This is a genomic window from Micromonospora sp. CA-111912, from assembly GCF_050948415.1.
GTDB lineage: Bacteria > Actinomycetota > Actinomycetes > Mycobacteriales > Micromonosporaceae > Micromonospora.
The window spans coordinates 560,430-674,617 of sequence record NZ_CP192007.1; the positions used below are offsets into that span (position 1 = coordinate 560,430).

General features: G+C 72.4%; 106 protein-coding genes and 1 riboswitch (2 of these 107 cut by a window edge). Of the genes, 68 read left to right on the plus strand and 38 right to left on the minus strand.

Going from position 1 to position 114,188, the window contains the following annotated elements; all coding sequences use genetic code 11:
* The 5 genes from ACQPZO_RS02670 to thpR all read left to right on the plus strand — a co-directional run.
* Positions 1-485, plus strand: the 3' portion of a protein-coding gene (locus tag ACQPZO_RS02670) for an NCS2 family permease (RefSeq protein ID WP_433350751.1). Its footprint begins 994 nt before the window's first position; 485 of the gene's 1,479 nt are visible here — the last part of the coding sequence; its start codon lies beyond the left edge, outside the window; it ends in the stop codon at positions 483-485.
* Positions 486-612: 127 nt separating this feature from the next.
* Entirely contained in the window at positions 613-1,062 is a 450-nt protein-coding gene (locus tag ACQPZO_RS02675) for a MarR family winged helix-turn-helix transcriptional regulator (protein ID WP_433346688.1), read from the plus strand.
* A gap of 64 nt (positions 1,063-1,126) precedes the next feature.
* Complete coding sequence (locus ACQPZO_RS02680) at positions 1,127-2,407, plus strand: MFS transporter (protein ID WP_433346690.1); 1,281 nt, start codon at positions 1,127-1,129, stop codon at positions 2,405-2,407.
* Between the two features lie 126 nt (positions 2,408-2,533).
* Positions 2,534-3,043: a hypothetical protein gene (locus ACQPZO_RS02685; RefSeq protein ID WP_433346692.1), complete on the plus strand. Its 510-nt coding sequence runs from the start codon at positions 2,534-2,536 to the stop codon at positions 3,041-3,043.
* Between the two features lie 13 nt (positions 3,044-3,056).
* Complete coding sequence (gene thpR, locus ACQPZO_RS02690; protein WP_433346694.1) at positions 3,057-3,635, plus strand: RNA 2',3'-cyclic phosphodiesterase; 579 nt, start codon at positions 3,057-3,059, stop codon at positions 3,633-3,635.
* 82 nt (positions 3,636-3,717) lie between these two features.
* On the opposite strand, the gene ACQPZO_RS02695 is transcribed toward thpR, so the two are convergent.
* The 4 genes from ACQPZO_RS02695 to ACQPZO_RS02710 form a co-directional block, all read right to left on the minus strand.
* Positions 3,718-4,704, minus strand: a complete 987-nt coding sequence (locus tag ACQPZO_RS02695) for an aldo/keto reductase (protein WP_433346696.1) — start codon at positions 4,702-4,704, stop codon at positions 3,718-3,720.
* 83 nt (positions 4,705-4,787) lie between these two features.
* A complete protein-coding gene (sepH, locus tag ACQPZO_RS02700) occupies positions 4,788-5,876 on the minus strand; it encodes a septation protein SepH (RefSeq protein WP_433346698.1) in 1,089 nt (362 codons plus the stop codon).
* A gap of 185 nt (positions 5,877-6,061) precedes the next feature.
* Positions 6,062-7,189 (minus strand): phosphoserine transaminase, encoded by a 1,128-nt coding sequence (serC, locus tag ACQPZO_RS02705; protein ID WP_433346700.1) that lies wholly within the window; start codon positions 7,187-7,189, stop codon positions 6,062-6,064.
* A 499-nt stretch (positions 7,190-7,688) separates the two neighbouring features.
* On the minus strand, positions 7,689-8,795 hold the full coding sequence (locus tag ACQPZO_RS02710) for a citrate synthase 2 (protein ID WP_433346702.1): 1,107 nt from the start codon (positions 8,793-8,795) through the stop codon (positions 7,689-7,691).
* A gap of 246 nt (positions 8,796-9,041) precedes the next feature.
* Here ACQPZO_RS02710 and pdxH point away from each other — a divergent pair, with 246 nt between their 5' ends.
* The 5 genes from pdxH to ACQPZO_RS02735 all read left to right on the plus strand — a co-directional run bounded on the left by pdxH (position 9,042) and on the right by ACQPZO_RS02735 (position 13,117).
* Positions 9,042-9,728, plus strand: coding sequence for a pyridoxamine 5'-phosphate oxidase (gene pdxH, locus ACQPZO_RS02715; protein WP_433350753.1), 687 nt, complete (start codon positions 9,042-9,044; stop codon positions 9,726-9,728).
* Complete coding sequence (locus ACQPZO_RS02720; RefSeq protein WP_433346704.1) at positions 9,725-11,029, plus strand: MFS transporter; 1,305 nt, start codon at positions 9,725-9,727, stop codon at positions 11,027-11,029. Before pdxH ends, ACQPZO_RS02720 begins: the two co-directional genes overlap by 4 nt.
* A gap of 10 nt (positions 11,030-11,039) precedes the next feature.
* The gene (locus ACQPZO_RS02725) at positions 11,040-11,969 is read left to right on the plus strand and encodes an aldose 1-epimerase family protein (protein ID WP_433350754.1); all 930 of its coding nucleotides are present in this window, start codon (positions 11,040-11,042) and stop codon (positions 11,967-11,969) included.
* Positions 11,970-11,990: 21 nt separating this feature from the next.
* Entirely contained in the window at positions 11,991-12,593 is a 603-nt protein-coding gene (locus ACQPZO_RS02730; RefSeq protein ID WP_433346706.1) for a nitroreductase family protein, read from the plus strand.
* A 218-nt stretch (positions 12,594-12,811) separates the two neighbouring features.
* Positions 12,812-13,117 carry a type II toxin-antitoxin system VapB family antitoxin gene (locus tag ACQPZO_RS02735; RefSeq protein WP_396669049.1) on the plus strand — a complete coding sequence of 102 codons (306 nt, stop codon included), beginning with the start codon at positions 12,812-12,814 and terminating at the stop codon, positions 13,115-13,117.
* A gap of 21 nt (positions 13,118-13,138) precedes the next feature.
* Here the strand turns inward: ACQPZO_RS02735 and ACQPZO_RS02740 are convergent, their stop codons facing one another.
* Genes ACQPZO_RS02740 through ACQPZO_RS02750 form a run of 3 tightly spaced genes read right to left on the minus strand, consistent with a single transcriptional unit; the run spans position 13,139 to position 16,442 of the window.
* Complete coding sequence (locus tag ACQPZO_RS02740) at positions 13,139-14,698, minus strand: FAD-dependent oxidoreductase (RefSeq protein WP_433346708.1); 1,560 nt, start codon at positions 14,696-14,698, stop codon at positions 13,139-13,141.
* Positions 14,695-15,591 (minus strand): alpha/beta fold hydrolase, encoded by an 897-nt coding sequence (locus tag ACQPZO_RS02745; protein ID WP_433346710.1) that lies wholly within the window; start codon positions 15,589-15,591, stop codon positions 14,695-14,697. The genes ACQPZO_RS02740 and ACQPZO_RS02745 overlap by 4 nt, the downstream gene beginning before the upstream one ends.
* Positions 15,588-16,442 (minus strand): alpha/beta fold hydrolase, encoded by an 855-nt coding sequence (locus ACQPZO_RS02750; protein WP_433346712.1) that lies wholly within the window; start codon positions 16,440-16,442, stop codon positions 15,588-15,590. Before ACQPZO_RS02750 ends, ACQPZO_RS02745 begins: the two co-directional genes overlap by 4 nt.
* Positions 16,443-16,501: 59 nt before the next feature.
* On the opposite strand from ACQPZO_RS02750, the gene ACQPZO_RS02755 reads away from it, so the two are divergent.
* A complete protein-coding gene (locus ACQPZO_RS02755; RefSeq protein WP_433346713.1) occupies positions 16,502-17,191 on the plus strand; it encodes a TetR/AcrR family transcriptional regulator in 690 nt (229 codons plus the stop codon).
* Positions 17,192-17,494: 303 nt separating this feature from the next.
* Entirely contained in the window at positions 17,495-18,193 is a 699-nt protein-coding gene (locus ACQPZO_RS02760; protein WP_433346715.1) for a DUF4230 domain-containing protein, read from the plus strand.
* 74 nt (positions 18,194-18,267) lie between these two features.
* On the opposite strand, the gene ACQPZO_RS02765 is transcribed toward ACQPZO_RS02760, so the two are convergent.
* The gene (locus ACQPZO_RS02765; RefSeq protein WP_433346717.1) at positions 18,268-18,474 is read right to left on the minus strand and encodes a PspC domain-containing protein; all 207 of its coding nucleotides are present in this window, start codon (positions 18,472-18,474) and stop codon (positions 18,268-18,270) included.
* Between the two features lie 439 nt (positions 18,475-18,913).
* Here ACQPZO_RS02765 and ACQPZO_RS02770 point away from each other — a divergent pair, with 439 nt between their 5' ends.
* From ACQPZO_RS02770 to ACQPZO_RS02805, 8 genes are all read left to right on the plus strand, one after another.
* Complete coding sequence (locus ACQPZO_RS02770) at positions 18,914-20,284, plus strand: L-serine ammonia-lyase (RefSeq protein WP_433346719.1); 1,371 nt, start codon at positions 18,914-18,916, stop codon at positions 20,282-20,284.
* A gap of 17 nt (positions 20,285-20,301) precedes the next feature.
* Positions 20,302-21,129 carry an ABC transporter permease gene (locus tag ACQPZO_RS02775; protein WP_433346721.1) on the plus strand — a complete coding sequence of 276 codons (828 nt, stop codon included), beginning with the start codon at positions 20,302-20,304 and terminating at the stop codon, positions 21,127-21,129.
* A 22-nt stretch (positions 21,130-21,151) separates the two neighbouring features.
* On the plus strand, positions 21,152-21,898 hold the full coding sequence (locus ACQPZO_RS02780) for an ABC transporter ATP-binding protein (RefSeq protein ID WP_433346723.1): 747 nt from the start codon (positions 21,152-21,154) through the stop codon (positions 21,896-21,898).
* A complete protein-coding gene (locus ACQPZO_RS02785) occupies positions 21,895-23,889 on the plus strand; it encodes a DUF5941 domain-containing protein (RefSeq protein WP_433346725.1) in 1,995 nt (664 codons plus the stop codon). Before ACQPZO_RS02780 ends, ACQPZO_RS02785 begins: the two co-directional genes overlap by 4 nt.
* A gap of 16 nt (positions 23,890-23,905) precedes the next feature.
* Positions 23,906-26,095 (plus strand): bifunctional glycosyltransferase/CDP-glycerol:glycerophosphate glycerophosphotransferase, encoded by a 2,190-nt coding sequence (locus tag ACQPZO_RS02790; protein WP_433346727.1) that lies wholly within the window; start codon positions 23,906-23,908, stop codon positions 26,093-26,095.
* A 119-nt stretch (positions 26,096-26,214) separates the two neighbouring features.
* Positions 26,215-27,522, plus strand: coding sequence for an ABC transporter ATP-binding protein (locus ACQPZO_RS02795; protein ID WP_433346729.1), 1,308 nt, complete (start codon positions 26,215-26,217; stop codon positions 27,520-27,522).
* Between the two features lie 89 nt (positions 27,523-27,611).
* A complete protein-coding gene (locus tag ACQPZO_RS02800) occupies positions 27,612-28,667 on the plus strand; it encodes a hypothetical protein (RefSeq protein ID WP_433346731.1) in 1,056 nt (351 codons plus the stop codon).
* Positions 28,668-28,851: 184 nt separating this feature from the next.
* The gene (locus ACQPZO_RS02805; RefSeq protein ID WP_433346733.1) at positions 28,852-29,088 is read left to right on the plus strand and encodes a hypothetical protein; all 237 of its coding nucleotides are present in this window, start codon (positions 28,852-28,854) and stop codon (positions 29,086-29,088) included.
* A gap of 573 nt (positions 29,089-29,661) precedes the next feature.
* Here ACQPZO_RS02805 and ACQPZO_RS02810 read toward each other — a convergent pair.
* A complete protein-coding gene (locus ACQPZO_RS02810; RefSeq protein WP_433346735.1) occupies positions 29,662-31,767 on the minus strand; it encodes a protein kinase domain-containing protein in 2,106 nt (701 codons plus the stop codon).
* Between the two features lie 72 nt (positions 31,768-31,839).
* Positions 31,840-32,214: a hypothetical protein gene (locus tag ACQPZO_RS02815; RefSeq protein WP_433346737.1), complete on the minus strand. Its 375-nt coding sequence runs from the start codon at positions 32,212-32,214 to the stop codon at positions 31,840-31,842.
* A gap of 450 nt (positions 32,215-32,664) precedes the next feature.
* On the opposite strand from ACQPZO_RS02815, the gene ACQPZO_RS02820 reads away from it, so the two are divergent.
* Positions 32,665-32,853 (plus strand): DUF397 domain-containing protein, encoded by a 189-nt coding sequence (locus ACQPZO_RS02820; RefSeq protein WP_433346739.1) that lies wholly within the window; start codon positions 32,665-32,667, stop codon positions 32,851-32,853.
* On the opposite strand, the gene ACQPZO_RS02825 is transcribed toward ACQPZO_RS02820, so the two are convergent.
* Positions 32,831-34,099 carry an MFS transporter gene (locus ACQPZO_RS02825; protein ID WP_433346741.1) on the minus strand — a complete coding sequence of 423 codons (1,269 nt, stop codon included), beginning with the start codon at positions 34,097-34,099 and terminating at the stop codon, positions 32,831-32,833. The two genes, ACQPZO_RS02820 and ACQPZO_RS02825, sit on opposite strands and share 23 nt — an antisense overlap.
* A 118-nt stretch (positions 34,100-34,217) precedes the next feature.
* Entirely contained in the window at positions 34,218-37,130 is a 2,913-nt protein-coding gene (locus tag ACQPZO_RS02830; RefSeq protein ID WP_433346743.1) for a M48 family metalloprotease, read from the minus strand.
* A gap of 357 nt (positions 37,131-37,487) precedes the next feature.
* Here ACQPZO_RS02830 and ACQPZO_RS02835 point away from each other — a divergent pair, with 357 nt between their 5' ends.
* The 10 genes from ACQPZO_RS02835 (at position 37,488) to araA (ending at position 50,069) form a co-directional block, all read left to right on the plus strand.
* Positions 37,488-37,955, plus strand: a complete 468-nt coding sequence (locus tag ACQPZO_RS02835; RefSeq protein WP_433346745.1) for a DUF4442 domain-containing protein — start codon at positions 37,488-37,490, stop codon at positions 37,953-37,955.
* 77 nt (positions 37,956-38,032) lie between these two features.
* The gene (locus ACQPZO_RS02840) at positions 38,033-38,785 is read left to right on the plus strand and encodes a beta-phosphoglucomutase family hydrolase (RefSeq protein ID WP_433346747.1); all 753 of its coding nucleotides are present in this window, start codon (positions 38,033-38,035) and stop codon (positions 38,783-38,785) included.
* Entirely contained in the window at positions 38,782-41,154 is a 2,373-nt protein-coding gene (locus ACQPZO_RS02845; protein ID WP_433346749.1) for a glycoside hydrolase family 65 protein, read from the plus strand. The genes ACQPZO_RS02840 and ACQPZO_RS02845 overlap by 4 nt, the downstream gene beginning before the upstream one ends.
* 100 nt (positions 41,155-41,254) lie before the next feature.
* A complete protein-coding gene (gene araB / locus ACQPZO_RS02850) occupies positions 41,255-42,973 on the plus strand; it encodes a ribulokinase (protein ID WP_433346751.1) in 1,719 nt (572 codons plus the stop codon).
* Positions 42,970-43,662: an L-ribulose-5-phosphate 4-epimerase gene (locus tag ACQPZO_RS02855; protein WP_433346753.1), complete on the plus strand. Its 693-nt coding sequence runs from the start codon at positions 42,970-42,972 to the stop codon at positions 43,660-43,662. The genes araB and ACQPZO_RS02855 overlap by 4 nt, the downstream gene beginning before the upstream one ends.
* A gap of 122 nt (positions 43,663-43,784) precedes the next feature.
* Positions 43,785-44,783, plus strand: coding sequence for an ABC transporter substrate-binding protein (locus ACQPZO_RS02860; RefSeq protein ID WP_433346755.1), 999 nt, complete (start codon positions 43,785-43,787; stop codon positions 44,781-44,783).
* Between the two features lie 162 nt (positions 44,784-44,945).
* Positions 44,946-46,487 carry a sugar ABC transporter ATP-binding protein gene (locus ACQPZO_RS02865; protein WP_433346756.1) on the plus strand — a complete coding sequence of 514 codons (1,542 nt, stop codon included), beginning with the start codon at positions 44,946-44,948 and terminating at the stop codon, positions 46,485-46,487.
* Complete coding sequence (locus ACQPZO_RS02870) at positions 46,484-47,554, plus strand: ABC transporter permease (RefSeq protein ID WP_433346758.1); 1,071 nt, start codon at positions 46,484-46,486, stop codon at positions 47,552-47,554. Before ACQPZO_RS02865 ends, ACQPZO_RS02870 begins: the two co-directional genes overlap by 4 nt.
* Positions 47,551-48,540, plus strand: coding sequence for a galactofuranose ABC transporter, permease protein YjfF (gene yjfF / locus ACQPZO_RS02875; protein WP_433346760.1), 990 nt, complete (start codon positions 47,551-47,553; stop codon positions 48,538-48,540). The genes ACQPZO_RS02870 and yjfF overlap by 4 nt, the downstream gene beginning before the upstream one ends.
* Positions 48,541-48,566: 26 nt before the next feature.
* Complete coding sequence (araA, locus tag ACQPZO_RS02880; protein WP_433346762.1) at positions 48,567-50,069, plus strand: L-arabinose isomerase; 1,503 nt, start codon at positions 48,567-48,569, stop codon at positions 50,067-50,069.
* An 84-nt stretch (positions 50,070-50,153) separates the two neighbouring features.
* Here the strand turns inward: araA and ACQPZO_RS02885 are convergent, their stop codons facing one another.
* Positions 50,154-51,791: a glycoside hydrolase family 27 protein gene (locus tag ACQPZO_RS02885; RefSeq protein WP_433346764.1), complete on the minus strand. Its 1,638-nt coding sequence runs from the start codon at positions 51,789-51,791 to the stop codon at positions 50,154-50,156.
* 472 nt (positions 51,792-52,263) lie between these two features.
* On the opposite strand from ACQPZO_RS02885, the gene ACQPZO_RS02890 reads away from it, so the two are divergent.
* On the plus strand, positions 52,264-54,105 hold the full coding sequence (locus ACQPZO_RS02890) for a family 43 glycosylhydrolase (RefSeq protein WP_433346766.1): 1,842 nt from the start codon (positions 52,264-52,266) through the stop codon (positions 54,103-54,105).
* Positions 54,106-54,333: 228 nt separating this feature from the next.
* Entirely contained in the window at positions 54,334-56,421 is a 2,088-nt protein-coding gene (locus ACQPZO_RS02895; protein WP_433346768.1) for a family 43 glycosylhydrolase, read from the plus strand.
* A 154-nt stretch (positions 56,422-56,575) separates the two neighbouring features.
* Here ACQPZO_RS02895 and ACQPZO_RS02900 read toward each other — a convergent pair whose 3' ends face one another.
* From ACQPZO_RS02900 to ACQPZO_RS02910, 3 genes are all read right to left on the minus strand, one after another.
* On the minus strand, positions 56,576-59,314 hold the full coding sequence (locus ACQPZO_RS02900) for a beta-L-arabinofuranosidase domain-containing protein (RefSeq protein WP_433346770.1): 2,739 nt from the start codon (positions 59,312-59,314) through the stop codon (positions 56,576-56,578).
* Positions 59,315-59,434: 120 nt separating this feature from the next.
* Positions 59,435-60,826: a glycoside hydrolase family 43 protein gene (locus ACQPZO_RS02905; protein ID WP_433346772.1), complete on the minus strand. Its 1,392-nt coding sequence runs from the start codon at positions 60,824-60,826 to the stop codon at positions 59,435-59,437.
* 142 nt (positions 60,827-60,968) lie between these two features.
* Positions 60,969-62,360 (minus strand): RICIN domain-containing protein, encoded by a 1,392-nt coding sequence (locus ACQPZO_RS02910; RefSeq protein WP_433346774.1) that lies wholly within the window; start codon positions 62,358-62,360, stop codon positions 60,969-60,971.
* A gap of 570 nt (positions 62,361-62,930) precedes the next feature.
* Here ACQPZO_RS02910 and ACQPZO_RS02915 point away from each other — a divergent pair.
* A complete protein-coding gene (locus ACQPZO_RS02915) occupies positions 62,931-63,917 on the plus strand; it encodes a LacI family DNA-binding transcriptional regulator (protein WP_433346776.1) in 987 nt (328 codons plus the stop codon).
* A 106-nt stretch (positions 63,918-64,023) separates the two neighbouring features.
* Here ACQPZO_RS02915 and ACQPZO_RS02920 read toward each other — a convergent pair whose 3' ends face one another.
* The 3 genes from ACQPZO_RS02920 to ACQPZO_RS02930 all read right to left on the minus strand — a co-directional run bounded on the left by ACQPZO_RS02920 (position 64,024) and on the right by ACQPZO_RS02930 (position 65,014).
* A complete protein-coding gene (locus ACQPZO_RS02920) occupies positions 64,024-64,206 on the minus strand; it encodes a hypothetical protein (RefSeq protein ID WP_396669075.1) in 183 nt (60 codons plus the stop codon).
* Between the two features lie 98 nt (positions 64,207-64,304).
* Positions 64,305-64,652 (minus strand): thioredoxin, encoded by a 348-nt coding sequence (gene trxA, locus ACQPZO_RS02925; protein ID WP_387021286.1) that lies wholly within the window; start codon positions 64,650-64,652, stop codon positions 64,305-64,307.
* Positions 64,622-65,014: a MerR family transcriptional regulator gene (locus ACQPZO_RS02930; RefSeq protein WP_161689195.1), complete on the minus strand. Its 393-nt coding sequence runs from the start codon at positions 65,012-65,014 to the stop codon at positions 64,622-64,624. Before ACQPZO_RS02930 ends, trxA begins: the two co-directional genes overlap by 31 nt.
* Before the next feature lie 124 nt (positions 65,015-65,138).
* Between ACQPZO_RS02930 and ACQPZO_RS02935 the strand changes: the two genes are divergently transcribed.
* A complete protein-coding gene (locus ACQPZO_RS02935; protein ID WP_433346779.1) occupies positions 65,139-65,822 on the plus strand; it encodes a dienelactone hydrolase family protein in 684 nt (227 codons plus the stop codon).
* Between the two features lies 1 nt (position 65,823).
* On the opposite strand, the gene ACQPZO_RS02940 is transcribed toward ACQPZO_RS02935, so the two are convergent.
* Positions 65,824-67,056 (minus strand): AI-2E family transporter, encoded by a 1,233-nt coding sequence (locus ACQPZO_RS02940; protein WP_433346781.1) that lies wholly within the window; start codon positions 67,054-67,056, stop codon positions 65,824-65,826.
* Positions 67,057-67,247: 191 nt separating this feature from the next.
* On the opposite strand from ACQPZO_RS02940, the gene ACQPZO_RS02945 reads away from it, so the two are divergent.
* The 3 genes from ACQPZO_RS02945 to ACQPZO_RS02955 all read left to right on the plus strand — a co-directional run bounded on the left by ACQPZO_RS02945 (position 67,248) and on the right by ACQPZO_RS02955 (position 69,152).
* Positions 67,248-67,433 (plus strand): antitoxin, encoded by a 186-nt coding sequence (locus ACQPZO_RS02945; RefSeq protein ID WP_396669080.1) that lies wholly within the window; start codon positions 67,248-67,250, stop codon positions 67,431-67,433.
* A gap of 251 nt (positions 67,434-67,684) precedes the next feature.
* Positions 67,685-68,887 carry a cytochrome P450 gene (locus ACQPZO_RS02950; RefSeq protein ID WP_433346783.1) on the plus strand — a complete coding sequence of 401 codons (1,203 nt, stop codon included), beginning with the start codon at positions 67,685-67,687 and terminating at the stop codon, positions 68,885-68,887.
* Between the two features lie 16 nt (positions 68,888-68,903).
* Positions 68,904-69,152 (plus strand): ferredoxin, encoded by a 249-nt coding sequence (locus ACQPZO_RS02955; protein ID WP_433346785.1) that lies wholly within the window; start codon positions 68,904-68,906, stop codon positions 69,150-69,152.
* Positions 69,153-69,279: 127 nt separating this feature from the next.
* On the opposite strand, the gene ACQPZO_RS02960 is transcribed toward ACQPZO_RS02955, so the two are convergent.
* From ACQPZO_RS02960 to eccB, 8 genes are all read right to left on the minus strand, one after another.
* Entirely contained in the window at positions 69,280-69,948 is a 669-nt protein-coding gene (locus ACQPZO_RS02960; RefSeq protein ID WP_433346787.1) for a C39 family peptidase, read from the minus strand.
* Between the two features lie 217 nt (positions 69,949-70,165).
* On the minus strand, positions 70,166-70,573 hold the full coding sequence (locus ACQPZO_RS02965; protein WP_433346789.1) for a pyridoxamine 5'-phosphate oxidase family protein: 408 nt from the start codon (positions 70,571-70,573) through the stop codon (positions 70,166-70,168).
* A gap of 117 nt (positions 70,574-70,690) precedes the next feature.
* Complete coding sequence (locus ACQPZO_RS02970) at positions 70,691-71,023, minus strand: YkvA family protein (protein ID WP_433346791.1); 333 nt, start codon at positions 71,021-71,023, stop codon at positions 70,691-70,693.
* Positions 71,024-71,137: 114 nt separating this feature from the next.
* Complete coding sequence (locus ACQPZO_RS02975; RefSeq protein WP_433346793.1) at positions 71,138-72,010, minus strand: hypothetical protein; 873 nt, start codon at positions 72,008-72,010, stop codon at positions 71,138-71,140.
* Between the two features lie 249 nt (positions 72,011-72,259).
* Positions 72,260-72,679 carry a hypothetical protein gene (locus ACQPZO_RS02980; protein WP_433346794.1) on the minus strand — a complete coding sequence of 140 codons (420 nt, stop codon included), beginning with the start codon at positions 72,677-72,679 and terminating at the stop codon, positions 72,260-72,262.
* 240 nt (positions 72,680-72,919) lie between these two features.
* Positions 72,920-74,149 carry a WXG100 family type VII secretion target gene (locus ACQPZO_RS02985; RefSeq protein WP_433346796.1) on the minus strand — a complete coding sequence of 410 codons (1,230 nt, stop codon included), beginning with the start codon at positions 74,147-74,149 and terminating at the stop codon, positions 72,920-72,922.
* Positions 74,142-74,510, minus strand: a complete 369-nt coding sequence (locus ACQPZO_RS02990; protein ID WP_433346798.1) for a hypothetical protein — start codon at positions 74,508-74,510, stop codon at positions 74,142-74,144. Before ACQPZO_RS02990 ends, ACQPZO_RS02985 begins: the two co-directional genes overlap by 8 nt.
* 118 nt (positions 74,511-74,628) lie before the next feature.
* Positions 74,629-76,209, minus strand: a complete 1,581-nt coding sequence (eccB, locus tag ACQPZO_RS02995; RefSeq protein ID WP_433346800.1) for a type VII secretion protein EccB — start codon at positions 76,207-76,209, stop codon at positions 74,629-74,631.
* A gap of 149 nt (positions 76,210-76,358) precedes the next feature.
* Between eccB and ACQPZO_RS03000 the strand changes: the two genes are divergently transcribed.
* Positions 76,359-77,555, plus strand: coding sequence for a type VII secretion protein EccE (locus ACQPZO_RS03000; RefSeq protein WP_433346802.1), 1,197 nt, complete (start codon positions 76,359-76,361; stop codon positions 77,553-77,555).
* Between the two features lie 134 nt (positions 77,556-77,689).
* On the opposite strand, the gene eccD is transcribed toward ACQPZO_RS03000, so the two are convergent.
* Positions 77,690-79,087 carry a type VII secretion integral membrane protein EccD gene (gene eccD / locus ACQPZO_RS03005; RefSeq protein ID WP_433346804.1) on the minus strand — a complete coding sequence of 466 codons (1,398 nt, stop codon included), beginning with the start codon at positions 79,085-79,087 and terminating at the stop codon, positions 77,690-77,692.
* 203 nt (positions 79,088-79,290) lie between these two features.
* Here eccD and eccCa point away from each other — a divergent pair, with 203 nt between their 5' ends.
* The 10 genes from eccCa to ACQPZO_RS03055 all read left to right on the plus strand — a co-directional run bounded on the left by eccCa (position 79,291) and on the right by ACQPZO_RS03055 (position 89,393).
* Positions 79,291-83,250, plus strand: a complete 3,960-nt coding sequence (eccCa, locus tag ACQPZO_RS03010) for a type VII secretion protein EccCa (RefSeq protein ID WP_433346806.1) — start codon at positions 79,291-79,293, stop codon at positions 83,248-83,250.
* 66 nt (positions 83,251-83,316) lie between these two features.
* A complete protein-coding gene (locus ACQPZO_RS03015; protein ID WP_433346807.1) occupies positions 83,317-83,736 on the plus strand; it encodes a YbaB/EbfC family nucleoid-associated protein in 420 nt (139 codons plus the stop codon).
* 16 nt (positions 83,737-83,752) lie between these two features.
* Positions 83,753-84,046, plus strand: a complete 294-nt coding sequence (locus ACQPZO_RS03020) for a hypothetical protein (protein WP_350884075.1) — start codon at positions 83,753-83,755, stop codon at positions 84,044-84,046.
* A 31-nt stretch (positions 84,047-84,077) separates the two neighbouring features.
* A complete protein-coding gene (locus ACQPZO_RS03025; RefSeq protein WP_433346810.1) occupies positions 84,078-84,803 on the plus strand; it encodes a hypothetical protein in 726 nt (241 codons plus the stop codon).
* 15 nt (positions 84,804-84,818) lie between these two features.
* Positions 84,819-85,088, plus strand: coding sequence for a hypothetical protein (locus tag ACQPZO_RS03030; RefSeq protein ID WP_433346811.1), 270 nt, complete (start codon positions 84,819-84,821; stop codon positions 85,086-85,088).
* A 230-nt stretch (positions 85,089-85,318) separates the two neighbouring features.
* Positions 85,319-85,627, plus strand: a complete 309-nt coding sequence (locus tag ACQPZO_RS03035) for a WXG100 family type VII secretion target (RefSeq protein ID WP_433346813.1) — start codon at positions 85,319-85,321, stop codon at positions 85,625-85,627.
* A gap of 28 nt (positions 85,628-85,655) precedes the next feature.
* Entirely contained in the window at positions 85,656-85,934 is a 279-nt protein-coding gene (locus ACQPZO_RS03040; RefSeq protein WP_433346815.1) for a WXG100 family type VII secretion target, read from the plus strand.
* A gap of 84 nt (positions 85,935-86,018) precedes the next feature.
* Positions 86,019-87,461 (plus strand): S8 family serine peptidase, encoded by a 1,443-nt coding sequence (locus tag ACQPZO_RS03045; protein WP_433346817.1) that lies wholly within the window; start codon positions 86,019-86,021, stop codon positions 87,459-87,461.
* 37 nt (positions 87,462-87,498) lie between these two features.
* Positions 87,499-88,041 (plus strand): hypothetical protein, encoded by a 543-nt coding sequence (locus ACQPZO_RS03050; protein ID WP_433346819.1) that lies wholly within the window; start codon positions 87,499-87,501, stop codon positions 88,039-88,041.
* 17 nt (positions 88,042-88,058) lie between these two features.
* Complete coding sequence (locus tag ACQPZO_RS03055) at positions 88,059-89,393, plus strand: WXG100 family type VII secretion target (RefSeq protein ID WP_433346821.1); 1,335 nt, start codon at positions 88,059-88,061, stop codon at positions 89,391-89,393.
* A 73-nt stretch (positions 89,394-89,466) separates the two neighbouring features.
* Here ACQPZO_RS03055 and mycP read toward each other — a convergent pair whose 3' ends face one another.
* The gene (mycP, locus tag ACQPZO_RS03060; protein ID WP_433346823.1) at positions 89,467-90,705 is read right to left on the minus strand and encodes a type VII secretion-associated serine protease mycosin; all 1,239 of its coding nucleotides are present in this window, start codon (positions 90,703-90,705) and stop codon (positions 89,467-89,469) included.
* 53 nt (positions 90,706-90,758) lie between these two features.
* Complete coding sequence (locus ACQPZO_RS03065) at positions 90,759-91,097, minus strand: helix-turn-helix transcriptional regulator (protein WP_433346825.1); 339 nt, start codon at positions 91,095-91,097, stop codon at positions 90,759-90,761.
* Positions 91,098-91,344: 247 nt separating this feature from the next.
* On the opposite strand from ACQPZO_RS03065, the gene ACQPZO_RS03070 reads away from it, so the two are divergent.
* Complete coding sequence (locus tag ACQPZO_RS03070) at positions 91,345-92,121, plus strand: carbonic anhydrase (protein WP_433350756.1); 777 nt, start codon at positions 91,345-91,347, stop codon at positions 92,119-92,121.
* A gap of 77 nt (positions 92,122-92,198) precedes the next feature.
* On the opposite strand, the gene ACQPZO_RS03075 is transcribed toward ACQPZO_RS03070, so the two are convergent.
* Together ACQPZO_RS03075 and ACQPZO_RS03080 are read right to left on the minus strand one after the other, a co-directional pair.
* The gene (locus ACQPZO_RS03075) at positions 92,199-93,221 is read right to left on the minus strand and encodes a coiled-coil domain-containing protein (RefSeq protein WP_433346827.1); all 1,023 of its coding nucleotides are present in this window, start codon (positions 93,219-93,221) and stop codon (positions 92,199-92,201) included.
* A 3-nt stretch (positions 93,222-93,224) separates the two neighbouring features.
* Positions 93,225-93,356: riboswitch (cyclic di-AMP (ydaO/yuaA leader) on the minus strand.
* 166 nt (positions 93,357-93,522) lie between these two features.
* Complete coding sequence (locus ACQPZO_RS03080) at positions 93,523-94,920, minus strand: YibE/F family protein (protein ID WP_433350758.1); 1,398 nt, start codon at positions 94,918-94,920, stop codon at positions 93,523-93,525.
* Positions 94,921-95,231: 311 nt separating this feature from the next.
* On the opposite strand from ACQPZO_RS03080, the gene ACQPZO_RS03085 reads away from it, so the two are divergent.
* Entirely contained in the window at positions 95,232-95,792 is a 561-nt protein-coding gene (locus ACQPZO_RS03085) for a hypothetical protein (RefSeq protein ID WP_433346829.1), read from the plus strand.
* 91 nt (positions 95,793-95,883) lie between these two features.
* Entirely contained in the window at positions 95,884-96,513 is a 630-nt protein-coding gene (locus tag ACQPZO_RS03090) for a DUF305 domain-containing protein (RefSeq protein ID WP_433346831.1), read from the plus strand.
* Positions 96,514-96,657: 144 nt separating this feature from the next.
* Here the strand turns inward: ACQPZO_RS03090 and ACQPZO_RS03095 are convergent, their stop codons facing one another.
* The gene (locus ACQPZO_RS03095; protein WP_433346833.1) at positions 96,658-96,960 is read right to left on the minus strand and encodes a metal-sensitive transcriptional regulator; all 303 of its coding nucleotides are present in this window, start codon (positions 96,958-96,960) and stop codon (positions 96,658-96,660) included.
* A gap of 149 nt (positions 96,961-97,109) precedes the next feature.
* Between ACQPZO_RS03095 and ACQPZO_RS03100 the strand changes: the two genes are divergently transcribed.
* The 5 genes from ACQPZO_RS03100 to ACQPZO_RS03120 all read left to right on the plus strand — a co-directional run bounded on the left by ACQPZO_RS03100 (position 97,110) and on the right by ACQPZO_RS03120 (position 101,616).
* Positions 97,110-97,319: a heavy-metal-associated domain-containing protein gene (locus ACQPZO_RS03100; protein ID WP_433346834.1), complete on the plus strand. Its 210-nt coding sequence runs from the start codon at positions 97,110-97,112 to the stop codon at positions 97,317-97,319.
* Between the two features lie 28 nt (positions 97,320-97,347).
* On the plus strand, positions 97,348-98,385 hold the full coding sequence (locus tag ACQPZO_RS03105; protein WP_433346836.1) for a hypothetical protein: 1,038 nt from the start codon (positions 97,348-97,350) through the stop codon (positions 98,383-98,385).
* A 1-nt stretch (position 98,386) separates the two neighbouring features.
* A complete protein-coding gene (locus ACQPZO_RS03110) occupies positions 98,387-100,642 on the plus strand; it encodes a heavy metal translocating P-type ATPase (protein ID WP_433346838.1) in 2,256 nt (751 codons plus the stop codon).
* A 129-nt stretch (positions 100,643-100,771) separates the two neighbouring features.
* Entirely contained in the window at positions 100,772-100,945 is a 174-nt protein-coding gene (locus tag ACQPZO_RS03115; protein ID WP_387021395.1) for a CsbD family protein, read from the plus strand.
* A 176-nt stretch (positions 100,946-101,121) separates the two neighbouring features.
* A complete protein-coding gene (locus ACQPZO_RS03120; RefSeq protein ID WP_433346840.1) occupies positions 101,122-101,616 on the plus strand; it encodes a hypothetical protein in 495 nt (164 codons plus the stop codon).
* Between the two features lie 83 nt (positions 101,617-101,699).
* Here the strand turns inward: ACQPZO_RS03120 and ACQPZO_RS03125 are convergent, their stop codons facing one another.
* Positions 101,700-102,947: a DUF2786 domain-containing protein gene (locus ACQPZO_RS03125; RefSeq protein ID WP_433346842.1), complete on the minus strand. Its 1,248-nt coding sequence runs from the start codon at positions 102,945-102,947 to the stop codon at positions 101,700-101,702.
* Between the two features lie 393 nt (positions 102,948-103,340).
* On the opposite strand from ACQPZO_RS03125, the gene ACQPZO_RS03130 reads away from it, so the two are divergent.
* On the plus strand, positions 103,341-103,715 hold the full coding sequence (locus tag ACQPZO_RS03130; RefSeq protein ID WP_433346844.1) for an STAS domain-containing protein: 375 nt from the start codon (positions 103,341-103,343) through the stop codon (positions 103,713-103,715).
* 20 nt (positions 103,716-103,735) lie between these two features.
* Here ACQPZO_RS03130 and ACQPZO_RS03135 read toward each other — a convergent pair whose 3' ends face one another.
* Both ACQPZO_RS03135 and ACQPZO_RS03140 read right to left on the minus strand, forming a co-directional pair.
* The gene (locus tag ACQPZO_RS03135) at positions 103,736-104,185 is read right to left on the minus strand and encodes an ATP-binding protein (protein ID WP_433346846.1); all 450 of its coding nucleotides are present in this window, start codon (positions 104,183-104,185) and stop codon (positions 103,736-103,738) included.
* Positions 104,186-104,243: 58 nt separating this feature from the next.
* The gene (locus ACQPZO_RS03140) at positions 104,244-105,143 is read right to left on the minus strand and encodes an SDR family oxidoreductase (RefSeq protein WP_433346848.1); all 900 of its coding nucleotides are present in this window, start codon (positions 105,141-105,143) and stop codon (positions 104,244-104,246) included.
* A gap of 172 nt (positions 105,144-105,315) precedes the next feature.
* Between ACQPZO_RS03140 and ACQPZO_RS03145 the strand changes: the two genes are divergently transcribed.
* From ACQPZO_RS03145 to ACQPZO_RS03155, 3 genes are all read left to right on the plus strand, one after another.
* Positions 105,316-105,651: a YnfA family protein gene (locus ACQPZO_RS03145; protein WP_433346850.1), complete on the plus strand. Its 336-nt coding sequence runs from the start codon at positions 105,316-105,318 to the stop codon at positions 105,649-105,651.
* Between the two features lie 161 nt (positions 105,652-105,812).
* Positions 105,813-106,688, plus strand: coding sequence for a riboflavin kinase (locus ACQPZO_RS03150; RefSeq protein ID WP_433346852.1), 876 nt, complete (start codon positions 105,813-105,815; stop codon positions 106,686-106,688).
* 57 nt (positions 106,689-106,745) lie between these two features.
* Entirely contained in the window at positions 106,746-107,393 is a 648-nt protein-coding gene (locus tag ACQPZO_RS03155; RefSeq protein WP_433346854.1) for a pentapeptide repeat-containing protein, read from the plus strand.
* Positions 107,394-107,437: 44 nt separating this feature from the next.
* On the opposite strand, the gene ACQPZO_RS03160 is transcribed toward ACQPZO_RS03155, so the two are convergent.
* Positions 107,438-108,607 carry a serine hydrolase domain-containing protein gene (locus ACQPZO_RS03160; protein ID WP_433346855.1) on the minus strand — a complete coding sequence of 390 codons (1,170 nt, stop codon included), beginning with the start codon at positions 108,605-108,607 and terminating at the stop codon, positions 107,438-107,440.
* A gap of 109 nt (positions 108,608-108,716) precedes the next feature.
* Here ACQPZO_RS03160 and ACQPZO_RS03165 point away from each other — a divergent pair, with 109 nt between their 5' ends.
* From ACQPZO_RS03165 to ACQPZO_RS03195, 7 genes are all read left to right on the plus strand, one after another.
* A complete protein-coding gene (locus ACQPZO_RS03165; RefSeq protein ID WP_433346857.1) occupies positions 108,717-109,193 on the plus strand; it encodes a hypothetical protein in 477 nt (158 codons plus the stop codon).
* A 184-nt stretch (positions 109,194-109,377) separates the two neighbouring features.
* Complete coding sequence (locus tag ACQPZO_RS03170) at positions 109,378-110,376, plus strand: ABC transporter substrate-binding protein (protein ID WP_433346859.1); 999 nt, start codon at positions 109,378-109,380, stop codon at positions 110,374-110,376.
* Between the two features lie 60 nt (positions 110,377-110,436).
* Entirely contained in the window at positions 110,437-111,204 is a 768-nt protein-coding gene (locus ACQPZO_RS03175; protein ID WP_387021421.1) for an ABC transporter ATP-binding protein, read from the plus strand.
* On the plus strand, positions 111,201-112,001 hold the full coding sequence (locus ACQPZO_RS03180) for an ABC transporter permease (RefSeq protein ID WP_433346862.1): 801 nt from the start codon (positions 111,201-111,203) through the stop codon (positions 111,999-112,001). The genes ACQPZO_RS03175 and ACQPZO_RS03180 overlap by 4 nt, the downstream gene beginning before the upstream one ends.
* The gene (locus ACQPZO_RS03185) at positions 111,998-113,077 is read left to right on the plus strand and encodes an Ldh family oxidoreductase (protein WP_433346864.1); all 1,080 of its coding nucleotides are present in this window, start codon (positions 111,998-112,000) and stop codon (positions 113,075-113,077) included. Before ACQPZO_RS03180 ends, ACQPZO_RS03185 begins: the two co-directional genes overlap by 4 nt.
* 32 nt (positions 113,078-113,109) lie before the next feature.
* Positions 113,110-113,844, plus strand: a complete 735-nt coding sequence (locus tag ACQPZO_RS03190) for an SDR family NAD(P)-dependent oxidoreductase (RefSeq protein WP_433346866.1) — start codon at positions 113,110-113,112, stop codon at positions 113,842-113,844.
* On the plus strand, positions 113,841-114,188 hold the start of the coding sequence (locus ACQPZO_RS03195) for an FAD-dependent monooxygenase (protein ID WP_433346868.1). It continues 1,257 nt past the right edge of the window; the window shows 348 of its 1,605 coding nt (coding positions 1-348); its start codon is at positions 113,841-113,843; its stop codon lies off the right edge, out of view. The genes ACQPZO_RS03190 and ACQPZO_RS03195 overlap by 4 nt, the downstream gene beginning before the upstream one ends.

Below are 114,188 nucleotides of genomic sequence, written 5' to 3' on the forward strand. Positions count from 1 at the left end.
CGCGGGCCAAGGAGATCCTGCTGGTCGACTCGATCGCGGCGGCGGCGGGTGGCGCGGCGAGCGTCTCCAGCAACACGTCGTACGTCGAGAGCGCCGCCGGTGTCGCGGAGGGCGCGCGGACCGGCGTGGCCAACTTGGTCACCGGCGTGCTGTTCCTGCTTGCGATGTTCCTCGCGCCGCTGTCCCTGGTGGTGCCGTTCGAGGCGGCGTCCACGGCGTTGGTGGTGGTCGGCTTCCTGATGATGACCGCGGTGCGGACCATCGACTGGACCGACTACGAGATCGCCATCCCGGCGTTCCTCACCATCGCCCTGATGCCGTTCACGTACTCGATCTCCAACGGCATCGGCGCCGGCGTCATCTCCTTCGTGGTGGTCAAGCTCGCGAAGGGGAAGTTCCGGGAGGTGCACCCCCTGCTGTACGGGGTGGCCGTGCTCTTCGTGCTGTACTTCCTGCGCGGGCCGATCGAGTCCGTCGTGCTCTGACAACCCAGCGTGGTCGGCCGGGCCGGGGTGCCCTATTCGGGTACCCCGGCCTTTCGGTCATGAACTCCCTGGTGAGCATGGTCATATCGGATGTCCTTAGCAAGGCTTATTAGCTAGGCTAACTATCGTGACGGAGCGGACGGTGACGGCGAAGCGCGTGCCACCGGCGCAACTGGCCCCCCAGTTGCGCGATGCGATAACCCGGCTCAACCGGCGGGTCCGACAGGCCCGCCCGGTGGGCGACCTGACGGTCACTCAGCTCTCCGCGCTCACCAGCCTCAGGCTGGCGGGCGCGTTGACGCCCAGGGAACTGGCCGACGTCGAGCGGGTGCAACCGCCGACGATGACCAAGATCGTGGCGAAGTTGGAGGAGCGCGGCCTCGTGCTGCGTACCCCCCATCCGACCGACCGCCGGCAGGTCATCCTCTCGGCGAGCGAGGGGGGGCAGGCCGTGCTCGACCAGTTCGAGCGGGTCCGGGACGAGTGGCTGGCCCACCGGCTTGCCGAGTTCACCGAGTCCGACCGGGAGACATTGCAGAGGGCGTCCGAGATCCTCCAGCAGCTCGCCCGCGCCTGACCGCGCCACCGCGCCCGCGCCGTCCGCCGTCGATGACGCGTACGACCGAGGAGGCGCACACAGGGTGCAGGCGAAGCTGAGCACGATGTTCCAGTCATTGCAGGTCCGCAACTACCGGCTCTTCGCGTCCGGGCAGCTGATCAAGATGATCGGCGTCTGGATGATGTTCATAGCCCAGGACTGGCTCGTCCTTGAGCTCTCGGGCGACTCCGCCACCGCGCTCGGCTTCGTCACCGCGCTCCAGTTCGCCCCGGTGCTGCTGCTCACCCTGATCTCCGGGCGGCTCGCCGACCGGTACGACAAGCGACTGCTGCTGTTCGTCGCGAACGTGTTCTGGACGGTGCTGGCGTTCGGGATGAGCCTGCTGGTGTTCACCGGCCTGGTGGAACTCTGGCACGTCTTCGTCTTCGCGGCCCTGCTCGGCGTAGCGAACGCGGTGGAGACCCCGGTGCGGCAGGCGTTCGTCTCCGAGCTGGTCGGCACATCCCTGCTGCCCAACGCGCTGTCGCTCAACGCCGCCGTGTTCAACTCGGCCCGGATCGTCGGCCCGGCCGTGGCCGGCCTGGCCATCGCCGTCGTGGACGTCGGCCCGGTGTTCCTGTTCACCGCGGTCAGCTCGCTGGCCCCGCTGGCCAACGTGGTCCGGATGCGCCCCGCCGAGCTGTACCGCGAGGCCCTGCCGCCGGTCAACGAGCGGAACTCCGCCCGGGTGGTCGACGGGCTGCGGTACGTCGCCCGCCGCCCCGACCTGCTGCTGCCGATGGCGGTGATGTCGGTGATCGGGATGAGCCTGTTCAACTTCCAGCTCACCCTGGCCGCCCTGGCCAAGACCGTGTTCAACACCGGCGCCGCCTCCTTCGGCCTGTTCAGCACGGCCCTGGCCGTCGGCGCGCTGGGCGGGGCGCTGGCCGGCACCGGGCGGCGCAGCCGCCCGTCGGTCTGGGTGGTGCTGGGCGCGGCGATCGGCTGTGCCGTCTTCGGCACCCTGGTCGGGGTCGTGCCGGCGTACTGGATGGTGGTGACGCTGCTGCTGCCCGCCGGGTTCTTCATGGTGTTCTTCGCCCAGGCCGCCAACCAGCGGGTGCAGCTCGGCACCGACGCCGCGTTCCGGGGTCGGGTCATGGCGCTGTGGGTGCTGGTCTTCCTCGGCACCAACCCGGTCGGCGCACCGCTGATCGGCTGGGTCGCCGAGACCTTCGGTGCCGGGGCGAGCATCTGGATCGGCGGGTTGATCTCGCTGGCCACCGCGCTGATCGCGCTCGCCTGGCAGCTGCGCCGCTCGGGTGCCCGCCTGCGCCTGCGGATTCTCCCGATGCCCCGTTTCTACGTCGTCTCCCCGGAGTGACGGAAGGTCCCCTGTCGGACACCCCACGCCGAGCAGGCCCTTCGCCCACGGGTGGGTGAGAAATTGATAGGACTGGATGTCAAGGATGCGGTAGCGGGCAGGCCTGCGGGGGCTTAGCGTCGATGCGTGGAGGTAGGCCGCGCGATTTTCCTCGTCCTGGCGTTCGCCGCTGTCGCGAGCCTGCCGGTTGCCTTCGCGCTGCTCTTCTGCGCCGACGAGATCATCGACCGGGTCGCCTGCGGGTACGCCGAGTGGCGCGAACGCCGCCGGGAACGCCGAACCGTCGCCCGACTGGACCGGGCCGTCGAGGCCGACTCGCTCACCCGGGGCATCGACCTGACCGAGTTCGACCGGGCCGATCGCCGGTCCCTCCAGGAGATCGCCGCCGATCTGCGCCGCTTCGGCGGTCACCGGGTCAACCAGGTCGGCCGGGCGGTGATCTGGCACGCCGCCGTCCTCGACGCGTACGACGAGCACCTCCGGGCGGCCTGCCGGTGCCTGGGGCTCACCGAGCACCTGGGCGAGCTGACCGGCGTCGACCGGGAGATCGAGCGGGTCCGGGTCGAGGGGGCGCTGCACGCCGCCGGGTTGACCCTGCCCGCAGCCCGCGCCCCGCACCGCCAGCGGCGCCACTGAACGGCGTACCCGGATGCGGCTGTTCGTCGCGGTCTACCCGCCGGCTGCGGCCGTCGCCGACCTGACCGCCGAGGTGACCCGGCTGCGGGTCGGCCGGGCGGCTGCGGTCGGCACCGACGTCCGGCTCGCCGACCCCGCGAACGCGCACCTCACCCTCGCCTTCCTCGGCGAGGTGGACGCGGGCCGGCTGGTCGATGCGGAGAGCGCCCTCGGGATCGCCGCCGAGACGTTCCGGGCCGGCCGGGTCGGCTCACCGGTGCTGCGGCTCGGCGGCGGTGGAAGCTTCGGCGAGGGCAGGCTCACGGTGCTCTGGGTGGACGTGCGCGGCGACGTCGAGGCGCTTCGCGTCCTGGCCCGGCTGGTCCGGATCGGGCTGAGCCGGGGCGGGCTGCCGCACGACGAGAAGCCGTTCCGCCCGCACCTGACCATCGCCCGGCCCGGCGACCGGATCGACCGCGCCGACGTGGCCGCCGACCGGGAGGCCCTGCACGACTACCTGGGGCCGCGGTGGCCGGCCGCCGAACTGGTGCTGGCCCGCAGCCACCAGGGGCCCCGGCCGACGTACGACCGGCTGGCGGCCTGGCCCGTCTGAGGCCCGTTCCGCAGGCCGGTGGCGTGCCGGCCCCCCACGTGGGGGGCCGGCACGCCCCGCTCAACAGCTGGTCACGGACCCGTCACCAGGCCCACGCCTCCGGGCCCGGGCCGCCCTTGCCGACCGGCGGGAACAGCTCGTCGAGCCGGGCCAGCGCCGCCTCGTCGAGCCGCACGTCCAGCGCGCCCAGCGACCGGTCGAGCTGGTCGAGGGTGCGCGGGCCGATGATCGGGGCGGTCACCCCCGGCCGGGAGAGCAGCCAGCCGAGCGCCACGTCCGCCGGGTCGTGGCCGAGCTCCGCGCAGAACTTCTCGTACGCCTCGATTGCCGGCCGGTGTTCCGCCAGGCCCTCGGCGGCCCGGCCGCTGGTGCCCCGGGCGGCCCCGCCCTCGGCCATCTTGCGCAGCACCCCGGACAGCAGACCGCCGTGCAGCGGCGACCAGGGGATGATGCCGAGGCCGTAGTGCTGGGCGGCCGGGACCACCTCCAACTCGACGTGGCGGGTCAGCAAATTGTAGATCGACTGCTCGGAGACGAGGCCGAGGAAGTTGCGCCGTTCGGCCGCCGCCTGCGCCTGCCCGATGTGCCAACCGGCGAAGTTGGACGAACCGACGTAGATCACCTTGCCCTGGGCGACCAGGGTCTCCATGGCCTGCCAGACCTCCTCCCACGGGGTGACCCGGGAGACGTGGTGCATCTGGTACAGGTCGATGACGTCGGTCTGGAGCCGGCGCAGCGAGTCCTCGCAGGCCCGGACGATGTGCCGGGCGCTCAGGCCCTGCTCGTTGGGCCACTCGCCCATCTTGCCGTAGACCTTGGTGGCCAGGACGACCTTGTCCCGCCGGCCGCCGCCCTGGGCGAACCAACGGCCGATGATCTGCTCGGTGATCCCCTCGCCGGTCTGCCAGCCGTACACGTTCGCGGTGTCGAAGAAGTTGATGCCGTGTTCCAGCGCCCGGTCCATGACGGCGAAGCTGTCCGGCTCGCTGGTCTGTGGCCCGAAGTTCATGGTGCCGAGGCAGAGCCGGCTCACCGAGAGCCCGGTGCGTCCCAGATTCGTGTACTCCATGCGACCCACCCTGCCACGGGCGTACTTCGAGTGCCTCGCCGTTCGCCGGGGGCTGGCGGGCACACCCCCGGCAAACGGGTGGGTCAGGAGGACTCGCGGGCCGCCGGGCCGCTGCCGAAGAGGACGTCGTCCCAGCTCGGCAGCCGCTTGCGGGGCTTGCCGGAGGCGTCGGTCGACTCGTTCCCGCCGGCCGCCGCTGCAGCGGACCCCGTGCGGCGGGGCCGGAGCACCGCCAGCGACGGAACGGCCGGGATCTCCTTCGGGGCGTCCGAGTCGTCGTCGAACGCGGAGCCCTGGCCGCCGCCGAGCAGGGCCGCCGCCCCGCCGCCGACCGGCCGCTGCCGGGGCGCGTCGGACCCGGCCAGCGCCGCCGGCGTGCGCGGCTCCAGGCCGCGCCCGGACGTCGAGCCGAGTGGACGGTCCAGCGAGGCGAGCAGGGCGTCCCGCCCCGCGCGGATCGGGTCCCGCCCCGGGCGGCCGTGATCGCCGGCAGCCGCAGGCAGCCCGTGCCCGCCCCGGCCCGGCTCGGCGCGCGACGGGCCGGGCAGCGCGTGGCCGCCCCGCTCCGGCGCGGGCTCCTGCCCGAGGATCGGGGTGGGGCGCTCGGCGCACAGGTACTGCGCCATGTCGTCGTGCGGGGTGACGTTCTGCCGGGTCTTGTCCAGGTCCCACACCGCCTGCGCGGTGGCCTTGCCCGACGGCCAGGTGGCGATGATCCGCCAGGTGCCGTCGTCGCGACGGTACGCGTCCCAGGAGATCTTCTCGGTGTCGATCCCGTGCTGGGCCAGCCGGCCGTTGACCACGTCGGCCAGCGGGGTCGGCTTCTCGGCGCCCTTGAGCCGGGTGCGCCGGGCGTGCTGGGCGAGCATCGCCCGCTCCTGGAGCACGGGGCCGGCGTAGCGCAGCACCCGGTCGACCGGGACGCCCGCGATGCGGGCCACGTCCTCGGCCGACTCGCCGGAGCGGATCTTGGCTTGGATGTCGCGCGGGGACAGCGACGGCACCAGGTCGGCGGTGTTCGACACCACGGCGAGCGGGGGGGCACCCGGCTCGGCGTGCATGGCACCGGCGATCCGCTCGTCGATGGGCAGGGCGAGCAGTCGCCCGACCTCGTCGGCGAGCACCAGCGCCTGGCCGTCCTCGGAGAGGGCGACGAAGCGTACTGGGCGCATGAGCGTTGCCTCCGTCCCGCTTCGCTGGCCGCACGCCACGAGTCGGCCACCCGGGCGTCTCGCACCACGGTACGCCCATCCGTCACCAGGTGGGGGAACCGACACCCGCATGTCGCGGACGGGCTGCGAGGATGATCACACTGGGTAACCGTCGACGGCCCGGCGGCCACCCAGTGTGACGGTGCCTAGAGCCGCTCGACGACGTAGTCGATCGAGGCGGTCAGCGCCTCCACGTCGGCCGGCTCGACCGCCGGGTAGAGCGCGATGCGGAGCTGGTTGCGGCCCAGCTTCCGGTACGGCTCGGTGTCGACGATCCCGTTGGCCCGCAGCGCCTTGGCGATCGCCGCCGCGTCCACCCCGTCGGCGAAGTCGACGGTGGCGACCACGTTGGAGCGCAGCGCCGGGTCGGTGACGAACGGGGTCGCCACGGCCGAGCGCTCGGCCCAGCCGTACACGATGCCGGCGCTCTCGGCCGTGCGCTTGGCGGCCCAGTCCAGCCCGCCCTGTTCGTTCATCCAGTCGGTCTGCTCGGCGGCCAGGAAGATGGTGGCCAGCGCCGGGGTGTTGTACGTCTGCTCCAGCCGCGAGTTGTCGATCGCGGTGACCAGGTCGAGGAACGCCGGGATGTACCGGCCCGAGGCCTTGATCTCGGTGGCCCGCTCTAGCGCGGCCGGCGACATCAGGGCCAGCCAGAGGCCGCCGTCGGAGGCGAAGCACTTCTGCGGGGCGAAGTAGTAGACGTCGGTCTCGCGCACGTCGACCGCCAGGCCGCCCGCGGCGGAGGTGGCGTCGACCAGCAGCAGCGAGCCCTCGTCGGCACCGGCCACCCGGCTGATCGGCACGGCCACGCCGGTCGACGTCTCGTTCTGCGGGAGGCCGTACGCGTCGACCCCGGCCTCGGCCACGAGCGTCGGGGCGCTGCCCGGCTCCGACTTGCGCACGGTCGGCTCGCCGAGGAACGGCGCCTGGCTGACCGACTTGGCGAACTTCGCGCCGAACTCGCCGAAGCTGGCGAACTGGGCCCGGTCCCGGATCAGGCCGAACGCGGCGACCTCCCAGAACGCCGTGGTGCCGCCGTTGCCGAGGATCACCTCGTAGCCCTCGGGGAGGGAGTAGAACTCGGCGATGCCGCGCCGCAGCCGGGCGACCTGGTCCCGGACGGTCTTCTGCCGGTGCGAGGTGCCCAGGAAGCCGGTCGCCGCGTCGGCGAGGGCGGAGACGGCCGCCGGACGGACCTTGGACGGCCCGCAGCCGAACCGCCCGTCGGTGGGCTTGATGTCGTCGGGAATCCGGATGGTCGGTGCGTCAGCCACGGTTGTCGAGATCCTTCCGCGTGGGCGGGGCCCGGTCTGGAATGGGCGGGTGCGGACCGACGGCGGTCGCGTGCGTGGACGCACGGTTGGCCGGGATCCGTTCCTGGTCCGGCGGCTCTGCCGAGCATTCATCCTCGCACCCGGGCCGACCCGGACACCCGGCGGTGAGGCGTGTGACACACCCGCCGGCCGCACGACTGCGGCAGCCCTCCCGCCAACGCGAAGGGGCCCCGCCGAGGGCGGGGCCCCTTCTCCTGTCGACTAGCGCGGCTGCGCCGCGCACCCGGCCACGCACCCGAGCTACTCCAGGCAGCCCGTCAGCGGCGCCGCATGTCCACTGACGGACCCACTCCACCCCGGATGATCATGAAGTTGTTGCCACGACACGCCCGAGATCCTGGCAATAACTTCATGATCATCCGGGGTGAGGGTTGGTGGTGACGGGAGGGACGGGAGTCGCGCATTCAGGTGGTGACTTGCGTCCGGGGGGATGCCCGGGTCAGACGCCGTGCGGGATGGCGTCCCAGCCCTCGACCTGCTGCGGCTTGCGGGGGCTGGGGCCGACATAGGTGGCCGACGGGCGGACCAACCGCTGGAGCTTCTTCTGCTCCAGGATGTGCGCGCTCCAGCCGCCCATCCGGGCGCAGGTGAACATCGAGGTGAACATGTGCGCCGGCACCTCGGCGAAGTCCAGCACCACGGCCGACCAGAACTCGACGTTGGTGGCGAGCACCCGGTCCGGCCGGCGGGCCTGAAGCTCGGCCAGGGCGGCCTTCTCCAGCGCCTCGGCGATCTCGAAGCGCGGCGCGCCCAACTCCTTGGCGGTGCGGCGGAGCACCCGGGCGCGCGGGTCCTCGGCCCGGTAGACCCGGTGGCCGAAGCCCATCAACCGCTCGCCCCGGTCCAGGACGCCCTTGACGTACCCCTCGGCGTCCCCGCTGCGCTCGACGGCCTCCAGCATGGTGAGCACCCGGGAGGGGGCGCCGCCGTGCAGCGGGCCGGAGAGGGCGCCGATGCCGGAGGAGATGCAGGCCGCGGCGTCCGCGCCGGTGGAGGCGACGATCCGGGCGGTGAACGTGGAGGCGTTCAGGCCGTGCTCGGCGGCCGAGATGAAGTACGCGTCTACGGCCTTGACGTGCCGCGGGTCGGGCTCGCCGCGCCAGCGCTTCATGAAGCGCTCGACGATCGTCTCGGCCTTGTCGATCTCCTTCTGCGGCACGGCCGGCAGGCCCAGGCCGCGGGCGGACTGGGCGACGAAGGAGAGCGCGGTCACCGAGACCCGGGCCAGGTCCTCGCGGGCCTGCTCGTCGGAGATGTCCAGCAGCTGGCTGAGCCCCCAGTACGGGGCGAGCATGGCGACGGCGGACTGCACGTCGACCCGGATGTCGCCGGAGTGCACCGGCACCGGGAACGGCTCGGCCGGCGGCAGCCCCGGCCCGAAGCGCCCGTCGACCAGCAGCGCCCAGACGCTGCCGAAGGAGAGCTGACCGATCAGGTCCTCGATGTCGACGCCGCGGTAGCGCAGCGCGCCCCCCGCCCTGTCCGGCTCGGCGATCTGGGTCTCGAAGGCTACGACGCCCTCCAGCCCCGGTTTGAAGTCGGCCATGTCGCTCTCTCCTGGATCTGCTCGATGCGCCCGCCCCGGGCTCATCCGGCCCGGCCGGTCGAGCGCCTTAGGCGATCCTCAGGGACGTGTTCGTGACATCTTGCCTGCTGGGTAACCGACTGCGCGACCCAGTGCGACTGTGCTGCACGCCTCATCCCCGCCGGTGGACGTCCGGCGGGCCTCGGTGAGACTGGGGGGTGCGGGCTGGCCAGCGGTGCGGATGCGGGCGGTCCGACGAGAGGGAGACTGACTGTGACGGGTGACACACCCGGGCCGGCGGGGATGCGTAACGAGTACGCCGCCGACCTGGGCCTTTCCGAGGCGGACCTGGCGGCCGACTGGCACGCCCAGTTCGCCCGCTGGTTCGCCGACGCGGTGGCCGCCCGGCTGCCCGAGTCGAACGCCATGGTGTTCGGCACCGCCGACGCCCAGGGCCGCCCCAGCGGCCGCACCGTCCTGCTCAAGCGGTACGACGCGGCGGGCTTCGTCCTGTTCACCAACCACGGCTCCCGCAAGGGCGTCGAGGCGCTGGCCAACCCGTACGCCAGCCTGGTCTTCCCGTGGTTCGCGATGCATCGGCAGGTGGTGGTGGCCGGGCGGATCGAGCCGGTGGACCGGGCCGAGACCGAGGCGTACTACGCCAGCCGGCCGCGCGGCTCCCAACTCGGCGCCTGGGCCAGCGCCCAGTCCCGGGTGATCCCGGACCGGGCCACGCTGGACGCCGGTTACCGGGCGGCGGCCGAGCGCTTCGCCGAGGTGGAGCCGATCCCTGCCCCGCCGAACTGGGGCGGGCTGCGGGTGCGCCCGGAGACGGTGGAGTTCTGGCAGGGCCGGGCCAGCCGGCTGCACGACCGGCTGCGGTTCCGCCGCACCGGGCCCGCCCCGGGGACGGCCGGCGACGGAGGCTGGGTGGTGGAGCGGCTGGCCCCGTGACCGCCGTCAAGGAGGCCCGCCCGCCCGGGGCGCGCCGCTGGGCGATCGACCTGCGGCCGCTCGGCGTGCCCGCGTACCGGCGGGTGTGGCTCGGCAGCGCCGTGGCCATGTTCGGCTTCCAGTTCACCGCGGTCGCGGTGCCGGTGGAGATGTACGCGCTGACCGGTGGCTCGTTCTGGGTCGGCCTGCTCGGCGTCGCCGGGTTCCTGCCGCTGCTGGTCTTCGGGTTGTGGGGCGGGGCGGTCGCCGACGTCCTGGACCGCCGTCGGGTGCTGCTCGCCGGCGGGGCGCTGCTCTGGGCGTCGACGCTCGCGCTGCTGGTCCAGGCCCTGCTGCGGGTGGGCAGCCCGGTGCTGCTGCTGACCCTGGTGGCGGTGCAGTCCACCGCGTTCGCGGTCACCTCGCCGACCCGCAGCGCGATCCTGCCCCGCCTGGTGTCGACGGAGCTGGTGGCCGCGGCGAGCACGCTCAACTACACCACCCACACCGTCACCTCGGTGTTCGGGCCGTTGGCCGCCGGCCTGATCTTCGCCGGCTGGGGCACGGGCCTCGGCCTGCCGGTGGCGTACGCGGTGGACGCCCTGCTCTTCACCGTCTCGCTGTGGGCCACCTTCCGGCTGCCGGCGCTGCGCCCCGAGCCCGACCCGGACGGCTCCGCCGCGCCCCGCCGGGCGGGGCTGAGAAGCATCGTGGACGGCTTCCGCTACCTGGCCGCGACCCCCGTGCTGCTGCTCTCCTTCGTCATCGACCTGATCGCGATGGTGCTGGCGATGCCCCGGGCGCTCTTCCCCCAGGTGGCCCAGGAACGGTTCGGCGGCGGTGCTGCCGTCGGGTGGCTCTACAGCGCGATCGCCATCGGGTCGATGCTCGGCGGGCTCACCTCCGGCTGGATCGGCCAGCTCCGCCGGCAGGGGCTGGCGCTGGTCCTCGCCGTGGTCGGCTGGGGGGTGGCCATCGCCGCCGCCGGGCTGGCCCGCCAGCTCTGGCTGGTGGTCGGGCTGCTCGCCCTGGCCGGCGCGGCCGACCTGATCAGCGCCGTGCTGCGGCAGACGATGCTGCTGGTGCACGCGCCCGACCGGATGCGCGGCCGGCTCCAGGGCGTGAACACTGTGGTTGTCGCGGGCGGGCCCCGCCTCGGCGATTTGCGCGCGGGGGCGACGGCCGCCGGGTTCGGCACCGGCGTCGCCTGGGTCGGCGGCGGCCTGGCCGCGGTGGTGCTGGCGGTGCTGCTGGCGGCGGTCTTCCCGGCCCTGCTCCGCTACCGGGCCGCCACACCGCGTACGCATGGAGCGAACGGCTAAGGTCACCGGCATGCAGAACGCCGCGACCCCCCCGCCGTCAGGCGCGCAGTGGACCATTTCCGCCGCCGGCCACGAGGCCGTCATCGTGGAGGTGGGCGGCGGTCTACGGACATACCGGCACGACGGGGCCGACTACCTCGACGGGTACGACCTCGACGAGATCTGCCCCGGCGGGGCCGGGCAGGTGCTGGCCCCGTGGCCCAACCGGATCCGCGACGGGCAGTACTCCTTCGGGGGGCGGTCGTTGCAGCTCACGCTGACCGAGCCGACCCGGAACAACGCCATCCACGGCCTGGTCAACTGGGCGCGGTGGCACCTGGTCGAGCAGGCCGACGACGCGGTGACGGTCGGTTACGACCTGCCGCCGCACCCCGGCTACCCGTGGGGCCTGCGGCTGCGCAACCGGTACGCCGTGGGCCCGGACGGCCTGCTCGTCGAGCACGAGGTGACCAACGTCGGCGACGGGCCCTGCCCCTTCGGCTTCTCGATGCACCCGTACCTGCGGCTGCCCGGGGTGGCGGTCGACGACATCTCGATCCAGGTGCCCGGGCGGACCCGGGTGATGCTGGACGGGCGGCTGCTGCCGGTCGGGGCGACCCCGGTCGCCGGCACCGAGTACGACTACACCAGCCCGCGCAGGATCGGCGACGCGGTGCTCGACGCGGCCTTCGGCGAGGTGGTCCGGGCCGCCGACGGCGGCTCGTCGGTGACCCTGGCCGCCCCGGACGACGCCGTCGCGGTGCGGATCTGGGCGGACCGGGAGTTCGGCTGGTGGCAGGTCTTCACCGGGGACACCCTCGGCGGGGAGCGGCACCGGCGCTCGGTGGCCGTCGAGCCGATGACCTGCCCGCCGGACGCGTTCCGCTCGGGCAAGGACGTGATCACGCTGGAGCCGGGGGACACCTGGCGGGGCGCCTGGGGCATCCGTCCCGGGGCCTGACCGGCCGCGCGAGGGAGCGACATGGAGTTCGCCGAGGTCGTCCGGCGACGCCGGATGGTGCGCAACTACGACCCGGACCGCCCGGTCCCGCCCGAGGTGGTCGAGCGGCTGCTCGACCACGCGGTCCGGGCCCCGTCCGCCGGGTTCGCCCAGGGCTGGGGATTCCTGGTGCTGGAGGCGCCGGAGGACCGGGAGCGGTTCTGGGCGGCAACCACCCCGGACGGCGGTGGGCGGGAGCGGTGGCTGGCCGGGATGCGGCGGGCGCCGCTGATCGTCGTGCCGCACGCCAACCGGTCGGCGTACCTGGAGCGGTACGCCGAGCCGGACAAGGGCTGGGCGGACCGCTCGACGGAGCGCTGGCCGGTGCCCTACTGGCACGTCGACACCGGCTTCGCCGCCCTGCTGATGCTGCTCACCGCAGTGGACGAGGGGCTGGGCGCGTGCTTCTTCGGCATTTCGCCCCAGCGCACAGCCGCGTACCGGCAGGCGTTCGGGGTGCCGGAGGAGTACCAGCCGATCGGCGCGCTGACCGTCGGCTACCGGGCGCCGGACCACCGGTCGCCGTCGCTGAGCCGGGGGCGCCGCCCGGTCGACGAGGTGGTCCACCGGGGCCGCTGGAGCTGACCGGTCCGCCGGAACCGACCGCGACCGGCGGCGCGGACCCGGTCCGGGCGGCCGGGTCCGGGGCACCGCAGTAGTGAATGCGACATGAGGGAGTAAAACGCGGTGTGGCACGGGCGGCTACGCTGGCACGGTCATCGGTGCCGCGACGCGCGGCGCCACACCGCGATGCGACCCGACGCGGCGGGTCGGCCCGGTCAGGGGGAGGGGAGCGCACCGTCGTGATCTTCAGAGCGGTCCGGGACGGGAGTCCCTACCCGGACCACAACCTGACGCTCAAGCAGTGGGCGGAGATCCCACCGCGCCCGCTGAGGCTGGACCAGCTGATCACCACCAAGCGCGAGCTGGCGCTGGACAAGCTCCTCGCCGAGGACTCCACCTTCTACGGCGACCTGTTCCCGCACGTCGTGCAGTGGAACGGCGGGCTGTACCTGGAGGACGGGCTGCACCGCGCGCTGCGCGCCGCCCTCCAGCAGCGCAACCAGATCCACGCCCGGGTGCTGGTGCTCTCCGGCCAGGCCAACTGAGGATCGCTGTCGGGCCTCCCGTCACCGGGCTTCCCGCGTTCGGCTGACCCCCCGTGCCGGCGGTGTCATCGTCTGCATGGCGGCGCGTGTCGTGTCGAGCAGGTCAGAGGTTGCTACCTGCCCGAGGTAAACGTCCGGCCGGATGAGGAGCAACGTGTCGCCGTCGAGGCCGTAGACGCGGCGGAACGACTGCGCGGCATCGGTCAGCACGTGATCAGCGCGGGCGGTCGCGTCCACCACGACGCGGGTGAGACGCGCTCCGCCTGTTGGCCAGTCGAGCTGGTCGAGTGCCTCGCCGGCGCGAGAACCGTAGGCCAGTGCAGTGAAATGCGGTCCCCGGTAGAGGTCGAACAGCCGAACCCGTACGCCGCCAGGCCCCAGTAGTTCCGCATCCGGGGCCCGGTCGCCTACTCGCAGCGTGGTGGTGCCGGCGAGTTTCGTAGGCGCGAGTGGGCCACCGTAGTAGCTCAGTAACAGTTGTTGCTCATCCTTGCCGCGGCGCAGACTCGACGGGTCGAGCTTGGCGATACCCGCGTACTTCTCGGTGGAGAGGCCGAGCACTCCCGCCGCGATCGGCAGACGTTCAGCTTGGTATGTGTCCAGTAGCCGGGCGTCGGCGCCAGCTACGACCTGTGCGAGTTTCCAGCCGAGGTTGTAGGCGTCCTGGATACCGGTGTTCAAGCCTTGCGCGCCCGCGGGGGTGTGGACATGGGCGGCGTCACCGGCGATGAAGACACGGCCGCGGCGATATCCTTCGGCCAGGCGGATGTTCGGGCGGAACACCGACCGCCATCGCATGTCGTGCAGTTTGACGCGGCGATTACGGACGTGGGCTTGGATGCGTTGGTTGATCTCCGCCAGGCCGTCCTGAGGTACTTCCTCGGGGGCCAACCGGATCATCCATTGGAAAACTTCACTGTGCGGCAGCGGGCAAGCGCCGACGAACCGCCCCTTCAGGCCCGGCCAGACATGCCACCGGTCTCGCGACAGGCCGGTGGTGACGGCGTCGACGATGAGCATCCGGTCCGATTCGTCGGTGGAGCCGATGAATCCGAGACCGAGCTGTTTGCGGACCGTGCTCGCACCGCCCTCAGCTCCTACGAGATAACGGGCGGTGATTTCCTCGATGCCGGCGTCGCCGGCCACCTTCGCGGTCACCACTTCGTCGTCCTGGGAGAATTCGATGAGCTCGCGCCCGAATTCGACCCGGGTTCCCAACTGCTGTAGTCGGGCATGTAATGCGCTGTCGGTGCGGTACTGCGGGATGAGTCGGGTGTTGGGGAAGGGGATGTCCGAGGTGGGTTCACGATTACGGAACATGCGCCACGGGATCGCCACTGGCCCCAGGTGGATGCTGAGGAGTGGGTAGTCGTCGCCATCGGCGAGGATGTCGGTGAGCGCTCCGAGATCGTAGAGGACCTCAAGGGTGCGGGGCTGGATGCCCTTGGCGCGGGAGCCCTCGAAAGCACGGGCCGATTTGTCGATGATGCGGACGTTCAATCCTCGGCGGGCCAAGTCGATCGCCAGGGCGGTGCCGGTCGGACCGGCACCCGCGACCAGGACGTCGATGTTCTTGTTCATGGTTGTCGCCAATCATTCTGGGATACCGCGAACGACGCGAGCAGGTCGGCTACGTCGCGGGGGCGCTCGAGAGGAGCCATGTGCCCGCACTCGGTGATGACATGGGTCCGTCGCGGCTGGAGCAGGGCCCGAGCGGTGTCGATGTGCGCGATCGGGGTGACCTGGTCGTCGGCTCCCCAAATCAACATCGTCGGGACCCCCAGGTTTCCGGTTCGCCGGAACAGCTCGTGACGGCTGTACAGGGGGAAGTTCTGCAGCGTCGAGAACAGCGCATACAGGGAGCCTTCGTACCGGTAGGCATCGAGGACCATCGCCGCCAAGGCGGCCGCCTGCTCGGGATCGCGCACGTTGTGCCGCAAGTGCCCTTCGAGTAGTCGGCGTCCGAATCGCCGGGCGACGAAATCTGCCACCAGGCCGCTCCGCAGCAGCTGCTGCGGTGGCGGACGCCGGGTCAGGCCCGCAGGGCCGAGCACGGTGAGGGTCGAAACGGATGCGGCCTGCCGCCCGGTGTAGGCCATCGCGATCAGCGTGCCCATGGAGGTCCCGACCACATGGTGCGGATGCTTGAGGCCAAGCGTCGCCATCAGTTCGGCGAGCTGGCGTACGAACAGGGCCTCGCCGTAGGTGGCGTGCACTCGATCGGAGTAGCCACGTCCGTAGGCGCTGTAGGTCAGGGTGCGCAGCCCGTCGGCGTGCAGGCGCGATGCGACGTCGTCCCAGTAGAACAGCGGAATCGTCAGTCCGCCGACCAGCACGGCCAGTTCACCATCGGTGGGACCGGACAGCTCGTAGTGGGTAGTACCGTCAGTTAGCGGGACGAAACTGCCACGCAGCTCCCGCCGCATCTCCTCGTCGAGCGTGCGGTCCTCGCCGGGCCCTACGAAGTACCTCATGGCTGATCTCCCTGCCGGCGCCGTGATACTCCCGCGATGGACCGCATGAACTCGCCGATGGCTTCTGCCACCCACTCAGGATCTTCTTCCGGCAGCAGGTGCCCGCCGTCGGCGTGGACCATCTCGTGACTTCCGGAGATGTCGCGGGCGAAGTGCTGCCCGTCGATGCTGGCGCTGCGCAACACCAGAGCCGGCACCGCGATCTGCTTGATCAGCGAACTCCGGTCAGGCTGATCGGTGTTGGCCAGGTCAACGAACGCCGACCGATTCCCGGGCCGGTTCATCAGCGTGTGCACTCGGTCAACCATCGCGTCATCCACGATCTTCGAATGCTGACCGACGGCCTCTCGCAGGCTGCGTTCAGTCGCGCTGCGCGGCAGCCATCGCCGCAGCAGCGGCCGCAGCAGCGGATTACGCGCCAGCCGCAGACCGGCGGGCAGCGTCTTCTCCGGATAGCCGGTTGCGTTGATCAACACGAGTCCGTCGACTCGGCCCGGATGGCTCAACGCGAGGTTCCACGCGAGGTTGCCGCCCAGTGAGTTCCCGGCGACCGTGTAGTGCGCCACGTTCAGGGCGGCCATGAAGCTGGCTACCGTCGCCACGTACGTGCCAATGCGGTAGTCGCGATCAGGGCGCGGGCCCGTCAAGCCGAAGCCGGGCAGGTCCAAGCGGACCACGTCAGAGGCCTGCGCCAGCCGGGCCGCCACGCTGTCGAAGGCGTGCATTGACGACCCGCTGCCGTGCAGCAACACCACAACCGGCCCCGTGCCAGCGCGCTTGTAGTGCACCCGCAGGCCATCCACCGAGATGAACCGGGAATCAGGATCGGAGCCGTGCGTACTGTCCGTCATAATGGCAACAGTGTTGCCGAAACTATCTGGGGCGTCAAGAGCAGGCCATACTTGTCTCCGTGAGCAGCCTGCCCCGCCCCGTAGCCGAAGCCGTCGCGTCAGCCGGACGTGCCCCCGGCCGACCCGCAGTCCCCGTCGGCCGGATCGTCGCGACGGCCTTGCAGATCCTCGATGAGGGCGGTGCCGACGCCCTGTCCATGCGCCTCCTGGCGCAGCGACTCGACTCGGGCACTGCCACGCTGTACCGGCATTTCGGCAACCGGGCAAAGATGATCACTAAGGTCGTCGACCATGTGTTCGGCGAGGTCGAACTCGATGCAGAAATGCTCGCCGAGATGAGCTGGGACCAGGTCTGCCGCAGCGTCGCCCAGAGGATGTTCGACGTCCTGAGCGGCCACCCGAAGGTGGCATCACTGCTGGTCGAGCAGATGCCGATGGGCCCGAACGCGATGATGCTCCGCGAACGCTGTATTGCCGCCCTGCTCAACAGTGACTTCCCACCGCACCTGGCCGCACGTTCCTACGCCACGCTGGCCCGCTACGTCCTGGGCTTTGCGATTCAGCTCGCCGGCTCTACGGACCAAACCGATCAAGCATCGGCGCCCGTTCTCTTCCAGGATCTGACGCCGTCTCAGTTCCCCGCCACCCTTGCCGTCGCCGACACACTGCCCGTGCTGTTGAAAGACGAGTTCACTTTCGGGCTGGAGCTGATCATCAGCGGTCTGCGCCAGTTACGCGGCGACGGATAACGACCCGGCCAGCGGCTGCCAACAACCCGGGGCGAGGTCGAGGAGCCGGGTGGATGGCATCTTCAAAATCCGCCTCTGTCAGTACCCGATAGCGTTACAGATCAACACCCCGTCGCGCTCCGGTCGGCCTACCACGCTGCCGGGGCGGGCTGGTGACCTGGCACGACGACCCAGTCCCGGCGTGGTGCGGAGGGGACCGTCCAGAGTGCGACACACGCAGACCGGGTTCTCGCCGAGCGGGTGTCGCACGAGGGCCGTACCGTCATCGGAAGACGATGTGTCCGATCGAGGATGGTGAGCGCGATGTCCCCTGACGGTGAGCCCGACGGTCAGGTCGACCGGCCCGCCCCGCGTGGCCCCTCCGGGCCCGCCCGGGGGCTGCTCGTGGTGCTCGGCGCCGCGGCGCTGGCCGTGGTGGTGCTGCTCGGCACGCAGGTCGCCGGGGTCTTTCCGGACTTCCGCAACCCGTTCAGCAAGGAACAGACCGACCGCAGCCAGCCCCCGCTGCTGAAGTCGATCCAGGATCTCAGCCGCTACGTCGCGGCCGAGGGCAACTTCCAGGTCGTGGTCGACCTGCAGAACGACCGGAACAACGTCCCGGAGTTCCTGCTCAACGAGCGCACCCTCTTCGTGGGGGCGGGCAGCGTCGAGGCGTACGTCGACTTCGGCAAGATCGCCGAGGGGGCGATCGCCGTTTCGGCCGACGGGAAGTCCGTCGAGGTCAAGCTTCCCGCGCCGCAGCTCGCCCAGACCAACCTGGACATGGAAAAGAGCTACGTCGTCGCGCAGCAGCGAGGGCTGCTCAACCGGCTCAACGACCTGGTCAAGGGCGACCCGAACCGCCAGCAGCAGGTGTACAAGCTGGCCGAGGACCGGATCACCGCCGCCGCCCGGGACAGCGGGCTGACCGCCCGCGCCGAGGAGAACACCCGCAAGATGTTGGAGGGCCTGCTCCGCTCCCTCGGGTACGAGAAGGTGACCGTCACCTACACCGCGCCCTGACGTCCTCCCGTCAGCGACGAAGCGCCCGCCCCGGCAGTCCGGGGCGGGCGCTTGCGCACGTGGCGGGTGGCGGGTCAGTGGCGGGCGGCGGCGTAGCGGTCCTCGTTCGGCATGAGCACCCACAGCACCAGGTAGACGACCACCTGGGTGCCGGGCAGCAGCAGCGACAGCAGGAACAGCAGCCGGATCATGTTGGCGGAGGTGTTGAACCGGCGGGCCAGGCCGACGCAGACCCCGGCGAGCATGCGCCCCTCGCGGGGCCGGACCAGTTTGCGACTCATCGTCGTACTCCCACTCTGCGGCGTACCCGCCGCCTCTGTATTCCACGGTAGGAACGGACGACCGCCCCGCCCTCCGTCCCGAGGGGGATCCCGCGACCCCTGTCCCGTAGGTGCTTACCCGGGCACCCCGGCCGCAACGCCTCCCCGCGCCGCCCCCGCCCCGGTTCGCCCCCGCCACCCCGCCCCGTGACGCGCTGGATCGCGCTAATTCGGGGAAAGAGTGGCCTCGCGGTGGCGCGGACACCACTGATTCCGTGAATTAGGCGGGGATCTTGACGCTGCGGTGGGGCGGGTGCGGGGACTGGAGGGGGGTGACCTGGGCGGGTAGGCTGGCCGGTTGGGCCGTCCACACCCGGACGGCGGTGGGACGGCCGACCCGACCGGGGAGGCCGCGACCGGGCTGGGCCCGCTTTGCGGGGTCGACGGCGAGGAAGTGCACATGATCAGCGTTTTCGACCTCTTCAGCGTGGGCATCGGGCCGTCCAGCTCGCACACCGTGGGCCCGATGCGGGCCGCCCGGACGTTCGTCGCCGGGCTCAAGGCCGACGGGCTGCTCTCCGCGACGGCCCGGGTGCGGGCCGAGCTGTTCGGCTCGCTCGGCGCCACCGGCCACGGCCACGGCAGCGACCGGGCGGTGCTGCTCGGGCTGGAGGGCGAGGCGCCGGAGGCGGTCGACACCGACACCGTCGGGCCCCGGGTGGCGCGGATCCGGGCCGAGCGGCGGCTGGGTCTGCTCGGCGTCCAGGAGATCGATTTCGACCCGGACCGGGACCTGGTGCTGCACCGGCGTCGGTCGCTGCCGTACCACCCGAACGGGATGACCTTCGTCGCGTACGACGCCGCGGGGGCGGAGCTGCGGGAGCGGACGTACTACTCGGTCGGCGGCGGGTTCGTGGTCGACGAGGAGGCGGCCGGGGCGGACCGGATCGTCCCCGACACCACCCTGGTCCGGTACCCGTTCCTGACCGGGGCGGAGCTGCTGCGGGTCAGCGCCGGCAACGGGCTGTCGATCAGCGAGGTGATGCTCGCCAACGAGCTGTCCCGGGGCACCGAGGGCGAGGTGCGCGACGGGCTGCTGGAGATCTGGCGGGTGATGCGGGAGTGCGTCGAGCAGGGCTGCGAGCGCGACGGCGTGCTCCCGGGTGGGCTGAAGGTGCGACGGCGCGCGGCGGAGCTGCGGCGCAGCCTGGAGGCGGACACCGGGACCACCGACCCGCTGCGGGTGATGGACTGGGTGACCCTGTTCGCGCTCGCGGTCAACGAGGAGAACGCGGCCGGCGGCCGGGTGGTCACCGCCCCGACCAACGGCGCTGCGGGGATCATCCCGGCGGTGCTGCACTACTACACCCGGTTCGTGCCGGGGGCGTCCGACGAGGGCGTGGTCCGGTTCCTGCTGGCGGCCGGGGCGATCGGCGTGCTGTTCAAGGAGAACGCCTCGATCTCCGGTGCCGAGGTGGGCTGCCAGGGGGAGGTCGGCTCGGCCTGCTCGATGGCCGCCGCCGGGCTGGCCGAGGCCCTCGGCGGCACCCCCGAGCAGGTGGAGAACGCGGCCGAAATCGGCATGGAACACAATCTCGGGCTCACCTGCGACCCGGTCGGTGGCCTGGTGCAGATCCCCTGCATCGAGCGGAACGCGGTGGCTAGCATCAAGGCGATCACTGCCGCCCGGTTGGCGTTGCGCGGCGACGGGGTGCACCACGTCTCGCTGGACAAGGTGATCAAGACGATGCGTGAGACCGGCGCCGACATGAAGGTCAAGTACAAGGAGACGGCGCGGGGCGGCCTGGCCGTCAACGTGATTGAGTGCTGATCCGGCGAGGAGGCGGGGTGACGTCTGGCGTCGGGGCGCTGTGGGCGCACCGGAACTCGCTGCGCATTCTCGTCCGGCGCGACCTGGCGGTGAAGTACCAGCAGTCGGTGCTCGGGTACCTCTGGTCGCTGATCGAGCCGCTCGGCATGGGGGCGATCTACTGGTTCGTCTTCGGGGTGCTCTACTCCGGGGACACCAGCCGGCACCTCGGGCAGGCCGCCGCGTCGTACCCGCTGTTCCTGATCACCGGCATCTTCGCCTGGATGTGGACCAGTTCGGCGCTGAGCGAGGCGACCAACGCGCTGACCGGGCAGGCCCGGCTGATCACCACGCTGAACGTGCCGCGCCAGGTCTTCCCGATCAGCCGGATCACCGGCCGGTTCGCCGAGTACGCCGCCGGCCTGCCGATCCTGGTCGCCATCGCCGCCGTCTACGTGGCGCGCGGCGAGGTGCACCCCGGGTGGTCGGTGCTCGCCCTGCCGCTCGCCGTCGCAGTCCAGGCGGTGCTGCTGGTCGGGCTGGCGCTGCTGCTGTCGGCGCTCAACGTGCTGATGCGCGACATCGAGCGGTTCATGCGGCTGTTGATCCGGCTGTTGTTCTACGCCACCCCGATCATCTACCCGCTCAGCCTGGTCCGGGAGTCCACCATGCCCGGCTGGGTGAAGACCGGGTACGAGCTGAACCCGCTGGTCGGCATCTTCCAGCTCCACCACGCGGTCTGGTACCCGGACCAGTTCCCCGACGCCCGGCTGCTGACCACCACGATCGTGGTGAGCCTGCTGGTGCTGGTGGCCGGCTGGTGGGCGTTCCGCCGGCTCGAACCCGCCGTGCTCAAGGAGCTGTGATGACGGCGTTCAGGGAGCGGTGATGGCGGAACCGATCATCGAGGCGGACGGCCTCGGCATCCGGTTCGTCCGTAACCGTCGGCGGCAACTGCGGCTGCGGGAGTTCTTCATCCGACCGGGTGACCGGTCGGCCGACGCCGGCCGGTTCTGGCCGTTGCGGGACGTGTCGTTCTCCGTCGCGGCCGGCGAGATGGTCGGGGTGGTCGGCCGCAACGGCACCGGCAAGAGCACCCTGTTGCGGCTGATCGCCGGGGTGCTGATCCCCGACGAGGGACGCATCCGGGTCCGTGGCGACGTGGCGCCGCTGCTGGAGCTGTCCGCCGGCTTCTCCAACGACCTGACCGGGCGGGAGAACCTGTACCTCGTCGGCGGACTGCACGGACTGTCGTCGGGCTACCTGCGCGAACACTTCGACGAGATCGTCTCCTTCGCCGGTGAGCAGGTGGAACGGGCCATCGACGCGGCGGTGCGGCACTACTCCTCCGGGATGAAGGTGCGGCTCGGTTTCGCCATCATCTCGCACCTGCCGCACCCGATCCTGCTCATGGACGAGGTGACCGCGGTCGGGGACGCGGAGTTCCGCGAGAAGTGCTATGCGACGATCGACCGATTGCTGGGGGAGGGACGCACACTGGTGCTGGTGTCACACAACGAAAAGGATCTGACCCGGTTCTGCCGTCGGGGGCTGTACCTCGACGCCGGGCGGCTGACCGTCGATGGGACGATCGCCGAGGCGCTGGACGCGTACCACACCGCGGTTCCGCGGTGACGCTCGCGATCGTGCTCGCCGCCGGTTCTCCGGCCGCGGGCCTGCCGACACGCGCCGGGGCGACGCTCGCCGACCGGCTGGCCGACCAGTGGCGCCGGGCCGGGGCGGGTCAGGTGCGGCACGCCGCCGACCTGGCCGAGCTGGCCGCCCTCGCCGACGCCGCGACCGGGCCGGTGATCGTCAGCGGGGCGGACCTGGTGGCGCACACCGCCGTACTGCGGCACCTGGCCACCAGCCCGGTCGGGCCGACGGTGGCCCTGGTGCTCACCGACCCGCCGGCCCCCGGCGGGGCCGTGGTGCGCGAGGAGCGCGGCCAGGTGGTCGCCGCCGGCGTTGACGGGCAGCTCGAAGGCGGTGCGACCGGGGTGTTCGGCGGGGCGCTGCGGGTGGGGGTAAACGACCTGCCGGCCCTGGCCGCCGCCGCCCGGGCCGCCGCCGCGGGCGGATCGCCGGCCGGCACAGCCCCCGGGCCCGCGGTGGACCGGTTGTTCGCCGGCCTCACCGCGCTCGGCACGCTGACCTTCGCCCACCGGGTACGCCTGCTCGTCGCCCACCGGGTCGCCGACCCGGCGGGGCTGGCCGCCGCCGAGGCGGCCCTCGCAGCGGTCGACGAGGACAAGGCCGAGCTGCGGTTGTCGGTGAAGGAGAAGGACGACTTCTTCACCACGTACTTCGTCAGCACCTGGTCCCCGTACGTCACGAAGGCGTCGGCGCGGCTCAAGCTGACCCCGACCGGGGTCACCGCGATCTCCGTGCTGTTCGCGGTCGCCGCGGCGGTGCTGTTCGGCGTCGGCGGCCGGCCCGCGCTGGTCACCGGCGCGGTGCTGCTCTACCTCGGCTTCATGCTGGACTGCGTGGACGGGCAGCTCGCCCGCTACACCCGGCACTTCAGCGCGTGGGGCGGCTGGCTGGACACCATGGCCGACCGGGCCAAGGAGTACGTGGTCTACGCCGGCCTCGGCTACGGGGCGACGGCCGCCGGCTACCGGTACGGCTGGGCGCTGGCCGTCGCCGCGATGACGTTGCAGACCGTCCGGCACATGACCGACACCTGGTACGGGGTGCTGCACGACGAGGCGGCCCGCCGGCCGAGGACCGCCGACGCGGGCGGCGGCGGGATCGGCGACAAACTGAACGCCGCGTCGACCCGGGTGCAGGCCGACACGGGTTCGCTGTCGTACTGGCTGAAGCGGACGGTGGTGTTCCCGATCGGGGAGCGGTGGGCGCTGATCGCGCTGACCGTCGCGCTGTTCGATCCGCTGGTCAGCCTGGTCGCGGTGTTGACCTGGGGGGTGCTGGCGTTCGCGTACACGGGTGCGCTGCGTACCCTGCGGGCCCGCTGGATGCGGGTGCCGGTGCTGGACACGGTCGACGCCACCCTGCACCGCGACGACGGCCCGCTCGCGGCCCGGTTCCCGGCGCTGCGCCCGGTGGGCCCGCTGACCCTGGCGGTGATCGGTGCCCTCGGCCCGGGGGCGCTGCTGGTCGCGGGCCTGCTGCGGGCGGGTGGGGACGGGGACCCGGCCGGCCTGCGTTGGGCGGTGCCGGCGGCACTGCTGGTGCTGCTGGTCGCCGGCCTGGGTGCCGGGGCGGCACACAACGGCCCGCTGGACTGGTTGGTCCCGGCCGCGCTGCGGGCCGGCGAGTACCTGTTCGCCGTCGCGGTCGGCGTGGTCGCCGGGGTGCCGGCGTGGGTCGTCTTCGGGTACGTCTTCGTGCTGACCCTGCACCACTACGACCTCACGGCCCGGTTGGAGAAGCGGCAGGCGGCCCCGCCGCTGCACCCGTGGACGCTGGGCTGGGAGGGGCGCTCGGTGCTGCTGGCCATCGCGGCGATCGTCGGATTCGCGGCTGTTGTGATGGCTACACTCGGTGCGTACCTGTTCATGGTTTTCGTCGGGAGCGTGGTCCTGGCCTGGGTCGTCCTGCCCGCCCGCGCCCGGCGGGCCGCGGGCGTCCCGGCGCGTGGAGGCGTACGCCAGCCGGGCTGACGTGGGGGGCCGGTCGATGGCGCTGATCAGCTTCGTCGTACCGGCCTACCGGGTGCAGGCGTACCTGAGCGAGTGCCTCGACTCGATCCTCGGCCAGCCGTTCGACGACGTCGAGGTGATCGGCGTCGACGACCACTCGCCGGACGGCAGCGGCGACATCCTGGCGGACTACGCGGCCCGGGACCACCGGGTCCGCGCCGTCCGGCTGACCGAGAACGTCGGCCTGGGTCCGGCCCGCAACGCCGGGCTGGACCTGGCCGGCGGCGAGTACGTGTGGTTCGTCGACGGCGACGACTGGCTGGCCCCGGACTGCCTGGCCGAGGTGGCCGCCCGGCTCCGGGCCACCCGCCCGGACGTGCTCGTCGTCGACCACGTCCGGGTGCGCTGGGACAACCGGCCCACCCGCAGCGCGATGCGGGACGTCTTCCCCGAGCCGCTCGGACCGGCCACCTTCCGGCTGCGCGAGCGGCCGGAGACGCTGCGGCTGCTGCACACCGCGTGGAACCGGCTGGTCCGCCGGGAGTTCCTGGTCGACCTCGGGCTGCGCTTCGAGACCGGCTGGTACGAGGACGTGCCGTTCAGCTTCCCGGTGCTGCTGGCCGCCGAGCGGATCGGGGTGCTGGACCGGGTCTGCGTCAACTACCGGCAGCGCCGGGCCGGCGCGATCACCCGGACCCGGGGGGACCGGCACTTCGAGGTGTTCGTCCAGTGGCACCGGGTGTTCCGGCTGATGGACCGGTGGGCGCCTGCCGTCGACGACCTGCGCCCGGCGGTCTTCGAGCGGATGATCTGGCACTACCTGACCGTGCTCGGCAACGGCGAGCGGATCGCTCCCGAGCTGCGGCCCGCCTTCTTCGCCCAGATCACCGCCGACCACGCCCGCTTCCGACCGCCCGGGGGCCACCCCGTGCCGGAGGGGGTGGAGGGGCTCAAGCACCGGCTGGCCGCCGCCGGCCGGTGGCGGACGTTCAGCGCCCTGCGGGCGGCCAACCACGCCCGGGACGCCGCCCGGCGGCAGGTCCACCGGGCGAGGCCGGTGGCCCGGCGGGCCGCCCGACTGGGCCGCGACGCGCTGCTGCGCGAGTACTACCGGGCCGAGCTGCGCCGCCCGCTCGACCCGACGCTGGCCGTGTACGCGGCGTACTGGTATCGCGGGTACGCCTGCAACCCGGCGGCGATCTACGAGGCGGCCCGCCGGCTGGCACCGCAGGTGCGCGGGGTGTGGGTGATCCGGCGGGACCGGGTCGGTTCCCTCCCGGCCGGGGTGGAGTTCGTGGTGGCCGGCAGCCGCGAGTACCACCGGGTGCTGGCCCGAGCCACCTGGCTGGTCAACAACGTGAACTTCCCCGACTTCGTGCGCAAGCGGCCGGGCTCGGTGCACGTGCAGACCCACCACGGCACCCCGGTCAAGGTGATGGGGCTGGACCAGCAGCGCTACCCGGCCGGCGCGGTGGGGATGGACTTCGCGAAGCTGCTCCGCCGGGTGGACCGGTGGGACTACAGCGTCTCCGCGAACAGCTTCTCCACCCAGATGTGGGAGCGGGCGTACCCGGCCGCGTACACCACGCTGGAGGTCGGGTACCCGCGCAACGACCGGCTGGCCACCGCCACCCCCGCCGAGGTGCGCGAGGCGCGTTCCCGGCTCGGCCTCGCCCCCGGCGACCGGGTGGTGCTCTACGCCCCGACCCACCGCGAGCACCTGCCCGGGTACCGCCCGCCGTTCGACCCGGACGTGCTGCTCGACACGCTCGGCCCGGCCGGCCGGCTGCTGATCCGCAGCCACTACTTCCACGATCGGGACCGCCGGCCGTCGGGTCCGGTCCTCGGCCCGGGTGGCGCCCGGATCCGGGACGTCAGCGACCACGACCGGGTCGAGGACCTCTACCTCGCCGCCGACGTCCTGGTCACCGACTACTCGTCGGCGATGTTCGACTACGCCGTGCTGGACCGGCCGATCGTCGTGTACGCGCCGGACTGGACGGCGTACCGGCTGGCCCGGGGCGTCTACCTGGACCTGCTCGCCGAGCCGCCCGGCGCCGTGACCACCAGCTTTCCCGGTCTGCTCGACCTGTTCCGCTCCGGCGCGGTCGACGCCCCCGCCGCGACCGCGGCCCGGGAGCGGTTCCGGGCCCGGTTCTGCGCCCTGGACGACGGCCACGCCGCCGAGCGGGTCGTCTGCCGGGTTTTTCTCGGCGAACCGGGCTGAACCCGGTGGCCCTGTAATAGGCCTGTCACGAGCCGAACATGGCACGTTTACCCGATGCGCGGACTCGATGATCCTGGTCACATCATTCGGGTACGGCCGCCGAGCTGGGGGAGGAGACGGTGACAACCGTCGCGCTCAAGGATGTGACCAAGGTTTTCCCGGACGGGACGGTCGCCGTCGACAAGATCAACCTGGATGTGAACGACGGTGAGTTCATGGTCCTGCTCGGGCCGTCCGGGTGCGGGAAGTCCACCGTGCTGCGGATGGTGGCCGGGCTGGAGGATCCGAGCTCCGGAGCGGTCCTGCTCGACGGTGAGCTGGCGAACGACGTGCAGCCCCGGGACCGGAAGATCGCCATGGTGTTCCAGGACTTCGCCCTCTACCCGCACATGACGGTGGGGGAGAACATCGCCTTCCCGCTGCGGCTGGCCGGGGTCGAATCCTCGCCACGCGACGAGCGGGTCGCCGACGTGGCCAGCGCGCTGGGCATCGGCGACGTGCTGGGCCGCAAGCCCAGCCAGCTCTCCGGCGGGCAGCGCCAGCGGGTCGCGATGGGCCGGGCCATCGTCCGCCGGCCGGGGCTCTTCCTGATGGACGAGCCGCTGTCCAACCTTGACAGCGGGCTGCGGGCGGAGCTGCGGGCGGAGATCTCCGGCCTGACCCGCGAGCTGGGCGTGACCACCATCTACGTCACCCACGACCAAGCCGAGGCCCTGACCATGGCCGACCGGGTGGCAATCATGCGCAAGGGCGTGCTCCAGGACGTCGGCACCCCCACCCAGGTGTACGGCCGCCCGGCCACCCTCTACGTGGCCGCGTTCCTCGGCAGCCCCAAGATGAACCTGCTGGAGGCGTCCGTCTACGTCCACCTCGACCGGTACGTCGCGCTGAAGATCGGCGAGCAGTCGCTCTACCTGCCCTGGACCGACATTCGCAGCCGGGCCGTCGCGCACTACCACGGCGAGCGGATCGTCGTCGGGATGCGGGCCGAGGCGCTCACCCCGGTCGCCCCGGACGCCCCGGGCGACGTGCTCCGGGGCCGGATCCGCTACCTGGAGCACCACGGCCACGAGTCGCTGGCCTTCCTCGACATCGGGGCCACCGCCATCGTGGTGGACGAGATGGGCAGCCGGCCCGAGGACGCCGACGGCGGTCAGCGCGGCCGGCGCCGGTTCGGGCAGGTCGTGCAGCGGCTCACCGGCCGGGGCACCGAGCCGGAATCGCCCCCCGGCGGGACCGTCCGGGGCAACCGGACCAGTGTGCTCAGCGATCCGGGCCGGCACCACCGCCGCCCGGCCGAGCTGGGGGTCCGGCTCGCGCCGTACCCGGGGGTCTCCGCCGGTCATCCGATGGCCGTCTCGGTGCGCCTGGACGCGCTGCACTTCTTCGACGAGCGCGGCGACCGGATCGATGTGGGCTGGCGCTGACCCGGGGGCGGGGTGGCGGGCGGGTAGGTCGGTGCCCTACGGTCAGCGGGCCTCGTCCACAGTGCACTGTGTGAGAAAGGGGTCCGCCAGTGTCGGCTGACCGTCCCAGCCCGCTCGTCATCGAGCGCATCCTGCGCGACCGGCAGGGCATCTGGCAGCAGATCGTGGCCGACCGGGACCTAAACGGCCTCACCATGCGGATGCTGGCCAGCTCCGGCATCGCCCTCGCCTGCTACGGCGCGGTGCTCGGCGCGTTCCACAGCGTGCTGATGGCGCTGACCTCGGCGGTCAAGCTGCCGCTGTTGTTCCTGGTCACGCTCGCCATCTGCCTGCCCACGCTCTACCTGTTCAACCTGGTCTTCGGGGCCCGGCTGTCGGTGCGACAGTCGCTGGCGCTGGTGATGGTGGCGGTCACCGTCACCTCGATGCTGGCGGTGGCCTTCGCGCCGATCAGCCTCTTCTTCCTGATCACCGCGCCCGACTACGGCTTCTTCAAGCTGCTCAACGTCGCCATCCTGACGCTGAGCGCGGTGGTCGGGCTGCGCTTCCTGACCGGCGGCATGCAGGTGCTCAACGCCCACGGCCTGCTCGCCCCGGCCTCGGCCCCCGCCCCGGCCTCCGCCCTCGCCGCCCCGGCCCCGGCGCTCGTGTCCGCCCCGGCGGTCCCGGCGCAGCCCGCCCCGGCTCCCGTGCCGGTGGCGGCCGGCGCCAACGGAGCCGCCGTCGAGGCCGTGCCCGCCGTCGCGGGTGCCCCCGTCGCCGAGGCTGCCGCCCCGGTGGTTGCGGCACCCGGCCTGATGGCCGTCGCCCCCGGTCACCCCGTCCCGATGGCTGTTGCCCCCAATCACCCCGGTCTGATGGCCGCCGCCCCCGGCCACCCCGGCCCGGGGCTGCTCCCCGCCGGTTACCCGCCAGCGCAGTACCGGCACTGGCCGGAGCCGGCGGCCCGGCGTCCGGCGGCCGAGCGGCCCGCCAGCATGACCCTGCTGTACGTGTGGATCCTGCTCTTCGGCTTCGTCGGCACCCAGCTCGCCTGGACGCTCCGCCCGTTCTTCGGCAGCCCCGGCGAGGGCTTCGCCCTGTTCCGCAGCATCGAGGGCAACTTCTACGCCGAGATCATCCGCACCATCGGTAACCTTTTCTAATAGCGCTTTGTCAGGTTGGCGTGGCGCTGCGTGGTTCGGGTAGTTCGATGTCGGGGCCGTTCGCCGCGGACGTGTTCACCCCGCTGGTCCGGTCGGAAGCCGGACGTCACTGCTACGCCACCTATGGAATTTCTGCTGCGTCGATCTCTCCTAAGATCCATACATCGAGATGTATAGTCTCGACATGAAAATGAAACTTGCTCTGTTCGCGATGTCGGCTACCGCCGTTGCCACGCTCGCCATCGCTAGCCCGGCACATGCGCTGATGTGGATCTCGATGGGGCCCTACCCGACCCAGGCCGCCTGCGAGGCCGAACGTTCCGACTTCAGCAACACCTACAACGTGCAGCAGTGTCTGTACCGCGACCTGACGGGAACGCTGAACGACGGCTGGCACTTCAAGTACGCCCCCCAGTTCTGACGATGGGCAGGAAGCCGCCCAGTGATGCGGAGCGGCCGGTTTCCTCCCAGGGCCCCGGCAAAGTCGCGGGGTGTCTGATCCCGCCCATAGTTCATCCACCTTCCGGGAGTCCCGTTCCGCGCCTTTGCAGATGACCCGAGATCCTGGCCAGGGTCTCTGTCTCACCGGTCCTCAGCTATGCCCCTCTCCCGCACATGCTCCGGGAGGTCGCCGCTACGCCGCCCCATGCCGCCCCGTACACCGGGCAGCCGGGCGGCAGCCTGACGAAAGCGTCCCCCACCCGGCCGGGAACCTGCCCTCCGGCCTCTATGGAGCTGCCCCGTCCACGCTCCCGCTCCACCGGCAGCACAAACGGGGCAGCTCCACAGGGGCCGAAGAAGGGCAGGCCGACCCGGCGAGCGGCGATGGTGTCGGCAGCGCGCCATCCCCTGCGGCCGGCCTGCCAAGCCGGAGACCCTCACGACTTTGCCGGGGCCCTGGGCTTCCTCCCGGTGGCTGCGGCCAGAGCGGCGATGCTTGCCCGACACCACACCGGAACCGACGGACTACCCGCTCAACGCTGCAGACGAGGCACTAGCCGACGTGCCACTTCTGATTTTCGCTGCCGTTGCAGTCCCAGAGATTGAGCCAGACACCGTTGGCGGGGTCGCCGCCGGGCACGTCGACGCATTTGGCCGGGACCGTGCCGAGGGTGACCAGGTTGCCCGCGCTGTTCAGGTCGAAACGCTGCTTCGCGCTGCCCGTGCAGGTGGCGATCCGTAGGTGTGGGCCGTTGCTGGTGTCCGTGATCTCAAGGCACTTGCCCACCACCCGAAGCGTGCGGTCTGCGGCGAGGGTGAACTGCCCCCCGGCGGCGCCGTGGCACTCCCATGTCTGGATCTTGGCAGTTGTGGTAGGGGAACTGCCCGGTACGTCGATGCACGTGCCGCTGCCGTTGTTGATAATGGGTCGGTTGGTGAACCGGGGCTTCGCCGAGGTGCTGCTCTTGGCGGGCTTCGGTGATCTGGGCGGGGTGACGCTGCCGCGAGGGGAGGGCGAAACGCTCCTGCTCGGCCGGGGAGACGTCGATGCTCCGCCCGGTGATGCCGGGGCCTGCTGCGCGCGGAATCCCTCCAGGATCAGCGAGAGAGCGCCCTGCCCGGCCGCCCACGCATTGTCCGGTGTGGTCCATTCAATCGCGTATGCCTGGCCGTTTTCGGCGACGAAGGTGCGGCTGAGGGCGTGCATCCGCGTCCCACCGGCGGCGGTGTAGGTCCATTCGCGGTCCACCGCCCGCGCCCGGTAGTTCACCTTGCGCAGGTGGGCCTGTTCGTACTCCGGATACTTCCTGGTCTCGCGGTCCGCCGCCTCTGCGGCCCGGGCGGCCGCCAGGAGATCGGCCTTCGGCACGCCCAGAGCGTCGATGGCCAGCACACGACGGCTGTCCAGTTCGTGGAACTCGACGCGCGTGCCGTCGCGGAGCTGCTGCCAGCCGTCCGGGACCGGTATCGAGAAGCGGGAATCCTCGGTGTAGTAGTGCCATCCGGCCATCGGCGCGTTGGTCGGTGAAGCCGACGTGCCGAGCACCGGGTCGTGCTTGGCGTCGTCGGCCAGGGCGTTACTGATGAGTGGTTGAACCGCGATGACGCCGACAAGGCCCACGGCCGCGACGGCGGCGATCAGCCAGCGATTTCGCCTCGTGGCGGCGGCGGTGGTCGTGGCAGCGGTCGGTGTCTGGGCCGGCCTGTCCAGCGGGGACGTGGTGACGGACGGCATCGGGGTCGACTCGTCGTGTGTCGCCGTCTTCGCCGTCGGGCCCGTCGTCGTCGTGACCGTTGGCGTCGGGCTTGCCGACGCCTGCGCTGGTGCCAGGGACGGTTCCTCGGGTACCGCCTGACGCAGGAGTCGCTCGGCTTCCTCGGCGTCGATCCGCCGGCTCGGGTCCTTGCGTAGCAGCCCTTCGAGAGCCGGGGCCAGCGCACCCGCGCGCTGGGGTGGCGTCGGCGGATCGGTCGCGATGGCGGTCAACGTCGCGATCGCCGACGACCGCGCGTACGGCGGCTTCCCCTCCACGGCGGCGTAGAGCGTCGCGCCGAGCGACCACAGGTCGGCCGCAGGGCCGATCAGGCCGTCGGTGAGCCGCTCCGGCGGAAGGTATGAGGGCGAACCGAGCACGATCCCGGTTCGGGTCATGCTCGGGTCGTCAGGTGCGGTGGCCAGCCCGAAGTCGGTCAGCACCACCCGGCCGTCATTGGCGAGCAGCACGTTCGCCGGCTTGACATCCCGGTGTAGCAGTCCGGCCCGGTGGGCGGCGCGCAGCGCGGCGAGCAGGGCCAGGCCGATCCGCGCCACCTGGGCCGGCGTCAGCGGGCCGTTCTCGGCCACCACCGTGTGCAGCGACCGGGAAGGGACGAACTCCATCACGATCCAGGGCTCGCCGTCGGCATGCAGCACGTCGAAGATCCGTACCACATTGCTCTGGTCCAGCCGCGCGATCGCCCGCGCCTCGCGCATGGACCGCTCGCGCATCTCCCGCCGCTCGTCGTCCGTCAGACCCGGTGGCGGCACCAACTCCTTGATCGCCACATCCCGGCGTAGCGTCTCGTCCCGGGCCAGCCAGACCCGTCCCATGCCGCCCTGCCCGAGGGGACTGACGAGCCGGTATCGGCCGGCGATCGAACGCTGTGGAGTGTCGGACACAGCCAGGACCGTACCGGCACGGCAATCGGTTGCGTGCCCGGGTAGTTGCCCGAAGAGCGACAGTCAGATGCATCACCCGTGTTCGGCTGGCCCGCCAGGGCGGCGTCCGTCGTCGGCGGGTCCTACGGCCGGCCGGCGGTACGGCCCCCAGGCCACGAACCGGGCGAACAGTTCGCCCGGGGCGGGTCCGTCGCCCGGGTTGAGCCGGTACAGGTCCCGGACCGCCTCGTAGTACAACCCGCTCAGGTAGATCGACAGGCCGATCTGGTTGTCGGCGTAGTCCACCTTGAGCAGCAGTCGGGCCTCCGCACACGGCCAGGGCTGCCCGCAGGCGCGGCAGCACCACAGGGGGCGCAGCGGCGTGTGGGGCCGGGCGTGCGGCGGGTACGCCCGGGGGCGGTCCGCCTCCGGCCCGTCGCCGGGCTGCGGGAGTTGGTGGCTGATCACGCGGGTCTCCTTCGTCGGTGGGAGGGGCCCGCCCCGCCAGGGGGAGTGGAGGGGCGGGCCCGCGCGGTCGCGCCGCGTTCCCGGGGGAGGAAGCGGCAGCGGCTCCGCTGCGTGACAGTGTGCTGACAGCGGGACTACTGTCGGAAGTCGTTCCGCCCCCACCGGCCCAGCCGTCCGACTCGGCCGACGTGTGTGTGTGCAGAGGTGTGCAGATGAACCGGATGCCCATGTTGGAACTGTTCGCGGGGGAGCTTCGCCGCCTGCGGTCCGGCGCGGCGCTGTCGCAGGAGGCCCTCGGCGAGCGGGTGAACTACTCGGCGTCGCTGGTTGCGGCGGTCGAGTGGAGCGCACGGTGGACGTACACTCGCTGCGGCAGGCGTGGGAGTCCGTGCGGGCGGAGGCGCTGCCGCATAGAGCCACGCTAACGGCGATCTCGGAGGCGGCAGAGGCATGGACCTGACTGGCGCGGTCTGGCGCAAGAGCACCCGCAGCAGCGGCAACCAGGGTGACTGCGTCGAGGTGGCCGACAACCTTTCCGGGGTGGTCGGGGTGCGGGACAGCAAGGACCGGCGGGGGCCGGTGCTGGTGTTCGCCCCGGCGAACTGGTCGGCGTTCGTCACGTACGCGAAGCGGCGCTGAGGGCGGTCCCGCCCGCCTGCTCGGGGTCGGGCACAGGTGCGGAATGCTGGCGGCGGGGTAGCAGCAGCGGGCTGGCGAGGATCAGCAGTCCCGCGACCGTGATGGCCGTGCGGGGGCTGGTGGCGCTGGCGAGCAGTCCGCCGAGCGCGCTGAGGATGGCGATGGCGGCGCTGCTGCTGATCGACCAGGCCGACAGGGTGCGGGCGGTGCGGTCTCTGGGTGTCTGTTCGAGTCGGTAGGTGGCGAGCACCGGGTTGTACAGGCTCATGCTGATGATGATCGCGAGCTCGACGGCGATCACGGTCGCGAGGCCGGCGACACCGGGCTGGACGAAGGCGAGGCCGATCAGCCAGACCGCGCGCAGCGTGCCGACCGTACGGAGTATCTGGTGTTGGCCGTACCGCGCCACGACGCGGCGGGCGAGGCGTGAGCCGATGAGTCCGCCGACGCAGGGGGCGGCGAAGGCGAGGCCGTACTGCCAGGGTGGGAATCCGAGCTCGCGGAGCATGAGCACGGCCAACAGCGGCTCGGTGGCCATGATCAGTCCGCCGACGAGCAACTGGTTGAGGTAGAGCGCCCGCAGGCCGGGATGGGCCAGGAGGTGTCGCCAGCCGTCGAGCAGCTCGCCGGCCCGGAGCCGGCGCTTGTCGGTTCGCCGCGGGGGCTCTTCCCGGCCGCGAATCGCGGTGACCCCCAGCGCGGAGAGCAGGTAGCTGAGCGCGTCGGCCACCACGGTGGTGACCGGCCCGAACAGGCCGATCGCCGCCCCGCCCAGTGGCGGCCCGACCGCGATGGAACTCCACGTCGTGGACTCGAACCTCGCGTTGGCCACGAGCAGGTCATCCGGCCGGACGAGGTCCCTGAGGTGGGCGCCGCTGGCCGCGTTGAAGGCGATCTTGGCTGCGGCGACCACGACCGAGACGAACAGCAACTGGACGAAACTGAGCAGGCCGAAGGCGTACGCGACGGGGATCGTCATCATGACCGCGAACCGGGCCAGGTCCATCGCGATCATCACCGGCCGCTTGCGGCGAAACTCCACCCACGGCCCGAGCGGCAGCGCGATCAGCGCGCCCACTGCCGGCCCCACTGCGGATAAGGCGGACACCTGAGCGGGGCTGGCATCCAACACCAGCAGGGCGATCAGCGGCATGGCACCGAACCCGAACCCGGACCCGTAGGCGCTGACCGCGTAGGCCGCCCACAGCCATCCGAACTGCCGGCCCAGGGACCGTCTGGCCCGCAAGCCCCACACCTCCCGCTTCAACAACTCGCCGTTGATCGCTGCGATCAAAGCAGGGCCCGCCGGGGCCGACAACCCGGCTGGGTGGCCGGCCGGCGATGGGCGGCCCGATCGAGGCGGCTCAGGGCGTGGCGAGGGCGCGTACGGCGGCCGTCAGCGCGCCGGTGAGGACCCGCTCGTCCAGTGGCTCCGCCACCGCGGCCATGGTAAGCGTGACGAGGTTGTGGCCAACCCGGACGAGGAGGACGACCGACGTGCCGGTGATCCGGCTGGAGCCGCTGCCGAGCGAGAGCGCGTAGTCGACGCGCCAGGACTGCTCGCCGAGCACCGGCGCCGGCCGGGTGCCGACCGTGAACCGCAAGGGTGACCCGCCGCCGCTGCTGATGGTGAAGCGTCGGCACCCGGCACGCGCGGCGTCCGCAGCGGCGAACACGGCACCGGGTACGGGCTCGGCGTACGAGGTGACGGTGACGTTGAGGGTGGTCGACGCGCTGCCGACCCGGCCGGGCGGGGTGGCGTACCTGGCCTCGGCGCGGGCCCGCTCGCCGGGTTCGAGCACGTCGAGGTAGGTGTCCAGGACCAGCGGCCGGCAGGCGGCCGGCTCGATCCGGGGCTTGGCAGCGGGGGCGATCTCCTGGGACACCCAGAATTTCGGCAGCGCCGGCCCGACCGCCCGCGCGGCCACCCGAGCCTGGGCGGCGGTGAGCAGGCCGCCGGCGACGGGGGAGGCCTCGGTGGCCGGGGGCCCGGTGGTCGCCGGTTGTCCGCCGGGGGTCGGCTCGACCGCGCCGGGTCGTGACGGAGCGGACGGGCCGGCGGCAGCGTGGGCCGGCTCCGGCAGCTGCGCGTAGCTGCCGGGCACTCCGGGCCCGAGGGCCACTCCGGCCAGCATCAACGCGGTCAGCCCCGTCGCCGGCAGCGCGATCCGGGCCGGCAGCGCGATCCGGGCCGGCGGTGCCGCCTCGGTCGGTACTGCGTCGGTCGGTACTGCGCCGGTCGGCATTGCGCCGGTTAGCACTGGGCCGCGCGACGGGCGCAGCAGCAGGACTGCCGAGCTGAGCGCGGCCAGGTACAGCAGCCAGACCAGGGGCGTCCCGACGGAGAGCCGGAACGCCAGCGCGTCGGCCGAACGCCCGGTCGCCGCCGAGTGCGCGTACTGGAGGGCGCCGGTCAACCCGGTCGTCGCCACGGCGGCGAGCACCGACCGGGAGAGGGCCCGTGGGCCCGGTCGGGTCGCGGTGACGAGCAGGACGGCCCACCCGGTGAGGGCGCAGAGCAGCCAGCGGGCCTGCGCCGCGCGCAGCGCCTCATCCAGGGTGGCGGGCGGTTGGAGTTGGGTGTGCAGGACCGCACCGCCGCCGCAGATGAGCACGGCGAGAGCTGCCACCCTCGCCTCCACCGACGCGGCCAGCCGGCGCAGGGTGGCGGGCCCGGTCGGGCGGAACCGCGCCGCGATCAGCGCCGGCAACGCGAGCGCGGGAAGCAACCAGGCGGTGTCCGGCAACGCGTAGACCAGCCAGGCCCGCAGGGCGACCGGGTCGTGCAGGAGCGGCGCGAGCACCGGCAGCGGCCACAGCACGGCCGCCGTGGTGCCGATCGCCACCGGGTAGCCGACGAGCCGCCGGCGGGCATCCGCCGGGCCCGGTGGCCCGGGCGCGGCCAGCACCGTCGCGAGGGCCACGCAGAGACCGACGGCGCCCGCCCCGAGGGCGGCGGTGGCGGTGGCGAGCAGCAGGCTTCCCGCCGCCCCGGGGGCCTGGAACAGCCCCAGCCCGCCGGGGAGGGGGAACCACGCCGTGCCCAGCGCGACCACGAAGAGGCCGGCCGCCGTGCCCGCGACCAGCCGCCACCAGCTTGCCGGAATCCCGGTACGCCGGGCCGAGTCCGCGCGGCGGACCAGCGCCGGCAGGAGCCCGCCGGCGAGAAGACCGGCGCCGACCCAGGCGTCGACCGTCGCGGGCAGCCAGCCCTGCGCCGCGAAGTGCAGGTTGGCGGTGAGGTCGTGGACGGCGGCCATCGTCGCCACCGTCACCGCGCCGACGGCCAGCCCCTGCGCCAGGTCGCCGTCGCGCGGGCCGTCCGGCTGCCGGATCGACCGGATCCGGTCGAGTGGCGAGGGATGGCGGGCGAGCGGGCGGCGCAGCGCGGCGGTCACCCGGTTGCCGGCCGGTCCGGCTCGGGCGGCGGCGTTGCGCAGCAGCGAGGTCAGGGCGTCCGCCCGGCCGGACCGCGCGGCGTGCCGGTCGGCCGCCCGCTCGCGCACCCGCAGCAGGGTGGCCGCGAGCACCGCGACCAGGCCCGCCAGCAGCAGGGCCCGCAGCAGCGCACCGCCGATGATTGCGTTCGGCCCGAAGGAGCCGGCCTCCACCAGGACACCGACGGCGGCTGCGGGCACGGGGAGCCAGACCAGTCCGCGTACGGCCGCCACCCAGGTCACGTCACGGGCCCGCACGTGGCCGAGTTCGTGCTGGACGACCGGGTCGAACCGGGCCGGGTCGTCATACGCCACGGCGACCCCGGCCGGGAGTACGACGAGCGGCCGCCGGCCGACGACACCGGTGATGAACGCCTGCCGGACCGGCGGGCCGGCGATGAGCAGGCGCGGCCGGTTCCGGCCGGTCAGCCCGTTGTCGTCGCAGAGCGTGGCGAACCGGTCCGTCGCGCCCGGGACGGTGAAGCGGCCCCGGTGCCGGCGCAGCCGCCACAGGTCGGCGGACGGCACCGCCAGCAGCAACAGCGCCGCGCCGGCCAGCACCGCGCCCACCGCGCCCACCATGATCGACCCGCGTTGTCGGGCAGCATCGGCCAGGCAGTCGGTGAACCCGGGCGGGGCGGGATTCGCGGCGGTCGCCCCAAACGCCCGGTCGCAGTCGGTGAGGGCGAGCGCCCAGGGCGCGCTCAGCGACCGGTCGGCCAGGAAGAAGAGGTCCCCCGCGCTGATCCCGACTGCGACCAGCGCCGCGACCACCAGCAGATACAGCCAGCCCAGCCGGTACGGCGACGCGTCGCGCTCCTCCCGCGTCGGGCCGGTCACCGGTCGCCCGGGACGACCATCGCACCCACGGGTGGATGCGGACTGCTGCGGATCGGTCACAGTCACACATCTTTCCGCCGACCCGCCCGCTGTTGACAAGTCTCGGGTAAGGAACCTGATACGCAGTCCCGGCGGGGACGCCGTACCACCCCTCCCGTTGGCCATCGCCATCGCACGCCACTTCCACCGCACCGTTGATGAGATCTTCCATGTCGACTGACACGCGCTGGCGGAGATCCTGGTCGGGGCGGTCGCCTTCACGTTGATCAACCACCGGGGCTGAGCGCCCGATGGCGGGGCGGCGGGGCAGCGGGGAGCGTCCTTGCCGGTAAAGTTACCGAGGAGTAACATGCGGGCATGACCATCGACTCACGCCAGGTCGCCGCCGGCATGCTGGAGGCCGTTCCCTTCGCCCGTACGCTCGGCGTCGAATTCGTCGAGGTGGCCCCCGAGGCGGAGGGCGGGGTGCGCGCCGTGGTCCGGCTGCCCGACTCGCCGGCCACCCACAACCACGTCGGCGGTCCGCACGCCGGGGCGATGTTCACCCTCGGCGAGACCGCCTCCGGCGCGGTGGTGCTGGCCGCGTTCGGCCAACTCCTCGACCGCGCGGTGCCGCTGGCCGTGCGCGCGGAGATCGCGTACCGGAAGCTGGCGATGGGGCCGGTACTGGCCACCGCGCGGCTCGGCCGGGCGGCGGCCGAGGTGATCGCCGAGCTGGACGCCGGCCGGCGGCCCGAGTTCCCGGTCGAGGTCGAGATCGCCACCGAGGACGGCACGCCGACCTCGGCGATGACCGTGGTCTGGACGCTGCGCCCGAACCGCTGAGCGTGTCGCCACCCCGGCTCCCGCGCGTCGTGGGTGAATCCGGTTTGCCGGGTCCGGCCGGTGGATAGATTCGTACCGTGCTGGGCCTGCCTGATCATGTGACCGCCTGTCTCTTCGATCTGGACGGCGTGCTGACCCAGACCGCCCGGGTGCACAACGCGGCGTGGACGCAGACGTTCGACGCGTTCCTCCGGCGGCACTCGGCGGCCAGCGGTGAGCCGTACCGGCCGTTCGACCCGGGGCCCGACTACAACCGGTACGTCGACGGCCGGCCCCGGGCCGACGGGGTGCGTGCCTTCCTGGCCTCCCGGGGGATCACCCTGCCCGAGGGCGGGCCCGACGACCCGCCGGAGGCGGACACCGTCAACGGGGTGGGCAACCGGAAGAACGTCGTCCTGCTGGAGCACCTCCGCACCGACGGGGTCGAGGTCTATCCGGGCTCGGTGACGTACCTGAAGGCGACGGTCGACGCCGGCCTGCGCCGCGCGGTCGTCTCGGCGAGTGCCAACTGCCGGCAGGTGGTCGCCGCAGCCGGGCTGGAGCCGCTGCTGGAGGCCCGGGTGGACGGGGTGGTCGCCCGCGAGCGGGGGCTGCGCGGCAAACCGCACCCGGACACCTTCCTGGCCGGGGCGAAGCTGCTCGGGGTCGAGCCGGCCCAGGCGGCCGTCTTCGAGGACGCGCTGGCCGGCGTCGCCGCCGGCCGGGCCGGCGGGTTCGGCTACGTGGTCGGCGTGGACCGGGTGGGGCAGGCCGAAGAGCTGCGCGCGCACGGGGCGGACGTCGTGGTGACGGACCTCGGCGACCTGATCGACAGGGAGACACCCGCATGATCCGTGAACGCGCCTATCCGGTGGAGCCCTGGCACATCCGGGAGACCCGCCTCGACCTGGACGTGCTGGCCCAGTCCGAGTCGGTCTTCGCGCTCTCCAACGGGCACATCGGCCTGCGCGGCAACCTGGACGAGGGCGAGCCCCACGGCCTGCCCGGCACCTACCTGAACTCCTTCTACGAGCTGCGCCCGTTGCCGTACGCCGAGGCGGGCTTCGGCTTCCCCGAATCCGGCCAGACCATCGTCAACGTCACCAACGGCAAGCTGATCCGGCTGCTGGCCGACGACGAGCCGCTCGACGTCCGGTACGGCGAGCTGCTCGCCCACGAGCGGATCCTCGACCTGCGGGCCGGCACCCTGCACCGGGAGCTGCACTGGCGTTCCCCGGCGGGCCGGGAGGTCAAGGTCCGCAGCACCCGACTGGTGTCGTTCACCCAGCGGGCGGTCGCCGCCATCAGCTACGAGGTGGAGGCGGTCGACGGGCCCATCCGGCTGATCCTCCAGTCCGAGCTGGTGGCCAACGAGACCCTCCCGGCGCAGAGCCGCGACCCCCGGGTGGCGGCGGTGCTGGAGTCACCGTTGGTGGCCGAGGAGGAGCTGACCACAGGCGGCGGCGGTCTGCTGATCCACCGGACCAAGGTCAGCGGCCTGCGGGTGGCCGCCGCCATGGACCACGACGTGCACGGCCCGGAGCGCACCACCGTGCAGTCGGAGGGGTACGAGGACTGGGTCCGTACCACCGTCGGGTGCGTGCTCAAGCCCGGCGAGACGTTGCGGGTGGTCAAGTACCTGACGTACGGCTGGTCGAGCAAGCGGTCGCTGCCGGCGCTGCGCGACCAGGTCGGCGGGGCCCTCGCCGCGGCCCGCCTGGACGGCTGGGACGGGCTGCGCCGCGAGCAGCGGGAGTACCTGGACGAGTTCTGGGACGCCGCCGACGTGCGGGTCGAGGGCGACCCGGAGGTGCAGCAGGCGGTGCGGTTCGGCCTGTTCCACGTGCTCCAGGCCGGTGCCCGGGCCGAGCGGCGGCCGATCTCCGCGAAGGGCCTGACCGGCCCCGGGTACGACGGCCACGCGTTCTGGGACACCGAGATGTTCGTGCTGCCGGTGCTCACCTACACCCAGCCGGGCGCGGTACGCGACGCCCTGTACTGGCGGCACTCCACCCTGGAACAGGCGCAGGACCGGGCCCGGACGCTGAACCTCGCCGGCGCGGCCTTCCCGTGGCGCACCATCGAGGGGCCGGAGTCGTCGGCGTACTGGCCGGCGGGGACGGCCGCGTTCCACATCGCCGCCGACGTCGCCGACGCGCTGCGCCGGTACATGCTGGTCACCGGCGACGAGGGGCTGGCGCGGGAGATCGGCCTGGAGCTGCTGGTCGAGACGGCCCGGCTGTGGCGTTCGCTCGGGCACCACGACCGGAACGGCCGGTTCCACATCGACGGGGTGACCGGCCCGGACGAGTACACCGCGGTGAAGAACGACAACATCTACACCAACCTGATGGCGCAGCGGAACCTGCTCACCGCCGCCGAGTACGCGATGCGGTTCCGGGACGAGGCGACCCACCTCGGGGTGACCGAGGAGGAGGCGGCGGCCTGGCGGGACGCGGCGAACGCGATGTGCGTCCCGTACGACGACGAGGTCGACGTGCACGAGCAGGTGGACGGGTTCACCCTGCTCCAGGAGTGGGACTTCGAGCACACCCCCGCCGAGAAGTACCCGTTGCTGCTGCACTACCCGTACTTCGACCTGTACCGCAAGCAGGTGGTCAAGCAGGCCGATCTGGTGCTCGCCATGCACTGGCGGGGGGACGCGTTCAGCGACGAGGAGAAGCTGCGCAACTTCCTCTACTACGAGCGGCGGACGGTACGCGACTCGTCCCTGTCGGCGTGCACCCAGGCGGTGATGTCGGCCGAGGTCGGCTACCTGGAGCTGGCCCACCGCTACCTGCGCGAGGCCGCGCTGATGGACCTGCACGACCTGAACGAGAACACCCGCGACGGGGTGCACATGGCGTCGCTCGCCGGGGCGTGGATCGCCCTGGTCGCCGGGTTCGGCGGGCTGCGCGACCACGACGGGCTGCTGACGTTCACGCCCCGGCTGCCGGGCGGGCTCACCCGGCTGGAGTTCTCGTTGCAGTGGCGGGGCATGCGGCTGCGGGTCGACGTCCGGCCGCACCAGACCACGTACGCGCTGCGGCACGGCTGCACCGACGACGTGGTGGAGCTGCGGCACCACGGCGAGAAGGTGCGGGTCACCTGCGCCGAGCCGGTCACCGTGCCGGTGCCGCCGTTCGATCAGCCCGGCCCCGAGCCGGAGCAGCCGCCCGGCCGGGCACCCCTGCTGCACCTGCCCGAGAACGTCAGTTAGGGCCCGCGCCGGTTCGACGGAGCTCGGGCGGCACCAGGGGTCTGTTACGGAGCCGTTGCGCGCAAGTGTCTTGACGTGTATCCATGTGAACGCTAACACTATGCCCATCGAAGGTGTGGAGGCGAACATGGACCTTGTGGACGGAGCCGGCGAGCGCTACGTCGTCGGCGTCGACTTCGGCACCCTCTCCGGGCGAGCGCTGGTGGTGCGGGTCGGTGATGGCGCGGAGCTGGGGACCGCGGTGCACGAGTATCGCGACGGGGTCATCAGCGCGGCGCTTCCCGGCGGTCGGCCGCTGCCGCCGGACTGGGCGCTGCAGAACCCGGAGGACTACCGCGACGTGCTGCGGCACGCCGTCCCGGCCGCGGTGTCCGCCGCCGGGGTGGATCCCGCCGCGATCGTCGGCATCGGCGTCGACTTCACCGCGTGCACCGTGCTGCCGACGTTCGCCGACGGCACCCCGCTCTGCGAGGATCCCGAGCTGCGCAACCGGCCGCACTCCTGGGTCAAGCTGTGGAAGCACCACGCCGCGCAGCCGCACGCCGACCGGATCAACGCGCTGGCCCACGAGCGGGCGGAGCCGTGGATCGGCCGCTACGGCGGCAAGCTCTCCGCCGAGTGGCAGTTCGCCAAGGGCCTGCAGATCCTGGCGGAGGACCCCGAGGTCTACCACCGGACCGAGCGTTTCATCGAAGCCGCCGACTGGATCGTCTGGCAGCTCAGCGGCACCGAGACCCGCAACGTCTGCACGGCCGGCTACAAGGGCGTCCGGCAGGACGGCCGGTACCCGTCCGAGGGCTTCCTGACCGCGCTCAACCCGGACTTCGGCGACTTCGTGGCCAAGCTGGACGGTCCGCTGATGCCCCTAGGCGCCCGGGCCGGCGTGCTCACCGCCCGGGCCGCGGCGTGGACCGGCCTGCCGGAGGGGATCGCGGTGGCCGCCGGCAACGTCGACGCGCACGTCACCGCAGCCGCCGCGCGGGCCGTGGAGCCCGGACGGCTCGTCGCGATCATGGGTACCTCCACCTGTCACGTGGTCAACGGCACGCACCTCGCGGAGGTGGCCGGGATGTGCGGCGTCGTCGACGGCGGCATCAGTCCTGGCGCGTGGGGCTACGAGGCCGGGCAGAGCGGAGTCGGCGACATCTTCGGCTGGTTCGTCGAGCATGCCGCCCCGGCCGGGGTCGCCTCGCACGAACGCCTCACGGAGCTGGCCGCCCGCCAGCCGGTCGGCGCGCACGGCCTGGTCGCCCTGGACTGGTGGAACGGCAACCGCTCGTTGCTCGTCAACCACGACCTCAGCGGGATGATCGTCGGCATGACGCTGGCCACCCGGCCGGAGGACATCTACCGCGCGCTGCTGGAGTCCACGGCGTACGGCACCCGGATGATCATCGAAGCGTTCGTCGAGGCCGGGGTGGCGGTGAACGACCTGGTGATTGCCGGGGGCCTCGCCTCCAACGAGCTGCTGATGCAGATCTACGCCGATGTGACCAACCGGCCGCTGAACATGATCGCCTCCGCGCAGGGGCCGGCACTCGGGTCGGCGATCCACGCCGCCGTGGCCGCCGGCGAGTACCCGTCGATCCACGAGGCGTCGCGGGCGATGGGGCGGGTACACGAGGCCGTCTACCGCCCGGATCCCGGCCGGGCGCGTGTCTACGACGCCCTCTACGCCGAGTACCGGACGCTGCACGATCACTTCGGTCGCGGTGGCGATGACGTCATGCTCCGGCTGCGGGCGATCCGTAACGCGGCGGTCGGCACCACCACCACCACCACCGCCACGCACCAGGCCACGCTGGAGGTGGTCGCGTGAACGCCGAGGTGACCCGACAGATCGACGAGCTGCGTGAGACCGTCGCCCGCCTGCACGCCGAGCTGGTCCGGTACCGCCTGGTCGCCTGGACGGCCGGCAACATCTCCGCGCGGGTTCCCGGGTGCGACCTCATGGTGATCAAGCCGAGCGGCGTCGGCTACGACGAGCTCTCGGCGGACACGATGGTGGTCTGTGACCTCGACGGCACCCTCGTCGAGGGGAACCTCGCCCCGTCCAGTGACACCGCCGCCCACGCCTACGTCTACCGGGCCATGCCCGAGGTGGGCGGAGTCGTGCACACGCACAGCGCGTACGCCACCGCCTGGGCCGCCCGGGGGGAGCCCATCCGGTGCCACCTGACCGCGCAGGCCGACGAGTTCGGTGGGGAGATCCCGGTGGGCCCGTTCGCCCTGATCGGCGGCGACGACATCGGCAAGGGCATCGTCGCCACCCTCGCCGGGCACCGCTCGCCCGCGGTGCTGATGCGCAACCACGGCGTCTTCACCATCGGCCGCGACGCCCGCGCGGCGGTCAAGGCCGCGGTCATGTGCGAGGACGTGGCCCGTACCGCGCACCTGGCGCGCGCACTCGGGCAGCCGCTGCCGATCCCGCAGGCCGACGTCGACGCCCTCCACCACCGCTACCAGAACGTCTACGGACAGCAGCCGGTCTCACCGACGGACTGCTGAACGGCCACCGCACGCGCCGGCGCCCGCCGGTCCCGCCCACCGGGGTCGCCAGCCCCAGCACCCGCGCACGCCGCACGTCGGCGGTCGGCGCGACCACCACCACACCGAGCCAAGGAGATTCGATGAGAAGGTTGCGAACGTACTCCGCCTCGCGGCGCGCCGCCGCGGTCCTCGCCGGCATGCTGCTCGTCGGCGGCATGGCGGCCTGCGGCAACAGCGACACCGGTGGGTCCGCGGACGACGGCAAGATCACGCTGGGCTTCTCCCAGGTCGGCGCGGAGAGCGGGTGGCGTACCGCGAACACCACCTCGATCAAGGAGGCCGCGGCCGCCGCGGGGGTCGAGTTGAAGTTCGACGACGCGCAGCAGAAGCAGGAGAACCAGATCAAGGCGATCCGGAACTACATCCAGCAGAAGGTGGACGTCATCGCCTTCTCGCCGGTTGTCGAGTCCGGCTGGGACACCGTGCTCAAGGAGGCCAAGGACGCCGGCATCCCGGTCATCCTCACCGACCGCTCGGTCGACTCGGCCGACAAGTCCCTGTACAAGACCTTCCTCGGCTCGGACTTCGTCAAGGAGGGCCGGCTCGCCGGGGAATGGCTGGTCGAGCAGAAGAAGACCGCGTCCGGCCCGGTGCATATCGTCGAGTTGCAGGGCAGCGCCGGCGCGGCGCCGGCCAACGACCGCAAGAAGGGCTTCGCCGAGGCGATCGCCGCCAACCCGAACCTGAAGACCGTCGGCTCGCAGACCGGCGAGTTCACCCGGGCCGGCGGCAAGGCCGTGATGGAGCAGTTCCTCAAGGCCAACCCGAAGATCGACGTGTTGTTCGCGCACAACGACGACATGGGCCTGGGCGCGCTCGAGGCCATCGCCGCCGCCGGCAAGGTGCCCGGCAAGGACATCACCATCATCACGGTCGACGCCGTGAAGGACGGCATGCAGGCCCTCGCCGACGGGAAGTTCAACTTCATCGCGGAGTGCAGCCCGCTGCTCGGCCCACAGCTCATGGACCTGGCGAAGAAGGTCCACGCCGGCGAGGAGGTGCCGCCCCGGATCGAGACCGAGGAGACCACCTTCACCCAGGAACAGGCCAAGGCGGCGCTGCCCAACCGCAAGTACTGATCCGACGCCGGGGCCGCCGCGCTCGCGTGGCGGCCCCGGCTGCTCGGCCCGATCACCCCCGACGGACCGGGCCCGGCCCGCAGCCACCGGCGTCCCCGCAGGGACCATCGCCGTGGGAGCAGCGGCCCCTCCGCGTCGACAACCCAGAAGAGGTCTGATGGGATGACGGATAGCCCTCCGGTCCTGACGATGACCGGGATCAGCAAGTCCTTCCCCGGGGTGCGCGCACTCCACGACGTCAGTTTCCGGCTTTTTCCCGGCGAGGTGCACGCCCTGATGGGCGAGAACGGCGCCGGCAAGTCGACTCTCATCAAGGTGCTGACCGGCGTCTACGACACCGACGAGGGCACGATCACCCTGGCCGGCGGACCGGTGTCCTTCCCGGGCCCGATGCAGGCGACCGCCGCCGGGGTGAGCACCGTCTACCAGGAGGTCAACCTCTGCGCCAACCTCTCGGTGGCGGAGAACATCTTCATCGGACGCGAGCCCCGGCTCCTCGGCGCCATCCGCTGGGGCGAGGTCCGTCGCCGCAGCCGTGCGCTCCTGAACCGCCTCGACCTCGATCTCGACGTCAGCGCGCCGCTCGGGACGTACTCCCTCGCCATCCAGCAGATGGTCGCGATCGCCCGCGCGATCGACGTCCGGGCCCGGGTGCTGATCCTGGACGAGCCGACCTCCAGCCTCGACGCCGGTGAGGTCGCACAGCTCTTCCGCGTCATGCGGCAGCTGCGCGACGAGGGCATCGCGATCCTGTTCGTGACCCACTTCCTCGACCAGGTCTACGGCATCGCCGACCGCATCACCGTGCTGCGCAACGGCGGACTCGTCGGCGAGTACCTGACCGCGGAACTGCCTCAGCTCGCCCTGGTCGAGAAGATGATCGGCAAGGAACTCGACGTACTTGAGGGGATCGAGGAGCACTCCCGGCGGGACGTGACGACGCTGGAGACGGGAACCCCGCTCCTCGCGGTGTCCAACTTCGGCCGGTCGGGGGCGGTCGCCCCGTTCAGCCTCACCATCCACGCCGGGGAGGTGGTCGGCCTGGCCGGCCTGCTGGGCTCCGGGCGTACCGAGGTGGCCCGGCTGTTGTTCGGCGCCGACCGGGCGGACGGCGGACAGGTCACGGTGGACGGCGAGCCGGGCAGCCTGCGCACCCCCGCGCAGGCCATCGACCGGCGCATCGGCTTCTGCTCGGAGAACCGCCGCGAGGAGGGCCTCGTCGCCGACCTGTCGGTCCGCGAGAACATGATCCTCGCCATGCAGGCCGCCCGCGGTTGGCTGCGGCCCCTGCCGCGCCGTCGCCAGGACGAGCTGGTCGAGAAGTACGTCCGGGCGCTCCAGATCCGGCCGTCCGACCCGGAGGTGCCGGTGCGCAATCTCTCCGGCGGCAACCAGCAGAAGGTGCTCCTGGCCCGGTGGCTGATCACCGAGCCGCGGCTGTTGATCCTCGACGAGCCCACCCGGGGCATCGACATCGGCGCCAAGACCGAGATCCAGCGGCTCGTGACGCAGTTGTCCGACGGCGGCATGGCCGTGCTGTTCATCTCCGCCGAGCTGGAGGAGGTGCTGCGCCTGAGCCACAAGGTGGCCGTGATGCGTGACCGGCAGATGGTCGCGCAGCTCGCCAACGACGACCGGCTCGACGCCGACCGCATCATGCAGACCATCGCCAGTGGATCGCACCGGGAGAAGGCCGTCCGATGAGCGACATCAGGAGCCGCTACCGGACGCTGGTCGGTCACCGCCTGTTCTGGCCCGCCGCCGTACTCGTCGTCATGCTCGCCGCGAACACGATCTACCGACCCGGGTTCCTGTCCGTCGCGGTCACCGACGGGCACCTGTACGGCACCCCGATCGACATCCTGCGGCTGAGCGCGCCGCTGATCCTCGTCGCGTTGGGCATGACCGTGGTCATCTCGACCGGCGGAATCGACCTGTCGGTCGGCTCGGTGTGCGCGATCAGCGGCGCGGTCGCCTGCGTGTACATCAGCCAGCAGCCCGACCAGAACAGCCTTCCCGTGGTGCTGACCGCCCTCGCGACGGCGCTCGGGGTCGCGCTCGTGCTCGGCGCCTGGAACGGGGTGCTGGTCGCCGTGATCGGCATCCAACCGATCATCGCCACCCTGATCCTGATGGTGGCGGGCCGCGGGCTCGCACAGCTCATCACCGAGGGCCAGATCATCACCATCAACTCCGGCCCGTACCGGGCGATCGGGCTGGGCCACGTGCTGACCCTCCCGCTGGCCATCTTCGTCGCGCTGGCGGCGGCCCTCCTCGTCGGCGCGTTCACCCGCCGTACCGCGCTCGGCATGATCATCGAGGCGGTGGGTGGCAACGCCAAGGCCAGCAGGCTGGCCGGCATCCGCTCCGGCCGGGTCATCTTCCTGGCGTACGTGCTCAGCGCCGGCTGTGCCGCGGTCGCCGGCTTCATGATGACGGCCAACGTCTCCAGCGCCGACGGCAACTCCGCCGGCCTCTGGGTGGAGCTCGACGCCATCCTCGCGGTCGTCATCGGCGGCACCTCACTCGCGGGCGGCCGGTTCTTCCTCAGCGGCACCATCCTCGGCGCGCTGATCATCCAGACCCTGACCACCACGGTGTACGCCATGAACATCTCGCCGCAGACCTCACTGCTGTTCAAGGCGGTCGTCGTCATCGCCGTCTGCCTCATCCAGGCGCCGGCCTTCCGGGCCCGGTTCACCCGCCGCCGGAGCAGCACCCCGCCGCCCCGCGCCGTCGCCGACAAGCCGAAGGAGCAGGTGCCGGCATGACCGCTGGATCGCTCACCGCCCGCCGCAGCCGGATCCGGTTGCCCCGGCGGCAGGTACCGGTTCTGGCCACGCTCGTCCTGCTCCTGGTCATGTACGGCATCGGCGTGTCCCAGTACCAGGCGTTCTCCAACGTGCAGGTCATCTTCAACGTCTTCATCGACAACGGCTTCCTGCTCGTCGTCGCGGTGGGGATGACGTTCGTGATCCTCACCGGCGGCATCGACCTGTCGGTCGGGTCGGTCGTCGCCATGACGGCGATGGTGTCGGCCTGGCTGCTCCAGCAGGGCCTGCCGGCGGCGCTCGTGCTCGTCGTCGCCCTGCTGATCGGTCCGACGCTCGGCCTGCTGATGGGCTGCGCCATCCACTTCTTCGACATCCAGCCGTTCATCGTCACGCTCGCCGGGATGTTCCTCGCCCGGGGGATGTGCACGTTCATCTCCGGCTCGTCCATCCCGATCACCGACGGGTTCTGGACCAGGATGTCGCAGGAGCGGATCGGCGACCCCCGGGGCAACTTCGTCTCGATCAGCGTGCTCGTGGCCTTCGCCGTGGTCGCCGTCGCCGCGTGGACGCTGGCCTACACCCGGCTGGGTCGCAACGTGTACGCCATCGGCGGCAACCCGCAGTCGGCCCTGCTGATGGGTCTGCCGGTGGGGCGGACCCGGATCGCCGTCTACACGATCAGTGGCCTGTGCTCCGCGATCGGCGGGATCCTGCTGTCGTTCTACACCCTCTCCGGCGCGCCGCTGATCGCCGTCGGCATGGAGTTGGACGTCATCGCCGCCGTCGTGATCGGGGGCACCGTGCTCACCGGCGGCTCGGGCTACGTCTTCGGCACGGTGCTCGGTGTGCTGGTCCTGGGTGTGATCCAGACCCTCATCACCTTCGACGGAAGCCTCAACTCCTGGTGGACCAAGATCGTGATCGGCGGCCTGCTCCTAGCCTTCATCCTGCTCCAGCGCCTCATCGGCATCCGTTACAAGTGACGGCCCCTCTCGCGGAAGGCACTCTCATGGCACCACACACCGCACCCGAGATCTGGTTCCTCACGGGCAGTCAGGGCATGTACGGCGAGGAGACGCTCCGGCAGGTGACCGAGCAGTCCCGGCTGATCGCGGCCGTGCTCGACGAGTCGCCGCAGATCCCCGCCCGGGTGGTCTGGAAGCCGATCCTCACGAACAGCGGTGAGATTCTGCGGGTCTGCCGCGACGCCGCCACGCAGGGCGCGATCGGGGTCGTCGCGTGGATGCACACCTTCTCCCCGGCGAAGATGTGGATCTCCGGCCTGGACGCGCTGCAGACGCCGCTGCTGCATCTGCACACCCAGGCCAACGTCCTGCTGCCGTGGGACGAGATCGACATGGACTTCATGAACCTGAACCAGGCCGCCCACGGCGACCGCGAGTTCGGGTTCATCCAGACCCGCCTCGGGGTGGCCCGGAAGACCGTCGCCGGGCATGTGGAGAACCCGCGCGTGATCGCCCGGGTCGGCGCCTGGGCCCGGGCCGCGCTCGGCTGGTCGGCGATGCGGTCACTGCGACTGGCCCGCTTCGGTGACAACATGCGCGATGTCGCGGTGACCGAGGGCGACAAGGTCGAGGCGGAGCTGCGGTTCGGGGCGTCGGTCAACACCTACGGCGTCAACGACCTGGTCACGGTGGTCGGTGAGGTCGCCGACGCGCAGGTCGACGAGCTGGTCAAGGAGTACGACGACACCTACCGGGTCGTTCCCGAGCTGCTTGCCGGGGGCGAGCGGCACGAGTCGCTGCGGTACGCCGCCCGCCTGGAACTCGGCATGCGCGCCTTCCTGGACGACGGCGGGTTCCGGGCGTTCACCACGAACTTCGAGGATCTCGGCGGCCTGCGCCAGCTACCCGGCATCGCCGTGCAACGGCTGATGGCCGACGGCTACGGCTTCGGCGGCGAGGGAGACTGGAAGACCTCGGTGCTGGTCCACACGCTCAAGGCGATGGCGGTGGGCGTCGAGGGCGGGACCTCCTTCATGGAGGACTACACCTACGACCTCACCCCCGGCGACGAGCTGGTCCTCGGCGCACACATGCTCGAGGTCTGCCCGACGATCGCCGGCGACAGGCCGAACGTCGAGATCCACCCGTTGGCCATCGGTGGCCGCGAGGATCCCGTACGGCTGGTGTTCGACGCCGCGCCCGGCCCGGCGGTGGTCCTCGGCATGGCCGACATGGGCGACCGCTTTCGCCTGGTGGTCAACGAGATCGACGTGGTGTCGCCCCCGCACCCGCTGCGGAAACTGCCGGTGGCCCGGGCCGTGTGGCGGCCCCGCCCGCACCTGGCCGGTTCGGCGGAGGCGTGGATCACCGCCGGCGCGCCGCACCACACCGTGCTGTCGCAGGCGGTCGGTGTGGAGGAGCTGCACGACCTGGCAGAGATGACCCGCACCGAGTTGGTCGTCATCGACGCCGACACCGAGCCGCGGCGCTTCGCGAACGAGATCCGGTGGAATCAGGCGTACTACCGGCTCGCCCGGGGGTTCTGAGCGGCGAACCATCGACGGCCCCGGGTGGCCCTCCCCGACGCAGGGGAGGGCCACCCGGCCGACGAGCCCGGCGGAGCGGACCGGCTACCGCCGCGACCACCGCTGGTGCGCCGCCGCGGTGCAGGTCCAGAGAATCACCGCGGTGCCGTTGGCGGTGCCGTTGTTCGTCACGTCCAGACAGAGCCCGGACTGCACCCCGCTGATCGTGCCGTTGGCGTTGATGGTCCACCGCTGGTTGGCCCCGCCGTTGCAGTCCCAGATCTGGGCCCGGGCACCGGCCGTGGCGTTGACGGGCGCGTCCAGGCACTTGCCGAGAGCTTGCAGGGCCTGGCCGCTGATGGTCCAGCGCTGATTGGCGGCGTCGTTGCAGTCCCAGATCACCGGCTGGGTGCCGTTGCTGGTGTTGCTCTGCGGGACGTCCAGGCAGCGGCCGGAGGCAGCACTGGCGAACGCGCTCGACGTGGGCGGTGTGGTCGTTCCGCCACCGCTGACCCGGAACACCACCGTGCCGTGCGACGGCACGCTGGCGCTGATGGTCCCGCCGCTGGGGCTGGTGCCGCCGGTCCAGGCGTCCAGCAGCGTGAAGGAGGTCCCGGACTTGCCGACGGCGGCGGCGGTGGTCGTGATCGTCGTCGAGGCGCCCTGGTTGAACAGGGCGACGGCGACGTCACCGTTGGCCAGCCGCTTGGCGAGCACCCGACGGGTGCCGTCGAACGAGACCTGTACCCCCTGCACCCCGAGCGGGTCCTGGTTGATCGTGACCAGGTTGCGGTTCTTGAGGATGGCCTGCGTCGCCGAGTTCATGGACCGGACGTCGTTGCCGGCGATCAGCGGCGACGCCATGATCGCCCACATCGCGAAGTGGCTGCGCATCTCCGTGTCGGTCATGCCGCCCCGGCCGACCTCCATCATGTCCGGGTCGTTGAAGCCGCCCGGCCTCGCGTACGAGGCCAGCGGAACCGTCACGTCGATGATGTTCTGGATGCCCATCGGGTAGCCGTTGGTCTGCCCGGTGTTCCACGCGTTGGTGATGTCCTCCGTGGTACGCCACATGTTGGCCACGTCGCCCCAATTGCGCTGCGGGCCGGTCTTGGCATGGATGCTGTTGGGGTTGATGCTGTAGACGATCGGTCGACCGGTGGCCGCCAGCGCGTCACGCATCCGGGCGAAGGTGGCCACCTGCTCGTCGATGCTGCCCTCCGGCGAGCACCAGTCGTACTTGAGGAAGTCGACTCCCCAGGCGGCGAACTGGCGGGCATCCCGCGCCTCGTGGCCTCGGCTGCCGGTCGCACCCGGATAGCTGCCGAAGTACTGTGCGCAGGTCTTGTCGACCGGCACCTGGTAGAGGCCGAACTTCAGGCCCCTGGCGTGCAGGTAGTCGCCGAGCGACCTCATCCCGCTGGGGAACCGGCCCGGATCACCCTGAAGATTCCCGGCGGCGTCCCGGTTGGGGTTGAACCAGCAGTCGTCGACCACGACGTACTGGTAACCCAGGTCCCGCATCCCGCTGCTGACGAGGGCGTCCGCCGACTGCCGGATCAGCGCTTCGTTGATGTTGCAGCCGAAGGAGTTCCACGAGTTCCAGCCCATGGGAGGCGTGCGGGCCACCCCGTTGTCCAGGGCCTGCGCCGCCGGGGCGGGGAGGCCGACCAGGGAGCCGGCCAACAGCAGCCCGGTCGCCAGCACTCCTGCCCCACGACGGCCTCGGGCGATGCGTTTCATCGGACCTCCCAGTCGATGGCGCCCGCCCGTGTCCGCACCAGCTCGCCGACCGGCAGGCGATTTAGGAACATCGATGTTAACGCTACCACTTGTCGATGGAGGCCGGCGTCCGGCTGCTGGCCGATCCTCCGCGAGGGCCCCTCCCGCTCAGCGGTTCCCGCGCCAGCGAGCTGCCGAGCTTTCATTGACGCGCGCCGAGGTGCTCAGTACGGTGCATCGTAACTATTCGATGTCAGCCTCGATGCGTCCGCGCTGCGAAGCGGTTACAGCGGCGGACCACCGCGCCGGGCGCGCGCCCAGTCCACCCCAGATGGCGAGCAGATGCAGGAAGTCGCAGGCCGAGATTGTTAGCGCTAACGCTCATGGTGTTACTGGCTGCCGGTTCGCGTCCGGGCGGGACCACGCCCGATCGGCAGCCGGGCGGCGCATCGTCGCTTCGGATGCCGATCGAGGCAGAGTCAGGGGGTAACTCGTGAAACCCGCACATCCGGTCCCGTCCAGGAAGCGAGCTCGGCGCGTCGTCGCCGTGGTCGTGAGCCTGGTCTGCGCCGTCGCCCTGTCACCGGGCACGGCCGCCAGGGCCGACAACCCGATCGTGCAGCACATCTACACCGCCGACCCGGCCCCCATGGTGCACAACGGCCGGGTGTACCTCTACACCGGACACGACGAGGACGGCTCCACGAACTTCACGATGCGCGAGTGGCGGGTGTTCTCGTCCGCCGACACGGTGAACTGGACCGACCACGGGGTTCCGATGAACCTGGCGACCTTCGCCTGGGCGGACGCCAACGCCTGGGCCGGTCACGTCACGCCCCGCAACGGAAAGTTCTACTGGTACGTCCCGGTGCGGCAGCGGTCGAACGGGCAGATGGTCATCGGGGTCGCGGTGGCGGACAGCCCCACCGGCCCGTTCCGCGACGCTCTCGGCCGCCCGCTCGTCGGCAACGGTGAGATCGACCCGACCGTCCTCGTCGACGACGGCGGGCAGGCATACCTGTACTGGGGTAACCCGGGCCTTTGGTACGTGCGGCTGAACCCGGACATGATTTCGTTCTCCGGCAGCGCGACCCGCATTCCCCTCACCACCGCGGGCTTCGGCACCCGGGTCGGCAACTCGGCCCGCCCGACGTTGTACGAGGAGGGTCCGTGGGTCTTCAAGCGCAACGGCCTGTACTACAACGTGTTCGCGGCGGAGTGCTGCTCCGAGTTCATCGCCTACTCGACCGCCCCCAGCCCCACCGGACCGTGGACCTACCGGGGGGCGATCATGCCCCGGCAGGGCAGCAGTTTCACCAATCACGCTGGCGTCGTCGACTTCAACGGCGGATCGTACTTTTTCTACCACAACGGGGCGTTGCCGGGCGGCGGCGGCTTCACCCGCTCGGTCGCGGTGGAGAAGTTCGCCTACAACGCCAACGGCACGTTCCCGACGATCACCATGACCAGCACGGGCGCACCCCAGGTGGGCACGCTGAACCCGTACGTCCGGCAGGAGGCCGAGACGATCGCCTGGGGCTCCGGCATCGAGACCGAATCGGCCGGCGAGGGCGGAGTGAACGTCGGTTGGATCGAGAACGGCGACTACATCAAGGTCAAGGGCGTGGCGTTCGGCACCGGCGCGACGTCCTTCTCCGCGCGGGTGGCCTCGGCCAGCAGCGGCGGCCGGATAGAGGTCCGGCTGGACAGCTCCACCGGCCCGATCGTCGGCACCTGCGACGTCGGCAGCACCGGTGGTTGGCAGAACTGGACGACCACCACGTGCGGGGTGAGCGGCGCGACCGGGACGCGCGACCTGTACCTGCGCTTCGCCGGAGGCGGCGGCAACCTTTTCAATATCAACTACTGGCAGTTCGGCAACACCGCCGGGGGCGGCAACCTGCTCACCAACGGCAACGCGGAGAACGGCACCACGGGCTGGGGTGTGCTCGGCAGCGGGACGCTGTCGTCCCACCCGGACGTCGTGCACGGCGGCACCCGGTCGCTGGGGATCACCGGGCGCACCGCCTCGTGGAACGGCCCGAGCCAGAACGTGACCTCGCGACTGACGAACGGCCGGAGCTACACCACCACTGTCTGGGTGCGGGCGCAGAGCGGCACGCCGTCGGTGCGGGCGACCCTGTCGCTGACCGCCAACGGGACGACAACCTATGTCTCGCTGACCCCGGCGGTGACCGCGAACGCCAATGGCTGGACGTTGCTCACCGGCACCGCCAACGTGTCCTGGGGCGGCACCCTGTCCAACGCGACGTTCTACCTGGAGACAGCCGCCGGAACGGACGGTTTCCTCATCGACGACGTCTCCTTCCAGTAGCCCGCCCATCAAGTGCCGGCCCTGGGGCCGGGCGGGCGGGAGGGGCCCCGCTCGCCCGGCTTCGGCCGCGCACGCCGTGAATCTGGCACGACTACGAATTTGTGGAGTTACCCCCTGACCAGGGGATTGCCAGCGATCACATTGCCTGCGATCCAGCGGGCTCAGGTCCTGCCCGTTGGTCGCGGGTGTCGGCTCGGATTGTTCGGTTCGTGCTATTGAAGGAGGAGAATGATGGTTGCCATTGGTTGGCTTTTCCGGGTGGTGCCCTGGGGTGGGGGGTGGTTGTCGCGGCTTGCCGCTGTGGTGGTGGTGGTGTTGGCGGGTGGTGTGTTGGTGGGGGTGTCGGCGTCGCCGGTGTCGGCGGCGGTGGTGGATCCGGGTGCGTGGTATGTGTTGGTGAATCGGAACAGTGGTAAGGCGTTGGACGTGTTCAACCTGGCGACGGGTGATGGTGCGCGGATCACGCAGTGGTCGCGTGGCGACGGCAACTGGCAGCAGTGGCAGTTCGTGGATTCTGGTGGTGGTTTCTATCGGGTGCGGTCGCGGCATTCGGGCAAGGTGTTGGCTGTGGCGGGTTCGTCGACGGCGAACGGTGCGGGGATCGTGCAGTGGGCGGACGGGAACGGTGTGGAGCAGCAGTTCCGGTTGGCGGATTCGGCTGGTGGTTTTGTGCGGTTGGTGAATCGCCACAGTGGTCGGGTGGTGGAGGTGCAGAACGCCTCGACGGTGGACGGGGCCGGTGTGGTGCAGTACGACGATTGGGGTGGGGCCAACCAGCAGTGGCAACTCGTCCGCGTCGGCGACACCGGCACGCCGGGCGGCACCTTCGCCAATCCGGTGCTCTGGCAGGACTTCGCCGATGTCGACATCATCCGGGTGGGCGACGTCTACTACATGTCCGCCTCCACGATGCACTACTCGCCGGGCGCTCCGGTGCTGCGCTCGTACGACCTGGTGAACTGGGAGTTCGCCGGTCACTCGGTGCCCCGGCTGGACTTCGGCGCCAAGTACGACCTGACCAACAACAGCCATGGATACGTGGACGGCATCTGGGCGTCCACGCTCAACTACCGGCCGAGCAACCGGACGTTCTACTGGGCCGGCTGCGTCGACTTCGCCCAGACCCACATCTACACGGCATCCGCCGTCGACGGCGCCTGGAGCAAGCACGCCACCATCCCCAACTGCTACTACGACGCCGGGATGCTGATCGACGACAACGACACCATGTACGTCGCGTACGGCAACGGCACGATCAGCGTGGCGCAGCTCTCCGCCGACGGACGCACCCAGGTCCGCGCGCAGCAGGTGTACCAGACGCCGTCGAGCATCGGCACCCTGGAGGGGGCCCGGTTCTACAAGCGCAACGGCGCCTACTACATCTGGCTCACCCGCCCGGCCAACGGCCAGTACGTGCTGAAGTCCACCAACGGTCCGTTCGGCCCGTACGAGCAGCGGCAGGTGCTGCTCAACCTGCCGGGCCCGATCTCCGGCGGCGGCGTGCCGCACCAGGGCGGCCTCGTGCAGACCCAGAACGGGGCCTGGTACTACATGGCCTTCACCGACGCGTACCCCGGTGGGCGGATGCCGACGTTGGCGCCGATCACCTGGACCAGCGACGGCTGGCCGCAGGTGCAGACGGTCAACGGGGCCTGGGGAGCCAGCTACCCCAACCCGTTGCCGCTGCGACCGGTCAAGCCGCTCACCGGCACCGACACCTTCCCGGGCACCACCCTCGGCGTCCAGTACGAGTGGAACCACAACCCCGACAACAGCAGGTGGACGGTGAACAACGGGCTGCGCCTACAGACCGCGTCGGTGACCAACGACCTGTACCGGGCCCGCAACACGCTGACCCACCGGATCCAGGGACCAACCTCCACCGGAACCATTGAACTGGACTACTCCACGATGCGCGACGGCGACCGCGCAGGGCTCGCAATGCTGCGGGACGCCTCGGCGTGGATCGGCATCAAGCGGGACAACGGCGCGACCCGGGTGGTGATGACCAATGGCCTGACCATGGGCTCCGACAACTGGAACACCACCGGCACCGGGACCGAGATCGCCGGTGCCCCCGTGTCCGGGGGGCGGATCTGGTTGCGGGCCAATGCCGACATCCGGCCCGGAGCCGGGCGGCAGGCGAGGTTTTCGTACAGCACCGACGGGGTCAACTTCGTGCCGCTGGGCAACGCCGTGACCCTCAACAACGCCTGGCAGTTCTTCATGGGATATCGGTTCGGCATCTTCAATTACGCCACCCAGTCGCTGGGCGGGGCGGTGACGGTACGGCAGTTCGCCCTGACCACACCGTGACGATCTCCGGTGGCCGTCATCCCGGGGTGGCCGGACGGTCGTGCGGGTGCCGCCGGCATTGATGCGAGGCCGCCAGGTCCGGCCCGGGCGTGACCCGGGCCGGACCTGGCGGGGGATCAACCCACGGTGCAGGTGGGTGTTCCGGTGGGTGCGATCAGACGAAGCGCCAGCGCTGGTCGGCCGCACCGCTGTCGTTCGACAGAACGACCTGCGCGCCCTGGCTGCCGGCGCCGCCGCTGACGCCGAGGATCCGGCCGCCCAGGGCGCACTGGATACGGAAGTAGCCGGCCCCGGCGGAGCGCAGCCGCCACCGGTGGTCGTCGGTGCCGTTGTCGGCCCACTGCACGATTCGGGCCCCGGTGGTGCCGGCTCCGCCTTCGACGCCGAGCACCTTGCCGCTGTTCGCGTTGCGTAGCCGCAGGTAGCCGCCGGTGTCCACGATCCCGGTCCAGAGGTGGTCGGCGGTGCCGCTGTCGCCCCACTGGATGACGAGACCGCCGTCGGCGGTGGACATGTTCTGGACGCCGAGCACGAGTCCGCTGGCCAGGTTCTGGATCCGGCGGGCCCCGTTCGGGAAGAATCGCCACTGGTTGTCCGGGCTGCCGTCGTCCTGGCCCTGCACCGCCCGGGCGCCCTGCCCGGTGGCGCCGCCGGAGATGGCGAGCAGCTTGCCGCTGTGGACGTTGCGCAGCTTGTGCGTGCCGTCGCCCATGTCGACGACCGTCCAGAGGTGGTCCGCGGTGCCGTTGTCCGCCCACTGGACGATCGCGGCGTTGTCGGCGGTGGACATGTTCGCCACGCCGAGGACCCTGCCGCTGTGGACGTTACGCAGTCTGACCGCCGCCCCGTCGACGAGGACCTGCCAGTCGTGGTCGGCGGTGCCGGTGTCGCCCCACAGCAGCGCCGCGCCGCCGTCGGCGGTGGACATGTTCTCGATGCCCAGCACGAGGCCGCTGGCCGCGTTGGCCAGGCGGAAGCTGGCGTCGTTGCCGTTACCGCCGGCGCTCACGCGCCAGTAGACCGTGTAGTTGTGCCCGTGCGCGTCGTAGAACGGCCGGAGGGGAACGGTGACGCCGTTCGCGGTGGCGGTGAACGCGAGCGCGCTGCCGCTGGTCCGCGTGACCGAGGCGGTGTCCAGCGAGGGCAGCGCGCTCAGGGCGGTGCTGCCGTAATCGCCGGACAGCACCACCGGCCCGTACGTGATCGCCTGGACGGCCGCGTCGTCGTCGGCGGCGGCCATGACGACCCGCATCGGCAGGCGAACCGTGACGACATCCCCGGAGGCCCAGGAGCGGGTGAGGCTGGCGTAGCTGCCCGGCGTCGTGGCGATGCTCTGCGGGACGCCGTTGACGCTGACGGTCGCGCCGCTGGTCCACGCCGGGATGCGGATCCGCATCGTCCACGACCCGCCGGAGCCGGTGACGGTGAGGGTCGTGACGTCGCTGGCCGGGTACGAGGTGCTCTGGGTGAGGGTGATCCCGCGCTGCGACCAGGTGAGCACCGACGGCAGGAACAGGTTCACGGTCAGGGTGGCGTCGTTGTGGAAGTAGATGGAGTCCATCAGCCTGGTGTTGGTCTCCAGGCCGGTGCCCTGGCAGCACCAGAAGGAGTCGTAGTCGGTGCTCCAGGTGCCGCCTCCCCACGCCGGCCCGACGCCGCGCCGGCCGCCCGGGTTGAGCGGCGTGAAGTAGGTGACGTGTCCGTGGCTGTCGGCCGGATTCTGCTGGCCGATCAGGTGGTTGAGCAGCGCCCGCTCGTAGAAGTCGAAGTAGGCGGCCCGGTTCGGGTCGAGCAGCCAGAGCTCGCGGGTCAGGCTGAGCATGTTGTACGTGTTGCAGGCCTCGCAGGCGTCGGCGCGCAGGTAGCCGGCGATGGCGTGGGGGGCCCGGAAGTGTTCCGCCTGGCTGTTGCCGCCGATCACGTAGGTGTGCGCGTTCACGGTGATGTTCCACGCGTTGGTGGCGATGTCCCGGTAGCGGGTGACGCCGGTGGCCTTGAACTCCCGGGCCGAGCCGATCCACTTGGGCACCTGCGTGTTGGCGTGCAGCCCGTTGAGCTGGTCGGAGTTGGCGGCCAGGGGGTTGAACACTGCGGCGTGGTCGAACCGCTGGGCCGCAGTCAGCCAGCGGGCCTCGCCGGTCTGCTGGTACAGGTCGGTCAGGACCGCGTTCATGCCACCGAACTCGGTGCCCAGCATGGCCTGCATCTGGGTGGTGGTCAGCCGCCCGGTGCGCCGGTCGACCCAGCCGGCGAGCGCCAGGAGCACGTCGCGCGCTTGCAGATTGCCGACATGCCGCCACACGTCGAGCAGGCCGGCCATCGTCTTGTGGACGCAGTAGTACGGCACGTTGCCGTTGCTCAGGGTGCGTGCTTCGAGGGCGGTGAAGTCGGACTCGGGGAAGCCGGAGAGGTACCCGGCGGTGAAGCCCGCGGCGGCGTTGTTGGCCTGGCACCTGGCCAGCTCGGCGACCATCTGGTTGGCCTTGTCGCGGCTGGTGGTGTCGCCAAGCACCGCCCACGCCTGGGCCCAGGCGGTCAGGAAGTGTCCCTGCACGTGCGTGCGGAACGGGAACGTCGGGGCGTCCCAACCGCCGGTCGCCGCGGCACCGCCGGTGGAGAGGCGGTGGTTGGCGCGGAAGTTGTAGAGCAGCCGGTTGACGTCGACGAATCGCAGGTAGTTCAGGGTGCGGGTCTGGTTGTCCAGCCACCGGCTGGCGGTGAGGCGGACCTGGCCCGGCTCGAACCCGTACGCGGACACGCCGATGTCGGGCCGGACGGGAGGAAGGGCGGCGCCGGCGGCCCCGGAGCCCAGGGCGGGCCCGACAGTGGTGGCGACGGCCGCCGCGCCGGCGGATTGCAGGAGAAGTCGACGGTTGACCAGGGGAGATGACATCACGGCCTCCGAACGCGTTGGTGGGTACGGCCGGCGCGCGCCCAGGTGCGGGCCTCCCCGGCCGCGATGGGCCGCCCGCCGGATGCGCCCCGGGTCGGGCGCGTCCGGCGGGCGGGCAGGTCAGGACGTGATCCGGAAGGTGGCGTCCTGCCGGTCGGCGGCGCTGGATGACGCGCTCAGCGGATCGATGCGCAGCAGGTAGCCGGAATGCCGCAGGTACCGGTCCGGGAAGTTGTAGGAGCGGAACGACGTCCAGGAGGAGTCACTCAGGCCCGGGGCGCGGTGGAACGTCGCGTCGGCCCGGAACGCCGCCGTGTTGGTGTTCGGTTCGAGCCGGATGGCGTAGCCGCTGTGGCGCAGGAAGTTGCCGGGGCGGTTGACCGACTCGAAGGAGACCGCAGCGGTGTCCGCCAGCCCGGGCACCATCCGCCACATCTGGTCCTGGTACGGGTCGAACGGGTACGCGTCGAGGCGTCCGACGCCGTTGAGGTGCCGGACGAACCGGTCCGGGAAGTTGGCGGACTTCAGGCGTACCCAGGTCGGGGTGCCCCACCGGCTGACCGCGCCGTTGTACTCCGCCTCGGTGATGCCGAGGATCGAGCCGTGCTTGCCGTTCAGCGGCGCGGTGTAGTCGCGCTGGTTCAGCGCGGTCCAGGTGTTGGTGGCGACGTTGCCGCTGGACCAGGCGTAGTAGTCGGCGTTCACCGGGCTGAACGAGTCGCCCCACAGGTACCAACCGTTGCCGTCGTTGCGCCTGACCAGCAGCGGGGCCTCCATGGCGTCGCCCTGCCGCAGCGCGCTGGTGTAGGTGGTGAAGCTGTTCGGCGCGCCGGTCGACGAGCGGGCCCCGTACAGGTTCCCGGTGGCGAGGTTCTTGTAGTACAGGTAGGTGACCCCGCCGTCGACCACGATGTCGCCGTCCAGGACGCCGAAGCCGGGGTTGAAGTAGACCTGCGGGGAGCCGACCGACTGGAAGTCGGACGTGTAGTTGATTAGGAACACGTCCCCGCTGCTGGTGTTGCAGGAGTAGACGATGCCGTAGTGCCCGCGGCCGGCGTCCCAGAAGACCGTGGGTGCCCAGGTGTGGGCGTTGTAGGTGTGCATCCGCAGCCGCCGGTAGCCGGTGAAGCTGGTGAGGTTCGTCGAGTCCCAGACGTGCAGGTACTGGCTGTAGGTGCCGAAGTCGGTGCCGCGCAGGTCGGTGGCGATCACGACGAACGTGCCGTCCTGCTTGCGGAACACGAACGGGTCGCGCAGCCCGAGCTGGCCGGCGGTGGGGGTGACCACCGGGTTGTTCTGGTTGAGCGGGGTCCAGTTCAGTCCGTCGCGGCTGACGGCGACGTGCAGGCCGTAGTCCGCGCCGACGAAGTTCGGTGACTCGGTGAAGTAGGTCATCACGTACGCGCTGTAGGTGGCGGCCGAGGCCGCCTGGGGGGCGATGGTCAGACCGGCGGCGGTGGCCGCGCCGGTGGCGACCGCGCCCAGGGTGAAGGCTCGTCGGGTAAGGGCCATGGGGGGTGACCTCTCTCGATGGTGGGTGGACCGCGCGGCCCTCGGGACCGGGATCAGCACGAAGGTCGTCGGTGCGCTCGGTGGATCCAGGTGCCCGGAGGCCGGCGTGTCCGCCGGGGGACGAGCCGGCCTCCGGTCACCGTCACTGGAACTGGGTGAAGAACCGCCAGGTCTCCCCGGGCGCCCAGGCGCGGGAGCCGCTGTCGCCCGGTGCGCCGTCCTGCGGGGCGGCGATGTGCCCCTCGTCGAAGGCGATCCACTCCACCGGGTAGCCGGCGGCACAGCCGGAGTACGCGGTGCCGACGTGGGTCAGGCTGCCCGAGGCGGGCTCCCGGGGGGCCTGCGCGACACAGCCGTTGTTCTGCACGAACCGGTCGCGCAGCGTCCGACCGCTCGCGATGTTGAGCACGGTGTCCCGGATGCCGTGGACCCCGAGGTACGCGACCCGGCCGGTCCCGCCGCTGCACCCGCTGAGCTGTGCGCCGGAGAGGACCGCGACCGCGCGGAAGACGTTAGGCCGCGCGCAGGCCAGGGCGTAGCTCATGCCCCCGCCGAAGCTGAACCCGGTGGCGAACCGCTGCCGTGGGTTCACGCAGAGGCCGTCCTCGATCCGCCGCAGCATGTCGTCGACGAACGTGACGTCCTCGCCGCCTGCGTTGCCCCAGCCGTTGCCCAGGCCCTGCGGGGCCACGAAGATCGTGCTGTTGTTCGACAGCCGCAACAGCCCGTAGTACGCCCACACGTCTCGCTGCACCGTCTGCCCGGTGGCCACGTCGGTCGCCGTGCCGCCGCGCCAGTGCAACCCGAACACCAGCCGGTACGGGCGGGTGTTGGTGTAGCCGTCCGGCACGCGCAGGATGAACGTGCGCGACTTGCCGTTGCTCGTGATCGTGTGCGTGCCGCTGGTGATCGTCGGGGCTTTGCCGCAGCCGGCGGTGCCGGTGCCGGGGTTGCCGGTGTCGCCGACGCGGACGAGTTGCCACTGCTGGTTGGCCCCACCCCAATCGTCGTACTGCACCACACCGGCCCCGTCCACCGTCGAGGCGTTCTGCACCTCCACCACCCGACCACTGTGGCGATTCACCAACCGCACAAAACCACCAGCCGAATCCGCCAACCGGAACTGCTGCTCCACACCGTTCCCGTCCGCCCACTGCACGATCCCCGCACCGTTCGCCGTCGACGAACCCGCCACAGCCAACACCTTGCCCGAATGCCGCGACCGCACCCGATAGAAACCACCACCAGAATCCACGAACTGCCACTGCTGCCAGTTGCCGTCGCCACGCGACCACTGCGTGATCCGCGCACCATCACCCGTCGCCAGGTTGAACACGTCCAACGCCTTACCACTGTTCCGATTCACCAACACATACCACGCACCCGGATCCACCACCGCCGCCGACACCGGCGACGCCGACACCCCCACCAACACACCACCCGCCAACACCACCACCACCACAGCGGCAAGCCGCGACAACCACCCCCCACCCCAGGGCACCACCCGGAAAAGCCAACCAATGGCAACCATCATTCTCCTCCTTCAATAGCACGAACCGAACAATCCGAGCCGACACCCGCGACCAACGGGCAGGACCTGAGCCCGCTGGATCGGATGCCTGATGTTATCGCTAACATTTCTCTCCGCACGGTCGCGACAGCAATCTGTAACGAGCTTGAGGGGCGTGAACGCAGCGGTCCAATCGCCAGACATTGGCGGTCTTCACTAGAGACTGTGAGCGATAACACGCCCTTAGTCAAGAGTTGACGCCACAGACACGCGGCGACTACATCGCACTGCCCTGCCGGATGGGCCTGTCACCCGGACCAACCCCACCTGCTGACCGCCTCGGCCACCGGCGCGGCCTCGGTAGGCCGGCTCGAACACGAAGCTCCGTGACGCCGGTCACTGCTCGTCTGGGGTGGCTGCTCGCAGCCGTGTCGGGGGCGGCGGCTGACGTAGACTGTCAGCGATCCAGCGCTGGTCACCTGGATTCAGCACCGGCATGGTGGTTGGGCGAGGGGATCGGCCGGGCCGCTCCAGTCGATGGCCACCGGTCGGAGATGTGGGCGGGGGAGTGATATGGCCGTGCGCGGTCCCGCGATGACGGACGTCGCTCGTCTGGCCGGTGTCTCCCATCAGACGGTGTCGCGGGTGCTCAACGGGCACCCCAATGTCCGCGAGCAGACCCGGTTGCGGGTACGGGCGGCGATCGCCGAGCTCGACTACCGCCCGAACGGCGCGGCACGCGCGTTGGTGACCGGCCGATCGCAGGTCATCGGCGTGGTAGCGCAGAACACCACCCTGTACGGTCCGGCGTCGTTGCTGGCCGCGTTGGAGCAGACCGCGGCAGCGGAGGGGTTCGCGGTCAGCATGGGCAGCGTGCGGGATCTGGACCACCACTCCATCTCGGCCGCAGTCGAGCGGCACCTGGCGCACCGGGTAGCCGGCATCGTCGTCATCGCACCCGTCGAGTCAGCCGGTGAGGCGCTGGAACGACTGCCCAAGGACGTCCCGCTGGTCACCGTCGACGGTGACCCGGGTCGGCCGGTGCCGTTGGTGACGGTCGATCAGGTGGCCGGCGCCCGGGCGGCGACCCAGCACCTGCTCGACGCCGGGCACCGCACCGTCTGGCACGTGTCGGGGCCGTCCGACTGGTTCGACAGCGCCGGTCGTATAGAGGGCTGGCGGGAGGCGCTGCTGGCCGTGGGGGTCGAACCGCCCCCGTTGATGCCGGGGGACTGGTCCGCGGCGTCGGGCTACCGGTGCGGGCAGGTGTTGGCCCGGATGCCGGAAGTCACCGCCATCTTCACCGCCAACGACCATCTCGCGCTGGGCGTGCTGCGGGCGTTGCACGAGTTCGGCCGGCGGGTGCCGGAGGAGATCAGCGTGGTCGGCTTCGACGACGTGCCGGAGGCGGCGTACTTCATTCCGCCGCTGACCACCGTCCGGCCGGACTTCGACGCGGTGGCGCGGGCGAGCCTCCAGATGCTGCTGACCCAGATCGAATCGGGCAACGGTGGGGCGTTGCGGCGGACCATCGCGCCGACCCTGGTCGCCCGTGACAGCGTCGCCCCACCGCCCCGCTGACCGGCCCAACCGGTAGGCACCCCCACCGGACGTACGCCCGGTGCGACGTCGCCGCCGGCTTGGGATTCCGGTCGGGCGGGCGGCGCGCGCCCACCCGACCGGGGGCTCAGAACTGTCGCCCGTTGGAGGGGCGGCCGGCCGCGTCGCGCGGGGGGACCGTTCGCGGGTCGTCGGAGGTGCGGGCCTGCGCCGCCTCGTCCGCCCAGTCCCGGCCGCGTTCGGCGTCCCGTTCCTGTCGTTCGTCCCGCTCGGCGGTCTGCTGCCTGGACCTGTCCTGCTGTCGACCCATGACGATCCTCGCGATCCGTCGGGGCGCGGCTGCGCCGGTGCTACGGTCGTCCCGGGCCTTCCCGGTCGGCCGAAGCGCAAACGACGGCAGCGCGGCAGTCACTGCTCCAGGTGGCGGGCGAAGCTCAGCCGCAGGTGGTTCTTCGGCCGGGCCCCGACGATCGAGCCGACCACCTCGCCGCCCCGGAACACCAGCAGGGTCGGCATCGACATCACCCCGTACGCCCTGGTGGTCGCCGGGTTCTCATCCGTGTTGACGGTGACCACGCGCAGCCGGTCCCCGAACTCCCCGGCCAGCTCGGCGAGGCTCCGCGAGACCGCCAGGCAGGGCGGGCACCACTCGGCCCAGAAGTCGACCACCACCGGCCGGTCGGCGGCCAGCACCGTCTCGGCGAACGTGGCGTCGGTGACGGCGGTCAGCGGGGAAGTCCCCGTTTCCTGAAGCATGTTTCCTCCCGGTACGCGATGGCCTGGGTGAGCTGGTCGTGCAACTGCCGCCGTACCGCGCCCAGCCGGTCGAGGTAGGCGTCCACCTCGGCGAGCTTGCGACGCAGCACGGCCACGGAGTCCGGGCAGACGTCGCCGGACGAGTGGCCGGCCCGCAGACAGGCCACGAACGGCCGGATGTCGTCCAGGCCGAAACCCACGGCCAGCAGGGCGCGGATCTCGTGCACCACCCGCAGCTCCGCCTCGTCGTAGACGCGGTAGCCGTTGGCCGAGCGCTCGGGCCGGACCAGCCCCTGCGTCTCGTAGTACCGCAGCGTCCGGGTGCTCGTACCGGCGCGTTCCGCCAGTTCGCCGATCCGCATCCGACCCTCCTTCGCCCGCCCCTGTCCGCCACGCTAGACCTTGTCGCCGGTGTCAAGGCAACGACGAATTCCGGCCGCCGGGGCGGGTAACCGGGCGGGACGAGCAACGGGAAGGGGTGGGCGGATGGCGGCGAGAGGAAAGGCTGGTACGACGACCCGGGGCGGCGAGGTCACGGTCCCGGTGGGGGACGCCGGGCTGCCGGCCGACGTGCTGGTCCCGGACGGGGCGGCCGGGGTGGTGCTCTTCGCGCACGGCAGCGGCAGCTCGCGGCACAGCCCCCGGAACACGGCCGTCGCCGGGGTGCTGCGCGAGCGGACGCTCGGCACGGTGCTGGTCGACCTGCTCACCCCGGAGGAGGACCGGGCCGACGCCCGGACGGCCGAACTGCGCTTCGACATCGGGCTGCTCGCCGACCGCCTGGCCGCGATCGTGGACTGGATGGCCGGCGATCCGGCCCTGAGCCGGCTGCCCGTGGGCCTGTTCGGGGCGAGCACCGGCGCCGCCGCCGCACTGGTGGCCGCGGCGGCCCGGCCCGAGCGGGTCCGGGCGGTGGTGTCCCGGGGCGGCCGGCCCGACCTGGCCGGTCCCGCCCTGTCCCGGGTGCACGCCCCGACGCTGCTGCTGGTCGGCGGCCTCGACGAGCAGGTGATCACATTGAACGAGGAGGCGGCGGCCGACCTCGGCGAGGTGGCCGAGCTGCGGGTGGTGCCCGGCGCGACCCACCTGTTCGAGGAACCGGGCACGCTGGAGCAGGTCGCCGACGCGGCGGCGGACTGGTTCGCCGCCCACCTGCGCGCCGGGGCCTGACTCAGGCGGTGGTGGGTGGTCGCCCGGCGGCCTCCTGCCGGTGCCGCTGCACGGTGTCGATCACCCGGTACGCGACCGCGGTGATCGGCACCGAAACGAACGCCCCGGCGATCCCGGCGATCAGCGTGCCGGCCGTCACCGCCACCAGGATCACCGCCGGGTGCAGTTTGACCTGACGCTTCATCACCAGCGGCTCCAACAGGTTCCCCTCGACCTGCTGCACGGTGATCACGGCGGCCAGGGCGAGCAGGGCGACGGTGGGCCCCTTGGCGGCGAGCGCCACCAGCACCGCGACCGCACCGGCCACGGTGGCCCCGATGATCGGCACGAACCCGCCGAGGAAGGTGATCAGGGCCAGCGGCAGGGCGAGCGGCACCCGAAGCAGCACCAGGGCCAGGCCGATCCCGATCGCGTCGATCGCCGCGATCAGCATCGTCCCCCGGCTGTACGCCCCGAGCGTCCGCCAGCCCACCCGGCCGGCCTCGGCGGTGACCTCCCGGTTCGGCCCGGTCATCCGGCGCAGCACCCAGTGCCACATCGAGCGGCCGTCCTTGAGCAGGAAGAACAGCAGCACCAGGGAGAGTAGGACCGAGCCGAGGAACTCGGTGGCCGTCCGGGCCCCGCCGACCGGGTCGGGGGAGCTGCCGCCCAGCCCGTCCCGGGCCTGCTGGATCAGCTTGTCGAGCTGGGCATCGGTGACCGGGAGCGTGGAGGTGACGAAGTCCCGGCTCCGCTGGAGGCCCTGGTCGAGTTCCTGGCTCAGCTCGCCGAACTGGCTCGCCGTCAGGTTCCATACCAGTACCCCGACGCCGACCAGGACGCCCAGCAGGAGCAGTACGGAGAGCAGGGCGGCCAGCGCCGCCGGCAGCCGGAGTCGGCGCAGCAGGAGCAGCACCGGATCGAGCAGCGCGGTCAGGAAGAAGGTCACGGCCAGCGCGATGGCCAGCGGCGCCAGCAGTACGGCGATCTTCCCGACCAGGTACAGCCCGGCGACGAACACCACCAGGCAGGCGCTCCACAGCACCGCCGAGCGGACCAGCCAGGGCAGCCCGGCCCACGCCTGCCGCGGTCCCGTCCCGGCCCCCGACGCGACCGGTGCGGTTCCCGGCGCGGCTGTCCCGACCTTTCCGGCCCCCGGCGCGACCGTCCCGGCCAACGCCGGCCCCGGACGCGCCGTGGGGTTCCCGTCGTCCGTCGTCCCCTCGGGCGTCCGCCCGGCACCGTCCTCGACCACGTTGGTCCTCCTCGGTCTCGGCGACGTCCCTACCCGTCCGGCGGCTCTCCGACACCCCACCGTCCGCGCTCGGATCCCGACGGCGTCGCCTCCGACGGGGCGGCCTCCGGCCGGGTGCCCGCCGGGGCGGTGCCGGTTTGCGCCCGGCGGCCCAGGGAAGGCTCTGCAAGGACCGATCTGAGGAGGAACGCATGAGCGACTTCATGGACAAGGCCAAGGACTTCGCCGACAAGCACGACAAGCAGGTCGACCAGGGCCTCGACAAGGCCGGCGACATGGGCGACCAGCGCACCGGGGGAAAGTACGACAAGCAGATCGACAAGGGCGTCGACATGGCCCAGCAGCGCACCGGCGAGGGCGACACCTCGCCACGCTGACCCACGCAGGCCGGGCCCGCGCGCCCGTGTCCAACGCCCTTCCGGGGCCGCCGTTGCCGACGGTGGCCCCGGAAGTGACGTTTCCGCCCATGTCCCCGCCGGCTGCGACACGGGTACGAATCCATCTCGGCCACTGGCCGAGGATCGACCTCTCTCGCTACCATCCGCATTCGGGGCATGACTCACCGTGGAGTCGGGCCCGGCGGTCGGACGGCCCGAAGGCAGGGCCGTGGAGGAGAGGAAGTCATCCGGTGGCCGACACATCCGAGGCGACGATCGAGCGCTACCCGTTCAGCGATCCCGACCGGCTCAATCTCGACCCGCGTTACGCCCGGCTGCGCCGCGACGAGCCGCTGAGCCGGGTGCGGTTGCCCTACGGGGAGCCGGCGTGGCTGGCCACCCGGCATGCCGACGTGCGTACGGTGCTCGGCGACGCCCGCTTCAGCCGGGCGGCGGCGGTCGGCCGGGACGAGCCGCGCAATACCCCCCGCCAGATCCAGGGCGGCATCCTGGCCATGGACCCGCCCGACCACACCCGGCTGCGTCGGCTCGTCGCCCGGGCCTTCACGGCGCGGCGGGTCGAGGAGCTGCGCGCCCGCACCCGGCAGGTCGCCGACGAACTGGTCGACGGCCTGCTCGCCTCCGGGCCCCCGGCCGACCTGGTGGACCACCTGGCCACCCCGCTGCCGATCCGGGTCATCTGCGACCTGCTCGGCGTGCCGGTCACCGACCAGGACAAGTTCCACACCTGGTCGGAGGCGATCGTCTCGACCACCTCGCTGAGCGCCGAGCAGGCCCAGCGGTACATCGACAACCTGTTCGCGTACATGGGCGGGTTGATCGCGCAGCGCCGCCAGGAGCCCACCGACGACCTGATCGGTGCGATGGTCCGGGCCCGCGACGCCGACGACCGGCTCAGCGAGGAGGAGGTGGTGCAGCTCGCCGCAGGGCTGCTCGCCGCCGGCCACGAGACCACCGTCACCCAGATCCCCAACTTCTTGTACGTGCTGCTGCACCATCCCGACGAGTGGGCCCGGTTGCGGGCGGACCGGAGCCTGGTTCCGCGCGCCGTCGAGGAGCTGATGCGGTTCGTCCCGCTCGGTGCGGCCGCCGCCTTCGCCCGGTACGCCAAGGAGGACGTCGAGATCGGTGGGGTGCTGGTCCGCGCCGGTGAGCCGGTCGTCGTCTCGATCCCGTCGGCCAACCGCGACGAGACCGTCTTCCCGGACGCCGACCGGCTCGACCTGGGCCGGGAGGTGAATCCGCACATCGGCTTCGGGCACGGGGTGCATCACTGCGTCGGGGCCCAGCTCGCCCGGATGGAGCTACAGGTGGTGCTGGACACCCTGCTCGACCGGACCCCGGGGCTGCGGCTGGCGGTGCCCGAGTCGGAGCTGCCCTGGAAGAGTGGCCTGCTGGTACGCGGCCTGACCGCGATGCCGGTGGCCTGGTGACGGGAAGGAGGACCAGGTGAACGAGGAGGAGGAGACGACCAGCTCCGGGTGGCGGTTGCAGGTGGACCCGACCCGGTGCATCGGTTCGGGGATCTGCGTCGGGACGGCTCCCGGGCACTTCACGCTGGTCGAGGGCCTGTCCCGTCCGTTGGCCGAGCAGGTGACACCCGCCCAGGAGGTGATCGACGCGGCCGACTCCTGCCCGATGGAGGCGATCGTGGTCTCCGACCTGGAGAGCCGCCGGCAGATCGCCCCCGAGCCCTGATCCGGCTGCGGGCGCTCTCCTGCGGATTCCTGTCGGCCGGATGGCTGGCGGCCCGGCGGCCGGCTGCCGCGCGTACCCGAAAGGGCCGGCCCCCGGGTGGGGACCGGCCCTCGTGGGCCGTGCCGGATCAGGAGCTGTAGCCGCGGCCCGCGATCCAGTTGGCCAGCTCGGCGACGTCCATCCAGTACTCCTGGACGGCCGGGTCCGCCGGGTCGGCGATCTTGATCGTGTTGCCGTCGTCCTTGTACTCCACCACGGTCAGGTAGTGGCCCGGGTAGCTGTGCTCCCGGCCCTCGGTGTCCACCGCGCCGCCGAGGATGTTGGCGACCACCGGTTCATCCGCGTCCACCGCGGCCTTCACGTCCACCCGCAGCCGCTCGATCTGCTCCTTGGACGCGACGTCCGAGCTGATCTCGGTGGTCCTGTACCTGCCGTTGGTGTACTCGTTCAGCACCCGGGTGATGTCGATGGCCGAGTCGGTGCCGTTTTCGGTCGTGCCGAGCTTGGCGGCCAACTCGTCCTGGCTGACGGTCCTGCCCTCGGCCGACAGGGCGATCCGGGCCGACGCCGGGCCGCAGTAGTAGAAGTTCGGCTGGGCCTGGTACTCGTAGCCGGCCCGGCGCTCGCTCTTGTCGTCCTTCTTGGTGGTCTTGGTGGTCTTGTCGACGCGCAGCGCGCCGGTGGGCCCGGTCTCGGCCGGGGCCGCGTGCGCCGCCAGCGCGGGGCCGGCGACGGCACCACCGCTCATCACCAGACCGGCGACGGACAGCATGCTCTTGCGCAGAATCATGTTCATGTCGAAGCTCCGTTCGGGGGTTGCCGCCTCCGGGTTCCGGAGACGCAAGCACCGGGAAGGGACTCATCGTCGGGGGCCACAGCGCCCCGGCCCTCCGCCGAATTCCGGGGGCGTCCACCCCGTGAGGGGCGGTCCTGTTCGGTCGTACGAGGGGTTCAACGCGCTGCCGTTCGCTCCGATTCCGGCCCCCCGACGGGCGGGTGAATCGGTCATCCGGTCACAGACTGCCCAGGATTCGGGTCACGGTGATCTCGATGACCACCCGGTGCGGATTGGGACGTGGGGTGCGGTAGCGCTCGGCGTACCGGCGTTCGGCCTCGACGACCGCCGCCGAATCGGAGCGGACCACCGCCCGGCCCTCGACGGTCAGCCACCGTCGCCCGTCGACGTGACACACCGCCACCGGGGTGCCGGCCGCGCCGGCCGCCGCGACGTGCCGCGCCTTCGCGGACGTACCCGACGTGATCACCCGGGCCAGGCCGGCCTCCGGGTCGAGGGTCACCCCGACCGGTACGACGTGCGGCGTCCCGTCGGCCCGCAGGGTGGTCAGGGTGGCCAGGTGCCGTTCCCGGCAGAACGCCGCGACCCGCTCGTCACGGATGCCCAACCGATGCCCGCCCGGCATGACACGCCCCTGTCCGAAGATCCGACCCCGATCATGGCACTCGCCAGCGCCGCCGCCCGCACCACATCGTGCGCGTCCCTGGGCCACGGCACGCCCTGCTGTGGGGCGGCGGCCGGGTCAGGGGACCGGGCGACGGGTCTCCTCGTCCCGGGGCTCCGGCTGGCCGGGCAGCCGCCGTTCGGCGGCGCGACGCTGCTGGACGAGCCGGCCCAGGTAGATCAGGGCACCGGCGAGGACCCCGATGTCGTCCAGGTAGATCGGGTCGGGCAGCACGTCGATCGGGAAGACCGTGTAGGCCAATGCGCCCCAGAAGGCGACCTTGCCTCCCACGCCCAGCGTGCCGAGCATCTTGCGGGTGCGTACCACCCGCACGGCGAGCAGGATGGCGCCGACCAGCGTCGCCGCAACGACCAGGGCGGCGAGCGCCAGCAGCCAGTAGTGCTCGTTCATGCCGCCACGCTAGCCGAGATCACCAAGATCGCGCTCGATCCGGGAAACAGGGGCATCAGCGCGGCCGGGAGGCCACTGTTTCCCGGATGGAGCGCGACCTCGCTGCCTGGTACGTCAGGCGGGGACGGTGGCGCGGCCCCGGGCGGCGCGGCCCCGGGTCACGACCGCGCGTCCCCGGGCCACAGTCGGCAGGTCCCGGGTGACGGTCGGCGTCTCGCGGACGAGCACCGGCATCTCGCGGGTCTGCTCGGCGGCCGGCGACCGCCCGTCGGTCACCCCGGGCAGCAGCGGCTGCTCCTGCTCGGCGGGCCCGGTGGCGGCGAACGCCTCCTCCCGGAGGCTGCGCGCGGCGAGCACGGCCTGCTCGGCGGCCCGCCAGGCGGCCTGCTCCCGTTCCCGGGCCGCCTGCTGCCGGGTGCGCAGATGGTCCCGCACCGCGCGGCGCAGCACCAGTTCCTGCTCGACCGGGTGCAGCCGGGGATCCCAACCGCCGCGGTGCGCGAAGACGTCGCTGAGCTGCTCCTCCGACAGATCCCGACGCCAGTACGCGTCCAGCGCGGCCCGGTGCAGGTAGCGCTCGCGGTCGGCGTACTCGGCGGGGGTGCGCTCGGTGTGCGGCTGGGGGAGGCCGGCGGCGGCGGCCAGCCGGCGGACGTCGGCCTCCGCGGCCTCGCCCGCCTGCCAGATGGTCTCCACCTCCTCCTGGGCGGACAACCACTCGGCCCGCAGCCGTTGGGCGGTGGCCGCCGCCCGCTCCGCCGCGGTCGCCATCTCCCCCGCGTAGCGGCGCCGTTCCCGGTCCTCCTCCGCCTGTTCCAGCAGGCTCGGCATGGCGGCTTCGCGGAAGCGCCCGCCGATCACGGAGCGGAACAGGCCCGGCCGGACGACCAGGGTGGTCACCGCGACGGCGACGACGCCGAGGAGGGCCAGCCAGATCGCGGCGGCCTGGGGCACGTCGAGTAGGACGGAGGAGAGTGCGGTCTGCATGGGGAGCACCTCGGGTGGGACGACGTGGACTGACGGTCGGGCCCGCTGTGCGGGCGGTGGGCCGCGCGTGAACCGGTGCCGGACGGGGCCTCGCCGGTCAGCGCTGCGGGTGACGGTGGGCGTGGTCGTCAGCGGCGCGGGAGGGCGCGGCCGTCGGCGGGCTCGCGGAGAGCGACGGGTGCCGGGGCAGTGCCGGTGCGGCGCGGTGCAGCGCCGGGACGGCCCGGATCGGCGCCTGCTCGGCCCGGGTCAGTGGCGGGGCGGGCCGCGCCGGACGACGGTGCCGCCGCTCGGGTCCACGGCCGGACATTCGACCGGGACGACCCGCGTCGCGGTCGCCGCCGGGGCGGTCGCCGGTCGCGGGGAGCTGTCGAGGGCCGGCCGGGCGTGCGGGGCGGCCGGCTCGGTGCGTAGCTCTGCGGCCGGGCCGGACCCGGGGCGCAGCTCGGCCACCCGGCTGGTCACCACGGCGGGGCGGGCCAGCTCGGAGGCGGAGGCGGGGGCGGCGGCAGTCAGGGCGGACACCCCGCCGAGGCCGAACGCGAGGACCAGGGCGGTCAGCGCGAGGCGACCCAGTTCCTGGATGCGGCGCAGCGTCGCCTGCCATGACGGGTGTGACCCGCGCAGCGTCACCGGCCGGGAGGGGCGGGCGAACGCTAGGGACTGCACGACACCAACCTATCCCCGTTCCGGTCCACCCGCAGCCTCGGCGGAACGCTGTAGGGGTGAGCCGGGCCACGAGCCGGTGCTGTGGACAGCCGGGCACCGCTGGAACCCGATGGCCGAGGGGCCCGCTAATCCATCGACGGAGACGGTCATCAGGTATGCACATGATGGATAGCCAGGTCGCAAAAAGGCGCGGGGCCCTCCGGATGGAGGGCCCCGCGCCGTACGGGTGAAGGGGACGGGTCAGCTCGCCCCGAGCACCGGCGGGGCGCCGGTGTCGCCGTTCCCCCAGACCATCTCGTCCTCGGTCAGCCAGGTCAGCCGCTCGTCGGACTCGTCCTCGGCGGACCGTCCGTGCCCGCCGAGGACGCCCGCCCGGCTGCCGGAGCTACCGTTCGCGCCGACCCGGCCCACGCCCGTGGCGGCGCGGTGCTCGACCGCGCCCAGGCCGCCGGCCGGCCGCGCCGTCACCGCCGCCCCGCCGCGAGCCGACCCGGCCAGCGAACCGGTGCCGCCGCCGAGCACGCCGCCGGCCGGTGCCCCGGTGGACGCCCCGAAGAGCAGCCCCGCTCCGGCGCCGGCCGACGCAACCGCAGTCCCGCCGCCGACCGTGCCCACCGTGCCGACCGTGCCGCCGGCCAACTGCACCCCGCCGAGCGACGGATCGGCGCCCGCGAGCGACGTCCCGCTGCCCGGACCGCCGACGACCGTGCCGATGCCGCCGGGCGTCAATCCGCCGTGGTCCACGCCCGGCGGCGTCGATCCGATGGGCGACACGTGCCCTGGGCTGCCCGGGGCGGACACCGTCTTGTGGCCGGTGGCCGGGGCGCCGCTGCCGGAGCCCGGTGCGGCCCCCGGGGCGCTGGCCCCGGGGCCGGCGGACGGCGTCGTCGTGGAGGTGGTCGGGTCGAACGGCAGGTCCCGGTCCGGCTCCGGCGGGGTGACCAACCGGCCGTACGCGGAAAGGTCGTAACCGGCAGCCAGCTCGGCCACCACCTGCACCATCCGCCGGTGGGCCTTCTCCTTCTCGGCCTTGTCCTGATTGTGGCCCATGATGCCGCCGACGATCGCGCCGGCCGGGCCGAGGACCGCGCCACCCTTGAGCGCCCCCGAGACCGCCTTGTCGTGGTCGTCGGTCTCGTCCGGGCTCTCCGCGTCCTTCTTCGCCGTGCGCAGGTGGGTGGCCATCAGCGTGAGGCCCTGGCGGACGTCGGTCATCCCCTCGGAGAGGGTGTTCGAGTGGTCGACGACCAGCGACAGCCGGCGCTGGAACTCCCGCCCGGCGTCCCCCGTCCAGCCGTTGGCCAGCTTGTCGAGGTCGCCCTTCAGGTCGCGGGCGAGGTCGTCGAGGGTGCCCTTCATCGAGTCCCACTTGGCGGCCAGCCCGTCGATCTGGGCGGGGTCGCCGGCCTTCACGGCCTCGTACAGCGTCTCGTGGCTGACGTGCTCGTAGCGCGCGGTGTACTCAGACACGACGGTCCCCCTGCCTGTCCAGCGCCTTGTCGACCCCGCCGAGGGCGGCGGCGATGTCAGCGGAGTTGGCCGCGTTGCGATCCTCGGTGGTCTTGTAGTTGGTCAGGATCGTGCCGGTCGCGCTCTGCGCGGCCCGCACCGCGTCGCGGAGCCGCTCGACCTGCTGGACGTAGCTCGTGTGCAGGTCGGAGTAGCGCCGGGCGTTGCTGGTCGCATCCGTGAACGTGCCCAGCTCCGGAGGCCGGCACTGCGTCTCCGTCTTGAGCTTCCTGAGCACGGCTTCGGCCTCGGTGAGCCGACCGGCCAACCGCAGATGGAAGTCCTCTAGGGACAGTACGTCGACTGTAGTGCGCCCGGTCATGGCAGCATCCCCGTAGTCCTCGTCGATAACCGTTGGCGAGAACCAGGTTAGTGGACGGGGGGCAACCTGGGCGACCCGCGTAAGTGCGGTCGACGTGTTTTCGACCCAACCAGCCTGGTCACCCGCCGGTGGCCGGTGCCCCGGTCGCCCCGGCAGACCTGTCCGTCGCGGGCTGGCTCGGCTCGCCGCTCGCCTCCCGGTCCGGCGTGCGGCTCGCACCCCCGGCGGGCGGGCGACGTGCTGCTTCGGTCGGCGTGCTGTGGCTCGCGGCACCCGGCGCGCTGCCGCTCGCGGGGCTTGGGGCGAAGTACGCGAGCGCGTCCTCCCGCTCGAGGGCGGGGCCCGTCGGCACCAGTGACAGCAGCGACGCTGGCACCGCCAGCGGTGTCACGCCGCCGTACCCGAGGGCGGTCAGCGCATCGCCCGACCGGGTGCCCAGCGGGTAGCGCACCCCCTGAGCGCTGATCAGATAGACCGTCGAGCCCGGCGTGCCCGTGCCGCCCTCCCCGGCACCCGGGGCGGCCTGGACCAGCACACCCTTCCCGCCCGGCAGCAGGACCTGCTCGGCGGTGCGGACCGCGTCCCGGGCACCCTGCCGGACCGGCGTGGCTGGGCCGCTCAGCTCGGCCGGGACCCGGTCGAAGACCTCCAGCGTGGTGGTGGGCGGCGCGTCCACGGCCCCCTTCCGGTAGGTGGCGCAGAGCACCGTCCGGCCCGCCTGGACCGGGTGCAGCACCGGCAGCGCCCGTGGCGTCCCCTCCGGCTCCACCCGCTCCCGGGTCAGCAGCCGGCCGGCCTGGTCCGGCGTGACGTCGGTGACCCCCCCGCCGTCGCGCAGCAGCAGCAGGGCGGTGACCTCGCCGATCGCGGCCAGCCCCTCCCTGGTCAGCACGTAGTGCTGCTCGGCCGCCCGGAAGACGTCGCCGACCCGGGCCGGACCGTCGCCCACAGTCAGCCGGCTGGCCTCCCCCTCGCCCTCGATGTCGGGCTCACGGAGCACCGGACCCGCCGGCACGGCGTTGAGCAACTGGGCGCCGACGGTGACCGTGGGTGCGCCGGCCATCCGCAGCGCCGCCGTCGCCTGGTCCCCGCCCGCGATCCGCATCCGGGCGTCGCCGGTGAGCAGGTACCGCCCGCCGTCGACGGTGACCAGCACCGCCCGGTCGCCGAGCGGCACGCCGCCGGAGAGTGGTCGGTCGATCACCAGGTGGGTGGTGGAGCGGCGCGGGTCGGCCGGGTCGGGCACGTCGCAGACCGACCAGGGCAGCCCGATCAGCGACTTGCGGTCGGGCAGCGCGTCCGGGGCGCCGACGATCCCGACGGTACGCCCGCGCGGCCGGTCGGCGATCGACGCCTGCGACATGGTCCGCACCGCCGGGTCCGCCTCGTTGAGGATCAGCCGGGCCGAGGCGTAGTTCAGGGTCGGATGCAGCAGGTTGTCCACGTAGACGTACGTCGCCCCGGTCTCCCGCTCGATCACCAGCGTGTTCGCCTCCAGCGGCGCGGTGTTGCCGGTGAGCTGGCCGTACGCGCCGATGCCGCCGAGCAACACCGCTGCGGCCACCACGCTGCCGATCACCGCGAGGCCGAGCCGCCGCATCGGCAGGTTCGTGGTCTCCGGATCGCCGGACAGCAGCGCGGAGACGATCCGGCGGGTGACGAAGCGGTACGCCTGCACCTGGTCGCGGCGGGTCCGCATGATCTACCTCCGGCGGGATGGGTCCGCGGCGATCAGGTCCGAGCTCCGCCGCGGGCTTCCCTACGATAAGGGGCCGCCGGCCGGGGAACGGGACCACCGCCCACCCCGTACCGGCTCAGGAAGCCGCCCGTCCAGAAGGGACGCCACCGATGCCCCAGGTCCAGGCGCCACCCGGTCGTACGGCCACCGGCTCGGCCGACCCGCCCGCGCTGCCGGCGCCGCCCGACCGTGCGGTCGTCCCGGCCGACCGGCGCAGCCGGGGCCGGCTCGGTCCGGTCGTCGTCGGGCAGCTCGTCGTGGCGGAGCTCGGCGCCCTCGCCGTGTACTCCGCCCTCGGCGGCCCCGACTGGCTGCTCGGGGTCGTCGCCGCCCTCGCGGCGGCGGCGGTCGTCGCCGCCTTCGCCCGCCGCGGCGGGCGCTGGTGGTACGAGGACCTGCTGCTGCGCCGCCGGCTACGGCGTCGCCGGGAGCGGGCCCGGGCGGCGGTGACCGGGGGTGGCCCCGGCGACTCCCTGCTGGTCGCCCTCGCCCCGGAGCTGACCGTGATCGAGTTGACCGAGCGGGGCACCCGGCTCGGTATCGGCCAGGACGGCCAGGGCTGGTTCGCCGCCGTGGCGCTGGACCCGCGCCCCGGAGCGCCCGCCGGCTCCGTCGAGGCGGCGGTGGTGGACCGGGCGCTGGCCGTCCTGGCCGACTTCTCGGCCCCGATCTCCCTCGCCCAGGTCGTCTCGCACACCCTGGTCTGGTATCCGGCCCCGGACGCCCCCCCGGCCGCCCACCGCACCGTCTGGGTGGCCGTACGGCTGTCCGTGCGGGACGCCCGGAACGAGGCGGTGACCCGGGGCGGCGGGATGGTGGGCGTGCACCGGACCGTGTCCGCCGCGGTCGGCCGGCTCGGCAAGGCGCTGCACGCCGCCGGCCTGAGCCACCGGGCCCTCGGCCGGGACGAGCTGCGCGCCGCGGTCGTCTCGGCGGCCGGCATGGACCTGGCGCCCGCGCCGCAGGCGGAGACCTGGACCGGGCTGCGCGGCGGCGGCTGGACCCAGCGCTGCCTGGCCCTGCGCGCCCGCTCCGGGGTTCCCTGGGGTGCCCTGGTGGACGCGGTCACCGCGACCTCCGCCCCGTCCCACACGCTCGCCGCCGTGGTCCGCCCCGGCAACCGGCCGAGCCCGCCGCTGCTGCGCGTCGCGGCCCCCGCCGACCACGTCGAGGCGCTGGTCAAGGCGGTCCGGGACGTCGCCCGGCGGGGCGCGGTCCGGGCCCGGCCGCTGGACGGCGAGCACGGCCCCGGCGTCTACGCCACCGCCCCGGTCGCCCTGCGCGTCATCGACCACCGCGCCGAGTGAGGCCGGCACGGTCGGGCGCCCCGCCGACGGGGCCGGACGGGGCCGGTCCCCGCCCGGCGGTGGCCGATGGGGCCGGTCCTCGCCCGGCGGTGGCGGGTGGAGCCGGTCCCCTCCCGGCGGTCGCGGGTGGGCCGTCAGGGGCGGAGGTTGACGATCCAGCCGTACAGGCCGCAGACCCAGGCCGCGAGCGGGACCAGCGAGATGATCAGCAGAATCTCGACGATGTCCAGGAGCCGGCCCCAGACCGGCGAGATCCGCTTGCCCGCCACGGTCAGCCCGTAGATCAGGCTGATCACGGCCGCCACGACCAGGCCGCCGAGGACCACGCCGAGCCGGAGGGCCGTGGAGCCGGCGGCGAAGGTGGCCGCCGCCGCCAGGCCGAGCCCGACGGTGCCGGCGAGGAGCACCGGGGCGCGCTGGGCGCGGCCGATGAACGGCCGGGCGCGCAGCAGCGACAGCAGGGCCAGCACCAGGCAGAGCAGCGTCGACGGCAGCCGGCCGTCGAGGGCGAGGATGACCTCCCCGCCCAGCACCAGCAGCGCCACCGTCCACAGCAGGCCGGTGAGGAACGCGTCGGCCCGCTCGCTGAGCCGCAGCACCTGGCGGCCGTCCACGGTCTCGGTGTCGGTCTTCAGGTCGTCCGGGCCGGTCGGGATGGACGGGACGGGCAGCCGGGCCAGCCGGTAGGACGCCATCGGCAGGGCCGGCAGGAAGGCGAACGCGACCGTGGCGACCACCGCGGCGGCGGCCGGAGCGCCGACGGAGAACGCCAGGCTCACCACCGCGCCGAGGCCCACCGCCGCGCCGACGGCGGTCGCGCCGAAGAAGAGCGGGAACCGGTCGCCGACCGCCAGCGCCGCGACCGCACCGAACACCACCACGGCGGTCGCCGCGAGCAGCACGTGCGGGCTGGCCAGCCCGGTCAGCGTCCGGTCACCGGCCAGCACCAGCAGGCCGCCGGTCGCGGCGTGCCCGATGCCGACCAGGGCGAGCACCGAGCCGGTCCGGCTGTCACCGGCAGCCCGGGACAGCACCGCGGCGCTGACCACCAGGGCGACCGCGACCAGCAGGGCGGCGATCGCGCCGGGAAGCTGCGGCGGGCCGGCGAACAGCGCCGCCAGTGCCCCCGCGGACAGCGCCGCCGTGGCGAAGAGCACCGAGAACGAGCGGGTGGTGCCCACCTGCCAGCTGCCCGGGCGCTGGTTCGTCGCGGTGGCCACCGCGTCCACCACGTCGTCGAAGACGATCTCCGGGGCCGCCGCGGCGCGGGGGGTGAAGTAGAGCACCTCGCCGTCGCGAAGGCCGAGCTGCGCGGCGGTACGGCCACCGTCGAGCGGCTGCCCGCCGAGCCGGGCGAGGCTCCAGCCGCCGTGTCGGACCCCGTCGTCGGCGAGGTCCTCACCGGCGTGCCGGAGCAGGATCGGCAGCAGGTCGGCCAGCGGCACGTCGACGGGGAGGGCGAGATCCATCCGGGTTCGGGGCGCCACGATGGTGATCCGGCTCAGACCACCGGTCGCCGTCTTCGTCGCCACTGTGGCCTCCTCGCGCTCGCCTACGCTCCACCCCACCGGGGCGGCACCGCCCCGTGGGTCCACGACGCCCACGGGAGATTACCTACGATGGCGTCCACGTACGATGCCCACCCGACGGCCCGCGGTCGGTCGTCGTGGCCCCCCGGCCGCACCTCGCGCCGTGCCGGTCGGTGTCCGGGCCGCTTCTGGGGGAGGAGACAGCCGTGAGCACCGTGGTGTTCCGCCGGCTTCCGCGCCAATCGGGGCCCGCCCTGCCGCGTGGTGAGGTGCTGCTGGAGTCCCCGCCCGAGTTGCCCGAACAGACCCCTCGGGGGATGGGGCAGCTACTGATGATCCTGCCGATGGTCTGCGGCGTCGGCGCGATGGCGTTCCTCTACGCCGGCCGGGGCGGCGGCATGATGACGTACGTCGCGGGCGGGCTGTTCGGCGTCTCGATGCTCGGCATGGCGCTCGGGTCGCTGAGCAACGGCGGCAACGACAAGGCCGAGCTGAACGCCGAGCGCCGCGACTACATGCGCTACCTCGCCCAGATGCGCAAGCGCACCCGGCGCGCGGCCGAGCAGCAGCGGGCCGCGATGGCCTGGCGGCACCCGGAGCCCGACGCGCTCTGGTCGATCGCCGCGTCCCGCCGGCTCTGGGAACGGCGGGTCACCGAGGACGACTTCGGCGAGGCCCGGATCGCGGTCGGCCCGCAGCGGCTGGCGGTGGAGATCGTGCCGCCGGAGACCAAGCCGGTGGAGGACCTGGAGCCGATGAGCGCGATCGCGCTGCGCCGGTTCGTCCGGGCCCACTCGACGGTGCCGGGCCTGCCCACCGCGCTGTCCGTGCGGGCGTTCTCCCGGGTGGTGCTGCGTGGCGAGCGGGAGCCTGTACTCGACCTGGCCCGGGCGGCGCTGGGCCAACTCGTCACATTCCACGCCCCGGACGACATCGTCATCGCGGTGGTGGCCGCTCCGGAGCGGCAGCCGGCCTGGGACTGGGTGAAGTGGCTGCCGCACGCCCAGCACCCCGGCCGCACCGACGCGGCGGGTGCCCGCCGGCTCGTCTTCGCCACCCTCTCCGAGGCCGAGGAGTCCCTCGCCGACGAACTGGCCGGCCGGCCCCGGTTCTCCCCGGAGGCGAAGCCGCTGACCACCGCGCCGCACGTGGTGGTGCTGATCGACGGCGGCGAGGTCGCCGCAACCTGCCACCTGACCGGCCCGAGCCTGCTCGGCACCACCGTCATCGACCTGTCCGGCGCCGTCCCCCGCGACGCCGGCCGCTGGCTGCTCTGCCTGGACGTCGGCGACGGCGCCGCGCTCGATCTGGTCCGGGGGGCGTCCGTGTCGCGGCTGGGCCAGCCGGACCGGCTCACCTCGGCCGCGGCCGAGGGACTGGCCCGGCAGATCGCCCCCTACCGGCTCTCCCAGCAGCAGGCCAGCGCCGAGGAGCCGTTGGCCCGCAGCACGGAGCTGCCCGACCTGCTCGGCATCGGCGACGCCGCCACGGTCGACACACAGCGGACCTGGCGCCCGCGCAGCCAACGGGACCGGCTGCGCATCCCGCTCGGCGTGGGCCCGGACGGCAACGTCGTCGAGCTGGACTTCAAGGAGTCCGCGCACGAGGGTATGGGCCCGCATGGCCTGGTCATCGGCGCGACCGGCTCCGGCAAGAGCGAGCTGCTCCGTACGGTGGTCGCCGCGCTCGCGGTCACCCACTCGTCGGAGGAGCTGAACTTCGTCCTGGTCGACTTCAAGGGCGGCGCGACGTTCGCCTCGCTCGACGCGCTGCCGCACACCAGCGCGGTGATCACCAACCTCTCCGACGAACTGCCCCTGGTCGACCGGATGCGCGACGCCCTGGCCGGCGAGATGAACCGCCGCCAGGAGGTGCTGCGCGCCGCCGGCAACTACGTCTCCCGGTTCGAGTACGAGAAGGCGCGGGCCGCCGGTGAGCCGCTGGACCCGATGCCCAGCCTGCTCATCATCTGCGACGAGTTCAGCGAGCTGCTCGCCGCGAAGCCGGACTTCATCGACCTGTTCGTGATGATCGGCCGGCTGGGCCGGTCGCTCGGCGTGCACCTGCTCCTGGCCAGCCAGCGGCTGGAGGAGGGCAAGTTGCGCGGCCTGGACACCCACCTGTCGTACCGGATCGGCCTGCGTACCTTCTCGGCCGTGGAGAGCCGGATCGTGCTCGGCGTGCCGGACGCGTACGAGCTGCCCAGCGCACCGGGCCACGGGTACCTGAAGACCGACACCACCACCATGCTGCGGTTCCGGGCCGCGTACGTGTCCGGGCCGTACCGGGCGCCGGGGGAGCAGAAGTCGTCGCAGGCGCTGGTGCAGCGCCGGATCGTGCCGTACGGCACGGACTTCGTGCCGGTGCGCGCCCCGGAGCTGACGGTGGAACCTGTGGACGAGCCGGAGCAGCCGGCAGACGGCAAGGCCGTGGCGATGCTCGACGTGCTGATCGCTCAGCTCGCCGGCCGGGGCCGCCCGGCCCACCAGGTCTGGCTGCCGCCGCTGTCCGAGCCGCCGAGCCTGCTCGACCTGCTCAGCCCGCTCGCCGTCGACAAGACGTACGGCCTGACCACCTCGGGCTGGCAGGGCCGGGGCCGGCTCACCGTCCCGGTCGGCGTGGTCGACCGCCCGTACGAGCAGCGGCGCGACCCGATGATGGTGGAGCTGGCCGGCGCGGGCGGCAACGTGGTCATCGTCGGCGCCTCACTCAGCGGCAAGAGCACCATGCTGCGGTCGATGCTGGCCTCGCTGGCGCTCACCCACACCCCGCGCGAGGCGCAGTTCTTCTGCCTCGACTTCGGCGGTGGCGCGCTGCGCAGCCTGGTGGGGCTGCCGCACGTGGCCGGAGTGGCCGGCCGGCGCGACACCGAGGCGGTCCGCCGGACGGTCGCCGAGGTGGTCGGGATCATCGACGAGCGCGAGCAGCGGTTCGCCCAGCACGGCATCGACTCGATGGCCGGCTACCGCCGCCGTCGGGCGGCCGGCGAGTTCGCCGACGACCCGTTCGGCGACGTCTTCCTCGTGGTGGACGGCTGGAACACGCTGCGCCAGGAGTACGAGGAGCTGGAGCAGACCGTCACGAACCTGGCCAACCGGGGGCTGGGTTTCGGCGTACACGTGGTGGTCACGGCGGTCCGCTGGGCGGAGATCCGGATGAACATGCGGGACCTGCTCGGCACCAAGCTGGAGCTGCGGCTCGGCGACGCGGCCGAGTCCGAGATCGACCGCCGGGCCGCGCAGAACGTCCCGGAGAAGACCCCGGGCCGCGGCCTGACCCGCGACAAGCTGCACTTCATGGCCGCGGTGTCCCGGATCGACGGCCGCCGGGACGTCGACGACCTGACCGAGGCGTCGGTCGCGTTGGCCGGACACGTGGCGCGGGCGTGGCCGGGCACGCCGGCCCCGAAGGTCCGGTTGCTGCCGCGCCGGCTGCCGCTGCACGAGCTGGTCCGGGTCGCCGACCGTTCGGCGCCCGGCCTGCCGATCGGTGTCAACGAGTCGGCGCTCGCCCCGGTGTACCTGGACCTGGCGAACGAGCCGCACCTGACGGTCTTCGGCGACGCCGAGTGCGGCAAGACCAACCTGCTGCGGGTGATCGCGAAGGGGATCGTCGAGCGGTACACCCCGGCGCAGGCGCGGCTGGTCATCGCCGACTACCGGCGCGGCCTGCTGGGCGCGGTGGAGGGCGAGCACCTGCTCGACTACGCGCCGTCCAACCAGGCCTTCGGCCAGGGGCTCGCGTCGATCCGCAGCGCCCTGTCGAACCGGCTGCCCGGGCCGGACGTCACCACCGCCCAGCTGCGCGACCGGAGCTGGTGGAAGGGGCCGGACCTCTACATCCTGGTGGACGACTACGACCTGGTCGCCTCCGGCGGCAGCAACCCCCTCAGCGCGTTGCATGAGCTGCTGCCGCAGGCCCGCGACATCGGCCTGCACCTGATCATCACGCGCCGCGTGGGCGGCGTGGCGCGGGCGCTGTACGAGCCGGTGCTGCAACGCCTCCGCGAGCTGGACTCCCCGGGCCTGCTGATGTCCGGCAACCGGGAGGAGGGGGCGGTCTTCAACACGTTGCGGCCGAGCCCGCAGCCGCCGGGCCGGGGCACCCTGGTGCGCCGCCGCGACGGTCAGCAGCTGATCCAGACGGCCTGGTCCGAGCCGGCCTAGGGTGGGACGTCGGCTTGCCGTTCCGGTAGCGTCGGGCCGATCGTCGCTTGTGAAGAGAGGACCGTGGTGAGCACTTCGCGGGGTTACGGCGGCGCCGGGGGCGCTATGGAGAACTTGTTGCGCCAGGCGCAGGAGCAGCAGCGTCGGCTGGCCGAGTTCCAGCGGCAGCGCGCCGATCTGCGGGTGACCGGGGAGAGCCCGGACGGCCTGGTCCAGGTCACGGTGAACGGCGAGATGAAGGTCGGTGACATCGAGATCAACGCCCGGGCGATGCGGCTGGACAGCTTCTCCCTCGCGGAGTCGCTTCAGGCCGCCGTCGACGCGGCGTACGCGGCCTTCGGCGAGCGCCAGCAGGAACTGCTGACCGACATGCTCGGCGGCTCCGAGCTGGTCCGCCAGGCCCAGGAGGGCACCCTCGCCCCGGAGGACTGGTTCCGCCAGTTCGGGGTGGACCTGGCCGATCCGTTCCGCGGCATGCGCCGCTGAACCGGGAGGAGACACGGTGGCTAACAAGGTCGACGTCGACGCGATCCGCAAGGCGAGCACCAAGCTCGCCGCCGCGGACGGCCCGATCCAGTACCTGCGCAACGTGCAGGCACTGCTGGAGAGCGTGAAACTGCCGGGCGGGTCGCTGACCCTCTTCGGTGACACGACCGTGCAGGCCCACAACGCCTCGGTCGACGGTCACCTCGACAACGTGAAGACCGGCATCGCGCACCTGAACAAGGCGGCCGAGCAGCTCGAGCAGACCGCCAAGAACTGGGAGAAGTCGGACCAGCCGTGGGTGGTCAAGTGACCGGCCGGGCGGATGACGGGGGGAACAACTGATGGCGGAGCTCCTGATCGCCAACGCGTCCGGAGCGGTGACCGGCACGCACACGGTCGCCACCACGACGGCGCCGGTGCGGGGGCTGCTCCCCGCGGCCCGGGCCAACTGGGTGTGGCTGGTCGGCGCCGGCGTCCTGGGGGTGATGATCGCCTACCTCGAGACGTTCGACAACGACGAGGTCAACAAGTCCATCAAGGAGTGGGGCGACGCCGCGCGCATGCTCGGTGGGGACCAGTTCGGCGCGGCGCTGGATCAGGTGCCACCGTCCGACAGCGAGTGGGACTTCGACGACCGGGACGCGTTCGAGCTCTTCCTCCGGAAGCTCGGGGCGGAGATCAACTCGCTGGCCGAGGCGTTCAGCGCCAACAAGGACACCCTCACCTCCGCCCGGGACGCCTTCAACGACGCCGTGGACGCGCTGGTCGAGGCGCTCATCCCGGTCCTGATCGCGGTGATCGCGTCGGTCGCCCTCCAGGCGTTCCCGCCCACCGCGCCCATTGCCGAGGCGATCGGGATTGCCGGGATGACGGTGAGCGTGGCCATCCTCGCGCTGATCTTCGGGGACATCAGCTCGATGTTCACCGCCGTCATGGCCGGGTTCCAGAGCAACAACCGGTTCGCCTTCGTGTCGGACTCCCGCCCGGGTTGGGCGCCCACCGGCTCGGATCCCGACATCAAGGACATCAAGATCGACTGGGTGCAGGACTCCAAGTTCTACGAGTGACCGAGAGGCGGCGACATGTCCAGAGTGATCCTGGGGCTCTTCGTGTACTGCCTGGTGACCATCCCGGCCTTCCTCGGGCTGGCCCTGGTCGCCCAACTCGCCCGGGTGACCTGGGCCAAACGGGCGAGCGAGGCGGTGCTCATCACGGGCGTCGCCGCGCTGATCCCGGTGGTGCTGGACCGGGCGTTGGAGAAGCCGGTGCTCTGGGCGGGCGTGGTGCTGCTGGTGGTGCTGCTGGTGGTCGGCGTGGTGATGCACGTGAAGTCGTACACCCGGCCCTCCTGAGGTCGGCTGCGGTGCGGGCCGTTCCGCGTCCGCCGTACGGTCCGCACCGGAACACGTCGTGGTCCTCACCTGTCAGGGAGCGACGGTACGGAGGCAGGGCTGCGCGGGCTGGACGGGATCGGTTACCGTCTCATCCAGAGTGTCCGTCGGTGGGGTTGGTAGGTTGCCTTGCCGCGGGGGAAGGCGCGGCAGAGTTCCGCCGCCACAACGATGACGGAAGGGTGTGAAGCATGGCGTTCGAGGTCGAAGCATCGACTCTGCATACCGCGGCGAATGACGTGCGGTCCACGCGCAGCGAGGTCGACGGCGAGCTGAAGAAGCTGTTGGGCGTGGTCGACGACCTGGCGATCGCCTGGAAGGGGCAGGCGTCCGGGGGCTTCCAGCAGCTCATGGTGCGCTGGAACGAGGACACGGGGCTGCTGCTGACGGCGATGGACAACATCGCCGACCTGCTCGACAAGTCCGGCACGACCCACCAGGTCAACGACGAAGAGCAGCAGCAGATGCTGGACAAGTTCCACTCTGCTCTGAACCCGTGACCGGCAGCCAGGCGCAGAGGAGGAAATCGTGACGATCAAGGTTGACTACGCTGTCCTCGAGAGCAGCAACCAGCAGATGACGGCCATCGCTCGGACTCTCGACGAGAAGCTCGACACGCTGCGGTCCATGCTGACCAAGCTCCAGTGGGAGGGCGAGGACCGCGCCGCCTACCAGCAGCACCAGGCGCAGTGGGACACCGCCGTCCGGGACATCAACAAGATCCTGAACGAGATCGGCGGTGCCGTCGGCATCGCCCGCGCGAACTACGTCAGCACCGAGATGAGCAACTCCAAGGTCTGGAGCTGAGATAGTTACCGGCGCGGCTCCGGTCCGGCTCGACCGGACCGGAGCCGTTCTGCGTGACGGGTCGACGAGGGTCCTGGGGGAGCGATGCGTACGGGCAAGCGCCGCCGGCCGCTGCTGCGGTCCGCCGCCGCAGTGCTGGCGCTGGTAACCGCCGCCGGAGCCGGCCTGCTGGCCGGGCCCGCGCCGGTCCGCGCCGCCGACACGGTACGCGGCCTCCAGTGGTACCTCGACACGTTGCGCATCCCCGAGGCGCACAAGCTGACCAAGGGCAAGGGCGTCACGGTCGCCGTGGTCGACGGCGGGGTGCACGCCGCACATCCCGATCTGAAGGGCCAGGTCCTGCGGGGCACCTCCCTCTCGAAGGACGTGCCGGCCGACGGTCGTTCCGACCCGGACCGCGAGAACGGCCACGGCACCAAGATGGCCGGCATCATCGCCGGGCGGGGCGGCGGGTCCATGCACCAGCTGGGCATCGCCCCGGAGGCGAAGATCCTGCCGGTCGCCCTCGGCCTGCCGCGCGACTGGGACATCGCGGGCGGCATCCGCTGGGCCGCCGACCACGGCGCGGACGTGATCAACCTGTCCGTCGGCGCCACCGGCAGCGACCCGCAGGTCACCGAGGCCGTGCGGTACGCGCTCGGCAAGGGGGCGGTGCTGGTGGCCGCCGCCGGCAACCGCCGCACCGACCGGGCCGTGCCGCTGCCCGCCAACATTCCGGGCGTCCTCGCCGTCGGTGCCACCGGGAGGACCGGCTCCCTCTGGAGCGGGTCGGTCACCGGCCCCGAGGTGGGGCTGACCGCGCCCGGTGAGCGGATCATCGGCCCGGTGCCGCCACCGGTCTCGCCGAACGGCTACGGCGTGACCGACGGGACCAGCGACGCGACGGCGGTGGTCTCCGGGATCGCCGCGCTGGTGCGGTCCCGCTATCCCGATCTCGGCGCCGCCGACGTGGTGAACCGGCTGATCCGCACCGCGCGGGACCAGGGTGCCCGGGGTCGCGACCCGGAGTACGGCTTCGGCTCGGTCGACGTGCTGGCCGCGTTGACCCGCTCGGTGCCGAAGGCCGACGCGAACCCGCTGCTGACCGGTGCCTCGCCGACGCCCCCGGCTGCCTCGGACGGCGACGACGGCGACGACGGGCCGGCGATCTCCGTCGGACTGGCCGACAACGCACCGATCCAGCTCGGGCTCTGCCTGCTCGCGGTGCTCCTCGTGGGCGCGGTGGTCGTGGTGCTGATCGTGGTGAACCGACGGGCGGCGCGGCGCCGCGTACCGCAGGCCCCGGTGGGCGGCCCACCGCCGCCGCCCGGCCAGACGCAGCCGGGCCACGGCCCCTGGCCGTACCAGCAACACCCGCACCAGCCGCGACCGCTCGGGCAGCCGACGGCCCCGCATCCGTATGGGCAGCAGGGCCCGCATCCGTACGGGCAGCAGGGCCCGCATCCGTACGGGCCGGCGGGCCGGCCGGGCCCGCAGCCGGGCGGCGGGCAGACCGGGGCTCCCCCGGCGGACCCGCAGCCGCGTTGACACCGACACCGTAGACACGGGGCCAGGGGAGGGCATCATGAGCGACGAGGACAACGATCCGGACCGGGTGAACGTCGATTTCGCCGTCCCGATTCCGGTCAACCCGATGTTCCCCGGGGTGGGCGACATCCGTGGGATGAGCTTCGACCGGATCGGCGTGGACCAGGCCGAGACGCCGTCCGGGCTGGTCGCCGGGAGCGGCGAGAAGGGCGTCGAGACGGAGTGGGACGCCGGCAACATCGACTCGGCCATCATCTGGCTGGAGACGCACGCCGGCTACCTCCACCGGCTCTCCTACGACATGGTCGACATCAAGGAGAAGCTCGGCGGCGACCAGGCCATGGCGGGCAAGGGGCCACTCGGCGGCTTCCAGTACGCCAAGCAACTGGCCCAGCAGCACCAGCAGGTGTACACCAGCACGGAAAGCGGGCTGCGCACCCTCTCGGAGAACCTTTACACGGCCGCCGAGGCACTGCGCACGGTCAAGCAGAACTACGAGACCGCCGAGGGCGCGAACGCCATGACGGCCCAGCAGATGCAGCAGGCCTTCAACGATGCCGCCAGCGGCGGCGGCAGCTAGACCGGGGGTAACGGGACGTGGGGAAGAGCTGGGAGGACATGGCCCGTGAGGTGCTCGTCGAGGGCCGACCGGCCGACGTGCAGAGCGCCGCACTGGGCTGGAAGGAACTGATCAAGAACCTCGACCAGGTCCGGGAGAGCCTCGAGACGAACGTCAAGGACATCGGCGTGGTCTGGAAGGGCCCGGCGTACGAGTCGTTCAAGACGCACATCGAGGGGCTGGCGAAGAGCGCGAAGACCATCGTCGAAGACGTCGACAGCCCCGGCCGGGGCAAGGTCAGCATCGTGACCACCCTGGAGACGGCAGCCAGCCAGCTGGAGCAGGCGCAGGCCAAGATGCCGATTCCGGCGGCCTGTGTCGGTGACGTCATGGCGGCCCGCAACGGCGAGGTCACCCTTGGGATCGGGCTCTTCGAGACCCGGGTCAAGGCGGACCTGATGGGTAGCTGGCCCGTCGAGCAGCTCGGCAAGCTCGGCGACTGGGTGACCGGCTGGTTCTCCGACCAGGAGGGCGAGGCCCGCAAGGCCTACAACGAGGTGAACGACAACTTCAGGGACCGGACGATGGAGGCCCCGACCTCGGTGACCCCGGGCACCCGCACGGATCTCAAGCCGGACGTACCCGACCTGGGGGGCGGCCCGGGTGGCGGTGGCGGCGGCGGTGTGCCGAAGGTCGGCGGGATGCCGGGCACCGGCGGGATCGGCGGTGGCCCCACGGCCGACGTCGGCAAGCTGCCGGAGCTCGGCGGCGGCCCGGACCTCGGTTCGACCGCCCACCCCGACCTGTCCACCCCGGACACCGGCACGGGGAACTTCCCCGACACTGACTACCCGGGTCCCGGTGGGCTGGACGACGGCTACGGCACCGGCCTGGCCGGCGCCGGCGCACCGACCACCACCGGACTTGGTTCGGGCGGCGGGCTGGGTGGTGCGGGGCTGGGCGGCGGCAGCAGCGCGGGCCTGTCCGGCGGTGGCGTGGGCGGCGGCATTCCCGGCGGCGGTGCACTCGGCAAGGCGGTCAGCCCGGGGCTGCCGCCGATGATGGGCGGCGGGGCGGCCGGCGCGGGCGGGAAGGGCGCGGGTGGCCGGCTCGGCGGCGGCAAGGCCGGCATGGGCGGCATGATGTCCCCCGGCATGGGGGGCGGCGCCGGTGGCCGGGGCGCGGGCGGCAAGGCCGCGGCCGGGGCCGGTCGACCGGGCGGCGCGATGGCCGGCCGGGGCGGCATGGCTGGGGCGGGCCACGGCGGCGCCGGCTACGCCGAGGAGGAGCAGCCGCGCAACACCTGGCTGGAGGAGGACGAGGACGTCTGGGGCACGGGCGGCGGCGACGGCGGCCCCGGCATCCTTCGCTGACCCCTCGGCCCACGTCCGGCAATGAGCACGACGGCGCCGGCCCACGCTTCGGCGGGGGCCGGCGCCGTCGTGCTCATTGGGACGAGGCGGGGGTGGGCCGGCGTCCGGGGCGCCAGCCGCGTCGCCGGCCCCGGACCAGGATCGGCTTGGCGGCGAGCAGCACGCCGGCCAGCAACGCGCCCACCACGGCCACCCAGATCGCCACGGACCGTTGCCAGCCCAGCGGGTCCCGGGGCGGGTCCGGCGCGGCCAGCGCCCCCGGCGGCGGGTCGGTGCGCGTGCCGAGCAGGCTGGTGACCGCCCTATACGGGTTCACCACCCCGTACCCGACCTGGGCGTTGTGCCCGTCCGGCGGGCTGTCCGCCGTGCGGGTGAGCCGTGCGGCGACCTGTTCCGGGGCTAGATTCGGGTACGCGGCGCGGACCAGCGCGGCCGCGCCGGAGACGTACGCGGCGGCGAAGCTGGTGCCGCCCTGCGGCTCGGCGAGGTACCCCTGACCCCGGGGCGCCGGGCCGAGGATGTTCAGCCCCGGCGCGGCGATGTCCACGTAGTCGCCGGTGACCGAGCTGCCGACGTGGCCGCCCTGCTCGTCGACCCCGGCGACGGCGATGACCCCCGGGTAGGCCGCCGGGTACGCGGGCAGGTTCTGCTGCTGCTCCTGCCGGTTGCCGGCGGCGGCCACCACGACGACCTTGTTGTCCAGGGCGTACTCGACGGCGGCGGCCAGCTCCGGGCGGGGCAGCGTGACCAGCGACAGGTTGATCACGTCGGCGCCCTCGTCGACGGCCCAGCGGATGGCCTGGGCGATCTGCGCCGGCAGGTTCTCGTCGTTGGTGCGCTTGGTGTCGGGCAGCACGCGTACGGGCAGGATGCGGGCGGCCGGGGCGATGCCGGTGAACGACGAGCCGGTGCCCTCCCGGCCGGCGATGATGCCGGCGATCATGGTGCCGTGTCCGGCCTCGTCGCACTGGCCCTCGCGCGAGGGCAGGTCGTTGAAGTCCCGCCCGGCGCGCACCTGCCCGCGCAGCAGCGGGTGGGTGGCCGAGACGCCGGAGTCGATGACCGCCACGGTGACGCGCTCGCCGCGGGTGATCCGCCACGCCGCGGCCGGGTCCAACCGGGACAGCGCCCAGGGGGTCTCGGTGGGTGCGGGGTTCCCGCTCGGCCCGCACGCCGGGGCGGCCGAGGCTGGCACGGGAGGCGGGACGGCGATGCCGAGCAACGCCGCCGCGAGTCCACACAGGAGCGCGGACCGCGCCCGCCCGGTACGCCCGTTCACTGCCATCCCCCTGGCCGGGTAGCTCCCGCGCACCGGCAGAGAGTACCGCCGCGCCGCCCCGGGCGGGGACACGGGCCTCCGGCGGCTCAGGAGCCGGCGGCCTCTCCGGTCTGCTCCCCGGTGAAGAGGGCGAGCAGGTCGCCGACCTGACGGTCCGACTCGGCCGGGTGGCGGAAGTGGCCGCTCGGGTTGACCGTGTACTCGTTTCGCCGGCCCACCCGGGTACGCCGGAGGTAGCCGCCGACCTCCAGGTCCGCCACGATCGCCTGGGCGGCGCGTTCCGTGACGCCCACCTCGTCTGCGACGTCGCGCAGCCGGGCGGTCGGGTTCCGGGCGATGGCGAGCAGCACGTGCGCGTGGTTGGTGAGGAACGTCCAGTTCCGGGTGCTCCCGTGCGCGCCAGCCGTCGTCGTCATGTCCGACATGCTATGGCGAGGCCGCCCCGCGTACTCCCCCTGGGCGGCCGGCTGCCCCTGCGGTCCCGGGCGGATCGGTGCGCGGGGCCGGTCTTCACGCGCTACTGCCGCCTCGGGCACGCGTGCAAGAACTTCCCAACGTATGAAATGCGTATCACGTAACGCTTGACGTACCTTTAGCTGCGTGTGACGGTGGAGGAACTGGTCGTGCGGCCGAAGGGCAAGGTGGTGGGGCATGAATCATCTGAGCATGTCGATGACTCAGGTGGGATTGGGGCGGGTTGACCCGTCGCCGGCCGCTCGCCCGGGCGATCCCGGCCCGCTCGCTCCGGGGCAGGCCCTGGCGGAGTTGCACGCCGGAAACCACCGGTTCGTCACCGGGGCGCCGCGCCATCCGAACCAGGACGCCGGCCACCGGGCGGCCGTCGCCGACGGCCAGCACCCGTTCGCGGTGATCGTCGGCTGCTCCGACTCCCGGCTGGCCGCCGAGATCATCTTCGACCGAGGGCTGGGCGACCTCTTCGTGGTCCGCACCGCCGGGCACACCGTCGGCCCCGAGGTGCTGGGCAGCGTGGAGTACGCGGTGACCGTGCTGGGCACCCCGCTGGTGGTGGTGCTCGGCCACGACTCCTGCGGCGCCGTGCAGGCGGCCCGGGCGGCGGCCAGCACCGGAACCGCACCCGTCGGCCACCTGCGGGCCGTGGTGGACGCCGTGGTGCCCAGTCTTCGCCGGGCCGCCGAGCGCGGGGTCGAGGACATCAACGGGATCGTCGACATCCACATCGCGCAGACCGTCGAGGCGATGCTCGCCGACTCGTTCGTGCTGGCCGCCGAGGTCACCGCCGGGCGGTGCGCGGTGGTCGGGATGTCGTACCGGCTCAGCGCGGGCGAGGTGCGGACGGTGGCCGCGGTGCCCGCCGGCTTCGCCGCGGCCCCGGCCGTCCCCTCCGCCACGGCTCCGGCAGCCCAGGACGCGCCCACCCCGCCCCCGGGAGTCACGCCGGCCGCTCCGGCGGCCCCGGCCGCCGCCTGAGACGCTCGTGGGGCCACGACACGGCGAGGGCCGCCCTGCGGGTGTGCGGGACGGCCCTCGATCGCGTGGCGGCGTCGTCAGAGCAGCGACATGTGTACGTGGTCGGTGTGGTCGGAGGGCCCGCTGTAGGAACTCCAACCGCTCGCCGGGAACCAGATCTGCCGGTTCCAGATGACGTAGTAGATGCCGAGCCGGTCGGCGTTGCGGATGAGGAACGCGGCGAGGTTGTTGCCGTACATCCGGGTGTCGTTGTTGTGCCAGGGGGCGAACCCGCTCTTCTGCAGCGACCAGTCGCAGGCCCGACCCTTGGGGTGCTCCCACGGCCCGCCCGGTCGGTAGCAGCCGACGAACCGGTGGAAATTGGCCTTTTTGGTCTCCTTGTACGCGTGTAGCGTGCGCGGCGTGATGCAGCCGGAGGTGGTCGGGTCGTTCTCGCTGCACGACTCGGGGCGCCAGTCACCGTCGGAGGTCCGGCCCGGCGCGATCTTCGCGACCGGGGATGTGGCGTTGACCAGGCCACCGGTGAAGCCCTTGCCGCCGACCAGCGCGAGGGCCTTTTTGGCGTCGCGCTGCTTTCCCCCCATGATCGCGGTCTGTTTGATCTGCTCGCGGATCTCGACCTCGACCGCGAGCTTGGCCTGCTCCGCGTGCTCCTTGGCGTCGTTGACCTCGCCCAGCTTCCGAGCGTTGATCATGTTGAGCTGGTCGAGGGCGGTGGCGCGCTCGACGAACGAGTCCGGGGTGCCGCTCTCCAGCAGCATCGCCATCGCGCCGATCCGCCCGGTCCGGTACGACTGGGCGGCCATCTCGCTGATCTGCGGGGCGAGCGCGTTGAGCTCCTGTTCGGCCCGCTTCACCTCTTCGTCGAGCTTGCGCTGGCGGTCCTTGGACTTGTTGAGCTTCGCCTGGGCCTGGGTGTAGTCCCGGTTGGCGGCCTCGATGACGTCGGTGATCAGCTTGGGCTCGTCGTCCTCCTCGTGCCCCGAGGGTTTGGGGGTGGAGGGCGCGGCGAACGCCGGGGCGGCCGGGCCGGCGAGGATCGCCAGCGCGGCGAACACGGCCGCCACGGGTACCAACCAGCGGCGCAGGGGTGCCGTCACAGTTTTCCCTTCCATCGACCGCCGACCGGGTTAGCTGACGGGTTCGGGGCGGAAGTGGCCCCTACCGCTGTCGCGGATTCACCCCAGGCACCTGGGTCCCCGGCTCGCCTCGCGGCGATTGGGCGGCGGCACCGCAGGCGCCGCTGCGCGCCTTCGGCGGTGACCGGCAGCGAGGTTACCCGACAGTCCTCGTGGGGATCTACGTCCGGATGCCGACTAAAAGCGTTATTTTGTAATTGCTTTCGGTAGTCAGTGACGCGATTCTCACGCGTGACACCACTCTCAGTCACGCTGCGGAGTGTCACCATGTGCTGTCCGTGCTCCCTTCTCGGCCGGCCCACCGGGCCGGGGAATCGATGGGGCGGGCCGGACCGCCGGGAAACCGGTCGTCGGGCCGCCCACCGCTGAGCGCCTCCAGCGCGAGGTCCCGCTCCGCCGGGTGCCGGGCTGCGCCGGAGGTACGCGAGGCCGGCACGTCCCCGTCGCCGCCCGGCCGGCCGGGCCCGGCCGCTGCGGCCCGACCCGCTGCGGTGACCATCGCGGCCAGCCCGGTCGTCAGCGGTACGGCGGCGATGAGGCCCAGTGTGGCGACGGCGCTGCGGACGATCTCCTGCGCCATGAACTCGGTGGTCAGGATCTCGGTCACCGGGCGGGAGTCGGCGGTGAGCAGGAGCAGCAGCGGCAACGACGCGCCCGCGTACGCCAGCACGATGGTGTTCACCGTGGACGCGATGTGGGCCCGGCCGACCCGGGTGGCCGCCCGGTAGAGCTGCAACCGGGACAGCCCCGGGTTGGCGTTCGCCAGCTCGGTCACCGTGGCCGCCTGGGTGACCGTGACGTCGTCGAGCACCCCGAGCGAGCCGATGATGATGCCGGCCAGCAGCAGGCCGTGCAGGTCCACGTCGCCCCGGAACATCGACAGGGTGGTGGCGTCCTCGCTGCCGTGGCCGGTGAGGTGGGTGGCGGCGGCGGCCAGGGTGCCGAGGACGCCGGTGAGCACGAGGCTGCCCAGGGTGCCGAGGACGGCGACGGAGGTCTGCGCGCTCACCCCGTGGGTGAGGTACAACACCACGAACATGATCAACGCCGAGCCGACGATGGCGATCAGCAGCGGTGACCCGCCGGCGCCGATCCCGGGCAGCACGAACGTCAGCAGGATGGCGAAGCTGGCGGCCAGGCCGGCCAGGGCAGCCAGCCCTCGCCAACGGCCGAAGGCGACGATCGCCAGCGCGAACACCACCGCCAGCCACACCAGCGGGGTGCCGCGCTGGTGCCCGGCGATGTTGTAGGCGCTCGTCCACGGGTCGGCCGGGTCGGTCAGCTCGACCAGGACGATCCGGTCGTCGACGGCGACGGTGGGTGCGCCGGGACCGGTCGGGACCGGCGTCTCGACCTGCTGTCCCGCGTCCGGCCCCTGCTCCACCCGGACGGTGACCGTGCCGCACGGGCCGTCCTGCGCGCCCGAGTTGTCCTCCGGCGTCTCCGGCTGCGGCGGACACGCCTCGGTGACCACCCGGGTCACCGTGCCGTGGTACCGGGGCACCGCCGCGCTGCCGTCGCTCTGTGGGCCCCCGTCGCGGGGCCAGAGGACGACTGCCGCGATCACGGTGATCACGAAGAGCGGCACCACGGTCGCGACGAGGACCCGCCGCACCCCGGGCGGGGCGGGCGGGGCCGGTCGGGTGTGGTCGGCGCCCATCGACGGTCTCTCCAAACGGTGCGACGGCCCGGCATCGGCCGCCGGGTCGGCGCCAGCCGGCGGGTGCGCGGGCGGGCGGTGCGGAATCCGGACGACCATCGCCCGAGATGGTAACCATCCCCACCTGGGAACGCAGATCGCGCGCCTGGTCTGCCCGCCGCAACATGCCCCGACTGACCTCCGGGATCGATCGGTCCGCCCCGGGTTGCGGGGACCGGTCGCCGCACCGGCCGGGACCGGGTGGGCGGCGGTGCGGCCGCTCGTGGCGTGTTCGGCCCGGGCGTCCACCCGGACCGGCTAGCCTGAACCGGGTGCGGACGGCGACGGTGCTGACTGCCGGGCGGTGGGCCCGGCTCGCGCTGCTGATCTGCACCCTGGTCGGGCTGGCCGCGATGCACACTCTCGGCCACGGCGCGCACGGCGGCGGGGGCCACGGCGGTCACGACCGGGCCGGGTCTCCCGACGCGCACCCGGCCGCCTCCTACCGCGCCACCACGACGGGCGGCGCTTCCGCCATGACGGGCGCTGCCCTTCCCGTGGTCGACGTTGGGGCGGGTGCCGTGCTCCGCGTCGGCGTGACGCGGGTGGGTGCGATGCGGATGTTGCCCGAGGGCTGTCCGGTGGCGGGGTGCCCGTCCGCGCGGCTGCTGCCCGCCGGCGATCCCGGTGCCGGCCCGCCCGGCTGGAGCATCTGCCTGGCGGTGCTCGGCACGCTCGCGGTGGCGCTGTTCGTGGCCGTGCTCCTGCTCAGCGGGGTGCGGTCGGTCGGCCCGTCCGCCCGTCGGCCCGCCGGGCCACCCGCCGGTCCGCGTGCCCCACCGCCCCGGCCGATCGGCCTGTGGCTGGCCGAGATCTCGGTGTCGCGTACGTAGGACGCCCCGACGCGGGCGCCCGGCCCCTGCTGCCGGCGACCCGTGTCCCCGTCCTGCCCGCGTACGCACTCGACATCGAAGGATCCAGACCGTGACCACTCGTACGATCGCGCGCCGCGCCGCCCTGGCCGGCGGGGCGCTCATCGCAGCCCTGGCCCTGACCGCCTGCGGCGACGCCGACCACACCTCCTCCGGCCACGACACGCCGCCCGCCGCGACCAGCGGCGCACCGGCGAGCGGGTCGGCCACGTTCGGCGACGCCGACGTGATGTTCGCCCAGATGATGATCCCGCACCACCGGCAGGCGGTGGAGATGGCCGAGTTGGCCGACTCCCGGGCCGCCGACGCCGAGGTCAAGCGCCTCGCCGTTCAGATCAAGGGTGCCCAGGGGCCGGAGATCGCGACCATGACCGGCTGGCTCACCGGGTGGGGTCGCCCCGTCCCGTCGGACGGGCCCGGGCACGGGATGCCGGGGATGGACCACGGCATGCCCGGGATGATGTCCGACGCGGACATGACCAGGCTGGCGGGCGCGACCGGCTCGGAGTTCGACCGGCAGTTCCTGACCATGATGATCGCCCACCATGAGGGTGCGATCACCATGGCGAAGGAGGAGTTGGCGAAGGGCGCGCACGCCGACGCCAAGGCCATGGCCCAGGGGATCGTCACCGCCCAGCAGGGCGAGATCGACGCCATGAACAAGATCCTCGCCCGGCTCTGACGCCGGCGGCCTTGTGGTGGGGGCGGGTCTCTCCGGCCCGTCCCCCCGGTCCCGGGCGGCGATCCGGAGGTCGGTCCCGGCCACGGGACTAAATTGGGCCCGGCGGTGAAAAACGGGATCGGGTGGCGTGGGCGGCGGGCGCGGTCAGCCGCGCTTCATGAGGCGGCCGACGGCGGCCATCATCTCGGTGGCCATGTCGTCGGCCCGGCCCTCGGCCGCGCCCTCGTGCATGCAGTGCCGGGCGTGCCCGTCGAGCAGGCCGAGGGCGACCTTGTCGAGGGCGGCCTGGATCGCGGAGATCTGGGTGAGCACGTCGATGCAGTAGCGGTCCTCGTCGACCATCTTCTCGATGCCGCGGACCTGGCCCTCCACGCGGCGGAGCCGTGCGAGCAACTGGTCCTTGCTGGCGGTGTACCCCCGGGTCGGGGCGGGCGTAGGTGCGGTCATGGCATCGAGGATAACCTACCCCCAGGGGGTATGCTACGGTTCTTTGCGGCAGCGATACCCCCCACGGGTATCGGAATGCCGGAGATGGCTGTGGTCCGCCTCACGATTACCCCCCGGGGGTATGGTGAGGCCAGGAGAGGGGAATTGCGATGATCACCACGACATACCAGGTGCAGGGGATGACCTGCGGGCACTGCGCTACCTCGGTCAGCACCGAGATCGGCGCGATCGAGGGCGTCAGCGACGTCCAGGTGGAACTGGCCGCCGGCCGGGTCACCGTCACCAGCGAGGCCCTGCTGGACACCGACACCGTGCGCGCCGCCGTCGACGAGGCCGGTTACGACCTCGTCGGCGCGTGACGCCGCCCGCACAGAATCGAGGTACCCGATGAACACGGCGACGAAGCTGAGCGGTTTCGCCCTCGGCCTCGCGGCGGTGTTCGGCGCGGCGTACGGGGTCGGCCGGGTGGCCGGCCCCGTCGCCCCGGCCGCCGAGACCCGCCACGACGCCGGTGACCCCGCCCACGGCAGCGCCGCGCAGCCCTCCGGCGACGCGCACTCCTCCACCGACGACGCCGCAGCCCACCTGCCCGGCGGGCTGCTCGTCTCCGACCGGGGCTGGACCCTGGCCCCGGTGGCCGCGCCGGCCGGCGAGTTCGCCTTCCGGATCACCGGCGCCGACGGTGCCCCCGTCACCCGCTACGACGTCGCGCACGACAAGCGGATGCACCTGATCGTCGCGCGGCGGGACCTCTCCGGCTTCCGGCACGTCCACCCGGAGCTGGCCCCGGACGGCACCTGGCGCGTCGCTTCCCCGCTCGGCGGCCCGGGCGTCTGGCGCGCGTTCGCGGACTTCACCCCCACCGGTGGCCCGGCGCTGACCCTCGGCGTCGACGTCACGGTGCCCGGCCCGGTCGACACCCGGCCGCTGCCCGCGCCGGCGAGCAGCGCCACGGCCGACGGCTACACCGTCACCCTGGCCGGCTCGCCGCAGCCGGGCCGCGCCACCGAGCTGACCCTGACCGTGAGCCGGGACGGCACGCCGGTCACCGACCTGCAGCCCTACCTCGGCGCGTACGGGCACCTGGTGGCGCTGCGCCAGGGGGACCTGGCATACCTGCACGTGCATCCCGAGGGCGCGCCCGGGGACGGGCGGACCCCGGCCGGGCCGGCGGTGACGTTCTCCGCGGAGTTCCCCTCGGCCGGCGCGTACCGGCTCTACCTCGACTTCCGGCACGGCGAGGCGGTGCACACGGCCGAGTTCACGGTCGTCGTGGGCGCCCCCGCCGAGCCCGGCGGCCCGGCGACGAGCACGCCGGCCGCCACCACCAGCCCGACTGCCACCGCCCCGACCGCCACCGGCACCCCGAGCGCCGGTGCCGGGCACGGGGTCCCCGGGCACGGGCACGACTCACAGGAGGGCTGAGATGACCTCGCCCACGCGGCCGTTGCAGGTCGCAGCGAACCGGATCGAGCTGGCGATCGGCGGGATGACCTGCGCGTCCTGCGCCGCCCGGATCGAGAAGAAGCTCAACCGGATGGACGGCGTGACCGCCACGGTCAACTACGCCACAGAGAAGGCCACCGTCTCGTACGCCGACGACATCAGCCCGGACGACCTGATCGCCACGGTGCAGAAGACCGGCTACACCGCCGTCGTGCCGCCCCCGCCCGCCCGGGCCGGCGCGGAGCCCGCCGCCGAGCCGGTCGACGAACTGCGCGGGCTGCGTACCCGGCTGTGGGTGTCGGTGGCGCTGGCTGTGCCGGTGATCGTGCTCGCCATGGTCCCGGCCTGGCAGTTCGACTACTGGCAGTGGCTGTCGCTGACCCTGGCCGCCCCGGTCGTGGTCTACGGCGGCCTGCCCTTCCACCGGGCCGCGCTCGTCAACCTGCGGCACGGCGCGGCGACCATGGACACCCTGGTCTCGCTGGGCACCCTGGCCGCGTTCGGCTGGTCGCTGTGGGCGCTGTTCCTCGGTGATGCCGGGATGCCCGGCATGACCCACCCGTTCCGGCTCGACATCACCCGCACCGACGGCGCCGGCAACATCTACCTGGAGGCCGCCGCCGGGGTGACCGCGTTCCTCCTCGCCGGCCGGTACTTCGAGGCCCGGTCCAAGCGGACCGCCGGGGCGGCGCTGCGCGCCCTGCTGGAGCTGGGCGTCAAGGACGTCGCCGTGCTGCGCGGCGGGGTGGAGACCCGTGTCCCGGTGGACCAGCTCGCGGTGGGGGACCGGTTCGTGGTCCGCCCCGGCGAGAAGATCGCCACCGACGGGGTGGTCGAAGACGGCACGTCGGCCGTCGACGCGAGCATGCTCACCGGCGAGTCCGTCCCGGTCGAGGTCGGCCCCGGCGACACCGTGGTCGGGGCGACCGTGAACGCCGGCGGCCGGCTGGTGGTCACCGCGACCCGGATCGGCGGCGACACCCAGCTCGCCCAGATGGCGAGGCTGGTCGAGCAGGCCCAGACCGGCAAGGCGGCCGTGCAGCGGCTGGCCGACCGGATCTCCGGGGTGTTCGTTCCGATCGTGATCGCGCTGGCCGCCGGCACACTGGGCTGGTGGCTCGGCTCCGGGGCCGGCCCCACCGCCGCGTTCACCGCCGCCGTGGCGGTGCTGATCATCGCCTGCCCGTGCGCCCTCGGCCTGGCCACGCCGACGGCGCTGCTGGTCGGCACCGGGCGGGGCGCCCAACTCGGCATCCTGATCAAGGGCCCGGAGGTGCTGGAGTCCACCCGGCAGGTGGACACCGTGGTGTTGGACAAGACCGGCACCGTCACCACCGGGCGGATGACCCTGGTCGACGTTCTCCCCGCCGAGGGCGGGGACGCCGCCGAGCTGTTGCGGCTGGCCGGGGCGCTGGAGGCGGCCAGCGAGCACCCGATCGCCCGGGCCGTCGCTGCCGGGGCCGCCGACGCGGGGCCGCTCGCCCCGGTCACCGGTTTCGCCAACGTCGAGGGGCTCGGCGTCACCGGGACCGTCGAGGGACGCGAGGTGACCGTCGGCCGGCTGCGGCTGCTGCGGGAGCGCGGACTCGACGTACCGGAGGAGGTCGAACGGGCGGTGACCGGCGCGGAGGCCGCCGGCCGGACGGCCGTGCTGGCCGGCTGGGACGGGCGTGCCCGAGGCCTGCTCGCGGTGGCCGACGCGGTCAAGCCCACCAGCGCGGCGGCGGTCGCCGGGCTGCGCGCCCTCGGCCTGACCCCGGTGCTGCTCACCGGCGACAACGCCACGGTGGCGAAGGCGGTGGCCGCCGAGGTCGGCATCACCGAGGTGACCGCCGAGGTGCTGCCCGCCGACAAGGTGGAGGTGGTGAGGCGGTTCCAGGCCGAGGGCCGGACCGTGGCCATGATCGGCGACGGGATCAACGACGCCGCCGCCCTTGCGCAGGCCGACCTGGGCCTGGCCATGGGTACCGGCACCGACGTGGCGATCGAGGCGAGCGACCTGACGCTGGTCCGGGGCGACCTGACCGCCGCCGTGGACGCGATCCGGCTGTCCCGCCGCACTCTGGCGATCATCAAGGGCAACCTGTTCTGGGCCTTCGCCTACAACGTGGCCGCCCTGCCGCTGGCCGCCGCCGGCCTGCTCAATCCCATGATCGCCGGGGCCGCGATGGCCTTCTCCTCGGTCTTCGTGGTGGCCAACAGCCTCCGCCTGCGGCGCTTCCGGCCGGTGGCCTGACCTCGCCCGTACCAGCGCGGTCACGGCGGGTGACCGTCGTCTCCGCCGGGGCGAGGATTGGGCAGCCGGGTGGCGGGGTACCTGCATGACGTCGCAGTACCGACAAAACGGCACCACTGGAGGTAGATCATGGGCATGGACGACAAGATCGCCAACAAGTCCGAGGACGCCGCCGGCAAGCTGAAGGAAGGCGCCGGGCGGGCCACCGACGACGAGCGCCTCGAGGCCGAGGGCCGCAACGACCAGTCCAAGGCCAAGCTCAAGCAGGCCGGCGAGAAGATCAAGGATGCCTTCAAGAGCTGAGAATCAGCTCTTACCGCGCCGGGCCGGCTCTCGCCGGCCCGGCGCTTTGCATGTCGGTGGCCCGTCCCCACGCGCCCGGGTGGCGGCGCCGCGTGCCGGTGGGTACGGTGCGTGACGGCCTCCGGCATGCTTGGGCGGTCCACAACCCAACGGGGGAGAACATGTCTCGTCCTGCCGTGACCGCGCTCCGGGCCGCAGCCCTGGTGACCCTGGCCATCGTCGCCACCGGCTGCCAGTCGGGCGGGGATGCCGCCGAGAAGCCGGCTGCCGCGCCGCCCACCAGCGCCTCGGCCGCGCCGCCCACCAGCGCCGCCGCGCAACCCTCGGAGTCCCCGACCGCTGTGACGGCCGCCAACACCGACGAGGTGTGTCGGGCGGTCGACAAGCTGATCGTCGCCGGGAGCAAGAGGATCGCCGCCGACTCGGCCGCCGTCACCCGAGACGAGGAGACCGCCGATGAGCTGAACGCCCGGCTCAAGCGGACCCTCGCCGGCCTGGCCGACGACGTCCGCGAGCAGGCGGCGCGGGCCGAGGACCGCGAGATCGAGGCGCTGATCGCGGACACCGCGAAGCAACTCGACGGGGGCGCCCGGTCGGCCACGCCGGTGAAGTGGCTGAGCACGACTTTCGTCGACATCCCGCCGAAGCTGGCCCGGGGGTGCCGCGCCTGACGTGCCCCCGCTCGGGTCTTCCGACCGCCGGGCCGCAGCCGGCCGCCTCAGCCGACATGCGACCGCCGGGCCGCCGCCCTTGGTCAGCGGGCCGGTCGGCCGCCGCGCAGCGGCCGGGGTGCCCGGCCAGCCGGGTCCAGCGATGCCCGGTCGGCGGCGGAGGTGCCGGAGGACCAGCCCTCCTCGTCGGCGACCGTGAGTCGTTTGCTGGTGACGCCCGGGAAGAGGTCGCCCAGCCGTTCCCGCACCGCCTCGGTGCGGGCCGCGAGCACCGGCAGCAACCGGTCCGCCCCCTGCTCCAGGGCCGCCTCCCGGCTCGCCTCGTCGGTGGCGGAGCGCAGCCGTTCGCCGATCCGCAGCGCGAACGCGTTGAGGAACGACTCGTCGTACGCCTTCGTCCGCCGGCTGCCGCCCGCGGACCGGCGCTCGGACCGGCCGCGCAGCATCGCGGCGGTGGCCTGCACCAGCAGCGACGTGTAGATCAGCTCGACGGCGGCCAGTTCGGCCGGGAAGCCGAGCACGGTGGCGAATTCCAGGTCGTCGGACCACACCGACTCGCACCGGTTCGCCGCCGCCACCTCCTGCACCAGCAGCGCCTTCGCCCCCGGGTACGGCGGCTCAGTGCCGAGCCGCACGCCGCCGGGCACGTCGGTTCGCTCGGCGGTCGCGGCGACCAGGGCGACGTCGAGGCTGTGCCGGGTCATCAGCTCCTGCGCCTTGCCGGTCAGCGCCTCCGCCTCCGCAGGGAAGGTGGTCGACTCGGCCTTGGCCAGCAGGGCCCGTACCCGGTCGAGCATCCGCGACCCGCTGCCACCGGCCGGGACGGCCGCCGCCTGCGCGGTGGCGCCGGGCGGCGGGCGGAGCACGGCGATCGGGGGCAGCCCCTCGACCAACGCCAGCACGTCCACCGCGTCGCGCAGGGCGGCGATCCGGTCGGTGCCCTCCCTGGCCGCCCAGGACGTCAGGTAACGGCGGTCGTCGTCCCACCACACGGCCGCGTCGAGGCCGGCGAGATGGTCGTCCCACCAGTCGGGGACCGTGCCGGCCAGGTCCCGGCGCTGGGCGGCGGTCAGGTCGACCACCAGCCGCCCGGCCGGCGGCCCGAGCCGGCGGGCCGCGATCCGGGCCAGGTCCGCCGGCTGCCAGCCCCGGGGCCAGAGCCGGCCCACGCCGCGCACCAGGCGGGCCACCAGGGCGGCGTCCACCGCCGCCGGGCCGTCCGCGACGCCCGCGCCGACCACCAGCCGGTCGAGCTGCCGTTCCGCCGCGCGTACGTCGGTGCCGCGCGCCGCCGCGAGGGCGTCGGCGACCAGCTCGTCGGCGTCCGGCACGGTGTCCTCCGTCAGTCCTGGTCCCCGGTGTGGGGCCGGCGGCTCGCGGGGCGGGCCGGGTGCCGGTCCGCCCGGAAACCGTACCGCCGGGCCGTGCCGGGTCGGGCCGGGCCGGGCGTGAGCGCCACCACGTCCGGCCCGGAGATCCCCCGGGCCGGTCATCGCGTCGCCTGTCGTTCGCAGCCGCCCCCCGTGCCGGCGAAGGCTGCGGGGCAGAGCCGACAGCCTGTTCGCCACCCTACCGGCCGGTGTGGCGGCCCGTGCCGGCCGGCTGGGGCGCGGCACCGGAGGGTGTGATTGATCCGGGTTACGGCTACCCTGGGGCGAACGAGCCGGTACCCGCCTTCTGCTACGAGGGACCGCTGCCGGTCACCGATCAGGGGGAGTGGTTCGTTGAGCCCCGCCAGGCCGATGCCCGCGCCATGGTCGACGTCCAGTCACCTGTCGATCACCCCGCTCGCGGTCACCGAGAACCGGGGGCTGCTCGCCGTGACCGGCGAAGTCGACCTCGCCACCTCCGGTGAGCTGTCGGCGGCCCTGGCCGGCGTCCTGGACGGCCCGCCGCTGAGCGCGCTGGAGGTCGACTTCGGCGGGGTCCGGTTCCTGGATTCGTCCGGCATCCTGGTCCTGCTGCGCACCCATGCCCGCGCCGCCGAGCAGGGCTGCCGGCTCACGGTCGCCGACGTCCAGCCCGCAGTGCGCCGGGTCCTGGAGATCACCGGCGTGCTGGCCACGCTTGGCCTGGACACCACGTCCCCGGCCCGCTGACGGCCAGGCCGCGAGCTCGTTCACCGTCCGTCGCCCTGAGCCTCCCCGCGCGGGAAGGACGCCCAGATGTGCTTCGTGTCCTCCGTGGCGTACCAGCCGACATCCAGGGAGAAGGCCCGGGCGAGCTGGAGGCCCCGACCGCCGGCGCCCAGCGGGCAGGTGTCGGCCAGCTCGGGCACGGTGGTCAGGTCGTGGTCGGTGACGTCGAGGATGAACACGTCCTCGTCCCGCAGCAACCGGACCGTGGTCGGCGGCAGCCCGTGCAGCAGGGCGTTGGTGGCCAGCTCCGTGGCGACCAGTACGACCCGCTCGGGGATGCCGTCGAGCTCCTCGCTCTCGGCGATGGCGTGCCCGGTGAACGCTTCGTGCAGGGACGCACGGAGGCCACGCAGCTCCGCTCCGGTGGACAGGGTCCAGCAGTGCAGTTCCGTGGCGCGGGGTGGTGGCGGCGACGTTTGCAGCAATCCCATCATCCTGGTTTACCCGCAGGGCCTGCCGCTCACACGGCGTCCGGCGGTCCACCGCCGGTCACGCCAGTGGCTTGCCACCGGTCACCCCGAGCACCTCGCCGGTGACGTAGCTGGACTCCTGGGAGGCGAAGAAGACGTACGCCGGGGCCAGCTCGGCCGGCTGGCCGGCCCGACCCAGCGGCACGTCCGCGCCGAACGATTCGACCTTCTCCGGGGGCATGGTCGCCGGGATCAGCGGGGTCCAGACCGGGCCGGGCGCCACACAGTTGACCCGGATGCCCCTGTCCGCCAGGTTCTGCGCCAGCCCCTTGGTGAAGTTGACGATGCCGGCCTTCGTGGTGGCGTAGTCCAACAGGTCGGGAGAGGGCTGGTACGCCTGGATCGACGCCGTGTTGATGATCGTCGCTCCGGGTGCCAGGTGCGGCACCGCCGCCTTGCAGAGCCAGAACATCGCGTACAGGTTGGTCTTGAGCACCCGGTCGAACTGCTCGGTGCTGATGTCGGTGATCCCGCCGGCCTGCGACATCTGGTGGGCGGCGTTGTTCACCAGGATGTCCAGGCCGCCGAGCTCGTCGACGGCCCGCCGGACGATCTCCCGGCAGTGCGCCTCCTCGCGGATGTCGCCCGCCACGGTCACCACCGTGCGACCGGCGTCGCGTACCAGCCGGGCCGTCTCCTCGGCGTCGGCCTCCTCCTCGGGCAGGTAGGTGATCAGCACGTCCGCGCCCTCGCGGGCGAAGGCGAGGGTGACGGCCCGGCCGATGCCGGAGTCGCCGCCGGTGACGATGGCCCGCCTCCCGGTCAGCCGGCCGGTGCCCCGGTAACTCTTCTCGCCGTGGTCGGGGGCGTCGGGCATCTTCCAGGTCTTCCCGGGGGCGGACTGCCGTCCGCCGGTCTGCTCGTCCGGGGTGCGGAACTGCTCCTGGGGGTCCTGCCGGTCGTGCTGGTCGTGACTCACGATCCCATCCCTCCTCGCCGCTGGTGCGCGGTACTGGTCAGTGATTCCCCTACCAGGCCCGCCCAACCAAATCCGGGCCGTGGAGTGCCTGCTGGTGGCTGTCCGGCCCGCCGGGCGGCACCGGGAGTCACGGTGCGGGGCCGGCGGGGGCGGCTGGGGTACGGTCCGGCAGGTGACCGTCCTCCGTTCGCTGCTGTTGTTCGCCCTCGCCGCGCTCGCCGAGATCGGCGGCGCGTGGCTGGTGTGGCAGGGCTGGCGCGAACACCGCGGCCTGTGGTGGGTCGCCGCCGGCGCGATCGCCCTCGGCGCCTACGGCTTCGTGGCCACCTTCCAGCCCGACCCGAACTTCGGCTGCATCCTGGCCGCCTACGGTGGGGTGTTCGTGGCCGGCTCGCTCGCCTGGGGCATGTTCGTCGACGGGTTCCGCCCCGACCGGTGGGACCTGACCGGCGCGGCCATCTGCCTGCTCGGCGTCGCCGTCATCATGTACGCCCCGCGCGGCGCCTGACCGGCTCCACCGGCTCCGGGCCGGCCGAGCGGGTGACGGTGGGTGATCGTGCGCTCGCCGAGCTCGGCGGGGCCGCCCCGCCAGGCCGGTAAGGTTGCGCGGTGCGTATCTGGCGAGGCGTCTCAGACGTACCTTCCGATGTGGGCCCGTGCGTCCTTGCCGTGAGCGACGGATCGCAGCCCGGCGGCGACCGGCTGGTGTGGAGCGGCGTCGCGGAGGCCCGTCGACTCGGGGTGGCCTGCGTGCTGTTGATCCTGGTGTCCTCGCCGGCCGAGGCCGCCGCCGTCGAGGAGGACGGACGACTGCTCGCGGGCCTCGGCGTCGACGCGATCTGTGTGCAGCCGCTCGCCGTCGCGCCGGCAGGCGGCGGCTGGGACGAGTCGGCGGTCGCCGGCCTCGTGGCGAAGTTGCCGGCGGTGGCGCTGGTGCTCGACCCGGCGGCCGTCGCCGGCGGCGGGGGCGACCTGGCGGCGCTGGGCCGGCGTACCGGCGTGGCCGTGCACGCCGTCGATTCGCCCGGGCAGCGGCAGCGGGACCGGCTGTCCGTGGCCTACGTCAGGGAACGCCTGCTGGCGGGTGACGTGGCCGCGGCGGCGGAGACGGTGGGCTGCCCGCACCGGATAGCGGGGGTGGTCGTGCACGGCGAGGGTCGGGGGAGTGGCCTCGGCTTTCCCACCGCGAACCTCGCGCTCGCCGAGCATTCGGTGGTGCCCGGCGACGGCATCTTCGCGGGTTGGTTCACGGTGGTGGACAGGAACTGGTCCGACGGGGACATGGTCGGGGGCGTTCCCTACCCCGCCGCGATCTCGATCAGCCGAAACCCCACTTTTGCGGGCCGCCGGCGCACCGTGGAGCCTTACGTGCTCGACGTTTCCGCCAACCTCTACGGTCTGCCGGTGACAACCGACTTCGTCGAGCGGGTGCGCGTTCCCGAACGCTTCGACTCGATCGAGGAGCTGATCGCCGCCATGCAACGGGACGTCGAGAATGTCCGATCGGTGTTGCGTGCTGCGCGGGGGTCCCGGCGCCTCGGTTAGCCTGCGGGGATGGTGGTGCGATCGTCGCGTGGTGGTGCTGGTCGGTGGCGGGCGCCGGTGAAGCCGAAGCCACCGGCGTCGCTGGAGCTGGCCACCGTCGAGGGTGCCGTCGTCGAAAGCGAGGCCACGTTCCGCCGGCTGGGCTTCTTCGATCTCGACCTGTCGGGACGGTCGGCGGACGGTGTCGAGTTCGCGCAGTGCCGGTTCAGGGGCACGGACCTGAGCGGGGCCGGGCTGGAGGGGGCGAGGTTCACCGACTGCCTGTTCGAGAGCACGAACCTGGCGAACCTGCGGGCGGAGAAGTCGTCGATGCTGCGGGTGCGGCTGTCGACGGCGCGGATGACCGGCGTGCAGTGGATCAACGGCGCGGTGCGGGACGTGACGGTCTCGGACTGCCGGCTGGACCTGTCGTCGTGGCGGTTCACGGCTTTCTCCAGTGTGGCGTTCGAGGGGTGCAACCTGACCCGGGCGGACTTCCAGAACGCGGACCTGCGCGGGGCCCGGTTCACCGACTGCGACCTGAGCGGTGCGCAGTTCTCCCAGGCGACGCTGGAGGGCACCCGGTTCGCCAACTGCGTCCTGGCTGGGATCGGCGGCGTGACGAGCATGGCCGGGGCGATCGTGGCCCAGCAGGACCTCGCCGCCCTGTCGTACACCCTGGCGGGGGCGTTGGGCATCCGCATCGAGGACGCCGACGGCGAGTGAGGGGTCCGGCGGCCACGCGGATCGGGGTACCGACGGGCGGCGGGTCAGGCCGGTTGGCGGGACACGACCGCCCGGACTGCCTCGATCAGGCTGGTCGTTCGGGGGTCCGGGGTCATCGTGACGCGCAGGCCGTTCATCACGTACCCGAAGGCGATGCCGCTGGCCGGGTCGGCGTAGCCGAGCGAGCCGCCGTGGCCGGGGAAGCCGAAGGCGGTGGGCGACCACCAGGGCTGGTCCGGCAGGGGTAGACCGAAGCCGAGCGCAGGCCGGGTCGGAACCATCAGCACCCGGTCGACACCGCTGGCCTGTTCGGCGGTGGCGGTGGCGAGGGTGGCCGCGTCGAGGATCCGGAACCCGTCGACCTCGCCGATCAGGCCGGCGTAGAAACGGGCCAGTGACGACGCCGTGCAGATGCCGTTGACCGAGGGAATCTCGGCCGTCCAGGTCTCCGGAATGGAGAGGTCGAGCGGCGGGTCGGTTACCGCGGCCGACCGGACCACCAGCGAGGTCGGATCGGTGTACCGGGCGAGCATCTCCCGCAGCGCCTCGGATGTCGCAGTGCTGGGCTGCTCCACCGGCTGCTCGACGAGCCGGCTGACCCGGTACGCCTCCGATGCGGGCAGGCCGACCCAGAGGTCCAGGCCGAGCGGCTTGCCGATCTCGTCCGCGAAGTACGTGCCCAGGCTGCGGCCGGAGACCCGGCGTACCACCTCACCGACCAGCCAGCCGAAGGTCAGCGAGTGGTAGCCGTGCGCCGTGCCCGGCTCCCAGACGGGCGCCTGGGCGGCCAGCGCCGCGACCATCGGCTCCCAGGCCAGCGCCTGCGCCCGGGGGACCGGACGGTCGAGTACGGGCAGTCCCGCCTGGTGGGACAGCAGCCAACGGACCGGGATGCGGCCCTTGCCGGCCGCCGCGAACTCCGGCCAGTACTCGGCGACCGGGGCTGCCAGGTCGAGCTGCCCCCGCTGGGCCAGCAGGTGGGCACAGGCAGCGGGCACGCTCTTGGTGGTCGAGTAGACCACCTGGAGGGTGTCCTCCCGCCAGGCGCGGCCGGTGGTGGGATCGGCGACCCCGCCCCACAGCCGGACCACCTCCCGGCCGTGCCGGTAGACGCTGAGGGCCGCGCCGATCTCGGACCGTGTCTCGAAGTTCGCCAGGAACGCCTCCCGGACCGGCTCGTAACCCTGGACCACCGTGCCGCTGACCACGGACATGCGCTCTCCTCTCGGATTGTCGGGCCCGGGCGAAGACCAGCCCGGGCAACTGCGTCAAGATACCCTGACATCCTCAGTCAGGAAACCCTGACGCACATATGCTTGCGGGATGGCGGAGGCAACGGTTCCAGGGCACGCGAACCTCATCGGGTTCCGTCTGCCGGACGGGACGCTGAGCACCGACGCCGTAGCGCCGGTCGGCACCGTCGGCTACCGGGCCCGGTGCGGTTGCGGTTGGGTCGGCGCCAGCGACTATCCGGCCGCCGAAGAGGGACGCTGGATGGCCACCTCGGAGTGGGGCGGACACATCAGGCCGATCCTGGCCGCCACTCCGCCCGGCTGGCTGCTGGGTCGCTCCGACACCCTCCGGGACAACGTGGCCGAACTGGCCGCTGCCTGGCCGTTGCAGGCACTCGGCATCCTCGCCGAGGTGGAACGCTGGCAACGGCCGCTGATCGAACGTGCCGTGCTGGCGGCCCGGGAGGCCGGGCTCTCCTGGGCTGAGATCGGCAACGCGCTCGGCATCAGCCGGCAGTCGGCGCACGAGCGGTTCCGCAACGCCGCGACGTCCAAGCCACCCGCCTGACGGGTCATCCCTAGGACGTCCTGTCGGCCGCGTCAGTTTGCGCCTCCGGGGGCCGCCGCTCGGGCCGGTAACTCGCCCCTGCGCAGGTCGGGCAGGGTGGCGGGCAGGGTTGCGTTATCAAAACGGGGTCTTGACGGGTCGGGAAGTTTGACATTTGATAAATCCCGTCCACGCAGGAGGTCACATGTCAGGTCGTAACCGTCTCGTCGCGGCAGTCGCCGCGGCGGCGCTCGCACTCACCGTCTCCGGCTGTGGTGGCTCGGAGAAGACCGATTCCCCCGATGCCGCCTCCGTCACCTACCTGACCTCCTTCGGGACGTTCGGTCGGGACTCGTACGCCTACGTCGCCCTGGAGAAGGGCTACTTCAAGGAGGCCGGGCTCAACGTCACCATCAAGCCCGGCACCGGCACCGTCGACGTCATGAAGCTGATCGGGTCGGGGCAGGCCGACTACGGCACCGGCGACCTCTCCGGGGTCATCACCACGATGGCCAACGAGAAGATGCCGGTGCGCGCGGTGGCTGCCATCCACCAGAAGTCGATGGCCGGCATCGCCTCGCTGGGCAAGGCGATCGACTCGCCGGAGAAGCTGCCCGGCTCCAGCATCGCGGACAGCTCCGGCTCCACGAACATGCTCATTTTCCCGGCGTACGCCAAGGCGGCCGGCATCGACCCCAAGTCGGTGAAGTTCGTCCCGTCCTCGCCGCAGTCGCTGCCGCAGCTGCTCGCCGCCGGCTCGGTGGACGCGATCGGCCAGTTCGCCGCCGGCAAGCCGCTGCTGGAGAAGGCGGCCGGCGGCAAGACCGTCACCATGCTGCCGTACGCGGACAAGCTGCCCGACCTGTACGGCAACGGCCTGCTGGTCTCCGCCACGAAGCTGGACAGCGACCGCGCACAGGTCGAGAAGTTCACGGCGGCGCTGGTCAAGGGCCTGGTCTACGCGGTGGAACACCCCGAGGAAGCCGCCCAACTGCTCAAGAAGCACGACCGGACGGCCGACGAGAAGGTCGCCGCCGCCGAACTCACCGAGATGCGGCCGTACGTCCTGGTCGACGGTGGGCAGGCCGGAAAGCTCGACCGGACGCGGGTGGAGGCGATGATCAAACTGTTCGCCGGCACCGGCACCCTCAAGTCGACGCCCAGCGCCGACGACCTCGGCGTCTACGACATCGCAAAGCCGTAACTTCCTCTTCGACGGCGGTGCGCGCGGCCCGTTGCCGCGCGCACCGCGAGGGGCGAGACCATGATCGGAATTCGTAACGTTTCGCAGATCTTCCGCACCCGGGCCGGTGACGTGGAGGCCCTGCGCGATGTGTCGCTGGAGGTCGCCGACGGCGAGTTCGTGGCGATCGTCGGGCGGTCCGGCTGCGGCAAGTCCACCCTGCTGCGGCTGGTGGCGGGCCTCCAGTCGGCCACCTCCGGCGAGATAACCGTCGCCGGCACCCCGATCAACGGGCCCCGGCGGGACGTCGGCTTCATGTTCCAGCGCCCGGCGCTGCTGCCATGGCGGTCGGTCGTCGACAACGTGCTGCTGCCGACCCAGGTGTTCAAACTGGACCGGCGGGACGCCCGGACCCGCGCGCACGAACTGCTCGACCTGGTCGGGCTGAACGGCTTCGAGAAGCGTCTGCCGCACGAGCTCTCCGGCGGCATGCAGCAGCGGGTCTCGCTGTGCCGGGCCCTCATCCAACAGCCCCGGGTGCTGCTGATGGACGAGCCGTTCTCCGCGCTCGACGCGCTCACCCGCGCCGACCTCACGGTGGAACTCCAGCGCCTCCAGATGAAGCACGCCTCGACCGTGCTGTTCGTGACGCACTCGGTCGACGAGGCCGTGCTGCTCGCCGACCGGGTCGTCGTGCTCAGCCCGCGACCGGGCCGGCTGCGGCAGATCGTGGACATCGACATCGCCCGTCCCCGTTCGCTGGGACACGACGGCCACTCGGCCGAACTCGGCGAACTGCGCGCCCGCCTGCACGACCTGCTCATGACCCCCGAGGAGGTGGCACGGTGACGGTCACCGAGTCCCGCCGTACCCGCCCCGACAAGCCGCGCGCCGACGCCCGCTGGCTCCAGCACCTTCCGCCCGTACTCGGCGTCGTGGCCGCCGTCGCCCTGTGGTGGGCGATCACGGTCGTCTTCGAGGTGGAGAGCTTCATCCTGCCGTCCCCGGTGCAGGTGGGACAGGCCATGGTCGAGCAGGCCGGCTACCTGTGGGACAACACCCTGGTCACCCTCGGCGAGACGCTGCTGGGCTTCCTGCTGGCCATCGCGGTCGGGGTGCCGCTGGCGCTGATCGTCACCGCCTCGCGGATGCTGGAGCGGACCGTCTACCCGCTGCTGCTGATGCTCAACGCCGTACCGAAGGTGGCCGTCGCGCCGCTTCTGGTGGTGTGGATGGGCTTCGGTCAGTTCCCCAAGGTCTTCCTGGTCTTCCTGGTCTGCTTCTTCCCGATCGTCATCTCCACCGCCGCCGGGCTCAGCTCCACCCCGGCCGACCTGGTGGAGCTGGGCCGGTCGCTGAAGGCCAACTGGTGGCAGACGTTCCGCATGATCCGGATGCCGGCCGCCATCCCGCAGCTCTTCGTCGGGCTCAAGCTCGCCATCACCCTCGCCGTCATCGGCGCGGTGATCGCCGAGTTCGTCGGTGCCACCGAGGGGCTGGGCTACGCGATCGTCGCCTCCGGCGCGAGCGCCGACACCGCGTTGGCCTTCGCCGCGATGATTCTGCTCGGGGTGATGAGTGTCGTGCTGTTCTACCTGCTCGCCGCAGTCGAGCGGTTCTTCGTGCCGTGGGCGGACCGGCCATGAGCGCGCCGGACTTCCAGCCGGCGGTCCCGGTCCGGTGGCTCACCGACGCGGTCGCCTCGGTCTTCGGCGCACTGGGCTTCTCCGAGCAGGCGGCCGGTCTGGTCGCCGGGTCCCTGGTGGATGCCGACATGCGCGGGATCGGCTCGCACGGGGTGATGCTGCTGCCGATGTACGTCGACCGGATCAGGGCCGGCTCGGTCAGCCGGGCCGAGCGGGCCGAGGTGGTTCGGGACAAGGGCGCCATCGCGGTGCTCGACGCCGGCCACGCGTTGGGGCAGCTCACCGGTGACCAGGCGATGCGGCTGGCGGTGGCGAAGGCCCAGGCGTACGGCGTCGGCGTGGTCACCGTCCGCCGGGCGTTCCACTTCGGTGGGGCGTTCCGTTACGTGGACTTCGCCGCGCGCAACGGCTGTGTCGGCATCGCGGCGGCCAACACCCGCCCGCTGATGCCCGCCCCGGGCGGCGCCTCGGCGGTGGTCGGCAACAACCCGCTCGCGGTGGGCGTACCCCGCGCCGGCGGCAAGCCGGTGATCCTCGACGTGGCGCTGTCCGAGGCCGCGCTCGGCAAGATCCGGCTGGCCGCCGGTGAGGGCCGCGAGATCCCCGCGAGCTGGGCGACCGACGCGCAGGGGCGGCCCACCACCGACCCTGCCGCCGCGCTCAAGGGGCTCCTGCTGCCGTCCGGCGCCCACAAGGGATACGGCCTCGCCCTCATGGTCGACGTGCTCACCGGGGTGCTGTCCGGCGGGGCGTACGGCCGGGGGGTCCAGGGCCTCTACGCCGACGTGTCGGTGCCCAACGACTGCGCGCACTTCTTCCTCGCCCTGGACGCCGAGGCGTTCGCCGAAGACGCGGAGGAGATCGCCCGCCGGGTGGACGACCTGGCCGGCCAGGTGCTCGGCTCCGCGCTGGCACCCGGCGTGGAACAGGTCCACCTGCCCGGCGACATCGAAGCCGGCCGGTACGACCGGGCGCTGCGCGAGGGTGTGGCGCTCCAGCCGTCGGTCTTCGCCGGGCTGGTGGAGGTCGCCGCCGGGCTGGGCGTGCCGCTCACCGCGCCGGGCAGCGCCGGCTGAGCCGGTCCGGTCCGAGGAAGGAGAAGGAAGTCATGCAGGCCAGCTTCGATGCCACCGGCGAGGTGCTCGTGGTCACCGGCGGCGCCAACGGGATCGGCGCCGCCCTCGCCCACGCGTACGCCGACGCGGGCGGCACGGCCGTGGTGTTCGACGTGGCACCCGGCCGGCCGCACCCCGGCGGGCGGGTGCACGAGCACCGGGTGGACGTGTCCGACCGGGACGCGGTGCACGCCGCGGTGGCCCGGGTGCTCGCCGAGCACGGCCGGATCGACGCCCTGGTGGCCGGCGCGGCGGTGCAGCCCCGGTGCGACGTGGTCGACATGGACCCCGAGCAGTGGCGCCGCACGATGGCGGTGAACCTCGACGGGGTCCTCTGGTGCGCGCAGGCGGTCCTGCCGGACATGATCGCCCGCCGCTCGGGCGCGATCCTGGTCTTCGCCTCGGGCCTGGCCACCGCCGGCCGGGCGCAGGCGTCGGCCTACGCGGCGAGCAAGGGGGCGTTGATCGCCTTCGCCAAGTCGCTCGCCGCCGAGGTCGCCGAGCACCGGATCCGGGTGAACACCGTCTTCCCCGGCGTGGTGGACACCCCGCAGTTCCAGCAGGCCAACCCGACCGGCGGCGAACGGGAACACTGGGCACGGGCCACCGGCATCGGCACCCCGGCCGACGTGGTCGGGCCGCTGATGTTCCTGCTCTCGCCTGCCGCGACCATGACCGGATCCACCCTTACCCGTGACCGGGCCTACCCGATGAGCGAGGCGACATGAGCGACACGACCGAGCAGTTGCCGGTGGGAATCGTCGGTGCCGGGCCGGTCGGCCTGGTCACCGCGTTGGGCCTGGCCCACTACGGCGTACCGGTGGTCATCTTCGAGGAGGACGAGCGGCTGTCGCTGGACACCAAGGCCGGCACCGTCCTCACCCGCACCCTGGAGGTGCTGCACCGGTACGGCGCCCTGGACGACGTGCTGGCCGGGTCGCTGCGCATCGACGAGATCGGCGAGCTGGACCGGGCCACCAACACCCAGACGCTCAGCGTCCGGACCGGCGACCTGACCGAGGACACCCGGTTCCCGTTCATCATCAACATCCCGCAGCACGAGCTGGAGCCG

What these genes read in the sequence shown, in the direction of transcription:
- thpR (WP_433346694.1), top strand. Translation starts at nt 3,057, where the DNA reads ATGCGGCTGTTCGTCGCGGTCTACCCGCCGGCTGCGGCCGTCGCCGAC.
- ACQPZO_RS02695 (WP_433346696.1), bottom strand. Translation starts at nt 4,704, where the DNA reads ATGGAGTACACGAATCTGGGACGCACCGGGCTCTCGGTGAGCCGGCTC.
- sepH (WP_433346698.1), bottom strand. Translation starts at nt 5,876, where the DNA reads ATGCGCCCAGTACGCTTCGTCGCCCTCTCCGAGGACGGCCAGGCGCTG.
- ACQPZO_RS02710 (WP_433346702.1), bottom strand. Translation starts at nt 8,795, where the DNA reads ATGGCCGACTTCAAACCGGGGCTGGAGGGCGTCGTAGCCTTCGAGACC.
- ACQPZO_RS02725 (WP_433350754.1), top strand. Translation starts at nt 11,040, where the DNA reads ATGCAGAACGCCGCGACCCCCCCGCCGTCAGGCGCGCAGTGGACCATT.
- ACQPZO_RS02730 (WP_433346706.1), top strand. Translation starts at nt 11,991, where the DNA reads ATGGAGTTCGCCGAGGTCGTCCGGCGACGCCGGATGGTGCGCAACTAC.
- ACQPZO_RS02740 (WP_433346708.1), bottom strand. Translation starts at nt 14,698, where the DNA reads ATGAACAAGAACATCGACGTCCTGGTCGCGGGTGCCGGTCCGACCGGC.
- ACQPZO_RS02745 (WP_433346710.1), bottom strand. Translation starts at nt 15,591, where the DNA reads ATGAGGTACTTCGTAGGGCCCGGCGAGGACCGCACGCTCGACGAGGAG.
- ACQPZO_RS02750 (WP_433346712.1), bottom strand. Translation starts at nt 16,442, where the DNA reads ATGACGGACAGTACGCACGGCTCCGATCCTGATTCCCGGTTCATCTCG.
- ACQPZO_RS02760 (WP_433346715.1), top strand. Translation starts at nt 17,495, where the DNA reads ATGTCCCCTGACGGTGAGCCCGACGGTCAGGTCGACCGGCCCGCCCCG.
- ACQPZO_RS02765 (WP_433346717.1), bottom strand. Translation starts at nt 18,474, where the DNA reads ATGAGTCGCAAACTGGTCCGGCCCCGCGAGGGGCGCATGCTCGCCGGG.
- ACQPZO_RS02770 (WP_433346719.1), top strand. Translation starts at nt 18,914, where the DNA reads ATGATCAGCGTTTTCGACCTCTTCAGCGTGGGCATCGGGCCGTCCAGC.
- ACQPZO_RS02780 (WP_433346723.1), top strand. Translation starts at nt 21,152, where the DNA reads ATGGCGGAACCGATCATCGAGGCGGACGGCCTCGGCATCCGGTTCGTC.
- ACQPZO_RS02790 (WP_433346727.1), top strand. Translation starts at nt 23,906, where the DNA reads ATGGCGCTGATCAGCTTCGTCGTACCGGCCTACCGGGTGCAGGCGTAC.
- ACQPZO_RS02805 (WP_433346733.1), top strand. Translation starts at nt 28,852, where the DNA reads ATGAAAATGAAACTTGCTCTGTTCGCGATGTCGGCTACCGCCGTTGCC.
- ACQPZO_RS02820 (WP_433346739.1), top strand. Translation starts at nt 32,665, where the DNA reads ATGGACCTGACTGGCGCGGTCTGGCGCAAGAGCACCCGCAGCAGCGGC.
- ACQPZO_RS02835 (WP_433346745.1), top strand. Translation starts at nt 37,488, where the DNA reads ATGACCATCGACTCACGCCAGGTCGCCGCCGGCATGCTGGAGGCCGTT.
- ACQPZO_RS02845 (WP_433346749.1), top strand. Translation starts at nt 38,782, where the DNA reads ATGATCCGTGAACGCGCCTATCCGGTGGAGCCCTGGCACATCCGGGAG.
- araB (WP_433346751.1), top strand. Translation starts at nt 41,255, where the DNA reads ATGCCCATCGAAGGTGTGGAGGCGAACATGGACCTTGTGGACGGAGCC.
- ACQPZO_RS02860 (WP_433346755.1), top strand. Translation starts at nt 43,785, where the DNA reads ATGAGAAGGTTGCGAACGTACTCCGCCTCGCGGCGCGCCGCCGCGGTC.
- ACQPZO_RS02865 (WP_433346756.1), top strand. Translation starts at nt 44,946, where the DNA reads ATGACGGATAGCCCTCCGGTCCTGACGATGACCGGGATCAGCAAGTCC.
- ACQPZO_RS02870 (WP_433346758.1), top strand. Translation starts at nt 46,484, where the DNA reads ATGAGCGACATCAGGAGCCGCTACCGGACGCTGGTCGGTCACCGCCTG.
- yjfF (WP_433346760.1), top strand. Translation starts at nt 47,551, where the DNA reads ATGACCGCTGGATCGCTCACCGCCCGCCGCAGCCGGATCCGGTTGCCC.
- araA (WP_433346762.1), top strand. Translation starts at nt 48,567, where the DNA reads ATGGCACCACACACCGCACCCGAGATCTGGTTCCTCACGGGCAGTCAG.
- ACQPZO_RS02885 (WP_433346764.1), bottom strand. Translation starts at nt 51,791, where the DNA reads ATGAAACGCATCGCCCGAGGCCGTCGTGGGGCAGGAGTGCTGGCGACC.
- ACQPZO_RS02895 (WP_433346768.1), top strand. Translation starts at nt 54,334, where the DNA reads ATGATGGTTGCCATTGGTTGGCTTTTCCGGGTGGTGCCCTGGGGTGGG.
- ACQPZO_RS02900 (WP_433346770.1), bottom strand. Translation starts at nt 59,314, where the DNA reads ATGTCATCTCCCCTGGTCAACCGTCGACTTCTCCTGCAATCCGCCGGC.
- ACQPZO_RS02905 (WP_433346772.1), bottom strand. Translation starts at nt 60,826, where the DNA reads ATGGCCCTTACCCGACGAGCCTTCACCCTGGGCGCGGTCGCCACCGGC.
- ACQPZO_RS02910 (WP_433346774.1), bottom strand. Translation starts at nt 62,360, where the DNA reads ATGATGGTTGCCATTGGTTGGCTTTTCCGGGTGGTGCCCTGGGGTGGG.
- ACQPZO_RS02915 (WP_433346776.1), top strand. Translation starts at nt 62,931, where the DNA reads ATGACGGACGTCGCTCGTCTGGCCGGTGTCTCCCATCAGACGGTGTCG.
- ACQPZO_RS02920 (WP_396669075.1), bottom strand. Translation starts at nt 64,206, where the DNA reads ATGGGTCGACAGCAGGACAGGTCCAGGCAGCAGACCGCCGAGCGGGAC.
- trxA (WP_387021286.1), bottom strand. Translation starts at nt 64,652, where the DNA reads ATGCTTCAGGAAACGGGGACTTCCCCGCTGACCGCCGTCACCGACGCC.
- ACQPZO_RS02930 (WP_161689195.1), bottom strand. Translation starts at nt 65,014, where the DNA reads ATGCGGATCGGCGAACTGGCGGAACGCGCCGGTACGAGCACCCGGACG.
- ACQPZO_RS02935 (WP_433346779.1), top strand. Translation starts at nt 65,139, where the DNA reads ATGGCGGCGAGAGGAAAGGCTGGTACGACGACCCGGGGCGGCGAGGTC.
- ACQPZO_RS02945 (WP_396669080.1), top strand. Translation starts at nt 67,248, where the DNA reads ATGAGCGACTTCATGGACAAGGCCAAGGACTTCGCCGACAAGCACGAC.
- ACQPZO_RS02960 (WP_433346787.1), bottom strand. Translation starts at nt 69,948, where the DNA reads ATGAACATGATTCTGCGCAAGAGCATGCTGTCCGTCGCCGGTCTGGTG.
- ACQPZO_RS02965 (WP_433346789.1), bottom strand. Translation starts at nt 70,573, where the DNA reads ATGCCGGGCGGGCATCGGTTGGGCATCCGTGACGAGCGGGTCGCGGCG.
- ACQPZO_RS02970 (WP_433346791.1), bottom strand. Translation starts at nt 71,023, where the DNA reads ATGAACGAGCACTACTGGCTGCTGGCGCTCGCCGCCCTGGTCGTTGCG.
- ACQPZO_RS02975 (WP_433346793.1), bottom strand. Translation starts at nt 72,010, where the DNA reads ATGCAGACCGCACTCTCCTCCGTCCTACTCGACGTGCCCCAGGCCGCC.
- ACQPZO_RS02990 (WP_433346798.1), bottom strand. Translation starts at nt 74,510, where the DNA reads ATGACCGGGCGCACTACAGTCGACGTACTGTCCCTAGAGGACTTCCAT.
- eccB (WP_433346800.1), bottom strand. Translation starts at nt 76,209, where the DNA reads ATGCGGACCCGCCGCGACCAGGTGCAGGCGTACCGCTTCGTCACCCGC.
- ACQPZO_RS03000 (WP_433346802.1), top strand. Translation starts at nt 76,359, where the DNA reads ATGCCCCAGGTCCAGGCGCCACCCGGTCGTACGGCCACCGGCTCGGCC.
- ACQPZO_RS03025 (WP_433346810.1), top strand. Translation starts at nt 84,078, where the DNA reads ATGGCGGAGCTCCTGATCGCCAACGCGTCCGGAGCGGTGACCGGCACG.
- ACQPZO_RS03030 (WP_433346811.1), top strand. Translation starts at nt 84,819, where the DNA reads ATGTCCAGAGTGATCCTGGGGCTCTTCGTGTACTGCCTGGTGACCATC.
- ACQPZO_RS03035 (WP_433346813.1), top strand. Translation starts at nt 85,319, where the DNA reads ATGGCGTTCGAGGTCGAAGCATCGACTCTGCATACCGCGGCGAATGAC.
- ACQPZO_RS03045 (WP_433346817.1), top strand. Translation starts at nt 86,019, where the DNA reads ATGCGTACGGGCAAGCGCCGCCGGCCGCTGCTGCGGTCCGCCGCCGCA.
- ACQPZO_RS03050 (WP_433346819.1), top strand. Translation starts at nt 87,499, where the DNA reads ATGAGCGACGAGGACAACGATCCGGACCGGGTGAACGTCGATTTCGCC.
- ACQPZO_RS03065 (WP_433346825.1), bottom strand. Translation starts at nt 91,097, where the DNA reads ATGTCGGACATGACGACGACGGCTGGCGCGCACGGGAGCACCCGGAAC.
- ACQPZO_RS03070 (WP_433350756.1), top strand. Translation starts at nt 91,345, where the DNA reads ATGACTCAGGTGGGATTGGGGCGGGTTGACCCGTCGCCGGCCGCTCGC.
- ACQPZO_RS03080 (WP_433350758.1), bottom strand. Translation starts at nt 94,920, where the DNA reads ATGGGCGCCGACCACACCCGACCGGCCCCGCCCGCCCCGCCCGGGGTG.
- ACQPZO_RS03095 (WP_433346833.1), bottom strand. Translation starts at nt 96,960, where the DNA reads ATGACCGCACCTACGCCCGCCCCGACCCGGGGGTACACCGCCAGCAAG.
- ACQPZO_RS03100 (WP_433346834.1), top strand. Translation starts at nt 97,110, where the DNA reads ATGATCACCACGACATACCAGGTGCAGGGGATGACCTGCGGGCACTGC.
- ACQPZO_RS03105 (WP_433346836.1), top strand. Translation starts at nt 97,348, where the DNA reads ATGAACACGGCGACGAAGCTGAGCGGTTTCGCCCTCGGCCTCGCGGCG.
- ACQPZO_RS03110 (WP_433346838.1), top strand. Translation starts at nt 98,387, where the DNA reads ATGACCTCGCCCACGCGGCCGTTGCAGGTCGCAGCGAACCGGATCGAG.
- ACQPZO_RS03115 (WP_387021395.1), top strand. Translation starts at nt 100,772, where the DNA reads ATGGGCATGGACGACAAGATCGCCAACAAGTCCGAGGACGCCGCCGGC.
- ACQPZO_RS03135 (WP_433346846.1), bottom strand. Translation starts at nt 104,185, where the DNA reads ATGGGATTGCTGCAAACGTCGCCGCCACCACCCCGCGCCACGGAACTG.
- ACQPZO_RS03160 (WP_433346855.1), bottom strand. Translation starts at nt 108,607, where the DNA reads ATGTCCGTGGTCAGCGGCACGGTGGTCCAGGGTTACGAGCCGGTCCGG.
- ACQPZO_RS03165 (WP_433346857.1), top strand. Translation starts at nt 108,717, where the DNA reads ATGGCGGAGGCAACGGTTCCAGGGCACGCGAACCTCATCGGGTTCCGT.
- ACQPZO_RS03170 (WP_433346859.1), top strand. Translation starts at nt 109,378, where the DNA reads ATGTCAGGTCGTAACCGTCTCGTCGCGGCAGTCGCCGCGGCGGCGCTC.
- ACQPZO_RS03175 (WP_387021421.1), top strand. Translation starts at nt 110,437, where the DNA reads ATGATCGGAATTCGTAACGTTTCGCAGATCTTCCGCACCCGGGCCGGT.
- ACQPZO_RS03185 (WP_433346864.1), top strand. Translation starts at nt 111,998, where the DNA reads ATGAGCGCGCCGGACTTCCAGCCGGCGGTCCCGGTCCGGTGGCTCACC.
- ACQPZO_RS03190 (WP_433346866.1), top strand. Translation starts at nt 113,110, where the DNA reads ATGCAGGCCAGCTTCGATGCCACCGGCGAGGTGCTCGTGGTCACCGGC.